Here is a 110,386-nt window from a genome sequence, read left to right as displayed (position 1 = left end):
ACAATTCCGGATGCTCCGCGACGATGGCGAGATTGCGCTGGAAACGACGCTCGTCCGATGTGACGATATTGCGCGGAAAATCGAGACCGGGATCGCCCTTGCGGAAGGTGCGCTTGCCAAGGCCGGACCAGGAGGCGAGCCGCGCGATGATCGAAATCTTGCGCTGGCTCATCGTCTGTCCGTCGAGCGCGATGAAGGGCGAGGCCAGCACCATGCGTTCGATGCGGTTTTCCAGGCTCGGCGCCTGCGAGAGCGCAACCAGCGCGCCCGTCGAGTGGGCAACGATGAAGAAGGGCAGGCGGGCGTCCGGCAGCACGATCTTTTCAAGAAAGAGCGAGAGGTCCGCCTCATAGTCGGAAAAGCGTGCGACATGCCCGGCCCGGTTGCCTGCGATCAGGCGGTCCGAGCCGCCCTGGCCGCGCCAGTCGAATGTCGCGACCCACAGGCCGCGGGCGGTGAGGTCGTTGATCGTCTCGAAATATTTCTCGATGCATTCGCTGCGGCCCTGCAAAAGCACGACCGTGCCTTTCGCCTCCCGCGTGCCGGAGCGAAACACGGCGTAACGGATCTTCACGCCGCCGCGGCCTTCGAGAAAACCGGCAAAATGGTTCTCGGGAACGGGATTGTCGGTGCTGGCGTGGAGGATCGAATCCATCGGGCAGGCAGTCTCGAGGTTGCTACGGGATGGATAGGCGCTTGGTCTTGAGCCGTCAAAGAAAAAAGCCGGATGCATGTGGCAACGGGGGTGGCACACATGCAGCCGGCACAATTTAACCAGGGCGGAAGGGACGTTGCACCCCGGTCTTCGAAAGCTTTCGCTTCCGATGTTGCCTTTCTAGCAGGGCCAAGCTGAACGGTATCCGAAGTGCGCGTTCATCCGCCGTTCATGCCGGAAAAAAATCGGATAGCGGCCTTCGAGGCCGCGGCAACCTCTTGAACGGGCCAAAAACCGTTCCCATCTCATCGTCACGGGCGCCGAAAGGGCCCGTCGAGGTCTTCGTCGCCAGAATGGGGCGCGGACCGGATGAACCGGGCTGACCCTTCGGAAATCAGGGGCAGCTTTCAGAAAGATCGCAACCGTTGCTCTGAAGGAGGACACCATGCGTCACGTCGATTTCTCCCCCCTCTACCGTTCCACCGTCGGTTTCGACCGTCTTTTCACCATGCTCGACAGTCTCGGCCAGCCTGACCAGGCCCAGACCTACCCGCCCTACAATATCGAGCGCACCGGCGAAGATACCTACCGCATCACCATGGCCGTTGCCGGCTTCGATGAAAGCGAGCTTTCGATCGAGGCACGCGAACATGCGCTGACGGTCAAGGGTGAAAAGAAAGACGAAACGGCTGATGACAGCCAGTATCTCTATCGCGGCATTGCCAAGCGCGCCTTCGAGCGCCGCTTCCAGCTCGCCGATCATGTGGAAGTGCGCGCCGCTTCGCTGAAGAACGGCCTTCTCCACATCGATCTCCTTCGCGAGATTCCGGAAGCCGCCAAGCCGCGCCGGATCGAGATTGCGGCCGTCAACCGCGAAACCAAGCAGATCGAAGCCCAGAGCAACTAAGCCGGGCTTTATCGGCCGGATTTATCGGAATGAAGAGGGCGGTGCCGCAAGGCGCCGCCTTTTTTTGTGTCAGAGAGCTGAAAGGAAGGCGTCCACATCGGCCTCGCGGGTCGCGAAGCTCGTGACGAGGCGGACCAGGGTTTCGTCTTCGCGCATGGTGGCTTTCACGGCTGGGCCGGCGGGCCAGTCGTAAAAGGCCGCGCCCTTCTCCCGCAGCGTCTTCAGGGCATCGTTGCTGACGATGGCGAAGAGCTCGTTCGATCCGCTCGGCCAGGCAAGGCGAGCCTTGTCGGAAGCGGCAAAGCCGCTGGCGAGGCGGTTCGCCATGCCATTGGAGTGGCGGGCGAGGGTCAGCCACAAATCATTCCGGAAATAGGCGTCGAACTGCGCGGCGATGAAGCGCGACTTGGAAAAGAGCTGGGCGGAGCGCTTGCGCAGGAAATGCATCTGCTGGGCTTTCGACGTGTCGAAGAGGACGAGAGCCTCCGCACACCAGCAGCCGTTCTTCGTGCCGCCGAAGGAGAGAATGTCGACGCCGCGTTTCCAGGTCATCTCCGCAGGGCTCGCCCCCAGATGCACGAGCGCATTGGCAAAGCGGGCGCCGTCCATATGGAGCGGTAGCCCGGCTTTCCTGGCGATATCGGACAGGGCCGCGATCTCGTCCAGCGTGTAGGCCGTGCCGGCTTCGGTCGCCTGTGTTATGCTGACCGCCATCGGCTGGCCGCCATGCACGAAATCCGGTGGGAAGCGGCTGATGGCGGCGGCGAGCGCCTCCGGCGCGATCTTGCCTGCCGGGCCATCGACGGGCACCAGCTTGGCACCGGTCGCGAAGAATTCGGGCGCGTTGCATTCATCGACATTTATATGGGCCTCGCGGTGGCAGAACACCTGGCCGCCCGGCCTGTTGAAGCTCGCCAGGGCGAGCGAGTTCGCCGCCGTTCCGGTGCCGACGAAGAACACGGCCACCTCGTGCTCGAAAATCTCGGAGAAGGTCTTTTCCACATGCTTGTCGAGGTCGCTGGTGCCGTAGGCCGGGGCAAAGCCTTGGGCCGCGTCCACCAGGCTCTGTGCGATGTCGGGATGGGCGCCGGCCCAGTTGTCGGAAGCGAAAAACATTGGAATCTCTGTGCGGTTGGAGGCTGCGGAGACCATAATGCAGAAACGAGGGTGATCAATCGCCGGCTTGATCCGGCGACACGCCATCCCTGGAAAATGAAACGAACGGAAACAATGTGACGTTAAGCCGTAATTTAATTTCGGCCTTTCGCGGAAGGCGGCAATTTTTCTTCATAAGGTCGTGTTTATTTGGCATGATGGCCTTGCAGCCCAAGGGCGTTTCTGGCATAGAGCACATGAAATAGGACAGGGTTGCTGTCCTATTTCGGTCAAGAGACCGAGCGACGCCCCTCCCACGAGGCCGGGGCAGAGGCAACGGGCAGGGAGAGCCACTCTCCGGAACGCCCCGCCGCCCAGGACGGTCCGATGATCACAAGCTGATCGGTCGTCTTGTTTGACCGCGTCACGCTCAGGAACAGACAGTCATGGCCGAGGCTTGCCGCAACGCAGGCCGCGGCCATGTGGGTGGAAGCAGAAGCCGGCGAAATGCAGGCGACAGGAGAGAGACATGGTGAAGACCCAAGCACATGCTTATCGGCAGACCCGGGCGCAGACGACGACTGCGACGGGCGCCAAAACGCGCGCTTCCGCCCTGGGTCTGCCAAAAAAACAAGGACTCTACGATCCGCGCAATGAACACGATGCCTGCGGCGTCGGTTTCGTCGCGCATCTGAAAGGCAAGAAGTCGCACCAGATCGTCCAGGACGGGCTTTTCATGCTCGAAAACCTGACGCATCGCGGTGCCGTCGGCGCCGACCCGTTGATGGGCGACGGTGCGGGCATTCTCGTACAGATTCCGGACCGTTTCTTCCGCGAGGAGATGGCTAAGCAGGGCGTCACGCTGCCCAAGGCAGGCGAATACGCCGTCGGCCACATCTTCATGCCGCAGGACGAGAAGCTGGTCGACTATTTCAAGGAGGTAATCGGGGACGTCGTTGCGGAGGAGGGGCAGGTTCTTCTCGGCTTCCGTGACGTGCCGGTCGACAACTCCTCGCTCTCCAAGGCGCCCGAGATCGCCGCCACCGAACCGCGCCACGTTCAGGTCTTCATCGGCGCCGGCCGTGAAGCCGCGACGAGCGATGAGTTCGAGCGCCGTCTCTTCACGCTGCGCAAGGTGATCTCCAACCGCATCTACGACGAATATGAAGGCGAGGAGAGCAACTTCTATCCGGTCTCGCTCTCCGCGACGACGATCGTCTACAAGGGCATGTTCCTGGCCTATCAGGTCGGCGCCTATTACAAGGATCTCGCCGATCCGCGCTTCGAATCGGCCGTCGCCCTCGTGCACCAGCGCTTCTCGACCAACACCTTCCCGTCGTGGAAGCTCGCGCATCCCTATCGCATGGTCGCGCATAACGGCGAGATCAACACGCTGCGCGGCAACGTCAACTGGATGGCGGCCCGCCAGGCCTCCGTTTCCTCGCCGCTCTTCGGTGAGGACATCACCAAGCTCTGGCCGATCTCCTATGAGGGGCAGTCGGATACCGCCTGCTTCGACAACGCGCTCGAATTCCTCGTGCGCGGCGGCTATTCCATGGCGCATGCCGTGATGATGCTCATCCCCGAGGCCTGGGCCGGCAACCAGCTGATGAGCCCCGAGCGCAAGGCGTTCTACGAGTACCACGCTGCCCTGATGGAGCCGTGGGACGGCCCGGCCGCCGTCGCCTTCACCGATGGCAAGCAGATCGGCGCGACGCTGGACCGCAACGGCCTGCGTCCGGCCCGCTATCTCGTGACGGATGACGACCGCGTCATCCTCGCCTCCGAAGCCGGCACGCTGCCGGTCAAGGAAGAGAGCATCATCAAGAAGTGGCGCCTCCAGCCGGGCAAGATGCTGCTCATCGACATGGAAGAAGGCCGCATCATCTCCGACGAGGAGGTGAAGTCCTCGCTCGCCGCCAAGCACCCCTATCGCGACTGGCTGGACAACACCCAGATCATCCTTGAGGATCTCGGCCCGGTCGAGCCGCGGGCGCTGCGCCGTGACGTGTCGCTGCGCGACCGCCAGCAGGCCTTCGGTTACACCCAGGAAGACACCAAGCTCCTGATGTCGCCCATGGCGACGACGGGGCAGGAGGCGATCGGCTCCATGGGCACGGATACGCCGATCTCGGCCATGTCCGACAAGACCAAGCTGCTCTACACCTACTTCAAGCAGAACTTCGCGCAGGTGACGAACCCGCCCATCGACCCGATCCGCGAGGAACTGGTCATGAGCCTCGTTTCCTTCATCGGTCCGCGTCCGAACATCCTCGATCATGGCGGTGCGGCCAAGGCCAAGCGCATGGAAGTGCGTCAACCGATCCTTACCAATGGCGATCTCGAAAAGATCCGCTCGATCGGCCATGTCGAGGATCTCTTCGACACCAAGACGCTGGACTTCACCTATGACGTGGCGCGTGGCGCCGACGGCATGCCGGAAATGCTGGAGCGGCTGTGCGAGCGCGCCGAGCAGGCGGTAACGTCGGGCTATAACATCATCGTTCTGTCCGACCGGCAGATCGGTCCGGACCGCGTGGCGATCCCCGCATTGCTCGCAACGGCGGCCGTGCACCATCACCTGATCCGCAAGGGCCTTCGCACCTCGGTCGGTCTCGTCGTCGAGACGGGCGAGCCGCGTGAAGTCCACCATTTCTGCCTGCTCGCCGGCTATGGCGCGGAAGCGATCAACCCTTACCTCGCCTTCGATACGCTCACCGACATGCACAAGCGCGGCGAGTTCCCGAAGGAAGTGGATGCCGAGGAAGTCGTCTACCGCTACATCAAGGCGATCGGCAAGGGCATCCTTAAGGTCATGTCCAAGATGGGCATTTCGACCTACCAGTCTTATTGCGGCGCGCAGATCTTCGACGCCATCGGGCTGTCGTCCGAACTGGTCGACAAGTTCTTCTTCGGTACGGCGACCACCATCGAAGGCGTCGGCCTGGAGCAGATTGCCCGGGAGACCTTCAACCGCCACAAGGCGGCCTTCGGGCGCGATCCGCTGCTCGCCAACACGCTCGATATCGGCGGTGAATACGCCTATCGCATGCGCGGCGAGGAACATGCCTGGACGCCCGACGTCATCGCCTCGCTGCAGCATGCGGTGCGCGGCAATGCCGCCGACCGCTACAAGGAATTCGCCGAACTGGTGAATGCCTCGTCGTTGCGCATGAACACGATCCGCGGCCTGTTCTCCATCAAGAGCGCGGAAGCGGCAGGTCGCAAGCCCATCTCCATCGATGAGGTCGAGCCCGCGGCCGATATCGTCAAGCGCTTCTCGACGGGCGCCATGTCCTTCGGTTCGATCTCGCGTGAGGCGCATACGACTCTGGCGGTTGCCATGAACCGGATCGGCGGCAAGTCGAACACCGGCGAGGGCGGCGAGGAGAGCGATCGCTACCTGCCGCTGCCGGATGGTTCGTCCAATCCCGAGCGTTCGGCGATCAAGCAGATCGCATCGGGCCGCTTCGGTGTGACGACGGAATATCTCGTCAATGCCGATATGCTCCAGATCAAGGTCGCGCAGGGCGCCAAGCCCGGTGAAGGCGGCCAGCTGCCCGGTCACAAGGTGGATGCGACGGTCGCCAAGACCCGTCACTCCACGCCCGGCGTCGGCCTCATCTCGCCGCCGCCGCACCATGACATCTACTCGATCGAAGACCTGGCGCAGCTCATCTACGACCTGAAGAACGTCAATCCAGAGGCCGATATCTCGGTGAAGCTCGTCTCCGAGGTCGGTGTCGGCACGGTCGCTGCCGGCGTTGCCAAGGCGCGCGCGGACCATATCACGGTCGCGGGCTTCGACGGCGGCACGGGCGCTTCGCCGCTCACCTCGTTGAAGCATGCCGGCTCCCCCTGGGAGATCGGCCTTGCCGAGACGCATCAGACGCTAGTGCTCAACAAGCTGCGTTCGCGCATCGCCTTGCAGGTCGATGGCGGCCTGAAGACCGGCCGCGACGTCGTCATCGGCGCGCTGCTGGGCGCCGACGAATTCGGTTTTGCCACCGCGCCGCTGATTGCGGCCGGCTGCATCATGATGCGCAAGTGCCACCTCAACACCTGTCCGGTAGGGGTCGCCACGCAGGACCCGGTTCTGCGCAAGCGCTTCAAGGGCACGCCCGAGCACGTCATCAACTACTTCTTCTTCGTGGCCGAAGAGGTGCGCGAAATCCTGGCCTCGCTCGGCGTTCGCTCGCTGAACGAGATCATCGGCGCCTCGGAACTGCTCGAGAAGGAGAAGATGATTTCGCACTGGAAGGCCAACGGTCTCGACTTCTCGCGTATCTTCCACAAGGTGGATGCGCCGAAGGAGGCGACCTACTGGACCGAGCGGCAGAACCATCCGATCCACGACATCCTCGACCGCAAGCTCATCGAGCAGGCGAAGCCGGCGCTTGAATCCAAGACGCCCGTTGCCTTCGAGGTTGACATCAAGAACGTCGATCGTTCGGCGGGCGCTATGCTCTCGGGTGAAGTCGCCAAGCGCTATGGCTTCAAGGGCCTGAAGGACGATACGATCTCCGTGAAGCTGCACGGCACGGCCGGCCAGTCCTTCGGCGCGTTCCTCGCCCGCGGCATCACCTTCGATCTGGTGGGCGCCGGCAACGACTATGTCGGCAAGGGCCTGTCGGGCGGCCGAATCGTCGTTCGTCCGCCGGAAGGCAACCGCGCGGTGCCGCATGAATCGATCATCGTCGGCAATACCGTGCTCTACGGCGCGATTGCGGGCGAGTGCTACTTCAACGGCGTGGCCGGCGAGCGTTTCGCCGTGCGCAACTCCGGTGCGGTCGCTGTCGTCGAGGGCGTGGGTGACCACGGTTGCGAGTACATGACGGGCGGTGTCGTTGTCGTCATCGGCCAGACGGGGCGCAACTTCGCGGCCGGCATGTCGGGCGGCGTTGCCTATGTGCTTGATGAAGCCGGCGATTTCGCCCGTCGCTGCAACATGGCGATGGTCGAGCTTGAGCCGGTGCCGGAAGAAGACGACATGCTGGAGAAGCTGCACCACCATGGCGGCGACCTCATGCACAAGGGCATGGTCGACGTGTCCGATGACATGACGCGCCATGACGAGGAGCGGCTTTATCAGCTCGTCTCGAACCACCTGCACTATACGGGTTCGCCGCGGGCCAAGGAGATCCTCGACCACTGGGCCGATTATCGTCCGAAATTCCGCAAGGTGATGCCGGTCGAGTACCGCCGCGCGCTCGAAGAGATGGAGCGCATGAGGATGGGGGTCGCTGCCGAGTGAGGCAGCGGTTCACCAACCTTCACCGGCTGGTTTCGCTGGGCTTGGTGGTCGCGGTCCCCGGGATCGCGGCCCTTGTGAACGGCGAGATCAGAATCGAATTCATCGTACTGGGATTGGTGGTTGGAGCCGCCTACTGGTACTGGGGCCCCGCGGGCGCCCCGCTCTGAGCAAGGATTACTGAAGTGGGCAAGGTAACTGGTTTCATGGAAATCGACCGGCAGGTGGCGAAGTATCAGCCGGCCTCCGACCGCATCCGCCATTTCCGCGAATTCACCATCCCGATGTCGGATGCCGAGGTGCAGAAGCAGGCTGCGCGCTGCATGGATTGCGGCATTCCCTATTGCCACGGTCCGACCGGGTGTCCGGTGCACAACCAGATCCCGGACTGGAACGACCTCGTCTATAACGGCAACTGGGAAGAGGCGATCCGCAACCTGCATTCGACCAACAACTTCCCGGAATTCACCGGCCGCGTCTGCCCCGCACCCTGCGAGGAGGCCTGCACGCTGAACCTCGAGGATGCGCCGGTTTCCATCAAGACCGTCGAGCAGGCGATTGCCGACAAGGCCTACGAGATGGGCTATATCGTGCCGCAGCCGGCGACGGTGAAGACGGGCAAGAAGGTCGCCGTCATCGGTTCCGGACCTGCCGGCATGGCCGCTGCCCAGCAGCTCGCCCGCGCCGGCCACGAAGTGCACCTCTACGAGCGCGAATCCAAGGCCGGCGGCCTGCTGCGCTACGGCATCCCGGACTTCAAGATGGAGAAGAACTTCATCGACCGCCGCGTCGATCAGATGCGGGGTGAGGGCGTGACGTTCCACTATGGCGTCAATGTCGGCGTCGACAAGCCGATGGACGAGATGTTCGCCGAGCATGATGCCGTGCTCTATTGCGGCGGCTCGGAGACCCCGCGCGATGCCGGCATTCCCGGCGTCGATTTCGCCGGCGTGCACGATGCCATGCCCTATCTCGTGCAGCAGAATCGCCGCGTCGGTCGGGAAAACGTCGACAGCGTCGGCTGGCCGTCCGATCCGATCCTGGCCGGCGGCAAGCATGTCGTCGTCGTCGGCGGCGGCGACACCGCATCGGACTGCGTCGGCACGGCGTTCCGCCAGGGGGCGGTGAAGGTCACGCAGCTCGACATCCGTCCGCAGCCGCCGGAAAAGGAAGACAAGCTGGCCGTCTGGCCGTTCTGGGCAACGAAGATGCGCACCTCCTCCTCGCAGGCCGAAGGGGCCGTGCGCGAGTTCCAGGTCGGCACGCTCGAATTCGTCGGCGATGAAGATGGCGTGCTGACGGGCGTGAAGTGCTGCCAGGTGGATGACCGCCGCAAGCCGATCGCCGGTACGGAGTTCATCATCAAGGCGGATCTCGCCTTCATCGCCATCGGTTTCCGCGGTCCCTTCACCGACAGCGTGCTGAAGGATCTCGGCGACAAGCTCGCGATCAACACCGACAAGCGCGGCTCGTCGAACGTCATCGCCAATGACCGCGACTACAAGACCTCGGTCGACAAGCTCTGGACGGCCGGCGACGTGCGCCGCGGCCAGTCGCTTGTCGTCTGGGCGATCCGCGAAGGCCGTCAAGCCGCGCGCGCGATCGACGAGGCGCTGATGGGCACGACCACGCTGCCGCGTTAAGGCAAACGGGAGCGCGCAAGAAAGCCGCGCTCCCGACTATTCGGGATAAGGGTATTCACCGATCCCGCTGTGGTCATGACAGATGACCGCGGCCATTTCCTGGTTCAGGGCGTCGCGGTCTTGTCGAGGCGGAAATCGTCCACACGGCCGAGCGGTGCGTCGGCGGTCTCGCCCTTGTCGACCAGCTTTTCCCTCAGGCTCTTGCCGTTCCCCTTGATGGCGGCCCCGCCCAGAAGCGCGGTACCACCGTCGAGCGACGGGTCGGACAGGCTGATCGGCTGGGTCTTGGTGATCTCGGCATCGACCGGCGGCGTGGCAACAACAAGGTCTTTTAGATCGTTCTGCAGGCTCGGGCCGTCGGCCGCCGCATCGCCCAGGATACGGCGGATTTCCTTTTCCACATAGAAGGCGAGCTTGCGCTTGCCGGCGGGTGTGAAATTGATGCCGTCCGAGCCGCGCAGGCGAACCTGCTGGCCGTTGATATCGGAGCCCGAGGTCACAAACTTGCCGGCCTCGTCGACGAAGCCGTCCCAGATATCGACGAAGGTTCCGCCGGTCTTTTCGGCACTGGCGCGATAGATGCCGTTCAGTGTGGTCATGTCGGCGGTGAGTGCGGAGGACTGGAAGGCCGGCATGCCCATCCAGAGCGTCGGCTTGTTGCCCTCATGCGCGATGGCGGCGATACGCTCGACCCGGCTTTCGTATTCCTTCGTCCAGGCGTCGGAGCGGAATTTCTCCTTCTCGCCTGCAATGGTCATCTGCTGCCGGTCGTTTGCGCCCAGGCTGATCACGACGAGCGCCGGTTTCGTTTCCGCAATCAGGCCGGGCAGCGAGGCCGGCCAGTCGTAATAATCGTCTCGCACCAAACCCGACGAGCCGTTCGTGCGCTTGTCCACGATGATGCCGGGAGTTGTCTTGAAGGCCTCGATCAGGCCGTCACCGAGGCTTCCTGCAATGAAGTCGCCGACCACGAGCACGACCTTCGCGTCCGCCAGCTTTTCCACCGGCGCGGGTTCGGGGCTCTTCGCCACCGTCGCTGCCGGGCGCTTTTTCCTGACAGCGGCGCGGGGTTTGCGAATGGTCGGTTCGGGCGCGACTTCCCTGGGCTTTTTCTTGCCGAAGAGGAATTCGAGGATTGACCTGCGCTCGACACGTTCCTGCGCGCCTGCCGGCGTCGCCATGGGGATCGCGAGGCTTGCGGAGACGGCGAGCGCAAGCCCGAGGCGGATGATCCGGATCGTCATGCTCATTGCAGGGCTCCGCGATTTCTACGCATTCTGCGGACGGTCGATGGCGGCATGATGGCAAATGCCGGTGGCGGGGGAAAGCAAAAAGGGGCGCCGAAGCGCCCCTCATGCCGGATCGTTGCCATTTTCAACGCTGGAGCGCGCGCAGGACCTTCTGGCTCGGCTCACCATCGGCGGGCAGGCCCATGCGGTTTTGGAAGGCCTGGATGGCGGCCTTCGAGCCGGAGCCGAAGTTGCCGTCAACCTCGCCGTCGTAATAGCCGAGTTCCTTCAGGCGCGTCTGGAGTTCGAACTTCTCGGTGATGTCGAGCGTGCCGTCGGGCCGCGGCCAACGCTGCTTGACGCCACCGTAGCCGGCGATCTGGTCGGCGAGCATGCCGACGCCCATCGCGTAAGAATCCGAGGCGTTGTAGCGCTTGATGACGAAGAAGTTCTTGGTCATCAAGAAACCCGGCCCGCCATTGGCCGGCATCTTCAGCTCTGCACGGTCCGAGCCGTTCTTGAAGCCGCTGCCGCCCGGACGCGTGAAGCCGAGCTTCGCCCACTGCGCGAGCGTCTTGGTCTGGCCGGAATATTTGCCGCCACCCGGCGGGACGACGATCTCGTAGCCCCAGGTCTTGCCCGATTGCCAGCCGTTCTTGGCCAGAAGGTTGGCGGCGGTCGCGAGCGCGTCGGGGATGGAGTTCCAGATGTCGCGATGGCCGTTTCCGTCGGCATCCACCGCGTAGAGCATGTAGCTCGTCGGGATGAACTGCGTGTGCCCCATCGCACCGGCCCAGGAGCCGGTCATGTCGCGCGCGGCAATGTCGCCGCGCTGGATGATCTTCAGCGCCGCGATCAGCTGCGTGCGCGCATACTTTGCCCGCTTCTTGTCTGCATAGGCGAGCGTGGCGAGCGCGCGCGGCACGTAGTGCAGCCGGTCGTCCTTGGCCAGCACCGCGCCGTAGTTCGATTCCATCGACCAGATGGCGAGCAGGATGTTGCGGTCCACACCGAAATGACGTTCGACCGCCGCGAGCGTGCGGGCATGCTTCTTGGCCATTTCGCGGCCGATGCGCACCGTGTAGGGATTGACGCGGGAATCGAGGTAGTCCCAGATCTGGTGCTTGAATTCCGGCTGGTAAGCGGCCTTCTCCAGCACATCCGGGTCGGGCGTCTTGATGCCGGCAAAGGCCTGCTGGTAGGTCGATTTGCTGATGCCCGCCTCTGCTGCCGTCTGATAGAAATCGGCGATCCACTTCTGGAAGCGCGCGTCCGCATGTGCGACCGCGGTCTGGGCAAAAAGGCCGGCCGAGAGGAGGAGGGTGAGCGCGGATCGGCGCAGAACGGTTTTGAGATTCTGTGTCATCAGCTGTTTCCGTTTTCAAATTTCGGTTCGGTGGCCGGGAACCACCGGCGAGGACGCAAACTTATAAAAACGAAGTCAACAAATTCTTTACCATCAAACTTTTGCCGCGTCTCTCTTTGCAAAAAAATAGCAATTGGACACTATTCCGGCACAGTGATGGCTAGCCATGAGGGCAATTGGCTTAACGAGGTGAAAAATGTCGCAGACACGCAAGGTTCGCAAAGCAGTCTTCCCGGTGGCCGGTCTCGGCACCCGCTTCCTTCCGGCCACCAAGGCCGTGCCGAAGGAAATGTTGACCGTGGTGGACAAGCCGGTGATCCAATACGTGGTGGATGAGGCGCTGGACGCCGGCATCGAGCACCTCATTTTCGTGACGGGCCGCTCCAAGGCCGTCATCGAGGATTATTTCGATATCCAGGTCGAGCTGGAGCAGACGCTGCGCCAGCGCAACAAGACCGCCGAGCTCACGCTTCTGGAAAGCATCCTGCCGGTTGCGGGCTCGACGAGCTTCACCCGCCAGCAGGAGCCGCTCGGCCTTGGCCATGCAGTGTGGTGCGCGCGCGAATTGGTCGGCAACGAGCCTTTCGCGCTGCTTCTGCCCGATATGATCATGAAGGCTGAGAAGGGCTGCATGAAGGGCATGGTCGAGCTGTTCGAACACAGCGGCGCCAATGTCATCGCCGTCGAGGAATGCGCGCCGGACCAGGCGCACAAATACGGCATCGTCGGCGTCGGCGAGAAGGTCGGCGAGGGCTTTGCCATCACCGAGATGGTCGAGAAGCCGCCGAAGGGCACCGCGCCCTCCAACTTCTTCATCAATGGCCGTTACATCCTGCAGCCGGAAATCTTCCCGATCCTGTCGACGCAGGAGCGCGGCGCCGGCAATGAGATCCAGCTGACCGACGCCATGGTGAAGCTTGCGACCGAACAGAAGTTCGCCGCCTACCATTTCCGCGGCGAGACCTATGACTGTGGCGCCAAGGATGGTTTCATCCTGGCCAATATCGCGTTTGCGCTGGCACGCGCCGATATTCGTCCTTCGGTCGAAGGTCCCCTGAAGGAACTCGTCGCGGGTCTGAAGTAAGGCTCAGCGACGCAAGACGAGACCGATGCCGGCACGCGTGATGCCGGTATCGTCCGCACCGCGCTGGCGGGTCAGTTCGTAGGAGACGTCACCCGTGAGCGCGAGCCAGCGGTTGAGGTTCCATGTCAGGCCCGCACCCGCGAGGTAGACGCTCTGGTTGGGGATGGCCGTAGAGGACTTGAAGTCGCGCCACGTATAGGCGCCGGTCAGCCGCGCCACGAGGTTGTCCCGAAGTTCGTGGGTCAGTGTCGCGTCGGTCGTGTATTCGACATAGCCGCTCTGGCCGGGCGCGGTCGACGGCTCCAGCTCCGTGCGCAGGCCAAGCCGCAGATCGGTACCGCGTTGCGGCGACCAGAACACGGCGCCGTCCAGCGCGATGCCCTGGAGTGCGGCGAGGCGACTGTCATCGAACGACGCGCGCTTGTAGCCGAGGCCGAGATCGCCGCGCAGCTTTTCGCCGAGATCGACTTCCACGCCTGCGCGGCCGCCGAGGGTGAGGGCAGAGCGTTCGTAGCCGAGCGAATCTCGCTTCTGGTCGTAGAACGACCGTCCGACGGAGGCTTCGAGATAGGGGATGAGCGCAGGCGACAGCGCATAGCCGACCCGGCCGGTCAGCGTTCCCGCCGAGAAGTTGCGGTCCGAGAGGTCCAGCTTGCTGCCGTCCTGAAGGGCTGCGTCGCCATAGACCTCGCGGTCGAAATCCGCGCTGATCGTGCCGCGGATAAGGCCGAAATCGCGCTTCAGGCTCGCGCCGGCGGCGAATTTGTGCACGCCGGACTGGGTCGTGGCGCCGTTGATCGCGTTGGGATCACTAGAGCTTTCGCGCTCGAACGCGTAGCCGGCGGTCAGGTTGGCGATCGTGTCGTTGCTGAGGTCGAGCCGCAGGTCGGCATTGACATTGACCTTGGGCTCGGTTTCGCCCGTGCCGCTGATATTGCGCTGGTGGATACCCTCGGCATCGATCGTCAGCTGATGGCGCGACCAGTCGGAGGTGAGCGACCCCTTCAGGCCCGTCTGCCAGAAGGAACGGCTTGTCGAGACGGAGCCGGTCTTGGTCTTTTCGTGGTTGATGCCCTGCGAAAGCGAGGGCTTCAGGATGAAGGTTCCGAGACGGATACCGATCGGCTCGTAGGGATTGCCGAAATTGCTGCGCACATTGTCGAGGTCGGCCTCGCGCTGGTTCAGCCGCTCGGTGCGACGTTCGGCGGGCAGGAAGGCGCCGTTTTCGCCAGGTGTCGTCTCCACCAGTCGGGCCGCCTCCTCGTCGGACATGGGCGCGCGCGCCGGTATCGCACCGGTGGTCGCAGGTGTACCGGATGTGCTGCCCGTCGCACTCGTGTCCGTATCGGTTTCCGTGTCGGTCGAGGCCAGGGGGTCCTGAAAGGCGCTCGAAGCGGGGACGACCTTTTGCTGGGCCATCGCCGGCATGGCCGCAAGCATGGTGCCGGCAAGCAGCAACGCGGCCAGACGCCGTGTCGGGCGTGACCACGGGGTCCCGCGTGCCTGTAGCTGTGCCTTCACCATGATCGGCCCTGCGATTCTCGAATTCCTAAGCGAACGTAAATCACCATGGTTAACGCTTGGTTTCCGCGGCGGCGCAGGCGCTGCACGGTTCTGCATGGACAGGTTCGGACAAAAACGCTAACGAGGCGCCATGATCAAGAGACAGGCAAACGTTGATGGCGAGGGCGCTATTGCCTCTGCGCTGAGGACCGTCGAGACGGAAAAGGCGGGGCTGCTTGCCCTTTCGACGGCATTGCAAGGCGATCTGCACGATGCGTTCTGCGAGGCCGTGCGGCTGATCGGCAGCATTGCAGGCCGGGTCATCGTCACCGGCATCGGCAAGTCCGGGCACATCGGCGTGAAGATCGCCGCGACCCTGGCCTCCACCGGCACGCCTTCCTTCTTCGTCCATCCCGTCGAAGCCAACCATGGCGACCTCGGCATGATCGGCCGCGACGATGTCATCCTGGCGCTCTCGTGGAGTGGCGAGACGGCAGAGCTTCAGGGCATCGTTTCCTATTCGCGCCGCTTCTCGATCCCGCTGATCGCCATGACGTCAGGCGAGCGCTCGGCGCTGGCGCGCGAGGCCGATACGGTGTTGCTGCTGCCCAAGGTTCAGGAAGCCTGCCCGCATGGGCTCGCACCGACGACATCGACGCTCATGCAGCTGTCGCTGGGCGATGCGATCGCCGTGGCACTTCTGGAGGCGCGCGGCTTCACGGCCGTCGATTTCAAGACGTTCCACCCCGGCGGCAAGCTGGGCGCGAGCCTCTCTTATGTCGGCGATATCATGCACAGCGGCGAGAACATCCCGCTGGTGGGGCTCGGCACGTCGATGCCGGATGCAGTGCTGATGCTGGCGCAGAAGCGCTACGGCTGTGTCGGCGTCGTCAATGACGAGGGCCTTCTCGTGGGGATCGTCACGGATGGCGATATCGCCCGCAACCTGTCGCGCAATCTCTCCGAACTCATCGTCGACGAGGTGATGACGCGCAGCCCGAAGACCGTGAAGCCGGGCACGCTTGCGACATCGGCGCTGGCGCTTCTCAACCAGCACAATATCTCGGCGCTGATCGTGACCGACGAGGCGTTTCGCCCCGTCGGCATCGTGCATTTCCACGATCTCCTGCGGATCGGCGTCGTTTGACGTTCAGGCCGGCTCGACGGTGAGGTCACGGCCATTGCTGGCCGTGACGCGCACGCGCGTGCCGATCGGCAGGTCCGGTCCCTGCACACTCCACATCGTATCGTCCAGCCGGATGCGTCCACGCCCTTCGGCGATGGGGTGCTCGAGCGTGGCGGTGCGGCCAACGAGGCTCTGGCCCCGCTGGTTCAGGTAGGGCTGGTCGCTCGCCGTGTCGCTACGGCTGACGATGCGCCGGCCAAGGACGGCCGCGACCAGCGACAGAACGGCGAAAACCAGCCATTGCACCTGCCAGACCCAGAAAGCCTCACCCCACAGGAGAAGCGACAGCGCGCCCGTTATGACGGCGGCAATGCCGATCCAGACGAGGAAGACGCCGGGCAGCAGCACTTCGAGGATCAGCAGGACGATGCCGAGCACCCACCACGCCCAGGGGCCAAGCTCGGTGACGATGCGCTGGATCATGCTCAGCTTCCCTGCGGCGTGTCGAAGGGGTTGCGGAAGGCGGGTGTAGCGGCGGTCGTGGTCGTCGCTGGCGTCGTCTGGCGCGTACGCTGCGGATTGCCGCCGGCCGGGGCGGGGCCGTTTCCGAACACTTCCTTGGCGATGGCGCCGATGCCGCCGAGCGAGCCGATGAGCGACGATGCTTCCATGGGCATCAGCACGATCTTCGAGTTCGGCGCCTTGCCGATCGCGGCCATGGCTTCGGTGTACTTCTGCGCGACGAAGTAGTTGATCGCCTGCACGTCGCCGGCGGCAATGGCTTCCGATACCATCTTCGTCGCCTTGGCTTCGGCTTCGGCAAGGCGTTCGCGCGCTTCTGCATCGCGGAAGGCGGCTTCGCGCTGGCCTTCGGCCTCGAGGATGGCGGACTGCTTGGCGCCTTCCGCGCGCAGGATCTGCGCATTGCGGGCGCCTTCGGCTTCCAGAACCTGCGCGCGCTTCTCGCGCTCGGCCTTCATCTGCCGGCCCATCGAATCGACCAGATCCTTCGGCGGTGCGATATCCTTGATCTCGACGCGGGTGATCTTGATGCCCCACGGATTGGCCGCTTCATCGACGACGCGCAGCAGCTTGTCGTTGATCACGTCGCGATTGGACAAAAGCTCGTCCAGATCCATCGAGCCCATGACCGAGCGGATGTTGGTCATGGTGAGGTTGAGGATGGCGTTTTCCAGGTTGGCGACCTGATAGGCCGCCTGGGCCGGGTTGAGAATCTGGTAGAACGCGACGCCGTCGGCCGAGACGCTAGCATTGTCACGGGTGATGACTTCCTGCGTGGGAATATCCAGCACCTGTTCCATCACATTCATCTTGGCGCCGATGCGATCGATGAAGGGGATGATGAGGTTGAGGCCGGGCTGCAGGGTGCGGGTGTAGCGGCCGAAGCGCTCCACCGTGTACTGGTAACCCTGCGGGATCGTCTTGATCCCGGCGAAGACGATGAGGACAACCAGCACCACGAGGGCGATGACGACAATATCCAATCCTGCAAAATTCATTCTTCTTCTCCTGACAGCCCTGTATCGCGGCGCACTGTAAGCAATACGTGCCGCGATACCAGTCTATTTGCTCAGGGCGAAGATTTATCCTGGCTCAGACCCAGCCGGAAAGCTCGCGGCGCACGACCGTTTCCAGCACGGCCATGCCTTCGCGACTGTCATTGAGACAGGGAATATGCGCGAACTTCTCGCCACCATTGTGCAGGAAGCTTTCAGCGGCCTGCTCGGCGATCTCCTCCAGCGTCTCCAGGCAATCGGAAACGAAACCCGGATTGAGCACGGCGATCCGCTTGATGCCCTCCTGCGCCAGTTTCTCGACCGTCTTGTCCGTATAGGGCTGCAGCCATTCTTCTGGCCCGAAGCGGGACTGGAACGTGACCACCAGCTTTTCCTTCGACCAGCCGAGCCGTTCGCGCAGCAGGCGCGCGGTCTTCTGGCACTGGCAGTAATAAGGGTCACCCTTGTCGAAATAGCTTTGCGGAATGCCGTGGAAGGAGGTCAGCACGCGCTCCGGCTCCCAGTCGAGCGTGGCGAGGTGCTTTTCGATCGAGACGGCGAGCGCGTCGATATAAACCGGGTCGTCGTGATAGGGCGGCACGGTGCGCAACGCCGGCTGCCAGCGCTGCTTGAGCAGGAACTCGAAGGCCTTGTCGTTGACCGTCGCGGTCGTCGCGGCCGCATATTGCGGATAGAGCGGGAAGAGCAGGATGCGTTCGCAGCCCTGCTTCTGGAGGGCCTCCATGCGCGACGCGATGGAAGGCTGGCCATAGCGCATCGCCCAGTCGACGATGACGTTGGAATGTTCGGCGAGCGAGGCGGCCATCAGCTCGGCCTGGCTGCGCGTGTAGGTGCGCAGGTAGCTCTCGTTCTTGTCTTTGTTCCAGATCATCTCATAGGCCTTGCCGACCTTGCCGGGGCGCGTGTTGAGCACGATGCCGAAGAGGATCGGATACCACGCGATCTTCGGCCACTCGATGACGCGCTTGTCCGTCAGGAACTCCTTCAGGTAGCGGCGCATGGACGTGTAGTCGGTGCCGTCGGGCGTGCCCAGGTTGACAAGCAGAACGCCCACCTTGCCGTGCTTGACGGGCGGATGACTGGTGGGCTTGGCGGTGGCGCTGTCCTGCATGGTTCGGTCCTGTGCGTGCGGGGTTTCGGTCGTTGTTCTTCTACGCGGCGGTGGGCCGTTCGGTTCGGAATGGTTCTAAAAAGAAATGCCGGCCCGGAAAAGACCGGACCGGCAGAAAATGTGGAGACAAATTGTCCTTATTTTCCGGGAATGGAAAGTTCGGTCCCGATATGCAGGGCGCGCGGTCGCGGATTGCCGTTGGCGTCCGCGATCCGGCGCCACAGCGTTCCATCGCCATAGGCCGCCTTGGCGATGTCCCACAGCGTATCGCCTCGCGCGATGACGTGTTTGCCGCCGGCGGCGACGGTTCCGGAAGCGCTCTCGGCCGGTGTCGATGCGGCTGCGGCAGTGGTGGTCTTCTCGCCTTCCGACGCGGGTTGCGCCGCTGTCGCCGCGGCGACCTCGGCGATGCGGCCATCGGTATAGGGCTTGTAGGGTCGGTGCGCGGCAAGATAATCGGCAACGACCAGTTCAAGGTTCGGGCCGAAGTCGTAGGCGTTCTGCCCTGCGGTCGCGAAGACCGAATAGCCATCGCCTCCGGCGCGCATATAGTTGTTGGAGACGACGCCATAGGTCTTCGCCGGATCGAGCGGGACGAAGGTCTCGCCTTCCTTCACCTCGGCGGAAACGACGCGGCTGCCGGCCGGCTTCGACCGGTCGAAGGTGTATTTCAGGCCGGAGACCTGCGGGAAGCGGCCCGCGCCCTCCTCGATCTCGCTGAGCCCGTTCTCCAGCGCCAGGATCACGTCGGATCCCTTGAGCTGGAACGTCGCAAGCGAGTTTTGGAAGGGCAGCACGGTCAGCACCTCGCCCATGGTGACGACGCCCTTGTCGATCGATGCACGCAGGCCGCCGCCGTTCTGGATGGCGATCGATATGCCCTGCGCCTTGACGCGATCGAGGATGGCATCGGCGACCAGGTTGCCCATGGTGCATTCCTGCGCGCGGCAGGTCTCGCGTGAACCGTCGATGGTGTCGGTCGTCTCGGCGACCTCCTTCTTCTTCAGTTCCTCGATCGGTGCGCCCAGCTCCTTCACGCGTGCGGCAAAGCCGGTATGCGGTTTTACTGCGGCGTCGAGCAGGAGGGGCGCCCCGCTTGCCGCCTTCACCTTGCCGGCATCGTCGAAGACGACCTTCAGTTCACCGAGATATTTCGAATAGGCATAGGCCTGCACGATGGGAACCTCGACGCCGGCCGGGTTCTTCACGAGCGTGGGATAGGGGCCGGCCGCCTTGTCGTCGGTGCTGGAAAGCAGCGTATGGCTATGGCCCCCGACGATCACGTCGATGCCGTCGACGGCGGCGGCGATTTCCTGGTCACGCTTGTAGCCGACATGGGAAAGCAGGATGATCTTGTTGACGCCCTCGGCTTCGATCGTCGGAATGACGCTCTTGAGGTAGGTGATCTCGTCCTCGAAGAACACGCCCTTGCCGGGCGACGAGGTCTCGCCGGTGTCCGTCGCCAGAACCGAGACGACGGCGACCTTCTCGCCGCCGATCTCCTTGACGACATAGCCCTTGATCCGGTTGGCGATGGGCGTGTCGGCGCCGGCGACCGTGTTGCCCGAGATGACCGGGAACTTCACCTGGTCGAGGAACTTCGCGAGTTCCTCCGGGCCGTCGTCGAATTCGTGGTTGCCGACTGCCATCGCATCGAAGCCGATACCGTTCATGAATTCGGCGACGGCCTGGCTCTTGTAGGTGGTGTAGAAGAGGGAGCCCTGGAACTGGTCGCCGGCATCCAGCACCAGCACGTTCGCCTTCGCGTCGGTCAGCGCCTTGCGCGCATTGTCGATGGCCGTCTTCACGCGGGCGATGCCGCCGAAGCATTCGTTCTTGCCATCCTCCTCCGCCGTGCAGGTGGAATCGTACTTGTTGATGGCCTCGATGCGCGAATGCAGATCGTTGATATGCAGGATGTTCAGCTCGTAGTCGGCGAGAGCCGAGCCGCTGGAAAGCGCGATGAGGGAGGCGGCCAGAAGGCCGGAGCGGAAAATCGTCATGGTCCTCTTCTCCTTGTTTGCCGCGCCTCTCGGCACGGAACGCTGGCCGATCCCAATAGACCGCGAACATGACAGCCAGCCGGTGAATGTTTTCACCGGTCAGCGGCAACTTCAAGAAAAAACCGGGCGCGTGCGGCTCTGCCGGATCGGTGCGCAAACGAAAAAGGGGCCTTTCGGCCCCTCGATCGTAACCAGGACAGCGCGTCTCAGGCGCGGCGTGCGAGCGAGAACTGTGCACCGGCGGAGGTGGTGCAATTCAGCTGCTGCTGGCTGACCAGCGCGCAATTGACCTTCGACTGCGTGTTGCGCACGAGCGAGGTCATGTTGATCTCGACGAGCGTCGGCGACGTATTGATGTAGGTGCCGGATGCCAGGAGCTGGTTGGTATCGGTCGTGCGGGTCGTGAACGTACCGGCCGCGAAGGTCGATACGATACCGTTCGGATCTACCCATGCGCCTTCGACGCCGGTCGGAGCCGGGCGGTGCGCCATCGGCATCTCGCGCGGTGCGCGTTCCGTCTGGCAGGAAGCGAGTGCTGCTGCGGCGGCAAGCAGGCCCAGGACAGCGATTGGTTTCATCTGAAGTCTCCCGAGGTCGTGGCCGGCGCGAAGCACCCGTCCATTTTGCCTGAACATGCCGCGAAGAGACGTTGAAAGCAAGACGCGCAGCCCGGCGGATCGGCATTATCCCATTGAAAGCGAAGACGCCCGCGGCAGGCCGCGGGCGTCTTTGAAGCGGGTGACGGGTTGCGGATCAGCGAACGAGAATGTTCTTGAACTGCCAGGGGTCCTTCGTGTCGAGGTCTTCCGGGAAGAGGCCCGGGCGGCCATCGAGCGGGGTCCAGTCGGTGTAATGGCCTTCGACCGGGCCGAGATAGGGCGTCTGCACTTCCAGGCAGCGCTTGTAATCGATCTCGTCGGCCTCGACGATGCCGGCCTTCGGGTTCTCGACCGCCCAAACCATGCCGGCGAGCACGGCCGATGTCACCTGCAGGCCGGTGGCGTTCTGGTAGGGCGCGATGCGGCGGGTCTCCTCCAGCGAGAGGCGCGAGCCGTACCAGTAGGCATTCTTGTCGTGGCCGTAGAGCAGGACGCCGAGTTCATCGACACCGTCCACCAGCTCGTTCTCGTCGAGAACGTGCAGGACGGGCTGCTGGTTGCCGCCGTTGCCGAACATCTCGTGCAGCGAAAGCACGGCGTCGTTGCAGGGATGATAGGCGTAGTGGCAGGTCGGCCGGTAGGTCACGTCACCGTCCTTGTCACGCACCGTGAAGTAATCGGCAATCGAAATGGACTCGTTGTGTGTCACCAGGAAGCCGTATTGCGGGCCGGGCGTCGGGCACCAGGTGCGCACGCGCGTGTTCGCGCCGGGCTGCTCCAGATAGATCGCCGCCTTGCAGCCCTTCTTGTGCTTCTTGGCGTTCTTCGGCATCCACTTTTCGTGGGTGCCCCAGCCGAGTTCGGACGGCTGCAGGCCTTCGGAAATGAAGCCTTCGACCGACCAGGTGTTCCAGAACGTATTGAGGGGCTTCGGGTTCTTCGTGCGCTGGGTGTCGCGCTCGGCGATGTGCACGCCCTTGACGCCGATCTTCTTCATCAGCTTCGCCCAGCCTTCGCGGTCATGCTGCGCGGGCTCTTCGAACTTGATCTCGAGGTCTTTGGCGAGGTTCAGGAGGGCCTGCTTGACGAACCAGGAGACCATGCCCGGATTGGCGCCGCAGGTGGAGATGGCCGTCGTGCCGCCGGGGTGCTTTTCCTTCTCCTTGCGCAGCGTCTCGCGCAGGGCGTAGTTCGTGCGGTCGGCATTCTTCATGCTCTTGTCGAAGTAGAAGCCGAGCCAGGGCTCGACCACCGTGTCGATGTAGAGCACGTCGAGCTTGCGGCAGAGCTTGATGAGGTCGACTGAGCCCGTATCGACCGAGAGGTTGACGCAGAAGCCCTGGCCTTCGCCTTCCGTCAGCAGCGGCTTCAGGAGGGTCTTGTAATTGTCCTTCGTGACATGCGCCTTGATGTGACGGACGCCGTGGCGCGCGTAGATTTCCGCATCGGCGGCATCTTCACGCGGCTCGATGACGATCAGCCGGTTCCGGTCATATTTGAAATGGCGCTCGATGAGCGGCAGCGTGCCGCGACCGATGGAGCCGAAACCGATCATCACGATCGGACCGGTAATTTCGCCATGTACCGGGTAGGTGCTGTCTGCCATTTGGTTCTCCTGCGGGGCGGCCGCTTTGCGCTCGAAAAAAGGGCCTCGAAGGCCCCCATACCATAATATGTCAGCGCTAGAGCACAGTTTTCTGTCACAATAAAGATTGCTACGGAATTCCTTGGCGATATTCTTAACCGGTTGGAAGCACCGGCAATTCCAGGCTCAGGCGAGGCGTGCCCGGATGAGGCCGCGCAGCGAATTGCCTACCAGGACGTCGCCCTTTTCGATGTCCTCGGGGCGCAGCACAGTTTCGACGGCCCGGCCGCTCTCCAGCAGCTCTTCCCGCAGCACGCCCGCAAGCAGGCCCGATGCCAGCGGAGGCGTTTTCAGGATGCCGGAGCCGTCATCGAGGAAGAGCGAGGTGATGGTGCCCTCGCAAAGCTCGCCGCGCTCGTTGAGCAGGATGACCTCGTCGGCCTCGCCTGCGGGGAATTCGGCGCGGGCCGCAGTGTAGAGGCCACGGCGGGAGGTCTTGTGGCGCAGCAGCGGGTCGTCGGAAGCCAGGCGAGTGGTCGCGAGCTTGACGCGCCAGACGGTATCCGCCGGAAGAGGTGCGAAGGCTGCGGTCTGCACGTCGATGCGGCCGTTGGCGAAGAGTTCGAGGCGCACCCGCAACGCTGTTTCGGCGATAGCGACGCCTGCAGATAGCGCGTCACCTGCGTTCTCTGAATCCGGTAGCCCCAAAGCGTCAGCAGAACGTGTGAGGCGAGAAAGATGCCTTTCCAGCCGTACGAAACCGGTGCCGGGTTCGAAGCGCAGGGTCTCGATCAGCGAGATATCCATTGGTCCCCCACGGCGAAGCGTGCCTTGAGCAGGCATTCCTCATATTCCGATTCCGCGGTGGAATCGAAGACGATGCCGCCGCCGACATTGAAGACCGCGTTGCCGTCCTCGAACAGCGAGATCGTCCGGATGGCGACGTTGAAGCGCATGGTTCCATCGGGAGCGATGAAGCCGATTGCGCCGCAATAGGCGTCGCGCGGGCCGTCCTCCAGGTCGTGCAGGATTTCCATTGCGCGCATCTTCGGCGCGCCCGTGATCGAGCCGCAGGGAAAGAGCGCAGCGAAAATCTCGCGAATGGTGGTCCCCGGCGTGAGCTTCGCCCGCACATGGCTCACCATCTGGTGCACCGTCGGATAGGTCTCGACGGCAAAGAGTTTCGGCACATGCAGGGTGCCGACCTCGGTGATGCGCGAGATATCGTTGCGCAGGAGATCGACGATCATGCGGTTTTCCGCCTGCGACTTCGGATCGGCCTGCATGGCGGCGATGATGCCGGCGTCTTCGGCCGCACTCGCCCCGCGCGCGGCCGTGCCCTTCATGGGATGGGTCTCGATCCAGCCGTCGCTGTCGATGTCGAAGAAGAGTTCCGGCGAACGGGACAGCAGTTGCGGGCCGTCGAGGGAGACGAAGGCGCCGTAGCGCACCGGCTGGCGTTCGATCAGCGACCAGAAGGCGGCAAGCGGATCGCCGTTCCAGCGCGCGCGGATCGGCATGGTGAGGTTGGCCTGATAGCAGTCGCCCTGCCGCAGATGCCGGTGCAGTCGGTCGAAGCGGCTGCGGTAGCTCTCGAAATCCCAGTCCGCCTTCGGCTCGGTCAGGAACGGCTCGTTTTCGGTGCGCTGGCGTGGTTTTACCAACGGGTGGCCATCCGCCGGTTTTTCGAAGATGCCGAAGCTCATCAGCGGCGTCGGGCGGTGTTCCTCTGCAAAGGGGGCGAGCTTTTCCTCGAAGAGATGGCCGGCCTCATAGCTCATGAAGCCGGCGATCCAGTGGCCTTTCGCCTGCGCGGCCTCAAGCGCCGCGAAGGCCGGCTCGAACCCGGCGCGGTCCCGCACGGTCACGACGGCGAGCGGATCGGCGAAAACCACCGTCCGGTCCTCGCGGTCGTCCCTGAGGAGCACAAAGCGTTCGCGGTCGGTCATGCGGGCGGCGTCCGGCTTCCGTTTCGATTACGCCTTATCAAGCGCTTCCAGTTTGTCGATCAGCCCCTCGATCATCGACAGTCCCTTGCTCCAGAACGACGGATCGCTCGCATCGAGGCCGAAGGGCTTGAGAAGCTCCGTGTGATGCTTGGTTCCACCGGCTTTCAACAAGTCGAAATATTTCGCCTGGAAGCCCGCCTCGGCCTGGCTGTAGACGGCGTAGAGCGAGTTCACGAGGCAATCGCCGAAGGCGTAGGCATAGACGTAGAACGGCGAGTGGATGAAGTGCGGGATGTAGGCCCAATAGGTCTCGTAACCCTCGGAAATGCGGATCGCCGGGCCGAGGCTCTCTTCCTGCACGGAGAGCCAGAGTTCGCCGATCTGGTCGGACGTGAGCTCGCCTTCCTTGCGGGCGGTGTGCACCTTGCGCTCGAATTCGTAGAAGGCGATCTGGCGCACGACCGTGTTGATCATGTCCTCGACCTTCTGGGCGAGCATGGCCTTGCGTTCGCGCTTGTCCTTGGTCTTGTCGAGCAGGCTGCGGAAGGTCAGCATCTCGCCGAAGACGGAAGCGGTTTCGGCCAGCGTCAGCGGCGTGGACGCCATCAGCGCGCCCTGGCCGCCGGCCAGAACCTGATGCACGCCGTGCCCGAGTTCATGGGCAAGCGTCATCACGTCGCGCGGCTTGCCCATATAGTTGACGAGCACATAGGGATGCGCCGACGGAACGGTGGGATGGGCAAAGGCGCCCGGCGCCTTGCCGGGGCGAACCGGTGCGTCGATCCAGCCCTTGTCGAAGAACTCCTTAGCGATATCGGCCATTTCAGGCGCGAAGGCGCCGTAGGCGGCAAGAACGGTGTCGCGAGCTTCGTTCCACGGAATGACCGCGTCGGGCGTTTCCGGCAGCGGCGCATTGCGGTCCCAGAACTCCATCTGCTCCATTCCGAGCCACTTCGCCTTCATCGCATAGTAGCGGTGGGACAGGCGCGGATACGCGTTGCGCACGGCTTCTGCCAGTGCCGCGACAACTTCAGGCTCGACGCGATTGGCGAGATGGCGGCTGTCGGCGATGTCGGCGAAACCGCGCCAGCGGTCGGAGATTTCCTTGTCCTTGGCGAGCGTGTTGGTGATCAGCGTGAAGGTGCGGATGTTGTCCTTGAACGTCTTGGCCAGCGCTTCGGCTGCCTTGCGGCGGGCGTCGCGGTCGGGTGACTGCAACTGGTTGAGGGCGATTTCGAGCGGCAGTTCCTCGCCGTCGATCGTGTAGCGCAGCGATGCCATCGTCTCGTCGAAGAGGCGATTCCAGGCGGCCGCGCCGGTCATGGACTTCTCGAGGAAGAGCTGTTCGGTCTTGTCGTCGAGCTGGTAGGGCTTGTCCTTGCGCAGGTCCTCTATCCACGGGCGATAGTGTGCGGCCAGCGCATCGTTTTTCAGCGCCGCCTCTAGGCGGTCGTCGGCTATCCTGTTGAGTTCAAGGGAGAAAAACAGGAGATGCGCGCCGAGATCGGTCAGCTTCGCCTGGATGTCGCCGTAGAACTTGCCGTTGGCCGGCTCGGTCGTATTGGTGAAATAGGTGAGGCCGGCAAAGGAGATGAGGCGGCCCATCACGTCTTCCAGCGCCTCGAATTCGCGCACTGCGGCGCCGATTCCCTCGTCATCGGTCTTTTCCGTGGCGGCGTCCAGCTTGCCCTTCCATCTGGCCTCGAATGCGAGCGTATCGGCTTCGGCCTTCTTCATGTCGGCCTGGAATTCGGGCGACGTCTGCGAAGGATAGAGATCGGTGAGGTTCCAGCCGGGAAGGTCGCCCAGCTCGGCGCTTGCGGCGGCTTCGGCCGGGGCGAAGGTGATCCGGGGCTCGGGGAAATTGCGGGTCATCTCTATCTCTCTTCCAGAATGGGCAGATCGGCGTCCTGCTTGCGTCGGCAATGGTTAAAATGCAAGCCTTTCTCAAAACGGCATGTTCAACCCTTTCTGCCAAGGTCCACCGGTATTCAGTTTCCCGTGGCACGCATGACGCATGCCTTAGGCAAGGAGGTTCCAGTGACGGCCCATATTCTTGTCATCGATGACGATCCTGTCCAGCGCCGGCTTCTCAAGAACATGATCGAGCGTTCCGGCCATGTCGCCCATATGGCGGAAAACGGCCGTGCGGGCCTCGATCTGCTCGATCGCAAAGGCGGCCTAATCAATGTGATCCTGCTCGACCTGATGATGCCGGAGATGAACGGTACCGCGTTTCTCGAAGTGCTCGCCGAGCGCGAGAACACCATTCCCGTCATCGTGCAGACGGGGCAGGGCGGCATCGAGACGGTCGTCATGGCCATGCGCGCCGGCGCCTTCGATTTCGTGGTGAAGCCGGTGTCGCCGGAGCGCCTGGGCGTCGCCGTCGGCAATGCGCTCAAGATGGACCAGCGCGAAGGCCGCAGCCGCGCCGGGCGCCGCAACCGGGCCGAGACGATCCATTTCGAGGACATCATCTCGGCGAGCCCGGAAATGCTGCGGGTCATCGAGCTTGGCCGCCGCGCCGCGCAGTCCAATATTCCGGTCGTGCTGGAAGGCGAGTCGGGCGTCGGCAAGGAAATGGTGGCGCGCGCCATCCAGGCCGCCAGCGACCGGGCCAACAAGCCTTTTGTCACCGTCAATTGCGGCGCCATTCCGCACAATCTGGTCGAGAGCATCCTGTTCGGCCATGAGAAGGGTGCCTTCACCGGCGCGACCGAGCGACATACCGGCAAGTTCATGGAGGCCGACGGCGGCACGCTGTTCCTCGACGAGATCGGCGACCTGCCGCTCGAAGTGCAGGTGAAGCTGCTGCGCGCCGTGCAGCAGGGCGAGATCGAGACGATCGGCGCCCGCTTCCCGCAAAAGGTCAATGTGCGCCTGATCTCGGCAACCAACCGTGACCTGATCAACGAGGTGCGCGAGGGGCGCTTCCGCGAGGACCTCTACTATCGCCTGAACGTCTTCCCGATCACGATTCCCGCGCTGCACCGCCGCAAGGAGGACATTCCGGTCCTGGTGCGTGCCTTCGTCCAGCGCTTCGCAGGCGAGCAGAAGCTTGCCCGGCCGCTTGGCGTATCGGCCGGCGCGATGGCGCTTTTGACGGCCTATGACTGGCCGGGCAATATCCGCCAGCTGGAAAATGCCATCTTCCGCGCCGTGGTTCTGGCGGAAGGCGATGAGCTGACGGCCGCGGACTTCCCGCAGATCGCGGCGCAGGTTCCCGGCTACGGCCTTGCGGAAAATGGCGGGGTGAATTTCGAAGCCGTAGCCGCCCGTGCGCCGGAGCATTCCATGGACAGCCGCCTGCCCGGCGTCTATCCGGATTTCCGCGCCGCCGAGCCCGTGGAGACGACGCCCGACAATGCCATTGCGAGCGTCGACAGGGGCGGCCATGTGCGCAAGCTGGCCGATGTGGAGGAGGAACTGATCCGCTTTGCGCTGAAGTTCTATCATGGCCAGATGAGCCAGGTTGCCCGCAAATTGGGCATCGGGCGTTCGACTCTCTACCGGAAACTGAAGGACTATGGCATCGATCCTGACGATCCGATGAAGGAAGCTGCGTAAAAACTGCTGGAATCCCCGTTACTTGAGATTTCCCAATTGCCGTTTATTCCCTGTTAGTGGATTGTTCACTATAACGGGTGCGCGAGGATGAGTGTGGCCGATTTGCCATGCTCTCACCGCATTTGACATTCATCTGAGGCAACGGACGCTCGTTGTCCTTCGGACGGGGAAAGAGTTGGCAAATTTGTTCGCATCGATGAAGCGCACGGGGACCTCCCTGAGCAGCCTGTGCAGGACCGTATTGCATAAGCTGCCCAAGGTCGTGACCACGGCTGTGCTCTCGGCTGCCCTCGTCCTGCCGGCGGCCATTCCTGCGACGGTCCAGGCCGAAAGCGGCAACCGCACGCTCAAGCTCTATTACATCCATACGAAGGAAAAGGCCGAGATCACCTTCAAGCGCAACGGGCGCTACGATCAGCGCGGCCTCAAGCAGCTCAACAACTTCCTGCGTGACTGGCGCCGCAACGAGCCGACGAAGATGGACCCGCGCCTCTTCGACCTCGTCTGGGAGGTCTACCGCAAGACCGGCGCGACGGGTTATATCAACGTCGTTTCAGCCTATCGTTCGCCGGCCACCAACTCGATGCTGCGCACGCGCTCGAAGGGCGTCGCCAAGAAGAGCCAGCACATGCTCGGCAAGGCGATGGACTTCTACATTCCCGGCGTGAAGCTCTCGACGCTGCGCGCCACTGCCATGAAATTCCAGGTGGGCGGGGTCGGCTACTACCCGACGTCTGGTTCGCCTTTCGTGCATCTCGATGTCGGAAGCGTGCGTGCGTGGCCGCGCATGAGCCGCCAGGAACTCGTCCAGCTCTTCCCCGATGGCAAGACCATGCACGTTCCGACGGACGGCAAGCCGCTGCCTGGCTACGAGCAGGCCGTCGCCGATTACAAGCGCCGCGTCGGTTCGAACGCCATCCAGGTGGCGGGCGGCGGTTCGTCGCCGACGGCATCCAAGCGCAAGGGCGGCTTCCTTGCCGCTCTCTTCGGTGGAGGTGGCGACGAGGACGAAGAACCCGAAATGATCGCAAGCACCACGGCGATCGCCGACGACTTCGACGAAGGCGCGGCATCCGGCCGGAAGTCGACGCAGCAGGCCGAGCAGCCTGTCGCCGTCGCAGCCGAAACGGAAGTCGCCTTCACCGCGCCGGTTCCGGGCAGCCGCCCCGCCTTCAAGTCGAACGAGACCGCAAGCGAGCTTGCCCTTGTCGCGCCGACGACGAGCGGCGCCGTGGCAGCCCTCGAAGCCGCGACGACGGAAGGCCAGAAGCCCGAATTCGAAGATCTCACCGCCTACAAGATTCCGCTTCCCGTATCGCTCGGTGCGCGCGGCCAGGCGGGCGACGCCCAGCCTGCCCAGACTGAAAGCGTCATGACCGCCGAGGCGACGACGGAGGATGCGGAGGAACTGGCAATGGTTCCCGTGCCGGGCCTGCGTCCGCAGGTCGAGCTCGACAAGTCGCAGACGGCGCTGATGGCTGCTGCGGAAGCGGATGTCGCGCTGCCCACGTCCGCCGACCGTTCCGGCCTCGCCGCGCTCGGTTCGCCAGCCACCGGCGTGGAGGGTGATCCGGTCGAGATGGCCGCGCTCGCATCCGATCGTAGCGCGACCCGTTCGCTTTCCGGCGTCGACGCCTTCGAAAACAATGCCGCGGCTGAGGAAATCCCCACGAAGGGCGGACGTCCGAAGAAGAAGGATGCCGAAGCCGCAAACCGTGGCGCCATTCGCACGGAGCCGAAGGCAACGCAGAAGATCCTGTCGCAATGGGCGCTGGCCCAGGACAGCGTCTCGACGAATGCCAAGCCGGTCAAGGCGCCCCGTTTCGTCAGCCGCACGCTGCGTGCCGCGCCGACGACGGTCTATCTCGCCGGCTTCCAGCCGGAAGGCAGGTCCGTGGACTCGGGCCGTTTCAGCGGAACGGCGGTGAACTTCATGGAAGTGCGCAAGTTCGAGCGGGCTGAAAACTAGGCCCCGTCCCACGCCGCAAAGAAAAACCCCGCTGGAGCGATCCGCGGGGTTTTTTCTTGCGCTGACGTCGCGGCTTATTCGGCGTTCGGCGGCAGCTCGATCATGCCGAGGGCCTGCAGGTAGGTGTCGAGGATGGCTTCCTGCTCCATGCGCTCGTCCTTGTCCTGCTTGCGGATCTGAATAACCTTGCGCAGGATCTTGGTGTCGAAGCCGGTACCCTTGGCTTCGCCATAGACGTCCTTGATGTCGTCGGCGATGGTTTTCTTTTCTTCTTCGAGACGCTCGATGCGTTCGATGAAAGCGCGAAGCTGGTCGCGTGCGACGCCGTGGGCATCCGACATGATGTTCTCCTTGGGTGGGCTAGAAATTCGTGAGCGCCGTGACTTGCCGCGAACTTCCGGCAAGATCAAGACCTATCGCGCAGTCCTTCAGGATTTTCGTAGCGGCGTCGCCTATTCCTTCGGGCGGTTGGCCTCGAAGGCGGTCTTCTGCGCGTCGGAGGCGTCGCGCTGATAGCGGTCGCGCCACTCCTCATAGGGCATGCCGTAGACGATCTCCCGGGAGCTTTCCTTGTCGAGCGGCACGCCGGCTTCGTTCGCCGCATCGCGATACCAGTTCGACAGGCAGTTGCGGCAGAAACCGGCGAGGTTCATCAGGTCGATGTTCTGCACGTCGGTGCGCTCGCGCAGGTGCTTCACCAGCCGGCGGAAGGCGGCCGCCTCGAATTCGGTCTGCTGCTCTTTGCTCAGTTCGGTCATGGTCTCGGCCTCAGTAAGGTCCCGTGCGGGACGGGAATATCTCGTATGTGTGCAGGCGTTCGTCTGCATTCAACCGCGCAAATATCGGTGCCAGGCGATCGATCCACCGCGCGATCCCCGCGGCATCGCCGATCTCGTCCTGGCGGATCTCGATGAGCGCGTGCGCGATCCCCGGCTTCATGCAGTGGCGGAACATGGTGTCGCCGCGCAGCGCGCCGTCATAGGGTTCGTTGTCGCCGATCACCACGTCGCCCGGTGCCTCCAGCGCCGCGAGCAGCGGGCGCACCGCACGATGGTCGTTGTCCCACAGCACCGTAACCTGCCAGGGTCGCGCGACGCCTTTCCAGGCGGGTGTGAAGGAGTGCATGGACAGGACGAGCGGCGCCTTGCCGGTCTTCTCGGTGACGGCCGCGATCGTGCTGGACACCGCATCGTGATAGGGGCGATGATAGGTATCGAGGCGATATTGCCATTCTTCCGGCGTGATCGGGTGATTGCCTGGAACGATCGCGCCGTCGGAAATGCGCATGACGAGCGTCGGGTCGTCCTCGCCGCGATTGGGATCGATCAGCAGGCGGGAAAAGCGGCTCATGACCACAGGCGCGTTCAGGCGCCAGTTGAGGCCCCGGACGACGCCCTCGACGCCGATGTCGTAGGCGATGTGGCGTTCGAAGGCGCTTTCCGGCAGGCCGAGGCGGCCGTAGCGCGCGGGCAGGAGATTGGTGGCATGGTCCGCCAGGATGACGAGCCCGAGGGAAAGGTCGCCATCGATGATTTCGAAAGGAGGATGGTCCTGCATGTCTCTTGCCGTCTGCGTATCACACAAGCCGATTGATCGCACGGGGTGGTGTTGCCCGCAAGAAGTGTGGCCTCGCCCGCCGGAAGGATTCACTGCGTTGTCGTTAAAATGTAATCGATTAGTGTTGCGTTGACATTCATGCCCCGCCGTCGCAAGAAAGCGCATATTCAAATCAACGGAGTTCCATTGGAAGCCGTGAGAACCAAGAGCAAACGCCCGTTTTTCCCGAAAGCCAGCGGCCTTCTGCAGGCCGGTCTTTTTCTCGCATCGGCTTTTTTCGCCCTTTCCGTTCCCGATGCCGCAAAGGCGGAGTTCCGTGTGTGCAACGGAACCCAGAACCTGGTGGGCGTCGCCATCGGCTATCGCGCCAAGGAGGGCTGGATCAGCGAAGGCTGGTGGCAGGTGCCCGCTACGACCTGCGCGACGCTGATCGAGGGCGAGCTGCAATCGCGCTACTATTATCTCTATGCCGAAGACGCCGCCCGCGGCGGCCGCTGGACCGGTGACGTCAACATGTGCGTTGCCGAAAACGAGTTCAAGGTCACCGGTGTCGAAGACTGCTTCGCACGCGGGTTCCAGCGCATGGGCTTCAAGGAATATGACACGGGGCGGCAGGGAAGCTGGATGGTACAGCTTTCCGATACGCCCGGCACGCAGGAAAGCCAGAACTGATGAGACGGAACAGAAAAGTCAAAATCCTCGCCACGCTCGGACCCGCATCGGCTGAAGAGCAGATGATCCAGAAGCTGCACGAGGCGGGAGCAGACCTGTTCCGCATCAACATGAGTCATGCCAGCCATGATCTCATGCGCACGCTGATCAGCCGCATCCGCGCTGTCGAGGCCCGCTGCGGCCGCCCGATCGGCATTCTCGCCGACCTTCAGGGCCCGAAGCTGCGCGTCGGCAAGTTCGCCAAGGGATCGGAAGAACTCACGCCCGGACAGACCTTCACGCTCGACAATCGCGACGAGCCTGGCGACAACACCCGCGTTTTCCTGCCGCATCCGGAAATCCTGGAATCCGTCAAGGCCGGCGACCGGCTCCTCATCGATGACGGCAAGCTGCATCTTCGCGCCGAAAGCGCCGACGGCAAGGCGATCGTCTGTACTGTGGTGTCCGGCACCAAGATTTCCGACCGCAAGGGCGTGAGCCTGCCCGATACGCTGCTCGGCGTCGGCGCGCTCACGGAGAAGGACCGCGTCGACCTCGATGCCGTGCTGGCGACAGGCAGCGTCGACTGGGTTGCGCTTTCGTTCATCCAGCGTCCGGAAGACCTTGTGGAAGTGCGCAAGATCGCGCGTGGCCGCGTCGGCCTGATGTCCAAGATCGAAAAGCCGCAGGCCGTCGAGCGCATCGATGAAATCATCGAGCTTTCCGATGCGCTGATGGTGGCGCGTGGCGACCTCGGCGTGGAAATGCCGCTTGAAGCCGTGCCGGGCATCCAGAAGCAGCTCATCCGTGCCTGCCGCCGCGCCGGCAAGCCGGTCGTCGTTGCGACCCAGATGCTGGAATCGATGATCTCCGCGCCGGTCCCGACCCGCGCCGAGGTTTCCGACGTCGCGACCGCGGTGTTCGAAGGCGCCGACGCCGTGATGCTTTCAGCCGAGTCCGCGTCCGGCGCCTATCCGATCGAGGCTGTCTCCACCATGGCGTCCATCGCCAGCACGGTCGAGCGCGATCCGCATTATCCCGGCATCATCTACGCGCAGCGTTCGACGCCGGAAGCCACGGGCGCCGACGCCATCTCGCTTGCCGCGCGCCAGATTGCCGAGACGCTGCAGCTGTCGGCCATCGTCTGCTACACCTCGTCGGGAACGACGGGACTGCGCGCCGCCCGCGAGCGGCCCGAGGTTCCGGTCCTGGCGCTGTCGCCGGTCATCGAGACGGCCCGCCGTCTTTCGGTCGTGTGGGGTCTGCACTGCGTCGTCACGGGCGATGCCGAAGACCTCGACGACATGGTGAACCGCGCCTGCCGCATCGTCGTGGCCGAGGAATTCGGCAAGCCGGGCGACCGTATCATCATCTCGGCCGGCGTTCCGCTGCGCACCCCGGGCGCCACGAACATGCTGCGCATCGCCTATATCGGAGCCGACGGCGTCAGCGGCGTCTGAGCCGCACGGGTTAATCTGCGATGTCCTTTGCAAGGCGGGCTTCGGCCCGCCTTGCTGATTCCTGGAGGTCGCGATCGCGACCGGCGATCTTTTCGATGGCCTCGATCGCGAGGTCGGTCACGATGTAATCCGGCTTGTGACCGAGATTGCGGATCCAGACGAGTTCCGATCCGGCAATGTCGCGGGCCAGACCGCGGGAATGGATTTCCTCGTAGACGATTCCGTCCGAATCGCCCGTGACGATAACCGTGGGCGTACGGATTTCCCGATAGCGGGGCTGCACGCGGCGGACATAGTCCAAGAGGCTGGCAACGTCGATCGCATTGTTGCGGAAGGTCGCCGGACGCAACACCAGGGCCGGGGCCGTCGCATCGACATAATCCGGCGGCCGCGGGTTCGGATCGAAGACGGAAAGCGTTCCGCTTTCGATGCGCGTAAGGCCGGCCGGCATCGCCACGATATTGCTGAACAGCCAGCCGGCCACCGGCAGCTTCGCGATGTCATAATACCAGTCGACGCCGCCCGGCCAGGGATGGGTCGCGGGTGCAAGGAAAAGCAGGCCGGCGGTCTTCTCAGGATGTTCCAGCGCGAAGCTCGCAGCGATGGCGCCGCCGAAAGAGTGGCCGACGATGATCGCCCGCTCCATGCCGCGCGCCTCCATCAGGCGGGCAACGGCGTGGGCCTGCCCGTCGGGCCGGGCATTTTCAGGGCCGCCACGGTCGGAATAGCCATGGCCGGGCCGGTCGAGAAAAAGCAGGTCGGCCCGGCCCTCCAGCGCCGGACGGAAGGCGTGCATGGGGTCGCGCAGATTGCCGCTTGCGCCATGGATGAAGACGATCGGCGGCAGGTCGGCCTCTCCACCGGCGGGCACGAACACGCTGTTCATGCGCATGCCGCCGATATCGATGCGTTCGCCGACATTGCCGTAACGCCGCTCGAGAGACTGCGTCTGCCATGCGCTGAAGAGAAAGCCGGCAAGCGCCAGGGCAAAGGGGACGGCGAGGAGAGCTGTCAGCATGGAGGCGCGGCGCTGCATGGAGAAGGGGATAACGCTGTCTGGTCTACAGCGATTCTACGAGGACGGAGCGATGACGGATCACCCGCGGGTCAGGTCCTCTGTCCCGTCAGCTTTTCGGCGAGTTCACCCAGCGCCTTCTGCGCCTGCCGCTCGGTCGGATATACAAGGAGAAAACGCTCCCAGGCCTTCAGCGCCAGTTCGTCCCGCCCGGTCTGGGTCATGATGCCTGCCATGCCGGCGAGCGCGCCGAAGTGGCGGGGCTCGAGCCGCAGGACCTGGTTGATATCGGACATCGACTTGCGATAGTTGCCCATCTTGAAATGCAGCGTGGCGCGCCGGTTCCAGCCCTCCGCATAGTCGGGCCTCAGGCGAATCGCCTCATCGAGGAAATCGAGCGCGGCGGCGTTCCGGTTCTCTTCGACGGCCTTGTCCGACTGCTGGATGAGGAAGTTGATGGTGGCACTGCCGGAATCCTGCCACTCGCGGCGGATCTGGTTGGCGATGCCTTTCGCCTTGTCGGGATCGCCCTCGCGCTTCAACTCGCCGAAAAGCTTGTCTAAACGCTGTGCCTGGGTCGTGAAGGCGCTGCCGGACGATGGATCGACGGAGACCTTGTCGGGCTGCTGTGCCCATGCCGCGGCCGGAGCCGTGCCGGCAACGGCGAACGAAAGGAGCAATATGGGAAACGAGAAAAAGCGCATGGCGGTCATGGTAAACCGCCAGCGCGCAACTTCAAACAGTTTTTCGATCATCACTGTCCGCACGAGGGGACAGGCAGACGCGATCAGCCCTGACGAGCCTTGAAGCGCGGGTTCTGCTTGTTGATGATGTAGATGCGGCCCTTGCGGCGAACAAGGCGGTTCTCGCGGTGGCGAGCCTTGAGCGACTTGAGCGAATTCTTGATCTTCATTTTTCTGATCCGCGTATTGCAGGGCGATGGACTCGCCGGATTTCCTCAATCAAAAACGCGCCGTTTCGGGCGCGCTTTCAGGTTGGGCAGGCATGTAACCCGTGACATTTCCGCTGTCAACCACAGGCACCGGGTTTTCCGCGACGATGGCCGGTTTTCCAGCCTCTCTCAATCGAAAATCTGGGTGACATGCCCCATCTTGCGGCCGGGACGGGCTTCCGTCTTGCCGTAGAGATGCACGAGCACGCCGGGGCGGGCGAGCCAGGCGGGAACGTCGTCGATATCGTCGCCGATGAGATTCTGCATCACGCAATCCGAATGGCGGCGCGGGTCGCCGAGCGGGTGGCCGGCGATCGCGCGGACATGCTGCTCGAACTGCGATACCACGCAGGCCGCTTCCGTCCAGTGGCCGGAATTGTGCACGCGCGGCGCGATTTCGTTGGCCACGAGCCCGCCGTCCGGCAGCACGAAAAACTCCACGCCGATAACGCCCACATAGCCGAGATTGTCGAGAATGGCGCGGGCGGCCTTGCGGGCGAGATCCGCCGTCGCCTCGCTCACCCGGGCGGGCAGGGTGGAGGTGTGGAGAATACCGTTGGTATGAACGTTCTCCGCCGGATCGTAGCAGGCAATGGTGCCGTCACGATCGCGCGCGGCGATGATCGAGATCTCGCGCTCGAAGGGCACGAGGCTTTCGAGAATCAGCGGTACGCCGCCCAGCGCCTCGAAAGCGCCATCGCGGTTTTCGGCCGGCGAGCGGAAAACGCGCTGCCCCTTGCCGTCATAGCCGAGCCGTCGCGTCTTGAGCACGCCGACGCCGCCGAAGCGGTCGAGGGCGGCCTCGAGGTCGCCCTGGCTGTCGACGGCAGCGAAATCGGCAGTGAGGATGCCGCAGTCACGGATGAAGCTCTTCTCGACCAGCCGGTCCTGCGAGACTTCCAGCGCGCGCGGCGGCGGGTAGACCGGAACGGCGGCGGCCAGCGCCTGGGCGGCGGCGACGGGCACGTTCTCGAATTCGTAGGTGACGACGTCGCAGATGCGGGCGAGCTCGGCGAGCGCGTCGGCGTCGTCATAGGCCGCGACGATCTGGGCGTTCGCCACCTGTGCCGCCGGACAATCGGCCTGCGGCTCAAGGATGACGGTGCGCAGGTTGAGACGTGCGGCCGCCATGGCGAGCATGCGGCCGAGCTGGCCACCGCCGATGATGCCGATCGTGCGTGCAGTCATAGCGGGCCGTCCACGGGATATTCCGCCACCGTGTTCGTCTGCGCCTCGCGCCATTCGTCGAGGCGATGGGCGAGTTCAGGGTCATTGAGCGCCAGGACCGCAGCCGACAAGAGTGCCGCATTGACCGCACCGGCGCGGCCGATGGCGAGCGTGCCGACGGGAATGCCGGCCGGCATCTGGACGATCGACAGCAGGCTGTCCTGGCCCGAAAGCGCCTTGGACTGGACCGGCACGCCGAACACCGGCAGCGGCGTCATGGCCGCGGCCATGCCGGGAAGGTGCGCTGCGCCGCCGGCACCGGCGATGATGATCTTGAAACCCTCGGCCTTGGCGCCGCGCGCGAAGCTGTAGAGCCGCTCGGGCGTGCGATGCGCCGAAATGATACGAGCCTCGTAATCCACGCCGAGCGCATCGAGCGTGTCGGCGGCATTCTTCATCGTCTCCCAGTCGGACTGGCTACCCATGATGATGGCGACGGGGGGCGTTTCTGTGGTGTCCAAGGCGTCTCGTCCGGTTCAGGCGATGATATCGGGAATGATCTGGTCTTCCAGCTTGGAAATCTTGTCCTTCAGGACCAGTTTCTTCTTCTTCATGCGCTGGATTCTCAGGGCTTCGCAGCCGGTCTGGATCATGGCGTTGATGGCTGCGTCATAATCTTCATGCTCCTGGCGAAGCCGTGCGACCGCAAGCCGCAATTCCGCCTGGTCCTGATCTGCCATGCTGCTTTTCCCCGTCGTCGGAAACAGCGGTTGGCCCGCTTGCCTCCATTCTCAATCAATCGTGCTCCTATCACGAAACCCGTGGTAACGGGAAGTTATCCCTTGCCACGTTTTCGCCTTCGACAAATGAAAAATGAAATGGCACACTGACTTTGTTGCAACCTGGACCATCCGGTCCGTGCTGGACCGGGTGAAAACAAAAGGAAGGAACTGTCACATGACGATTGAGGCTCACCTGGCTACGCTGGAAAAGAAGCATTTCGCTCTGGAGGAAGAGCTGCATGCTGCGGTCACGCGTCCCTCCTCGGAGGATCAGACGATCGCGGAGATCAAGCGTCGCAAGCTGCGCATCAAGGATGAGATCGAGCGGCTTCGCTCGGCACACTGAAGACAGGAATTCCACGGAGAATACTCGGGAGCACGTCGCGGAACAGACGGTCTGTATGGGAAGATCAGGGTAGGAGCCCGTTCCGCGAAACCGCTTCCCGCAAGGCAAGCACAGCAGTAGATACCATCGATGTCGTGACGCCCTGGCACCGGATTTCCGTGCCGGGGCGTTCTGTTTCAGGACCAGAACTGGTCGAGCCAGAGATTGAGCCTGTCGAAGCCCCTCGCATTAATCGCGTAGATGCGCTTCGTGCCCTCGGATGTCACGCTGACGAGATTGCAATCCAGCAGCGCCCTCAGATGTTGCGACACCGCCGGCCGGCTGATCGGCAACCCCTCGGACAATTCATTGACGGTGCGCGGCGCCCGGCGCAATTCCTCCAGCAGGAACCTGCGGTTGGGATCGGCAATCGCCGCAAAGGGGTCAGGGTTCGCCATGGCCGAACGCTATGGCAAAGCAGCATTTCCGGCAAGTATTTTGTGCGCTGCGGCAATTCTCAGGTGAAGGCGAGGATGCCGTCATAGACGAGCTTCGTGCCCGCGATCAGCGCCATGGAATACATGAAGGGATAGAAGACTTCGGGCTTCATGCGCTTGACCATGAAGCCCCCGAAGGCCGTGGCGGCAATTGCGAGCGGCACCAGGGTCGCGGAGATGGTCAGGTTCGTCGTGTCGAGCTGGCCGAGCGCGAAATAGGGGCCGAGCTTGATGAAGTTGAGAATGGCGAAGAAGCGCACGGCTGCACCGGTATAATCGCGCGGCGGCAGTTTGAGCGGCAGGCCGTAGAGCTGGAAGGGGGCCCCGCCGGCATGGGCGACGAAGCTGCCATAGCCGGAAAGTGTGCCGAAGAAGGCCGCGGGCAGCAGGCGATGCGGCTTCGGTTCGATGATGTGGCCGTGGCGGACGCGCCAGCTGTTGTAGAAGTAGCGCAGCACGAACAGCACGGTGATGAGGCCGATGATGAGGCGCAGCGCATCGCGCGGCACATAGGCGGAGGTGGCCCAGCCGATGGCGATGCCGAGCAGGGCGCCCGGTAGCATCATCTTCAGGAGCTGTCGGTTGTTGTGCTTACGCCATATCCAGAGCGACACCCAATCCATCACCACGAGAATGGGCAGGAGGATCGCCGCGGCCTGGACCGGCGGCACGGCCATCGCGAGCAGCGGCACGCCCATGAGGGCAAGCGCCTCGCCCATGCCGCCCTTGGTGAGGCCGACGAGAAGCACGGCGGGAATGGCGGCGTAATAGATGGTAGGGTCTATGGACATTGCGGACGGTTGATCCTGTTCGTCCTTCCGTCTATCCGCTTTGTTCTGTTATGACGAGCCTGGCTATCGCAAATCCTAGGAAAGTGCCTTTCATGTCCGATGTCGAAAACCGCTGCCGCCTGGTGCTGATCCTTCCGGAAGGCGATGACCTTTCCGCGCGGGCGGCGATGCTGGAGGGCGCGCTGAAGGGCGGTGACGTGGCGTCGGTCATCCTGCCGCAATACGGCCTCGACGACAGCGCGTTCCAGAAGCACGCGGAAGTGCTGGTGAAGATCGTGCAGGACGCGGGCGCAGCGGCCCTCGTTGCCGGCGACACGCGCGTCGCCGGCCGTGCGAAAGCCGACGGCATCCATGTGACCGGCGGACTGGAGGCATTGGCCGAAGCCGTCGAGAAATTCACGCCCAAGCTCATCGTCGGCGGCGGCAATGCCACTGATCGCCACAAGGCGCTGGAAATCGGCGAAATCCAGCCGGACTACATCTTCTTCGGCAAGATCGGCGGCGACATCAAGCCGGAAGCGCATCCCAAGAATGTTGCGCTCGCCGAATGGTGGGCGTCCATGGTGGAAATTCCCTGCATCGTTCTGGGCGGAACGGACCCGCAGTCCGCGCTGGCTGTCGCCGAAAGCGGCGCGGAGTTCGTGGCGCTCGACAAGGCCGTTTTTGCCGAGCCGGCACAGGCGCCCCACATCGTTGCCGCCGTAAATGCACTGCTTGACGAAAAAGCGCCACGGTTTGGGGAATAGTAGCCGCTCATGATCAGGGTCGTCCTTTCGCAAGCTTGCCGTATCGTGCCGGTGGCGCTTCTTGCCGCGGGCGTTTTCACGTGCGCGCCGGCCTTTGCGCAGGTCGCGAAAAAGGGGCCGGCTGTGACTGCCGGCGATACCGGAAAGGAAGATCGGCCGGCGGCGGGGACGGAGTCTGAGAAGGGCACCGAGGCCGATGGCCCTTCCGGCGGCCTGGGCGTTCTGGACCGCATGGGCGCGGAGCTTCCCGACCTTCCAGCGGAAAAGCCTTTCACCGGAAAAGTCGACGAGGCCTATGGCGCCTTCCAGCGTGGCCGATACCTGACGGCGATGGAGCTGGCTCTGCCGCGTGCGCAGCTGGGAGACCCGGCCGCACAAACGCTGGTCGCCGAAATCCTCGACCGCGGTCTTGGCGTGAAGCGCAACCGCGACCAGGCGATGTTCTGGTATGAGCAGGCCGCCAATGGCGGCGACCCGACCGGCATGTTCAAATATGCGGTGCTCCTAATGGAGCGCTCGCGCTCGAAGGAGGATCGCAAGAAGGCCGACGAGCTGATGAAGAAGGCGGCCGATCTCGGCAATGCGTCGGCGCAATTCAACTACGCGCAGGTCCTCGTGGCCGACAGCCCGGGCGAGAAGGGCTTGCGCGAGGCTATGCCCTATTATGAGAAATCGGCCGAGCAGGGCATTGCGGATGCGCAATATGCGCTGTCGCAGATTTATATCAGCCTGAAGGACCTGCCGGAAGAAAAGACCAGGCGTGCCCGCGAATGGCTGTTGCGCGCCGCGCGCGCCGGCTACGATACCGCGCAGCTGGACCTTGGCATGTGGCTGGTGAACGGAACGGCCGGCGAGCGCGATTACGAGGCCGGTTTCAACTGGCTGAAACGCGCCGCCGAGGGCGGCAACGCCGTCGCCCAGAGCAAACTTGCCCAGCTCTATATCCATGCCATCGGTACGAAATCCGATCCCGTCGAGGCGGCGAAGTGGTTCGTTTTGGCGCGCCGCGCGGGGCTGAGCGACCCCTCGCTGGAGGACTTCTATCTGGGTCTCGAAGAGTCGCAGCAGAAGGCGGCGATTACGGCCGCCAACAAGTTCCGCACCGGGTCCTGAGCGGTCCCATTTACCCTGTTGCACGATCGGTGCCCCTGCTTTGCGTGCCGTGCAGAGGCTTGAGGCTTGAAACTTCGGGGGATTTGTGGTCTTGAGGCCCCACATCCGGTCCCGGTACATTTTCGCGCTGCGGCTTTTGCCGCCCGATGCGCCGGACATTCCCGAAGGACATTCATTTCATGGCACGTTCCGCTCTTCTCAACGTCATGGTTCAGGCCGCTTTCAAGGCCGGCAAGTCGCTCGCGCGCGATTTCGGTGAGGTGCAGAACCTGCAGGTTTCGCTGAAGGGGCCGGGCGACTACGTCTCGCAGGCCGACCGCAAGGCCGAAAAACTCATCCGCGAGGAGCTGATGAAGGCCCGCCCGACCTACGGTTTCCTCGGTGAGGAATCCGAGGAGATCATCGGCACGGACGGCGCGCATCGCTGGATCGTCGATCCGCTCGACGGCACGACGAACTTCCTGCACGGCATTCCCTTCTTCGCGATTTCGATCGCGCTCGAGCGCAACGGTGAGATCGTCGCGGGCGTCGTGCTGAACCCCGGGACGGACGAGCTCTTCACCGCCGAGCGTGGCGGCGGCGCTTTCCTCAACGATCGCCGCCTGCGCGTTGCGGCCCGCAAGAACCTGTCGGATGCCGTCATCGGCTGCGGCGTGCCGCATCTGGGCGACGTCAACCACGGCAAGTTCCTCATCGAGCTGCGCCATGTCATGGGCGAAGTGGCCGGCGTGCGCCGCCTCGGCTCTGCCTCGCTCGACCTCGCCTATGTGGCAGCCGGGCGTTTCGACGGTTTCTGGGAGCGCGACCTCATGCCGTGGGACATCGCCGCCAGCGTTCTCCTGATTCGCGAAGCCGGCGGTTATGCAACCGATCTCGACGGCAGCAATGCCGTGCTGGCGAGCGGCACTGTCGTTGCGGGCAACGAATATATCCACAAGGCGCTGCGCGAGGTCGTGCAGCGGCCCGTACCGGCACGCTAAAGGGTAAAACGTGCGGTGCAGGAATGCACCGCTGTTGCCGCCAAGCCCTTCAATTCGGCTCAATCTTCCACTAGTCTCCGCCCCGACGAGGAAGCGGAGATGCGACTATATGGCTAAGCTGGCGCTGTCGGGCTGGGGCGGAAGCGACGAGACCGGGCACGACGACCCGCACAAACTCTCAAGCCCCATGGCCTTCTTCTGGACGATGGTGATCTTCCTCATCATCGTCGGCTTCGTGGCCGCCATCCTCTTCCGGCAGGCGCAGACGGCGTTCCTCAGCAATCCCGGCCTCAACGGCCTTATCCTCGGCGTCCTGCTGATCGGTATCCTGCTGGTGTTCAATCACGTGCTGGCGCTGCGGCCGGAGGTGCGCTGGTTCAACTCCTTCCGTGCGGCCGGCAGCGCTGAGAAGGTCGGGCGCGATCCGGTGCTGTTGGCGCCGATGCGCGCCCTGATCGGCCGCCGTCATTCGATGACGCTGTCGACCACGACCCTGCGCTCCATTCTCGATTCCATCGCCACGCGCCTCGATGAATCCCGCGATACCTCGCGCTACCTCATCGGCCTGCTCGTCTTCCTCGGCCTTCTCGGCACGTTCTGGGGCCTTCTCGGCACGATCGGCTCGATCAGCTCGGTGATCCAGTCGCTCGATGCAGGTGGTGGTACGGCGAACGACATTCTCAACGCCTTGAAGGAGGGGCTGTCCGCGCCGCTGCAGGGCATGGGCACCGCCTTCTCCACGTCGCTGTTCGGCCTGTCCTCCTCGCTGGTGCTCGGCTTCCTCGACCTTCAGGCCGGGCGCGCGCAGAACCGCTTCTATACGGAGCTGGAAAACTGGCTCTCGTCCGTAACCGATGTCGGCTCCGAACATCAGCCGATCGCCGGCGCGCTCGAAGCTTCGTCCTCGGCCGACGTGCAGGCGCTGGCCGAACAGATCCTCAAGCTCGCGCAGGATGGCGGCGGCAACCGTTCGACGGCGGCGATGGCAAATCTTGCCGAGGGCATCCAAGGCCTCGTGAAGAACATGCGCAGCGAGCAGCAGATGCTGCGGGACTGGATCGAGGCGCAGCAGGAGGAATCGAAGGCGCTGCGCCGCACACTCGACCGCCTCGTCGCACGCACGGCCGAGAAGGCTGAAAAAGCCAAGATTCCAGGGGGCGAATAGACATGGCGCTCGCCCGAAACAGGCGCAGCCAACGCACGGTGGATTACTGGCCGGGCTTCGTCGATGCCCTGTCGACGCTGTTGCTCGCCATCATGTTCCTGCTCACCGTCTTCGTGCTGGCGCAGTTCTTTCTCAGCCGCGAGATTTCCGGCAAGGACGATGTGCTGAACCGGCTGACGAGCCAGATCAACGAGCTGACGCAGCTTCTGGCGCTGGAGAAGAGCGGCAAGCAGGACCTTGAGGATGCGCTGGCCAATCTCCAGGTTTCCCTTGCTCAATCGGAAAGCGACCGCACACGCCTTCAGCAGTTGCTCGACAGCGGCGCCGGCGCCTCCGATGCGGCGAGCGCCCGTGCGACGACGCTCGAAGGCGAGCTGGATGCGGAAAAGCAGGTGTCCGCCCGTGCGATGAGCCAGATCGAACTGCTCAACCAGCAGATCGCCGCCCTGCGCAGCCAGATCGCCGCCGTCGAGGAGGCGTTGCAGGCGTCGGAAGCCAAGGATCAGTCATCGCAGGCAAAGATCGCCGATCTCGGCCGCCGCCTGAACGTGGCGCTGGCGCAGCGCGTGCAGGAACTCAACCGCTACCGTTCGGACTTCTTCGGCCGCTTGCGGGAAATCCTGTCGGATCGCGAGAACATCCGCATCGTCGGTGACCGTTTCGTGTTCCAGTCCGAGGTGCTGTTCCCTTCGGGCGGCAGTGATCTCAACGAGGAGGGACAGGTGGAAATGCGCAAGCTGGCCGCCGCCCTGCTCGATCTCGCGCGGGAGATCCCGCCGGAGATCAACTGGGTGCTGCGGGTCGACGGACACACGGACAATGTGCCGCTTTCCGGGACCGGGCGGTATCGCGACAACTGGGAACTGTCGTCTGCCCGCGCCACGTCGGTCGTGAAGTTCCTTATTGCCAATGGCGTGCCGGCCAACCGGCTGGTGGCGGCGGGCTTCGGCGAGTTCCAGCCGATCGCCGAGGGCGACGATACAACCGCGCGCGCCACCAACCGGCGCATCGAACTCAAGCTGACGGAGAAATAGCGGCCGGCACCTTTGGTGCCGATCCGATGTTTCAGGCCGTCGCGGTCAGCTCGCGGCGCGCGCTTCGCCCAGGAAGGCCTGGCCGCCGTGGTCGAATTGCAGCCTTGCGAGGCGGGCGTAAAGTCCGCCCTGCTGGATCAGCGACTGGTGCGTTCCCTCTTCCACCAGGCGGCCGCCATCCATGACCAGGATACGGTCGGCCTTCAGCACGGTGGCGAGACGATGCGCGATGACGATGGTGGTGCGCTTGCCCATCTGCCCGTCCAGGGCGCGCTGCACCAACGTCTCGCTTTCCGCGTCGAGGGCGGAGGTAGCTTCGTCGAGCAGCAGGAGCGGCGCGTCCTTGAGGATGGCGCGGGCGATGGCGATACGCTGGCGCTGGCCGCCCGAGAGCGTCACACCGCGTTCGCCCACCATGGTGTCGTAGCCCTTGTCGAGGCGCGCAATGAACTCTTCGGCCTGAGCGGCGCGGGCGGCGGCATGGATCGCGTCGTCGCTGACATCAGGCATGCCGAAGGCGATGTTGTCGCGGATCGATGCGGCAAAGATCGTGACATCCTGCGGCACGAGCGCCATGCGGCGGCGGATTTCTTCCGGATCGGCGGCGCGCAGGTCCACGCCATCGAGCAGGACGCTGCCGGAATCGGGATCGTAGAAGCGCTCGACCAGCGACAGGATCGTGCTCTTGCCGGCACCCGAAGGGCCGACGACCGCGACGGTCTCGCCCGGCTTCACCGCGAAGGAAAGGCCGTTCAGGCTGCGGTAGCCGGGGCGGGCCGGATAGGAGAAATGCACATCCCGGAAGGCCAGTTCGCCGCGTGCGGGCACCGGCAGTGCGACCGGATTGGCGGGCGCCGTGATGGCAGGCCGCTCCTCCAGCAATTCGGTCAGGCGTTCGGCGGCACCTGCGGCCTGCGAGAGTTCACCCCAGACTTCCGAGAGCGCACCCAGGCTGCCGGCGGCAAAAACGGCATAAAGCAGGAACTGCCCGAGCGTGCCGGCCGACAGCGCGCCCGCCAGCACATCGCGCGCGCCGAACCACAGCACGGCGACGACCGAACCGAAGATCATGGCGATGGCGAAGCCGGTCAGAAGCGAGCGGGCGCGGATGGCGCTGCGGGCCGCTTCATAGGCGCTTTCCACTTCGCCGAAAAAGCGGGCGCGGGCCGCATTCTCGGCATTGAAGGCCTGGAGCGTGCGCGTCGCACCGATCGCCTCGCCGGCATAGGCGGATGCGCTGGCAAGCGTATCCTGCGCCTCGCGCGAGCGGCGGCGCACCGAGCGACCGAAGGCCACCAGCGGAAAGACGATGACCGGGATGGCGGCGATGACCAGGCTCGACAGTTTCGGGCTGGTATAGACCATCATGGCGATGGCCCCGAGACAGAGGATGAGGTTGCGCAGCGCGACGGATGCAGTGGCGCCGACGGCGGATTTGATCTGCGTGGTGTCGGCCGTCAGCCGCGAAACGATCTCGCCGGACTGGTTGACGTCGAAGAAGGCCGGGGAAAGCTTCGTCACATGGGCAAAGACGTCGCGGCGCAGGTCGGCGACGATGCGTTCGCCAAGCGTGATGACGAAGTAGTAGCGCAGGCCGCTGGCCAAGGCCAGCAGGCCGGCCAGCACGAAGAGCATCGAGAAGTAGGTGTTGATGAACCCGGCATCGGCGCCCGAAAAGCCGTGGTCGATCATGCGGCGCACCGCGATCGGCAAGACCAGCGTCGTGACGGCCGCCAGCACGAGGGCGACCAGCGCGCCGCCGACGAGGCCACGATAACGGCCGATATAGGGAGCCAGCCTGCCCAGCGGACGAATATTGCGACGCGCGGTTTTCTGTGCCGCGTTTGTCTCTCTGTCTGTGGACACCATACCCCCGTTTCCAGTGCCTGGCGGCACGAATTCTCTTTCGGCTCTTGTTATCCAGACGGCCTTCATGTATAGGCTCGCCATCGAATTGGGAAGCCGTAGGTCTAGCCGACTGCGGCTTCATTTACGTCTTTGGCTCCGCTGTCGCAATGCGTTGCGACAAATGGCCCCCGGAACAAGCAGGAAGAGTGTCATGAAGGCTGATATCCATCCCGACTACCACGTCATCAAGGTCGTCATGACCGATGGCACCGAGTACGAAACCCGCTCGACCTGGGGTTCGGAAGGCGCCACGATGAACCTCGAAATCGATCCGAAGTCGCACCCGGCCTGGACCGGCGGCAACCAGCAGATGCTGGACCGCGGCGGCCGCGTTTCCAAGTTCAAGAAGCGCTTCGAAGGCCTCGGCCTCTAATCTGCCTTTCGCAGACGGTTTTGAAGAACCCGGCTTCGGCCGGGTTTTTTGTTGCCTGCTGTTCGGCGCTGCTCCTCACCTGCCTGCCGGCATCCTCTCCCCGCAAGCGGGGCGAGGAGGGCAGGGCGCACCGTTTCCTGCATTCTCAGGCTGGAGAAGAGCGGCGCAACATCCCCTTCTCCCCGCTTGCGGGGAGAAGGTCCCGGCAGGGGGAGGAGGGGCAGCAACACGCAATACAGCCAACAAAAAACCCGGCCGAAGCCGGGTTATCGTGCGTTCACCTGCGTCGCCTTCAGCTGTTGCCGAAGGCCGTCTGCAGCAGGTTGAGCTGGGCCTGGACGCTGTTCTGGTTGTCCGGCTGGAAGGTCTGGACATCCTCAGGGCGGTAGATTTCGCGGTCGAGCAGGGCGATGCGGTTCTGCAGGCGAAGCGAGCGCTCGATCAGGTCGCGGAAGGCTTCGGGCAGGTCGTTCCAGCCGGGAGCGGTCTTGTCGACGTTGAAGCTGTCGAGGCGGACCTTGCTCTTCTCCGACAGGACCTGGTCGCGGCTCATCTCGCCATTGTTGACCGCGCGCTGGAGCAACAGCCATGAGGCCATCTGCATCAGGCGTGTCGTTAGGCGCATCGACTCGGCCGCATACAGCACCGAGGCCATCCGCGGCAGGACCTTGGAAGCCTGGCGACCGACACCGTCAAGATAGCTCGCCGTTTCTTCGACGAGACCCATGCCCTCGGCATAGATGGACTTGAATTGTGCGGACGACGCCACATGGCCAGCGAAGCTGACGGTATTCAATCCTCTTTCGGACATGGTTCTTTCCCTGTTGAACGCATCACTTGCAGGTAACGGCAGGTCGGACGCTGGTGTTCCAGCTCTTCGTTCCATGGCGTAAGGATGATCTCTTAGCCTACTTCGCGCAAGGGTATTCTTAAGAAAGGGTTAATCTCCACAATTGTTTCCGGACACTTTGCGGCGGCTTTGCGGCAAACAAAAAAAGAGCCGCGAAAAGCGGCTCTCAAGGTAAAACAGGGAGAAAATCAGACCGATTCGCCAAGCGGTGAAAATGTCTGAACCCGGAAGGACCGGATGTGCAAGTAATAGGCTGTAAGGCTTAATGGCCGGTTAACTTTATTGCAGCTTTGCCGATAACTGTGCCTTTTCGGCCAGTGTGCGACGATTGGTGCCTAGCGGAACAGGTTTTCGGCCGCCGAACGGCTGGCACCCTTCTTCTGCCGCTCCGCTTCCATCCGGGTGATTTCCTGCTTCAGCAGGTCGATTCTCGCCGTCAGCTCATCCACCGAAAGCAGCGACAGGTCGCTGCCGATCTCATGCGCGATCTTTTTCTTGGGGCGGTCGTCGTCGAAGAGGCTCATGCGGTCTGCTCCTCCTGGGGCGCGTCGGCGCCGGCCTGCACCGGCGGCAGGGCGCGCGGCGACAGCTGCAGGCTCTCCGGCGTGGTCATCGTGCCGGGGTTGATGGTGGTGTAGGCGTCGCGCATGTCCGCCGGTAGGGCGGCGCGGCGGCGGCTGCGCAGGATCGCATAGGCGGTGATCAGGATATGGGCGCAGCAGGTGACGGCGAAGAGGGCATAGGGCCCGACGGCCGACATGATCGGGCCGCCGATGGTCGGGCCGATGATTGTGCCGACGCCATAAAGCAGGAGCAGGCCGCCGGAGACCTTCACGAAATCCTCGGCGCTGGCAAAGTCGTTGGCGTGCGAGACGGCGATGGGATAGAGCGCGTTTGCCATGGCGCCGTAAAGTGCCGTCAGCACAAGCAGGAGCGTGACGGAGGCCGGCTGGAAGACGAAGATGGCGAACCCTGCGCCGGCGGCGATCGCCGAGAGCACGGCGAGCACGATGCGACGGTCGACGCGATCGGAAATGCGGCCGGCCGGCAGCTGCATGATCGCACCGGCGAAGATGGCCACGCTCATCATGATGGCGATGGTGCCGGACGTCAGGCCCGCATTGGCGCCGAAGACCGCGCCGAGCGTGCCGAAGGCCCCGTTGGCGATGCCGATCAGCACGATGCCGACGCAGGCGATGGGCGAGGTGCGGTACAGGGCGGGGATATCGAGTCTGACCTGCTTCAGCGGCTGCGGCGATGCGGCGGTGGAGAGCGTCGTCGGCAGCATCGCCAGGCAGTAGAGGATGCCGGCGAACATGAAGAGCATCGGCGTGGTGACGTCGCCGAGCGCGACCGTCATCTGGCCGCCCACGGTGCCGACCAAAGTGATGGCGATGTAGAGGGAGAAGATGAGGCCGCGGCTCTCGTTCGTGGCGCGCTCGTTCAGCCAGCTCTCGATGATCATCGACGTGCCGGCAATCGAAAAGCCGGTAACGGCGCGTAGCGCGATCCACCAGACGGGATCGACGAGCATGCCGGTCAGCAGCGCGATGATGGCGATGAGCGAGGCGAAGCCAGAAAAGGCGCGCACATGGCCGATGCGTTTCACCACCGTCGGCGCCAGCAGGCAGCCCAGCACGAAGCCCGTTGCCCATGACGTACCCAGGAGGCCGAGCATGGTCGTCTCATATCCCTCGAAAGCACCACGCATCGGCAGGAGCAGGCCGTGCAGGCCGTTGCCGAGGAAGAGGAACAGGGTGCCCATCAGAAGCGAGAAGACGGATATGAGGTTTTTTCGCATGAGCTCTTCACAAATTCATCGATAGCAAAGCAATAGCGCACCTGTTGCTGATTGCCAGATGCAAAGACGGCGGCGGGGCGAATTTGACCCTACCGGCTGATCGCTTGGAAAAGTGTCTGAGGTGTGACAGGAAGGGACAAGAAAGGCCGCCATGTCGAAAATCCTGCCAGCACTTCTCCTCGCCGTCATGCTGCTTCATGTCATCCGGCCGCTCGGCCTGCCGGGGCTGCGTCGGCGTGCGGATTTCTGGAAGATCGCGGTGGGCGCCATCGCCCTGATGATGCTGACGGTTCTCATCCGCCCCTGAAACGCAAAAGGGCCACCCGAAGGTGGCCCCCATGAGGTTTGGTCCGGTGCGGACCCGAGCCTTGCGGCTCGAAGGAAGGCGGGATCAGAACGAGGGCTGCCTCGTTTCGTTCACCACAATTCCCATGCCCGAAGCCAAGACCGAAATCTCATTAGACATTGGATCACCTTCCTTTCTGTTCGTTGACGATAACAGCAATGTAGGTGATCCGGCGCGCGACACAAGCCCTTCTCGTTATTTCTGCTGATTGAGGACGTCGACGCCCGGAAGCGGCTTGCCTTCCATCCATTCCAGGAACGCCCCGCCGGCCGTCGAGACATAGGTGAAGTCGTCGGCGACGCCGGCATGGTTGAGGGCAGCCACGGTATCGCCGCCACCGGCGACGGAAACGAGCTTGCCTTCCCTGGTGCGGGCGGCGGCATGTTTGGCGGCTGCCACCGTGGCGGTGTCGAAGGGGGCGATCTCGAAGGCGCCGAGCGGCCCGTTCCAGACCAGCGTCGAGGCGCGCGAAATCCAGGCATTGACGGCTTCGATGGTCTTCGGGCCGACGTCGAGCATCATCGCGTCCGCCGGGATCGCGCTGACATCGACGACCTCGTTTTCGGCATTGGCCTTGAATTCGCGGGCGACGACGCCGTCTTCGGGCAGCACGATGGCGCAGCCGGCGCCCGCCGCCTCGATCATGATCTGCCTGGCGGTGTCGGCGAGGTCATGCTCGCAAAGCGACTTGCCGACATCCGTGCCGCGGGCGGCGAGGAAGGTGTTCGCCATGCCGCCGCCGATGACCAGCGCGTCGACCTTCTTCACGAGGTTCATGAGCAGGTCGATCTTGGTGGAGACCTTCGCGCCGCCGACGATGGCGACGACGGGCCGGTTCGGATTGCCGAGACCCTTTTCGAGCGCTTCCAGTTCGGCCTGCATGGTGCGGCCGGCATAGGCGGGCAGAAGATGGGCGAGGCCCTCGGTCGAGGAATGGGCGCGATGCGCGGCGGAGAAGGCGTCGTTGACATAGATGTCGCCATTGGCGGCGAGGGCGGCGGTGAAGTCCGGGTTGTTCTTCTCCTCGCCCTTGTGGAAGCGGGTGTTTTCCAGAAGCAGGATGCCGCCGTTGCCGAGCGCTGTGATGGCGGATGCAGCGGCGTCACCGATGCAGTCGGATGCGAAGGCGACGGTCGTGCCTAGAACCTCGTTCACCGCCGGCAGGATCTGCTTGAGCGACATGTCGGCGACCACCTCGCCCTTCGGGCGGCCGAAATGCGCCAGCAGGATGACCTTCGCGCCCTTCTTCGACAGTTCGAGGATGGTGGGCGCGACGCGCTCGATGCGAGTGGCATCGGTGACCTTGCCGTCCTTGACCGGCACGTTGAGATCGACGCGGACGAGCACGCGCTTGCCGGCGATGTCGGTGAGGTTGTCGAGGGTCTTGAAGGTCATGGGAGGGCTCCCGTCAGAGTCTTGCGAATAGGGTGGGATAGTCGGTCACGAGGCCGTCTTCATCGACAGGCAATTCCGCTTGGAAGGTCCGGTCATCGGCCTGGTAGAGGTAACGTCGTGCCGGGTCGAGGCACGTGTAGTTCTGCCCGTCCGGAAACGGAGAAAACGTGTCGAACGGCACATAGACCATTTTCAGCCGCACTGTTCCGGCTTCGGGTGCAAGCCCCAGCCGGCGGATCGGCAGGGTATTGGTGAAGGGCGTTCCCGCCAGATCGATATCGATGCAGCCGTCGAAGGCCGCAAGCGGTTCGCCGCTCTCGCTTCGCCACCGGCCTTCGCCGTCAGAGGTCATCGCGACGCCGCTACCGTCCGTCTCTTCCACGCGAAAGGAACGCACGCGCCAGCCGGCGTCGAGATCGATACGATAGTGCACGCCATAGAGACGCCCGTCGCCGCGGTCGCCGATAACGGCGCTTTCGGCGCGGATGCCGCCTTCGAAGGCACGCACGGTCAGATGTTCCAGCCCCTCGCCCTCCAACGGACGCCAGCGGGCCGTCTTGAAGGTGAGGGGCGGAAACATGATGAGCGTCCTTAGATCAGCTTCGCGAAGGCGACAGCCGTGTCTGACATGCGGTTCGAGAAGCCCCATTCGTTATCGTACCAGGTAAGGATACGAACGAAGTTGCCTTCGAGAACCTTCGTCTGGTCGGTCGCGAAGATCGACGAGTGGCTGTCGTGGTTGAAGTCCTTCGAGACGAGCGGCTCGTCGGTGTAGCCGAGGATGCCCTTCAGCTTGCCGTTGGAGGCAGCCTTGATGGCTTCGTTGATCTCGGCGGCCGTCGTGTCGCGCTTGGCGACGAACTTGAAGTCGACGACGGAGACGTTCGGCGTGGGAACGCGGATCGAGGTGCCGTCGAGCTTGCCCTTGAGGTGCGGCAGGACGAGGCCGACGGCCTTTGCAGCGCCCGTCGAGGTCGGGATCATCGAAAGGGCGGCAGCGCGGGCGCGGTACAGATCCTTGTGCATCTGGTCGAGCGACGGCTGGTCGTTGGTGTAGGAGTGGATGGTCGTCATGAAGCCATGGTCGATGCCGACGAGGTCGTCGATGACCTTCACGACGGGCACGAGGCAGTTCGTCGTGCACGAGGCGTTGGAGATGACGAGGTGATCCTTCGTCAGCTGGTCATCGTTGACGCCGTAGACGACGGTCAGGTCGGCGCCATCGGCCGGAGCCGAGACGATGACGCGCTTGGCGCCGGCCGTCAGGTGAGCGGCGGCCTTGTCGCGGGCGGTGAAGATGCCCGTGCATTCCATGGCGATGTCGACGCCCATGGCGCCGTGTGGCAACGTTGCCGGGTCCTTGATGGCGGTAACCTTGATCGGCTTGCCGCCGCCAACGGTGATCGTGTCGCCGTCGACCTTCACTTCAGCCGGGAAACGGCCATGGATGGAATCGTAGCGCAGAAGGTGTGCGTTGGTCTCGACCGGGCCCAGATCGTTGATCGCCACGACCTCGATGTCGGTGCGGCCGGATTCGACGATGGCGCGCAGGATGTTGCGGCCGATGCGGCCGAAGCCGTTGATGGCAACTTTCACAGTCATTTGGGGTCTCTCCCTATGGATAAACGTTTTGGCGGTGAGAGGCGCGGCGGGGCCGCGCCCTCGGGCACTCAGCCGAGCTTGGCTTCCGCGGCGGCGACGACAGCTTCCGGCGTGATGCCGAAATGCTTGTAGAGCTCCTTGTAGGGGCCCGATGCGCCGAAGGAGGACATGCCGATGAAGGTGCCGTCCGAACCGATGAAGTAATCCCAGCCCTGGCGGATGCCGGCTTCGACGGCGATCTTGACCGGCGAATTGCCGATGACGGCCTTCTGGTAGGCTTCCGGCTGCTCGGCGAAGAGCTCGAAGCAGGGAACGGAGACGACGCGGGTCGAGATGCCCTTGGCCGTGAGCGCCTGCTCGGCCTTCACCGCGATCTCGACTTCCGAGCCGGATGCGAAGATCGTCACCTGGGCGTCGCTGGCCGACACGAGGTCATAGGCGCCGCGCGCGCAGAGGTTTTCCTCTTCGTATTCCAGGCGGACCGGCATCAGGTTCTGGCGGGTCAGCGCCAGGCCCGACGGGCGGTTGTGGCTTTCAAGCGCCAGCTGCCAGCACTCCGCCGTTTCCGTGGCATCGGCCGGACGGAACATCAGCAGGTTCGGAATGGCGCGCAGTGCCGCCATCTGCTCGACCGGCTGGTGCGTCGGGCCGTCTTCACCCAGACCGATGGAATCGTGGGTCAGGACGTGGATGACGCGGATGCCCATCAGCGCGGCGAGGCGGATCGACGGACGGCAATAGTCCGAGAAGATCAGGAAGCCGCCGGAATAGGGGATCAGGCCGCCATGCAGCGCGATACCGTTCATGGCCGCGGCCATGCCGTGCTCGCGGATGCCGTAGTGGATGTAACGGCCCGAGAAATCGGTCGGGGTGATCGACTTGGTCTGGCTCGTCTTGGTGTTGTTCGAGCCGGTCAGGTCGGCCGAGCCGCCGATCGTTTCCGGGAGAACGCCGTTGATGACTTCGAGCGCATCTTCGGAAGCCTTGCGGGTCGCCGGGTTCGGCTTCGTTTCGGCGAGCTTCTTCTTGTAGGCGGCGATTGCGGAATCGAGGCTGCCTTCGAGCTCGCCGGCAAAGCGGCGGACGAACTGGGCCTTCTTTTCGGCATCCGTCTTTTCGAGACGGGCTTCCCACTCCTTGTGCGCCTTGGCGGAGCGGAGGCCGGCGAGACGCCAAGCGTCGAGCACGTCGGAGGGAACCACGAAGGCTTCCGCTTCCCAGTTCAGCGCCTTGCGGGCGGCGGCGATTTCTTCCGCGCCGAGCGGCGAACCGTGCACCTTGTGCGTGCCGGCCTTGTTGGGGGCGCCGAAACCGATGGTCGTCTTGCAGGCGATCATCGTGGGCTTGTCGGACTTGTGGGCTTCCTCGATGGCGGCGGCAATCGCGTCCGGATCATGGCCGTCGACCGCGATCGTGTGCCACTGGCTTGCACGGAAGCGGGCGTGCTGGTCGGTCGAGTCGGCCATGGAGATCGGGCCGTCGATCGAGATGTTGTTGTCGTCCCAGAACACGATCAGCTTGTTGAGCTTCAGGTGGCCTGCGAGGGAGATTGCTTCCTGGCTGATACCTTCCATGAGGCAGCCGTCACCGACGAGCGCGTAGGTGTAGTGCTCCATCAGGTCCGAGCCGAACTCGTCGCGCAGCTTGCGCTCGGCGATCGCCATGCCGACGGCATTGGCAATGCCCTGGCCGAGCGGGCCGGTCGTCGTTTCGATGCCGGCGGCGTGGCCGTATTCCGGGTGGCCGGCGGTTTTGGCGCCGAGCTGGCGGAAGTTCTTGATCTCGTCGATCGTGATGTCCTCGTAGCCCGTCAGATAGAGCAGCGAATAGAGGAGCATCGAGCCGTGGCCGGCCGACAGGACGAAACGGTCGCGGTTCGGCCAGTGCGGGGTCTTCGGATCGAAGGAGAGAAAGCGGGTGAAAAGAACCGTTGCGATGTCTGCTGCGCCCATGGGAAGGCCGGGGTGGCCGGAGTTCGCCTTTTCCACGGCATCCATGGAAAGGAAGCGAATTGCGTTCGCCATCCGGTCGTGTTTTTCGCGAGAGATCATGACTGTTCCGTATTCTTCGGGGTGTCAGGGCCGGTGTCCCTGAGGGGCGCCGGTTGGAAGCGGCTGACACATAGCAGGTGCACCGTCTAAGTCAACGAATTCGGCGGTTCCTGCGGCCTTTGAGCGCCGAATCCGCCGGGTTTTTTGGCGTTTTCGGGCGAGGTGGAATGCCACCATGCACCATAGGTCGCGAAGCTGATCCACAGCGGCTTTCCGGCGGGTGCGCCCGCGCTGTTGACGCTCTGCCCCGCAGTTGAATACTGTCAATGCGTGGGAACCGGCGCCGGCGGCGGCGATTCGTGTTTTTTGAGAGTGCCGGTGAAGGCTTTATGACACACGGGGAAACAGTCAGGGCTGCAATCGAGGAGCTTCGCAAGGCGCTTGGCAGTCTCGAGAATGCGCTCGACATGCGCTTTGACCGTGAACGGGAACACGGTGAGGTGGAAGGCGAAGTGCGGCGTGTCAATGCCGACCGTTCGCGGCTTGCCCAGGAGCTGGACCAGTCCGAATTCCGCGCCAACCGGCTGGAAGAGGTCAACCGCGAGGTATCTCGCCGTCTCGTCACGGCGATGGAAACCATCCGCGCCGTTCTCGACCGATAGGCGCAACAGAAAGAATCCGCATGGCTCAGGTAACCGTTCAGATCGATGGCAAGGCCTATCGCATGGCATGCGAGGAGGGGCAGGAGTCCCACCTGGAAGACCTCGCCGCCGGGTTCGATCGCTATGTCGGGCACCTCAAGGCGCAGTTCGGCGAGATCGGCGATCTCCGCATCACCGTCATGGCCGGCATCATGGTCATGGATGAACTGAACGACGTGACCCGCCGGCTTGAAAAGCTCGAGAAAGAAACCGAGCAACTGCGCAGCGGCCGCGAAGGCGTGCTGGTCGAGGTCTCGCGCAGCGAAGAGGCGATCGCCCAGGCGCTCGGCGAACTCACCAACCAGATCCAGGGCATGGCGGCAAAGCTCAACGGCAAGCCGCAGGTCAACTGATCCCGACGCAGTTTTTCGTTTCAGCCAGCCAACGCCTGGTCGATTGCCACTGGCGAAGACGCTGCTTTCGGCCTATATGTCATGAGCGATCTGCGCTTCCCGACAGGAACCACAATCCCTGGGGCCATACTCGATCCAACGGGAGCTGTCCCTGACCAGGCTCGTGGGCCTGGACATATGGCGCCCACCTACGTTTGTAGGCACCCAGGATCGTAAATCTCCATCGGTCGCCGCGGATCGCACCTCTCTGTTTTGTCGGCATGCACTGTGCGACCGGCGCGCGTTCAGCCGCAGGAAGCGACCGGCGTGAAGATCTTGCGCAGCTGGGAAAGCGGCGCGGCACCGGGATTGACTTCCTGGTAAACCTCGTTGTCGAACCAGGTGTCGGATGTGCCGATCTCGATGGCGCTGTCCGCCCACCACGGCTTGAAGACGCCGCTGATCAGCTTCATTTTCACTTCACTTGCGCTGACGCTTTCCACCAGCCAGCATCCGTCTCCTTCTCCCTCTTCCGCGCCGGGCAGGAAGCTGTTCGTCTTGGAATCCCAATGCTGGGTTTGCCGCACGAAAAGCCCGGGCTTGAATACCGTGTCGGCATGGGCTGCCGATGATCCGCAAAGGATGAGAGCAAGCGCGAGTGCGCAAGGAGACGGTGTCATCGGTTTCATGAAAACCCCTTCATGCCATGGCTAGTCTGTCTCCACCTATGGCACGAGCCGCCAAAGTCAAAGCCGAAAGCAGCCTGGTCCCGCACATGAAAAAGGCCGCCCGTTGGGCGGCCTTTTGATAACATCGGCTTGAAGGTTCTCGCTTACGCGGCTGCCTTCAGTTCCTTGTCGATCATGGCACGCAGCCCGCCGAGGTCCTTTGCAAAGGCGCGGATGCCTTCGGACAGCTTGTCGGTGGCCATGGCGTCTTCGTTCAGCATCCAGCGGAAGGTCTTCTCGTCGATCTTGATCGGCGAGACCTTGGCTGCCTTTTCCGGCGAAAGCTTGCGCTCCAGCGTGCCTTCGGCGGCGTCCAGCTCCTCGAGCAGGGCCGGGCTGATCGTCAGGCGATCGCAGCCGGCCAGCGCCTCGATTTCACCGGTGTTGCGGAAGGAGGCGCCCATGACGATCGTGTTGATGCCGTTGGACTTGTAATAGTCGTAGATCGAGCGGACCGACAGCACGCCCGGATCTTCTTCGGCCGTGAAGGTCTTGCCCGATGCCTTGACGTGCCAGTCGAGGATACGGCCGACGAAGGGCGAGATGAGGAACGCGCCGGCATCGGCGCAGGCGATCGCTTGGGCCTTGTTGAAGAGCAGCGTCAGGTTGCAGTCGATGCCGTCCTTCTGGAGAACTTCCGCCGCGCGGATGCCTTCCCAGGTGGAGGCAAGCTTGATGAGGATGCGGTCACGGGTGATGCCGCGTGCTTCATAGGCCTTGATGATCTCGCGACCCTTGGCGATCGAGGCTTCGGTGTCGAAGGAAAGGTCTGCATCGACTTCGGTCGAAACACGGCCGGGGACGAGCTCGGCCAGTGCTGCGCCGACGGAAATGGCGAGGCGGTCGGCAACGGCCGCCACGACGCCTTCACGGTTTCCGCCCTGGGACTGGCCCCAGCGGATCGCTTCTGCGACCGTGTCGGCAAACATCGGCGTGCCGAGCGCCTTGAGGACGATCGTGGGATTGGTGGTGCAATCGACCGGCTTCAGGCGGCGCACGGCTTCGATGTCGCCGGTGTCTGCCACGACGGTCGTCATCGCGCGGAGTTGTTCAAGCTTGGACGTCATATCCGAAATCCCGAAATGGTTGTTGCTGGGCGGCGTTCCAGCGGAACGCCAAACCCTCCTCCATGTTCCTCGTCGGCAAACGCGTGCGGCGACAGTGCTTCCTTTTCCGTCGCCGCGCGTGCCCGCACAACCAATCCGCCGACGGAGTGCCGCCAGCCGATATGAGCGGACTATCGTCCTTTGCGCGCAGAAAAGCAAGTACTTTTGCTGATTGTTTTGAACATATGTCGCATTTTTTGCGGGACGTGTTATGGTGCCCGCAGGCTGCCAGGCAGCACATGTAATGGCGGAAACGGGAGGCGACGTGGCACGGCTTCGGCGCGACACACATACGGCCTATTCGGAATCGGCGGCACTTCGGCTGCGCGCCGCATGGCTCTATTACAATCAAGGCCTTACCCAGAAGGATGTTGCCGAAAAGATCGGCGTCAGCCGCTCGACGGTCATCCGCATGCTCGACGAAGCGCTGAAGCGCTCGGAAGTTCAGATCTGGATCAACGAGGGCATCGCCGACTGCGTGGAACTGGCCGTGCGGCTCGAAAAGGCCTACGGGCTCGACGAGGCCGTGGTGGTGCCGGCGGCCGACAGCGCGGAGGCGACGGCCAAGAGCGTGGGGCTGGCGCTCGGGCAGTTCCTGACCGAGGCGATTCCCGACGACTGCACGGTCGGCGTCGGCTGGGGCCGGACGCTGACGGCGTCGCTCGCCAGTTTCCGCCCGGCGCGCCGCGAGCGCGTCAAGGTCGTCTCGCTGCTCGGCGGCGTGGTGGAGGCGCACCACATCAACCCGATCGAATACACCTGGCAGCTCGCGAGCCAGCTCGGAGCGGAATGCTATCTGTTCCTCGCGCCGCTGCTCGTGGATTCACGCGAGACCAAACGGAGCCTCATCGAGAAATGCGGCCTGAAGACCCTCTTCGACCTTGCGGAGAACATGGACATCGCCGTCGTCAGCTGCGGCGATATCGGCCCGCGCTCCAGCTCGCTGTCGCGCGACTTCATCGCCCGGCATGAGCTGGAGGAACTGGTCGCGGCAGGTTGCGTCTGCGATACGATGTGCAATTTCCTCGATGCAGAGGGGCGCACGATCGATCATCCGATCCGCGACCGGGTCATGTCGATCGATCTCGATACGGTGAAGAAGGCGCGCCACATCGTGCTCGTCTCGGGCGGCGCGCACCGGGCTCCGGCTATCCGGGCGACGATCCGGCGCGTCGGCTGCAATACGCTTATTACCGACGAAGGCGCGGCGCTCGCCATGCTGCAACTGGCCGAAGACGCGGCGGCCGCCGATATCAAATCAGGTTGAGACGCAGCGCGCGGGTGATCGCGCCCGTTATGTTGCGGGCGCCGAGCTTGTCGGTGGCGCTGCGCATCGCTTCCGCCACGCGCTGCGACGACAGGTCGGTTTCCAGCACGATATCGCTCGGGCTCCTGCCGAGGGCGGCGAGCTCGAGACATCTCTTCTCGATTTCCGTCAGTTCGGGGAAAGGGGGGCGGTCGTTCTGCGCAGGCATGCGGCCCGGTTAGCGGCTTGGCCTGCCTGCGGAAAGTTCAAACTGTCGCAATGCTTAACGCCTCTCCTCGACCCTGGTCGCGTTTGCGCCATTCCGGGACTGGGCTTCGCCGCCACGTTTGGCTCGATGAGGGATTTGCCTTTGCGCACTTCCACCTGATAAGGCACGGCAAAATGCTGGAGATACCCGTGACATCTTCCATGACGGCGAAGGAACTGAAGGCGGCGATCCGCAACGAACGGCTCGCCTTGCGCGACGCGATGACGCCGCAGGCGCGTCTCGAAGCGGGACAGGCAATGACCGACCATGCCGGCGAAAGTATCCTCTTTGCGCCGGGGGCCGTCATTTCGGGTTTCTGGCCGATTCGCTCGGAAGCGGATATCCGGCCGCTCATGGCGCAGCTGCGCGCGCGGGGCGCCAGGCTCTGTCTGCCGGTCGTGCTCGACCGGGAGACCATCGTGTTTCGGGAATGGGAACCGGATGCACCCGTGGTCAAGACGGGCTTCGGGACGACCGGGCCGGGGCCGGAGGCCGCCGTGCTCGAACCCGATATTCTCCTCGTGCCGCTTTCGGCGTTCGACAGGGCGGGCAACCGCATCGGCTATGGCGCCGGTCACTATGACCGCGCCATCGACCGGCTGAAGGCGAAAGGGCGGACACCGAAACTGATCGGCATTGCGTTCGACTGCCAGGAAGTGGCATCAGTACCGGCGGAACCGCACGACGTCCCTCTCGACGCCATTCTCACGGAGAGCGGTCTCCGCACGGTCCAACAGGTTTCTTAAGGCAGTTCGATGCGTTTTCTCTTTCTGGGCGACATGGTGGGCAAGACCGGGCGGACGGCCGTCTGGGAGCGCCTGCCGGGATTGATCAGCGATTTCAAGCTGGATTTCGTCGTCGTCAACGGGGAGAACGCGGCCGGCGGCTTCGGTATCACCGAGGATATCTTCCTCAGCACCATCGATGCCGGCGCCGACGTGGTGACGACCGGCAACCATGTCTGGGACCAGAAGGAGGCGGTGGGCTTTGCGGGCCGGCACGACCAGTTCCTGCGACCCGCCAATTATCCCGCCGGCACGCCCGGACGCGGCGCGAACCTGTTCATCGCCCGCAACGGTGCGCGCGTGCTCGTCGCCAACATCATGGGGCGCGTCTTCATGCATCCCGAGCTGGACGATCCCTTCACGGCAGGTGAGGCGATCCTCGCATCCTGCCCGCTCGGCGAGCAGGCGGACGCCATCATTTTCGATTTCCATGCGGAAGCGACGAGCGAGAAGCAGTGCTTCGGCCATTTTGTTGATGGCCGCGCCAGCGTCGTCGTCGGCACACATACCCATGTGCCGACCGCAGATTGCCAGATCCTGAACGGCGGTACGGGTTATCTCTCGGATGCCGGCATGTGCGGCGACTACGATTCATCGCTCGGCATGGAAAAGGAAGAACCGTTGAACCGGTTCATTTCGAAGATGCCGAAGGGACGGTTCGAGGCCGCGTCCGGCCCGGCCACGATCTGTGGCCTCGCCGTCGAAATCTCTGATCGCACCGGCCTTGCCGAGAAGATCGCACCGCTTCGCCTGGGGCCGCGCCTCAGCGAAACGGTGCCGAGCTTCTGGTGACGTCAGATCATGCGGCGCAGCTGATCGGCTGAACCTTCGTTGAAGCGCAGATGCGCCTTCACGCCGACATCCGGCTCTTCCTCCGGATTGAAGTTCGCCTTGGCGATCTCCCAGCCGAATTTCAGCTTGCTGCCGGTCGAAGCCCAGATCTCGGCATCGTCCATTTCCAGCGCGAGCATGGTTAGCTTCGGGTCGCTCTTGCCGTGGTCGAACCACGCCTCGACGATGGAGCTCCAGTATTCGTCGATCTTCACCGGATCCTTTCGCACGCTCAGGCGGCCAGCGACGCAGGCATGATAATCGTGATCCTTGCCCACGACGCAGAAATGCGCATGTGCGCCCGGTGTCAGCGCCTTGACGATCTCCGCATCCGTCCGGGTGAAGAACCAGATCGTCGCGGTCTGGCGGTCGAGCTGCGGCGACATCGGCTGCATGTGCATGTGCGCGCCTTCTATGCCGAGCATGCCCGCATGGATCTTGTCGATCTCGTCGAAGAGCTGTTCTTTCGGATTTTCGCGCGCACGGGTGATGTTGGACATGGTGTTCCTCGCAATCGTTGGTTTGTTCCCGCAGAAAACGTGAGGTCCCCGGCGAAGGTTCCGCTCAACGGATTGTGATCGCGCTCCCGGCATCGCGGCCTCGACCTGCGGAAGCGTCGGGCGCATAGTCGCGCCGACCAATGAACGGAGCAGCTCATGCCGCATCTCCTGCTCATTCCGTTGATCGTGGCCGCCGTGTACCTCCTGGCGCCGCGCCCATCCCTTGCCCAGACGGAGACGCCACCGGTCAGCCAGTGCCAGATGATCGCGCGCGCCTTGCCGTCCGTCACCTTCGCGAGCTTCTCAGCCGATCCGGTGCTGAAGGTGCAGGCCAAGGCGGATGAGGAGGTGCGCATCACCTATGTCGGCCATTCGACCTTCTTCATCGAGACGCCCGCAGGCGTGCGGATCGCCACCGATTATAACGGCTGGTATGCGCCGCCGGCCTTGCCGGATGTGGTGACGATGAACAAGGCGCATTCCAGTCACTACACGCTGAACCCGGATCCCGGGATCGACCACGTCCTGCACGGCTGGGACGAGACGTCGGAGAATGGTGCCGACCACGATGTCGTCGTCGGCGATGCCTATATCCGCAATGTGCCGACCGATATCCGGGGCTGGGGCGGCGCGATGGAACCGAACGGCAATTCCATCTTCATCTTCGAGGTCGCGGGCCTGTGCATCGGCCATCTCGGCCACCTGCATCATGAACTGACGGAAAAGCAGTATGCCGAGATCGGCCGGCTCGACGTTCTCATGGTGCCGGTCGATGGCGGCTTGACCATGGGCGCGGAAAGCATGAGCCGCGTCGTGCAGCGGCTTCGTTCGGCGCTCATTCTGCCCATGCACCGCCGCGGGCCGCCGATCAGCCAGTTCCTCTCGATGTTCGGCAGCGGCTTCGATGCCGTGACCGACGATGACGCCACCGTCACGGTCTCCATCCGCAGCTTGCCGAAACGGCCGACGATTCATATTCTCTCCGGCGTCTGATGCCGGAGTAGACCCGCATGCGTCTTGTTCTTGCCCTGCCTGCACTGCTGCTTTCGTCGGCTCTTGCCTTCGCAAGCGGTGCGCCGACACCCGTCGGTCCTGCGGGTGATGCCGGCAAGCCCCGCCAGACGGAAACGAAGCCGGCGGAAAAGCTGCCGACGCGCGCCTTGGGCGTGGCGGAACATTTCGTCATGCCCTCCGGCAATATCGGCTGCACCTACATTCCCGAGGGCGGGACCGATGTCTATCAGCCGCCCGACGGCGGGCCGGAACTTTCCTGCGATCGTATCGAGCCGAAATATCTGCGTGCGACCCTCGGGCGCGGCGGCAAGGCGACCGTCTTGTCGGATCCCGGCCATCAGGGCTGCTGCAGCGCGGACCGCACCATCGCCTATGGCGACGTGTGGCGCGGCGGCCCGTTCACCTGCTACTCGCAGCGCACGGGGCTGACCTGCGAGCGCGCCGACGGGCATTCCTTCCTGCTCAGCCGGGCCCATGTGCGCGCCGACTGAACCGCCCTCGCTTTGTTCCGTGGCCCTGCTGGACGTGCGGCGGCAATGAAATTATAAGGCGGCATTCCGAAAATCGGGGCGGCAGGCCGGCGCGATACAGCGCCCTTGTGCTCCAGCGTACAGACCGGCGACCGAAACGACGGGCGCCAAACGAGACAGGGGTGCCATGGCTGGCCATTCACAGTTCAAGAATATCATGCACCGCAAGGGTCGGCAGGACGCCGTGCGGTCGAAAATGTTTTCCAAGCTCGCCCGTGAAATCACGGTTGCGGCCAAGACGGGCCTGCCCGACCCGGCGATGAACGCCCGCCTGCGTCTGGCGATCCAGAACGCTAAGGCGCAGTCCATGCCGAAGGACAATATCGAGCGCGCCATCAAGAAGGCGTCGGGCGCCGACAGCGAGAACTACGAAGAAGTCCGCTACGAAGGTTATGGCCCGGGCGGCGTCGCCGTCATCGTCGAGGCGCTGACGGACAACCGCAACCGCACGGCTTCCTCCGTCCGCTCGACCTTCTCCAAGGCCGGCGGCGCGCTGGGTGAAACCGGTTCGGTTTCCTTCTCCTTCGACCGCGTCGGCGAAATCACCTACAAGCTTTCCGTCGGTGATGCCGACGCCGTCATGGAAGCCGCCATCGAGGCCGGCGCCGAGGATGTGACGACGGACGAGGACGGCCACACGATCATCTGCGGTTTCGAGGATATCGGCGACGTCTCCAAGGCGCTGGAAGACAAGCTCGGCGAAGCCGAGACCGTCAAGGCGATCTGGAAGCCGCAGAACACGGTGCCGGTCGATGAGGAAAAGGCGCAGTCGCTGATGAAGCTCATCGACACGCTGGAAGACGATGACGACGTGCAGAACGTCTATTCGAACTTCGAAGTCTCCGACGAGGTCATGGCCAAGCTTTCGGCCTGATTGGATCCTCGATCTCTTCCGTCGCATCGGGCCGGGCCCGAGAATGGCGTAGGGAGTGATTGCGAACAGCAAAAAGGCCGGGGATTTTGTCCCCGGCCTTTTGTTATGCTGCTTCGGCCAATTCCCGCTGTGCCTGCGCAAACAGCCGTACCGATTTCAGCCGCGCGTCCATGTCGTAGATCGGCATGGATATGATGAGTTCGTCGGCCTTGGTGAGATCGAGGAAACCGGCGATGCGCCGGCGGATTTTTTCCGGGCTGCCGACGACGGCATATTGCAGCGTATGCTCGACATTGATGTGCTCCTGCTCGCTCCAGAAGCCGTCCATGCTGTCCACCGGTGCCGGGAAGGCGCCAGGCGTGCCGCGGCGCAGGCGCACGAAGGATTGCTGCATGGACGTGAAGAGGTAGTTGGCTTCCGCATCCGTATCGGCAGCGGCTCCCATTACACCCACCATGGCATGAGGCTTGTCGAGATACTGCGACGGCTCGAAGCGCTCACGGTAGATTTCAAGCGCCGAGAGCAGCATGTCGGGTGCGAAATGCGAGGCGAAGGCGAAGGGCAGGCCGAGCATGCCGGCGAGATGCGCCGAATAATGGCTGGAGCCCAGCAGCCAGACAGGCACGTTGCTGCCCACACCGGGAATGGCGATGACCTTCTGCTCCGGGCTGATCGGCCCCATGAGCTGCATCAGCTCGACAACATCCTGCGGAAAATTGTTGGAACTCGTTTCGAGATTGCGCCGCAGCGCCTGTGCGGTGCGCATGTCAGTTCCCGGCGCACGGCCGAGGCCAAGGTCGATACGGTCGGGGAAGAGGGCCGCAAGCGTGCCGAACTGTTCGGCGATGACCAGCGGCGAATGGTTCGGCAGCATGATGCCGCCGGAGCCCACGCGGATCTTCTCGGTACCTGCGGCAACGTGTTGGATGACGAGCGCGGTGGCGGCGCTGGCGATGCCGCGCATGCCGTGATGCTCCGCAAGCCAGAAGCGCTTGTAACCCTGCGCTTCGGCTTCCTGCGCGAGGCGTCGGGAACTGGCCAGCGATTGGGCGACGGTGCCGCCTTCGATGACCGGTGAAAGGTCGAGGATGGAGAAGGGCACCATGATGCAGCCTCATGTAAGGGAATTTGATCGTCCTCCCATGTAGGTTCAGTTTCCTGAAATCCAAGCGACGCTTTCCGAGTTTATGACGACGGCTTGAATGTTTTTGTTTTGTTCACATTTGACTGGCAGGGTCCGTCCGAGAGGATTAGGATTCACCCATGCAGGAAACGATTCGCATCATCGGCATCGATCCGGGGCTTCGCCGCACCGGATGGGGCATCATTGAGTCACTCGGCAATTCGCTGCGCTTTGTTGCGTCCGGAACCGTGACCTCCGATGGCGACATGGACCTCGCCTCACGCCTCTGTCAGTTGCATGATGGACTTGCTGACATCATACACAGTCACCAGCCGCACGAAGCCGCCGTCGAGCAGACCTTCGTCAACAAGGATGCGGTGGCAACGCTGAAACTTGGCCAGGCCCGCGGCATCGCCATGCTGGTGCCGGCGCGTGCCGGCCTGCGCGTCGCCGAATACGCCCCCAATGCAGTCAAGAAGGCGGTGATCGGAGTCGGTCATGGCGAGAAACAGCAGATCCACATGATGCTGAAGGTCCTGATACCCAAGGCAACCTTCGTGGGCAACGATGCCGCCGACGCACTGGCCATCGCCATCTGCCACGCGCACAATCGCCAAGGCCTTTCCGGCCGCCTCGCCAAGCTCGTCGGCTGATTTGTTCTTGACTTGTTCCCATGCGGGAGCTAAGTAATACCGAAGAGGTATTACCATGCGTGTGACGGAAAAAGGTCAGGTGACCATCCCCAAGGAGATCCGCGATCGATTGAATATCGGTCCGGGATCGGAGGTGGATTTCGTGGCGGACGACAAGGGCGCGCGGCTGATCGTCGTCGCTGGTGGCAAGAGTGCGGAGCCGGACGATTTCGAGGCCTGGCTGAAGAGTCGAAGCGGTATCTTCGATACCGGCGGCATGACGACCGACGAATATATGGAATGGCTCCGTGGACCCCGCGATGACCTCGGTTCTGATTGATACGAACATCATCATCGATGTCTTTGGGCTCGAAACGCCGTTCAAGGACTGGTCGTCGCGCACCATTCTCGCGCTCAAGCCGGATGTTCAGTTCGTCCTCTCTCCCATCGTCTGGGCGGAGCTTGCCGGGATGATGGCGAGCGAGGACGCCCTTGCGCAGACGCTTTCACGGCTCAACCCGGTGCGCGAGGCGTTGCCGTTTTCCGCCGCCTACCAGGCGGGGCTGGCGCATCAACGCTATCGGCGAGCCGGCGGGCTGCGCGAGCGCACGCTTCCCGATTTCCTGATCGGTGCGCACGCCGCGGTGCGGGCCCATCGGCTTCTCACGCGCGATGCCGCCCGTTACCGCAGCTATTTCCCGGCGCTCGACATCATCTCTCCCGAAACCCATCCCTGACGGATCCTTCCATGATCGGCAAACTCAAAGGCACCATCGACGAGATCGGAGAGGATCATGTGGTTCTCGACGTGCACGGGGTGGGCTATGTCGCCCATTGCTCGGCGCGCACGCTCGGCAAGCTCGGTTCGGCCGGCGAGGCGGCTGTCCTGTTCATCGAGACCTATGTGCGCGAGGACCAGTTCCGGCTGTTCGGCTTCCTGACGGCGCTGGAGCGGGAATGGTTCCGGCTGTTGCAGAGCGTGCAGGGCGTCGGCTCCAAAGTCGCGCTCGCCGTTCTCTCCACGCTTACGCCGGGCGAACTGGCCAATGCCATCGCGCTGCAGGACAAGACGGCGGTGTCGCGTGCGCCGGGTGTCGGGCCGAAGGTGGCCGTACGCATCATGACGGAACTGCGCAACAAGGCGCCGGCCTTTTCCGGCGAGGCCGGCGCTGCGATCGGGCTCAAACAGGAGCTCGGCGAAGGCGTCGCCTCCGCGCCCGTCTCCGATGCCGTCTCGGCGCTCACCAATCTCGGCTACTCGCGCGACCAGGCCGCCAATGCCATCGCGGCCGCGCTGAAGAACGGCGGGGAGGGCGCCGACAGCGCCAAGCTCATCCGTCTCGGCCTGAAGGAATTGTCGCGGTGATGCGGTTGCCTTCCGCCGTGGACAATGGGATTAGGGCGCGATGAGCGACGAAAACAGACTGCTTTCGCCGGACAAGCGCGGCGAGGACATCGACACGGCCCTGAGGCCGCAAACGCTGGACGACTTCACCGGCCAGGCGGAGGCGCGCGCCAACCTCAAGATTTTCATCGAGGCGGCGAAGAACCGCGGCGAAGCGCTCGACCATGTGCTGTTCGTCGGCCCGCCCGGCCTCGGCAAGACCACGCTTGCCCAGATCATGGCGAAGGAACTCGGCGTCAATTTCCGCTCGACCTCCGGCCCTGTCATCGCCAAGGCTGGCGACCTTGCGGCGCTACTCACCAATCTCGAGGAGCGCGACGTGCTCTTCATCGATGAAATCCACCGCCTCAACCCGGCCGTCGAGGAAATCCTCTATCCGGCCATGGAGGATTTCCAGCTCGACCTCATCATAGGCGAAGGCCCGGCGGCGCGTTCGGTGAAGATCGACCTGTCGAAGTTCACCCTCGTGGCTGCGACCACGCGCCTCGGCCTCCTGACGACGCCGCTGCGTGACCGTTTCGGCATTCCAGTGCGGCTCAATTTCTACACGGTCGAGGAACTGGAATCGATCGTGCGCCGCGGCGCCCGGCTGATGGGGCTCGGCATGACGGATGATGGCGCGCGCGAAATCGCGCGTCGTGCCCGCGGGACCCCGCGTATCGCGGGCCGGCTTTTGCGGCGCGTGCGCGATTTCGCCGAGGTCGCACGCGCGGAGGCCGTCACGCAGACTATCGCCGACGAGGCGCTGACGCGGCTTCTGGTCGACAATATGGGCCTCGACCAGCTCGACCGGCGCTATCTGTCGATGATCGCGCATAATTTCGGCGGCGGGCCTGTCGGCATCGAGACGATCGCGGCGGGGCTCTCCGAGCCACGCGACGCCATCGAGGATATCATCGAGCCCTACATGATCCAGCAGGGCTTCATTCAGCGCACGCCGCGCGGGCGGGTTCTGACGGCGAATGCCTGGAAGCATATGGGCCTCACACCGCCGAAGGATCTGGAAGCCACGCAGTTCCGGCTGGGGCTGGAGGATGAGTGAGCCGGGTCGCCACATGATCCGCATCGAACGCAAGCCGCAGCTTTTCAATTTTCGCGTGGCGGGCCTGATTTTTCGCGACGGTTACGTTCTTGCGCAGCGCGCGGTGAAGGACGATTACTGGGCGCTGCCCGGCGGGCGCGCCGAGATCGGCGAAAGCTCGGAGGAGACGATCCTGCGGGAAATGCGCGAAGAACTTCATAGGGACGTGCGTATCGAGCGCCTTCTATGGACGGTCGAGAGCTTCTTCACCTATGAAGGTTACGCCGCGCACGAACTCGGTTTCTATTATCTGCTGTCGCTGGACGAGGCGTTTCCCTTCCACGAGACCGACACCGTCCACCGTATCGTCGATGGTGTCGAGGTCGAGTTCCGCTGGTTGCGCGCCAACCGCGCAGCACGCGGCGATCACGTGCTGAAACCGCAATTCATTGCCGATCACCTGGATCGGCTGCCGGCCGTAGTCGAACATGTCATTCTTCGGGAAGGATTGCCGCGACAGGCCGCAAAGGAGACCGCAGCTTGACGGATACCCCTCACCACCTCTCGGGTGAATTGACCGAAACGGGTCATCGTCTCATTCAACGTGTCTATTACGAGGACACGGATTTTTCCGGCGTGGTCTATCATGCCCGCTATCTGCATTTCCTGGAGCGCGGACGCACCGACTATCTTCGCCTGCTCGGCGTCGAGCAGGGCAGTCTCGTGCTGGAGGAAGACCGCGAGGGCCTCGTCTTCGTCGTGCATCGCATGGAGATCGACTTCAAGGCGCCGGCGCGCATGGATGATATCCTGACAATCCTCACCTCCACCGAGAAGGCGGGCGGCGCCAAGATGATCCTGAAGCAGGAGATCCGTCGCGGCGAACAGCTTCTGATTGCCGCGCGCGTCATCATCGCCGTCATCAATGCGCAGGGCCGGCCGCGTCGTCTGCCGGAAGCGCTCGCTACCCGTTTCCTTGCCAGAGCGCAAGAATTGACCGGCGTGGTTTAACGGTAACGCTCCCTTAACCATAATGATGTCTTACTCGGTTGGTGAGGATTTTGTGCACTGCACGTCATCCTTTAACCAAATTTGCCGTGAAGAAGGCAGGTTGTAAGCGTTTGACCGGCATGGCGGCCGGCAGCATCAACCGGACATTCTTGACGGGCTGCGAAGCGGGTGCGGATCGAGATCCTGGCTGCGACGTGCGTTTGTGAATGCCCTAGCGGTCCCACCTCCCAGGCGGTCGCGACGGCGGAATGTTACCCGGTCGGGCTGCGATGTGCCCGTGCCGGGTATTTGGATTCGGGGACATAGGTCTATGGAACAAGTGGGTTTGGATGCCGCGCACAGTGTGACCCTCTGGGGTCTCTTCATGCAGGCCGGTTTCGTCGTAAAGCTCGTCATGCTCGGCCTGATCGCCGCGTCCGTCTGGACATGGGCGATCGTCGTCGACAAGACGGTGACATATGGGCGCGCCCGCCGGCAGCTCGACAATTTCGAGCAGGTCTTCTGGTCCGGGCAATCGCTCGAGGAGCTCTATCGCACGCTGTCCGACCGTCAGACGTCGGGCATGAGCGCCATCTTCGTGGCGGCGATGCGCGAGTGGAAGAAGAGTTTCGAGCGTGGTGCACGTTCGCCCATCGGCCTTCAGATGCGTATCGACCGGGCAATGGACGTGACGCTGTCGCGTGAATCCGAAACGCTGGAAGCGCGCCTGGGCTCGCTGGCCACCATCGGTTCGGCGGCTCCGTTCGTCGGCCTTTTCGGTACGGTTGTCGGTATCATGACGTCGTTCCAGGCCATTGCCGGTTCCAAGCAGACGAGCCTCGCAGTCGTGGCGCCCGGTATTGCTGAGGCGCTTCTGGCGACGGCAATCGGCCTTCTTGCCGCAATTCCGGCGGTTATCGCCTACAACAAGTTCTCCGCAGATGCAGGCAAACTGACCTCGCGCATGGAAGGTTTCGCCGACGAGTTTTCGGCCATCCTCTCGCGCCAGATCGACGAAAAGCTCCAGCCGCGCGCCGCAGCGCAGTGACGGCAGACTGAAACGGAGACGACGCCATGGGCATGTCAGTCGGTGCAAAGAATTCGGGTGGCGGCCGCCGCCGTCGCGGTGGTGGCAAGAAGGCCCCGATGAGCGAGATCAACGTGACGCCGTTCGTGGACGTCATGCTCGTTCTGCTCATCATCTTCATGGTCGCCGCGCCGCTCATGACGGTCGGCGTGCCGATCGACCTGCCGAAGACGCAGGCCGCGGCCCTCAATGCCGATACGCAGCCGATCACCGTTTCGGTGAAGTCGGACGGGCAGGTCTACCTGCAGGAAACGGCAATCCCGATCGACGAGATCGCCGCCAAGCTGCAGGCCGTGGCGACGACGGGTTACACCGAGCGCGTCTTCGTGCGCGGCGATGGCAATGCGCCCTATGGCGTTGTCGCCGATGTCATGTCGCGCATCCAGGCCGGTGGTTTCACCAATATCGGCCTCGTCACCGAGCAGAAACCGGATAGGTAACAGCACGCCATGAAGGGCAGCCTTGCCACATCCGCCGTGCTCCACTCCCTGGTTCTGACCTGGGCGTTGGTCTCGCTCGGCTCTCCCGAAAGTTTCGACGTGGCCAATGTCGAAGCGATGCCGGTCGACATCGTGTCGATTGAGGAACTGACGCAGATTCAGCAGGGCGACAAGAAAGCCGAAATGAAGGAAAAGGCCGCGCCGGTTCCGACGAAGAAGGAAACGCCGGTCGAAAACGCGGAAAATGTCGGCGACAACGAGGTCGACCTGAAGAACCTGCCGACGCCCGGTGAAAAGCCGCGTGATATCGAGACCGCGGCAGCGCCGGAAAAGGCCGAGAAGGTCGTTCAGACGCCCGATTCCAAGCCCGTCGAACAGGTGCAGGACGAGCAGAAGGCCAGCGAGCCCTCGACCGAGGTCGCGGCCATTGCCGAGCCCAAGCAGGAGGTCAAGCCCGACCCGAAGCCGGAGGCCACGCCTTCCGAGGACAAGCCCGCCGCAGACCCGGAAGCCGAAGCGCTGCCGGACAAGATTCCGCTGCCGGAAATGAAGCCGAAGGTCGAGACGAAGAAGGCCGAGCCGGCCGAAAAGCCCGCCGAGAAGAAGACGGAGACGGCCAAGGCCGAGACCGCCAAGACGCCGGACCGCAAGAAGGACGAGAAGAAGAAGCAGGAGAAGGCGACGTCGCAGAACGACAGCGACTTCAACTCCGACGAAATCGCGGCGCTTCTCAACAAAGAAAAGGCAGCCGGTGGCGGCGCCAAGCGTTCCCAGGAGCAGGCGGCGCTGGGTGGCAAGAAGACGACCAGCGGCACCAAGCTGTCCATGAGCGAGATGGACGCCCTGCGCGGCCAGATCCAGAACAACTGGTCGATCACGCCCGGCATGTCGGGCGCCGAGGATGTGCGCATCAAGGTGACGATGCAGCTCGACCAGAACGGCGACATTATCGGCGAACCCGAAGTCGTCGCGACCGGCGGCACGGACTCCGCGCGCCGGGCCCTTGCCGGCGGCGCGCGCCGCGCCATCATGAAATCGCGGCCGTTCAAGGGACTGCCGCCGGAAAAATATGATGCCTGGAGCGAAGTCGTCGTGAACTTCGACCCCAGCCAGATGATGTAAGAACTAGGGAAGGCCTAGATACATGCTGAGACGTAACCTCATTCGATTTCTGATCGTGCTGACCGGTCTTGCGGCGTCCATGCCGATCGCGTCGGCAAGAGTCGAAATCAACATCAACAAGGGCAATGTCGAGCCTCTGCCGATCGCCGTGACCGACTTCATCGCCAGTGGTGATCTCGGCCAGCGCATTACCGATGTGATCGCGGCGGACCTGAAGCGCTCCGGCCTTTTCGCGCCTGTCAACAAGCAGGCTTTCATCGAGAAGATTTCCAATCCCGACCAGCCGCCGCGCTTCGAAGACTGGAAGGTCATCAATGCGCAGGCGCTTGTGACGGGCCGCGTGACGCAGGAAGGTGACGGCCGTCTGCGCGCCGAGTTCCGCCTGTGGGATACGTTCGGCGGACAGCAGCTTACCGGCCAGCAGTTTTTCACGCAGCCGGAAAACTGGCGCCGTGTCGCCCATATCATCGCCGACGCGATCTATGAGAACCTGACCGGCGAGAAGGGCTACTTCGATACCCGTATCGTCTATGTCGCCGAAAGCGGCCCGAAGACCGCCCGCAAGCGCCAGCTCGCCATCATGGACCAGGACGGTTTCAACCGCCGCGCGCTGACCAACGGCAACGATATCGTGCTGACGCCGCGCTTCTCGCCGAACCGCCAGGAAATTACGTACATGTCCTTCGAGGGCAACCAGCCGCGCGTCTACCTGCTCCAGCTGGAGACCGGGCAGCGCGAAGTGGTGGGCAACTTCCCGGGCATGACCTTCTCGCCGCGGTTTTCGCCGGATGGACAGAAGGTCATCATGAGCCTGCAACAGGAAGGCAACTCGAACATCTACACGATGGATCTGCGGTCGCGGACGACGACGCGCCTGACCTCGACGGCAGCGATCGATACCTCGCCGTCCTATGCGCCTGACGGCGCGCAGGTTGTGTTCGAAAGCGACCGCGGCGGCCGCCCGCAGCTCTACGTCATGGGTGCCGACGGTTCCAACCAGCGCCGCATCTCCTTCGGTGACGGTTCCTACTCCACGCCGGTCTGGTCACCGCGCGGCGACCTCATCGCCTTCACCAAGCAGTCGGGCGGCAAGTTCTCGATTGGCGTGATGAAGCCGGATGGCTCGGGCGAGCGCATCCTGACGACGGGCTTCCACAACGAAGGCCCGACCTGGGCGCCGAACGGCCGCGTGCTGATGTTCTTCCGCCAGGCAGCCGGCGCCGGCGGCCCGCAGATCTATTCCATCGACCTGTCGGGCTATAACGAACAGTTGGTCCAGACGAAGGGCTTTGCGTCCGACCCGGCCTGGTCGCCGCTTCTGGAATAGTGACGTTTATGCGACGGGCCTGCCGCGTTCTTGCCGCAAAGTCCTGCAAGGCAGTGACGAGGCGAGATGCGGCAGGCCCGTATCCACTGGAATGCGAGGGGCCGGGGACGGTCTTGCAAGCAATCATTAACCATAATCGTTGAATGCGGATTAACCGCTCGCGGTTACAGTCTGGCAACCCTGATTGAAACCGACGCTTCAACGAACTTGACGCTAGACCTGATGCAAGGAGACCGGCTCATGAGCCGCATTGATACCCCGGCCGCTGGCCGCATGCAGACCATCGCCCGTAACCCGGCCGTTATCGCCCTGTTCATGACGCTGGCTCTCGCCGGCTGCGCTTCCAAGAAGAACCTGCCCAACAGCGCCGGCGATCTCGGCCTGAACGGCGGCGCCGGCTCGGCCACGCCCGGCTCGCAGCAGGACTTCACGGTGAATGTCGGCGACCGCATCTTCTTCGACACCGACTCCTCGTCGGTTCGCGCCGATGCCGCCGCGACGCTCGACCGTCAGGCCCAGTGGCTGCAGCGCTACCCGAACTACGCCATCACGATCGAAGGCCATGCTGACGAACGCGGTACGCGTGAATACAACCTCGCGCTCGGCGCACGCCGCGCGGCCGCGACCCGCCAGTACCTCGCTTCGCGCGGCATTCCGGCGAACCGCATCAAGACGATTTCCTACGGCAAGGAAAAGCCGGTCGCGGTTTGCGACGACATTTCCTGCTGGTCGCAGAACCGCCGCGCCGTCACAGTTCTGGGTGGCGCAGGCATGTAATCTCCCGCCAAGGGGACGAAACGGAGAGGCGGCCGCGAGGCCGCCTTTCTTTTTTCAACACACTTTGGCCGAACTCCGTTGCTTTTTAAGAGCATTTGGAAAACTCTTGCGCCTGTGCTTCGGCGCATTTTTCGATCAACAGGACGACGATAGATGAAGAAACTTGTCGCGGCAGGCGTTCTCAGTCTGGCAGCGGTTGTGGGCATTGTCGGGCCGACCGGCGCATCGCCGCTCTCCACGCTGGCAAGCGGCCTCTTTCCGGCCAAGGGCGAGCGGGCAGGGACCGGCAATGTCATTCTCGCACAGGCCATGGACCCCCGGGTCGGCCAGCTTGAAGAGCAGATCCGCACCCTCAACGGCCGCATCGAGGAGATGAGCTACCAGCTTCTCCAGATGCAGGAACAGATCCGCAAGGCGCAGGAAGACAACGAATACCGCTTCCAGGAACTGGAAGGCGGAAAATCCGGCGCCAGCGGAAAGAGCGGCTCGCTCGACAGGCCGGTCAACGGCGGAACGGCCGACAACCAGATCGCAACGAACAACGTGCCGGCGGATGATACCGCCGGTGCGAACACCCGTACCAACACTGGCGGCGGCGCGCTGCCGCAGGAGCTCGGCTCCATCAAGTTCGACGAGAACGGCAATCCGATTGGTGCGGACACCAATCCCGATCTCAATAACCAGAGTGCTTCGATCGGCAACGACAATGCACTGCCGGGCGTCGATAGCGGCCAGTCTCAGGCGACGCAATCCTCGACGGCTTCGCTCGACAACCCCGACGATCTCTACAAGGTCGCCTACGGGCATGTGCTTTCCGGCGATTACCAGCTCGCCGAGCGGGAATTCCGCGATTATCTCGACATCTACCCCAATACGGAAAAGGCCGCCGACGCCAATTTCTGGCTTGGCGAAGCCCAGTATTCGCAGGGCAATTTCAACGACGCGGCCAAGACCTTCCTCAACGCGCACCAGACGTTCGGCAAGTCGAAGAAGGCGCCGGAAATGCTGTTGAAGCTCGGCATGTCGCTCGCTGCTCTCGACAATCGTGAAACCGCTTGCGCCACGCTGCGCGAGGTGAACAAACGCTATCCGGACGCGTCCAAGGCCGTGAAAAGCAAGGTCTCTTCCGAACAGAGCCGGCTGTCCTGCTGATTGCGGGGCGTGTAAAGGTCGTGGCCCGCGCGGACGATAGCGTCATCGAGGCAGCCGACCGCCTTCTCAAAAGTTTCAAGCGCCCCGCGACCCTGCTGGTCGCCGTTTCCGGCGGCAGCGATTCGCTGGGGCTTCTCCTCTCGCTCGCGGAGCTTCGCGCAACACGGGATTATCCGGGCATCCGGCTTTGCGCCTGCACCGTCGACCATGATCTGCGCGCCGGCTCTGCCGAAGAGGCGCAATGGGTCGCCGGCATTTGTGCGCGTCTTGGCGTGCCGCATGTCACGCGCCGCTGGAGCGGTCAGAAACCTCAGGCGGGTTTGCAGGCCGCCGCCCGCGCTGAGCGCTATGCGCTGCTCGTCGATGCTGCAGGCGAGACGCGCGCCGATGCGATCCTGTCGGCCCATACCCTGGATGACCAGCGCGAGACCGTCGCCATGCGCGCCGCCCGGTCAAAGGAGGGGATCGGGCTTTCCGGCATGGCGGACGCGGTGCTGCTGGAGGGCGCCATCTGGCTGCTTCGGCCGTTCCTCGGCATCGGCCGCGCCGAAATCCGCTCGTTTCTTGGAGAGCGCCAACAGGGCTGGATCGATGATCCCAGCAACAGCAATCCGAAATTCGAGCGGGTACGTGTACGGTCTGGCGACGACCCGTGGTTTTCCGCCACCGAGCCGGGCCAGCGGTTTTCCCTCGCACTGCGCGGCGCGGATTTCCTGCGCGACCATGTGCAGGCCACGGATGAGACCTTCACGCTCTCGCCGAACGGTGTTCGCGCGGCGTTGGACGATCCGGCTGCGCGGCGGGCGCTGCTGCTGCTGGCCGCGACGGCGGGCGGGCGCCCTCATATCATCGAGGCGCGTGCGGCGGGCCGGTTGCGTACTTTCCTTGCCAGCGACACGCTGTCGCGGCTGACGGCGGGCCGCGTGGTCTTCGATCGTCGCCGTGACGGTCTTCATCTCTATCGCGAATGCCGTGACGTTCCCGTGTCGACCGTTCCGGCGGCGAGCGTCGCGCTCTGGGACGGCCGGTACCTGCTTGCCAACCGCACGGACCGCGCCATTGTCGTCACAGCCTCCGGTGAGGGGGCCGGGCAGGGGCTGCACGGCCCGGCCTTGCGGGCGGCAAGTGCTGCGCCACGCCTCATTTTCGAGGATGGCGATCGCGTGCCTGGCGGCGCCGTATGTCTGGAGCGGGTGATCGCGCCTTACACGCATTTCCTGCCGCGGTTCGACTTGCCGCTGGCGCAGACGCTGGCGGCGCTGTGCGGCCGGCTGCCGTTTCCCACGCCGCCCAACGAATGAAGGCCGTGCGTCAAGCGTCGTACCGGAATGCAGCGATGCGGACGCAAGGCAAGACAGCCGCTATCGCGCGCTTATTGACGATAGTTCGAGAAATGCCCGCTTGCCGTGCTCTTTGCCTTGGCAAGGCGGCGTCGCGACCCTATGTTAGAGACCAGAGAAGCGGCCGGGACAGCCCGGCCGGGAAAGTACCCGGACCATTCGATGAATCCCAATTTCCGAAACTTCGCCCTCTGGGCGATCATCGCCCTCCTGCTGATCGCGCTGTTCAGCATGTTCCAGACGAGTCCGACGCAGACGGGTTCGCGGGACATCCCCTATTCGCAGTTCCTCAAGGAAGTCGATGCGAGCCGGGTGAAGGAAGTCGTTATCACCGGCGAGAAGATCGTCGGCAGCTATGTCGAGACAGGCGCCACCTTCCAGACCTATGCGCCGAACGGCGACAACTCGCTTGTCCAGCGACTGGAATCGAAGAACGTCGTGGTGAGCGCGCGGCCTGAAACGGATGGCTCGTCGGGCTTCCTCAGCTATATCGGCACCTTGTTGCCCATGCTGCTCATCCTCGGCGTCTGGCTCTTCTTCATGCGCCAGATGCAGGGTGGTTCGCGTGGCGCGATGGGTTTCGGCAAGTCCAAGGCCAAGCTTCTGACCGAAGCGCATGGCCGCGTGACCTTCGCGGACGTCGCTGGTGTCGACGAAGCCAAGCAGGACTTGGAGGAAATCGTCGAATTCCTGCGCGATCCGCAGAAGTTCCAGCGGCTTGGCGGCCGTATCCCGCGTGGCGTGCTGCTCGTCGGCCCGCCCGGTACGGGTAAGACGCTTCTTGCGCGCTCCGTCGCCGGTGAGGCCAATGTGCCCTTCTTCACCATCTCCGGTTCGGACTTTGTCGAAATGTTCGTCGGCGTCGGTGCCAGCCGCGTGCGCGACATGTTCGAGCAGGCCAAGAAGAACGCGCCTTGCATCATCTTCATCGACGAAATCGATGCCGTCGGTCGCCACCGCGGCGCCGGCCTCGGCGGCGGCAATGACGAGCGCGAGCAGACGCTGAACCAGCTTCTCGTCGAGATGGACGGCTTCGAAGCCAACGAAGGCATCATCCTGATCGCCGCGACCAACCGTCCTGACGTTCTCGACCCCGCACTTCTGCGTCCGGGCCGCTTCGACCGCCAGGTCGTGGTGCCAAATCCTGACATCGTCGGCCGCGAGCGCATCCTCAAGGTCCATGTCCGCAATGTGCCCCTGGCGCCGAATGTCGACCTCAAGGTTCTCGCCCGCGGTACGCCCGGCTTCTCCGGTGCGGACCTGATGAACCTCGTCAACGAAGCCGCCCTCATGGCTGCGCGCCGCAACAAGCGCCTCGTCACCATGCAAGAGTTCGAGGATGCGAAGGACAAGATCATGATGGGCGCGGAGCGTCGCTCCACGGCCATGACCGAGGCGGAAAAGAAGCTCACCGCCTATCACGAAGCCGGCCACGCCATCGTCGCGCTCAACGTTCCGCTCGCCGATCCGCTGCACAAGGCGACGATCATTCCGCGCGGCCGTGCGCTCGGCATGGTCATGCAGCTCCCCGAGGGCGACCGCTATTCGATGAGCTACAAGTGGATGGTCTCGCGCCTCGCCATCATGATGGGCGGCCGCGTTGCCGAGGAAGTGACCTTCGGCAAGGACAACATCACCTCCGGCGCCTCCTCCGATATCGAGCAGGCGACCAAGCTTGCGCGTGCGATGGTGACCCAGTGGGGCTTCTCCGACCAGCTTGGTCTCGTCGCTTACGGCGAAAACCAGCAGGAGGTCTTCCTCGGGCATTCGGTGTCGCAGCAGAAGAACGTATCCGAAGCCACCGCGCAGAAGATCGACAATGAAGTGCGCCGCCTGATCGACGAGGCCTATACCGAGGCCAAGCGCATCATCACCGAGCAGCACCATGAGTTCGTGGCGCTTGCCGAAGGCCTTCTCGAATACGAGACGCTGACGGGTGACGAGATCAAGGCGCTGATCCGCGGCGAAAAGCCCGCCCGCGACCTTGGCGACGATACGCCGCCCAGCCGCGGCTCCGCCGTTCCGAAGGCCGGCCACAAGAAGGGCGGCGAGCCGGAAGGCGGCCTGGAGCCCCAGCCGCAATAAGACGGTTCGTCTCGATAACGTATGCCACACGGCCGGGAAGCAGTTCCCGGCCGTTTTCTTTTGGTAACGGGCTGTAATGAATTCTGATGCACAGGTGGATGTGCTTTGCGCGCATTTGTGGCAAAGAAGCGCGATGGCCGCGCGCATTTAAGGATAATATGATGTTGCGCGCCTGAACGGTTTCCGTCGCGCCTGCCTTGATATATGGCATAGCGACAACTGCAGGTGGAGCCTTTTGCGGGTGGAGAGCGCCGCACCGGCCTGCGCTATTTTCAGGAGCGAACATGAAACGTCGTTATTTCGGCACGGATGGTATCCGGGGACAGTCCAACATCTTCCCGATGACGCCGGATCTCGCCATGCGGGTCGGCATTGCCGTCGGCACGATTTTCCGCAACGGCGACCACCGCCACCGTGTGGTGATCGGCAAGGACACACGCCTTTCCGGCTACATGCTGGAAAACGCCATGGTGGCGGGTTTTACTGCCGCCGGCCTCGATGTCTTCCTGCTCGGCCCAATCCCCACGCCTGCGGTCGCCATGCTGACCCGTTCGCTGCGCGCGGATATCGGCGTGATGATCTCTGCGTCGCACAATCCCTACCAGGACAACGGCATCAAGCTGTTCGGCCCTGATGGCTACAAGCTCTCCGACGCCATCGAAATGCAGATCGAGGAGCTGCTCGACAGCGACCTTTCCACGCAGTTGGCAAAGCCTGCCGATATCGGCCGGGCCAAGCGCGTCGAGGGCGACATCTATCGCTACATCGAGCAGGCCAAGCGGACGCTGCCGCGCGATGTCACGCTTCAGGGCCTGCGGATCGCCGTCGACTGTGCCAATGGTGCGGCCTACAAGGTCGCACCGCTCGCGCTGTGGGAACTCGGCGCCGACGTGGTGACGATCGGCGCGGAGCCGGATGGACGCAACATCAATCTCGAATGTGGCTCGACCCATCCCGAAACGCTCCAGCGCAAGGTGCACGAAGTGCGCGCCGACATCGGTATCGCGCTCGATGGCGACGCCGACCGCGTGCAGATCATCGACGAGAACGGCAAGATCATCGATGGCGATCAGCTGATGGCCGTGATTGCCGAAAGCTGGGCGGCGGACGGCATGCTGCGCGGCAACGGCATCGTCGCGACCGTCATGTCCAATCTCGGCCTCGAACGCTTCCTCAAGGGCAGGGGTCTCGGCCTCGAGCGCACCAAGGTCGGTGACCGCTACGTCGTGGAGCATATGCGCCAGAACGATTACAATGTCGGCGGCGAGCAATCGGGCCATATCGTGCTTTCCGATTTTGGCACGACGGGCGACGGCCTTGTCGCCGCCCTGCAAATCCTCGCCTGCGTCAAGCGCAGCGGCAAGACGGTCAGCGACGTGTGCAACCGTTTCGAGCCGGTGCCGCAGGTCCTGAAGAACGTCCGGGTGAAGGCGGGTGCACCGCTCGAAGATGCGTCCGTCCTGCAGGCCATTGCCGATGCTGAAAGCGAACTCGCAAAGAACGGCCGCCTGCTGATCCGCCCGTCCGGCACCGAGCCGCTCATCCGCGTGATGGCCGAAGGCGATGACCGCGCCCAGGTCGAGCGCATCGTGGATGAGCTAATCAGCGTGATCGGCGCCGTGCGCAACGCCGCCTGAGACGTCTCCTATCGAATGTTCTCGAAGGCCGGAGCCGATGCTTCGGCCTTTTCTTTTTCGAGGAAGTGGATCCGGACGTTTTATTTAAAAGTTTACCGAATTGATGAACGACTGTTAATGAACAGGGTAAATCTTTGTAGTTAATCGCCGCTTAACCTTTCTTCTTCATTATCCATGCCTGATCGAAGGGCTTGGGGACCGGGGTGCCGGGCGTGCCAAGCGCAAGCCTATTGGAGTCAGGCGATGAGGAAAGTTTTGAGTGGCGTCGCGGCCGTCCTGCTGACAGGCACGTCGGCCTATGCGGCCGATGTCTATCAGCCGCAGGTTATCGAGGCGCCGGTCCAGGAGGCCGCCATTGTCGAGACGGGCGGCTGGTATCTGCGCGGTGACGCAGGCTGGTCCTACAACAGGCTGCGCGGGGCGCACTACTTCCAGGGCTCCAACAGCCTGGATCGTGATTTCGACACGACCAAGCTGAAGAGCGGCTTCATCATCGGCGGTGGTGTCGGTTACCAGATCACCGATCATTTCCGTACGGACGTGACGCTCGACTATATGTTCAAGTCCAAGTTCCGCGGCAGCACCAGCGGCGTGTGCGGCGGTTTCCCCTGCACGTCGAGCGACGAGTCCTCGCTGACGGCCCTGACCCTCCTCGCCAACGCATATGTCGATATCGGCAAGTACGGCGTCTTCACGCCGTATGTCGGTGGCGGTATCGGTGGCTCCTACGTCAAGTGGAACAAGCTGCGGAACACCATCTGCGACGATCCGGGCAATCCGGGTTGCAGCACCACCGAACATGGCGGCAAGAAGAGCTGGCGCTTTACCTATGCCCTGATGGCCGGTACGGCGATCGACCTGACCTGCAACCTGAAGGCTGATGTGGGCTATCGGTTCCGCCATGTCACCAAGGGCGACATGTTCGGTTACGCCGCGAATGGCGGCCCGGGTTACGACAAGGGCTTCTACAGCCACGAAGCGCGTGCGGGTCTTCGCTACTCCTTCAACGGCTGCGAAACGGCGACCTACATTCCGCCGGCCGAGATCCCGATCGAGCAGCCCGTCTACAAGTAAGCGACGTCAGCCATCCGAAATTCGAAGGCCGCCCGAAAGGGCGGCCTTTTTGCGTTTAACCGTTTTTTCACCGGTTAACGAATATGGTTAACCAACGGTGTAGCGTGTCGGATTCGGCCTGCGCCGATGGCTCAACCGCCGGCTTTCGGCTGCAAGGATAGAGATCATGGTCCGTCGCATCGCATCGCCCGTCATCGCGGCTTTCGCCGGCCTTTTTGCCACGGGCGCCCTTGCCAGCGACCTCGATATCATCAATGCGCCGGAGATCGACGTCTCCCAGGCGACGCTGGCGCGGGGCTGGTACATTCGCGGCGACCTCGGCTATTCCGGCTGGGGCAGCACCGACAGCCCGGATTATACGGCAGAGCGGGCAGGCGGCGGCACCTTCTCGCAGCCGTTCGACAGCGCGCGCTTCTCCAAGCCGGTCTCCTATGGCGTCGGCGTGGGCTACCAGTTCAGCGATTTCAGCCGTGCGGACCTGACGACGGACTTCTTCAGCGGCGACATGTCCGGCAACTCGGCTACCGGCGGCGGCTGCGTGGCGGGCGCGCCAGGCGGCACGAACTGCCGCTTCGATTACAAGGGCGACTATTCGGCCGTGAACGTCATGGCCAACGGTTATGTCGATCTCGGCACGGTCGCGGGCATCACGCCCTATGTCGGCATCGGTGCCGGCGCGACCTATGTGAAATGGAGCGACACCAGCGTTCTGCCGGTCTGCCTCGATGGCGCCGGGAGCTGCGCGGGCGCGAGCAATGGTGTCATCGGCCTCCAGGGCGAGGACAGCTGGCGCTTCACCTACGCTCTGATGGCCGGCGCATCCGTCGATCTGACCGAGCGCGTGAAGCTCGACTTCGGCTATCGATTCTCCGACACGGCCGGCGGAAAGGCCTTCAGCGGGCGTGGCCTGGGAACCTCCATCGACGCCGTCAACGGTCGTGACGACGGTTTCCAGAAGCACGAGATCCGCGCTGGTATCCGCGTGACCACCTGGTAAATTCGGACAATTCACTCTGTTTTGCGGCGCGTCGGTCAACCGGCGCGCCGTCTTCGTTGCGCCGGATTATTTTTCGATAGCGACAGAATCCACTTGACGAGAAAAGAGGCTTTCCATATTCACAGCGGCGGGACACTCCTCCCCAACGAGGAGCTATCTATCTGGAAGGATAGCGATCATGACGAAGACCGTCACCGCGCCGGACGTACGTCCGAACAATACTCATTTCTCTTCTGGCCCTTGCTCGAAGCGCCCCAACTGGTCGCTCGACGCGCTTTCCGATGCTCCGCTCGGTCGTTCGCACCGCGCCAAGATCGGCAAGACCAAGCTCAAGCAGGCCATCGATCTCACCCGCGACGTCCTGGAAGTGCCTGCGGATTACCGCATCGGCATCGTGCCCGCTTCCGATACCGGCGCCGTCGAAATGGCGCTTTGGTCGCTGCTCGGCCCGCGCGGCGTCGACATGGTCGCCTGGGAAAGCTTCGGTTCGGGCTGGGTGTCGGATGTCGTCAAGGAGCTGAAGCTTCCGGACACGCGCAAGATCACGGCCGACTACGGCCTTCTCCCCGACCTTTCCACGATCGATTTCGACCGTGACGTGGTCTTCACCTGGAACGGCACGACCTCCGGCGTGCGCGTCCCGAACGCCGACTTCATCCCTGCCGATCGCAAGGGCCTGACGATCTGCGATGCGACCTCGGCCGCTTTCGCGCAGAACCTCGATTTCGCCAAGCTCGATGTCGTCACCTTCTCCTGGCAGAAGGTTCTCGGCGGCGAGGGCGCCCATGGCGTCATCATCCTGTCGCCGCGCGCCGTCGAGCGTCTGGAGAGCTATACGCCGGCCTGGCCGATGCCGAAGATCTTCCGCATGACCAAGGGCGGCAAGCTCATCGAGGGCATCTTCCAGGGCGAGACGATCAACACGCCCTCCATGCTGTGCGTCGAGGATTACATCGATGCGCTGCTGTGGGCCAAGGAAGTCGGCGGTCTCAAGGGCCTGATGGCCCGGGCCGATGCCAATGCCAAGGTCATCTTCGATTTCGTCGAACAGAACGACTGGATCGCCAACCTTGCCAAGGACCCGGCGACCCGCTCGAACACCTCGGTGTGCCTGACCATCGCCGACGAGGACGTGCTGGCGCTGGACGCCGATGCGCAGGCAGCCTTCGCCAAGGGCCTCGTGTCCCTCCTCGACAAGCAGGGTGTCGCCTATGACATCGGCGCCTATCGCGATGCCCCTTCGGGCCTGCGTATCTGGGCCGGTGCCACCATCGACACCGCCGACCTCGAGGCGTTGATGCCCTGGCTGACCTGGGCTTTCGAGACCCAGAAGGCGACGCTTTCCAAGGCTGCGGCCTGATCTCGCGACCGGCTTCGTCCCCTGGGCGAAGCCACCTTTGATCTCATCTTTTCTGTTTCATTGAAGGAGGCCTCTCATGGCACCTCGCGTACTCGTATCCGACGAACTGTCGGAAACCGCCGTCCAGATCTTCCGCGATCGCGGCGTCGACGTCGATTTCCAGCCGAAGCTCGGCAAGGACAAGGAAAAGCTTGCCGAGATCATCGGCAATTATGACGGCCTCGCCATCCGTTCGGCCACCAAGGCGACGGAAAAGCTGATCGCCGCTGCGACCAATCTCAAGGTCATCGGCCGCGCCGGCATCGGCGTCGACAATGTCGATATCCCGGCCGCCTCGCGCCGCGGTATCATCGTGATGAACACGCCCTTCGGCAACTCGATCACGACCGCAGAGCACGCCATCGCGCTGATGTTCGCCGTCGCCCGCCAGCTGCCCGCCGCCGATACCTCCACGCAGGCCGGCAAGTGGGAGAAGTCCAAGTTCATGGGCGTCGAGATCACCGGCAAGGTGCTGGGTGTCATCGGTGCCGGCAATATCGGCGGCATCGTCTGCAAAAAGGCCATCGGCCTCGGCATGCATGTCATCGCCTACGATCCCTTCCTCTCGGCCGAACGCGCCCAGGAAATGGGCGTCGAGAAGGTCGAGCTGGACGACCTGCTCGCCCGCGCCGACTTCATCACGCTGCACGTTCCGATGACCGACAAGACGCGCGGCATCCTGGGCAAGGAAGCGCTCGCCAAGACCAAGAAGGGCGTGCGCATCATCAACTGCGCCCGCGGCGGTCTCGTCGATGAAGCAGCGCTCGCCGAAGCCATCAAGTCCGGCCATGTCGCAGGCGCCGGCTTCGACGTGTTCGAGGTCGAGCCCGCAACCGAAAGCCCGCTCTTCGGCCTGCCGAATGTCGTCTGCACCCCGCATCTCGGTGCGTCGACCACGGAAGCGCAGGAGAACGTTGCCCTGCAGGTTGCCGAGCAGATGTCGGATTACCTCGTCAAGGGTGCGGTTTCCAACGCCATCAACATGCCGTCGATCACGGCCGAGGAAGCGCCGATCCTGAAGCCCTTTATTCGCCTTGCGGACGTGCTCGGCGCCTTCGTCGGCCAGGTCACGGAAAGCGCGATCAAGGAAATCGAGATCCTCTATGACGGCGCGACTGCGTCGATGAACACCAAGGCGCTGACCAGCGCGGTGCTTGCCGGCCTCATCCGCCCGCAGGTGGCCGACGTCAACATGGTCTCGGCCCCTGTCATGATCAAGGAAAAGGGTGTCATCCTGTCCGAGGTCAAGCGCGACAAGTCGGGCGTGTTCGACGGCTATATCCGCCTGACCGTCAAGACGGAGAACCAGACGCGTTCGATCGCCGGCACGGTCTTCTCCGATGGCAAGCCGCGCTTCATCCAGATCAAGGGCATCAACCTCGATGCCGACGTGGGCAACCACATGGTCTACATCACCAACACCGACGTTCCCGGCATGATCGGCTTCATCGGCACGACGCTCGGCGAAGCCGGCGTGAACATCGCGAACTTCCAGCTCGGCCGTGACAAGCAGGGCGGCGACGCGATCGCTCTGCTCTATGTCGATGCTGCCGTATCCGAGGATGTGCTGAACAAGCTGCGCGCCAATTCGGCGATCCGCCAGATCAAGCCGCTGGTCTTCAACGTCGACTGATCTTCGTCCTCCCAAGACGAAAACCAGGGCCCGCAGATCCGCTCTGCGGGCCTTTTGCGTGACTTAGGCTGCCTTTTCCTTGGGGCGGCCCCATTCGGCTATCGCGATGCCGCCCAGCACGAAGAGCAGGGCGATCACATGGAACAGGTGGAGCGTTTCGCCGATGAGCAGCACCGAGAGGATCGTGCCGAAGATGGGAATTGCGTTTATGAACAGGCCCGCGCGGTTGGCGCCGATCATCTCGACCCCGCGGACATAAAGCACCTGCGAAAGCAGGGATGGGAAGATGCCGGCATAGAGCACCACCGCCCAGCCGATGGTGTCCGGAAAGATCGCGGCGCCCCGAGAGAGTTCCCAGAAGAAGAGGGGGATGGCGCTGAGCAGGGCGCCGAATGCCGAGGCTGCGATGAGCCCCTGCCACTGCACGTCCGGTTTCCAGCGCAGAGAAACGGTATAGGCGGCATAGACGATGCCCGCCACCAGCATGAGCGCATCGCCGAAGTTGAACTCCAGTTCCGCAAGCGCTGAAAAATCGCCGTGCGAGGCGGTGATGAGAACCCCGATCAGCGTCACGCTAAAGCCCAAAACCTGTGCGAGAGACGCCTGTATGCGAAACAGCACGAAGTTGAAGACGAAGATCAACATGGGAATGCCGGCCTGTTCGATGACGGCATTGATGGCGCTGGTATAGCCGAGTGCCGTGTAGAGCAGGGCGTTGAAAGCGGTAAAGCCGAACGCGCCGTAAAGCAGGAGCTGGAGCCAGTGCTTGCGGATGACCGGCCAGTCGCGCTTCACCTGCGGCAGCAGGAACGCCAGGATGATGAGGAGCGCGATGATCCAGCGGTATGTCGTCAGAACCATCGGGCTCACATGTCCCACGGCTATTTTGCCCGCCACGGAGTTCGCGCCCCAGAAAAGCGCGGTGACAGACAGGTAGAAATAGGCTCTGCTGTTCACGGCTGTATTGTCTCGATGGAGGAAGGGCGCGCGAACGGGCGCCGGCGGGTGCCACAGATAAGGCGAAAAAGCGCGGGAAGTCACTCAAAAAGCGGATGCCGGCCGTCATAACAGGGTCGCATTCCCAAAGACAACACAGTATAGATGCGCGGGTTTGAAGTCTGGCGCCCACGCATGTATCCATGCGTTTTCGCGCGAAAACGGGAAAGATGAAATGGCAAGTGTGGTGGTTGTCGGTTCGCAATGGGGTGACGAAGGCAAAGGCAAGATTGTCGACTGGCTTTCGGAACGGGCCGAGGTAATCGTTCGCTACCAGGGCGGTCACAATGCCGGCCATACCCTTGTCATCAACGGCATCAGCTACAAGCTGGCCCTGCTGCCCTCCGGTCTGGTGCGCGGCAAGCTCAGCGTCATCGGCAATGGCGTCGTTGTCGATCCGCACCATTTCGTCGCCGAAGTCGAGAAGCTGCGCGCGCAGGGCGTCGCCGTGACGCCGGACGTGCTGCGCATTGCCGACAACGCGCCGCTCATCCTGTCGCTCCACCGCGACCTCGACGCGCTGCGCGAGGATGCGGCGTCGGCCAGCGGCACCAAGATCGGCACCACCCGCCGCGGCATCGGCCCGGCTTATGAAGACAAGGTCGGCCGTCGCGCCATCCGTGTCATCGATCTCGTGGAGCCCGAGACGCTGCGCCCGAAGATCGAGCGCCTGCTGACGCACCACAACGCGCTGCGCCGCGGCATGGACCTTCCGGAAATCTCCGTCGAGTCGATCGAAGAGGAGCTGTCCGCCGTCGCCGCGCACATCCTGCCCTATGTCGACCGGGTCTGGGACCTTCTCGACAAGCAGCGCAAGGCCGGTGCCCGCATCCTGTTCGAAGGCGCCCAGGGCGCGCTGCTCGACAACGACCACGGCACCTATCCGTTCGTGACCTCGTCCAACACGGTCGCTGGGCAGGCCTCGGCCGGTTCGGGCCTTGGTCCCACGGCGATCAACTATGTATTGGGCATCACCAAGGCCTACACCACCCGCGTCGGTGAAGGCCCGTTCCCGTGCGAGCTGGAAGACGAGATCGGCAAGCACTTGGCGACGGTCGGCCGCGAGGTCGGCGTCAACACGGGTCGCCCGCGCCGTTGCGGCTGGTTCGATGCGGTTCTCGTGCGCCAGACGGTCAAGACGAACGGCATCACCGGCATCGCGCTCACCAAGCTCGACGTTCTCGATGGTCTGGACGAGCTGAAGATCTGCGTCGGCTACAAGCTCGACGGCAAGGAGATCGACTACCTGCCGGCCAGCCAGGGTCAACAGGCCCGCGTCGAGCCCATCTACATCACGCTGGAAGGCTGGAAGGAATCGACCGTCGGCGCGCGCCGCTGGGCGGACCTGCCGGCGCAGGCGATCAAGTATGTCCGTCAGGTCGAGGAGCTGATCGGCGCGCCGGTCGCGCTGCTTTCGACCAGCCCGGAACGTGACGACACCATACTTGTGACGGACCCGTTTGAGGATTAATCTCAAAATCAAAACAAGTTCCGCAACCTATTCCAATGGGATAGAGCGCGGGCACGATGGAAAGTTCTGATGGCGGATTTTGTAGCAGTCATTCGAAGGGCCGTTGACGGCCTCTCGGACAACAATGCCGAGATGCGGCAGAAGGTTTATGACAAGGCGCGCGGCGCGGTTCGCCGTCAGCTTGAATCCATGAACCCGCGCCCTTCCGATGACCTCATGAAGCGCCAGCTGGACAAGCTGGAAGCGGCGATCGAAAGCGTGGAAATCGACCATGCCGAGGCGCTGCCGGTCGAGGAGACCGTGCCGGAGCCCGTCGAGGAGATTGTCCCGGTTGCGGCAGTCGAGCCGGAACCCGTCGTCGAGGATCCGGCTCCCGCCGTCGAAACCGTCGAAGAGCCGGCAACGATCGAGGCCGAGCGTTATGACGCCCCGCCTGCGATCATCGACGTCTCGGAGCCGGAAGAGCCCGTCGAGGCCGAGACGCATGTCTATGAGCCCGAGGCTTATCACCATGAGCCGGTGGCCGAAGAGCCGGTTCACGCGCCGGTAGAGGAGCATCGTGAAGATGCTTTCGTCGAGGCCGCGCCGGTGGACGAGCCGGTCGCGTATGTCGAGCCCGAACCGGAAACGGAACCGCAGGTCGTCGAGGCCCGGTCCGAGCCGTCCTGGCAGGTGGAAGCCACGCCCGCAGACGATTACGTGCCCTCCTGGCAGGAGCCCGAGAGCGAGCAGCATTCGGTGGTGACACCTGATGCGGTCGAGGCCACCGAGGCTTTCGATCCGGTCCCGCATCAGGACTACGAGGTGCACGACGCGCATGTGCCCGAGGCCGATCCGGTGGCCGATGCGCACCTGCCCGATGTCGATGCCCAGTGGGAATGGCACGAACAGCCTTCCATCGAAACGCCGGCGGAAAAGTCGGTACCGGCCGCTCAGGAACCCGACCTGCTTGCCTGGGAATGGCCGCAGGACAAAGGCGCCGATGCCGAGAGCCAGCCCGAAAAGCCTGCCCGTGCCGACAGCTGGGGCGATCTCGACACGCTGCTCGGCAGCACGCCGGCCGCCGCCGCGACGGCCGCTGCCGCATCGCAGGCCAATATCGCCGGGGATGCATCTTCGCCGGCTGCGAGGTCGTCCATTTCGACGGCGGATACCGCCCGCGCACCGCAACGTTCGTTCCGCGCCGAGCCGCGCAAGTCCCGCCTCAATCTCGGCGCGCTTGCGGCAACCGTCGCGCTGCTGGCGATCGTCGGCGGTGCCGGCGCTGCATACTGGTTCAACCGCGATGCGGTGAATGTCTGGGTCAACGATCTCGTGGCGTCGGTTTCCGGCTCTGCGAGTGATGACCAGCCTGTAGACACGGCCGAGGGCACGCGCGACTTGTCGGCCGAGACGCCGCCGGCCGAGACGGCGCAGACGCCGCAGGAGAATACGGCGGGCGGCACGGAAGTCGCTGCCGTCACGCCGTCGAGCGGCGGCAAGTTCACCCAGCGCCTCCTGGCGGACGGTACGGAAGTGGACAACGGCCCCGCGCAGGCACTCGATGGCACGGCGGAAGAAGGCAAATCCGTTGCCGCGCAGACGACGGAATCGGCGTCCGCAGCTGCTGGAACCGGCACGCCCGCCGCTGGCAGCGAGACGGCAACGGCCGCGACCGAGGGTGCCGCGCAGACGCCGGCAGGCGGTACGACAGCTGCTGCCGGGACCGACACGCAGACGCCGGCAGCCGGGGGCGAGCAGGCCGCTGCCATCGGCGTGACGCAGAAGATGTTCCTCTACGAGGAGCGGCTCGGCCAGACATCGCCGACGGCGATCGAAGGCACGGTTGCATGGTCGTCCGGTGAGGAATCGCCGGGCGGAGACGCCAAGCCGGAACCGGTCGTGCGCGCGCAGATCAATGTTCCCTCGAAGGGCCTGACGGCGCTCGTCACCTTCCGCCGCAATGCCGACAATTCTCTGCCGGCAAGCCACATCATCGAACTCGTCTTCTCCTTGCCGGAGAACTTCGAGGGCGGCGGCATCGAAAGCGTGCAGCGCGTGGCGATGAAGCGCACCGAGCAGGATCGCGGCGATGCCCTCATCGCTGTGCCGGCGAAGATCACCGACGATTTCCACATGATCGCGCTGAACGACTTCCCCGAGGCGATCGCCAAGAATACGGAACTGCTGCGCACGCGGCCGTGGATCGATATCCCGATCACCTACCGCAACGGTCGTCGCGCCCTGCTGACCCTCGACAAGGGAACGGCCGGCTCCGAGGCCTTCGATAAGGTCATGCGCGCCTGGGCAGCGGCGGGCACCAGCCAGTAACGGCCCGCAGTCCGATTGGAACGAAAAAAGGCCCGGCATTTCTGCCGGGCCTTTTCGTTTCTGATATCGCTTGTGGGTCAGGCGTCTTCGATCACGCGGACGGCGTTGGCCTGCTCAGCCGCGTATTTCTGGACGGCCTCCTGCACCTTCTCGAAGGCGCGGACCTCGATCTGGCGGACGCGCTCGCGGCTGATATCGAACTCGGAGGAGAGTTCTTCCAGCGTGACCGGATCTTCCGCAAGGCGGCGGGCCTCGAAAATGCGGCGCTCACGGTCGTTCAGCACGCGCATGGCGCGGTCAAGCATCGCACGGCGCGTTTCTAGTTCGTCCTGCTCGATGAGCGTCTGCTCCTGGCTGTCGTGATCGTCGACGAGCCAATCCTGCCACTGGCCGGAATCGCCTTCGGATGCCTTGATCGGCGCGTTCAGCGATGCGTCGCCGGACAGGCGGCGGTTCATCGAGACAACTTCTTCCTCGGAGACCTTCAGCTTGGTCGCGATTTCCTTGACCTGATCGGGCCGCAGATCGCCGTCGTCGATTGCCTGGATCTTGCTCTTCATCCGGCGCAGGTTAAAGAACAGGCGCTTCTGGTTGGCGGTCGTGCCCATCTTCACGAGCGACCACGAACGCAGGATATATTCCTGGATCGACGCCTTGATCCACCACATGGCGTAGGTCGCCAGGCGGAAACCACGCTCGGGATCGAACTTCTTGACGGCCTGCATCAGGCCGACATTGCCCTCGGAGACGACTTCGCCGATCGGCAGGCCGTAGCCGCGATAGCCCATGGCGATCTTCGCCACGAGACGAAGGTGGCTCGTCACGAGCTGATGGGCGGCGTTGCGGTCGTCGTGTTCCTGGTAGCGCTTGGCGAGCATGTATTCCTGCTGCGGCTCAAGCATCGGAAATTTACGGATTTCGTCGAGATAGCGGTTGAGACCACCTTCTCCAGACGTAATAGACGGCAGTGTATTGCGGGCCATTCAGCACCCCTTTCTGAGACGGCTTCCATCGAGGCAAGCCTTGGTATGGAGCTTGATCCTGAAACAGGCTCCCCGTCAGCAACCACGCTCCCTGTGGGACATGGCGTCCCCACGATCCTAAAGATAGGTATGGCGAAACAATGGTTCAAGACGCCGCGCGCTTCACGGCTGCGTGAAGGCGGCGATGACGGACGGCTTTGCGCACTGTGCTGAGATGGTGCGCAAAGCCGGAAAATCAAGGGGTATCGGCGTCGTCCATGCCGCGCAGCGCGTTGATCAACTGCTCCATGTCGGCCGGCGGCGGCGCTTCGAAATGCATGGTTTCACCTGTTGTCGGGTGCTCGAACTGCAGCATGAAGGCGTGCAGCGCCTGCCGATGGAAACCGTTGACGACGGCGCGGGCCTTTTCGGGCAGGAGGTTGGCCTTGGTGCGGAAGGCCGCGCCATATTCGGGATCGCCAATCAGCGGATGGCCGATATGGGCCATATGCACGCGGATCTGGTGTGTGCGGCCCGTCTCCAGGCGGCATTCGACAAGCGAGGCGAGGCTGGTCGCCGCCTCCGTCTCCATATAGCGCTCGACCACCGTATAGTGCGTGATGGCCTCCCGGGCATCGTCGGCGTCTTCGCGCTTGACGGCCCGCTTGGTGCGGTCATTGCCTCGGCCCAGCGGCGCATCGATGGTGCCCTTCAGCTGGCGGGGGCGGCCCCAGACGACGGCCTGGTAGGCCCGTTCCAGCGGGCCGGAGCGGCCGTGGTCGGCGAACTGGTCGGAGAGGTGGCGGTGGGCGGCGTCGTTCTTCGCGGCGACCATGACGCCGCTCGTTTCTTTGTCGAGGCGGTGCACGATGCCCGGGCGGCGCACGCCGCCGATGCCGGAAAGGCTCGTTCCACAATGGGCGATCAGGGCATTGACGAGCGTGCCCGTCCAGTTGCCGGCGCCGGGATGCACGACGAGCCCCGCAGGCTTGACGAGCACGATCAGGTCGTCGTCCTCGTAGAGCACGTCAAGCGGGATATCCTCGCCCTGGGGTTCGGGGTCTCGGGGAGCGGGGAGCGCCAGTTCCACCACGTCGCCCGGCTGGATCTTGCGCTTCGGCTCCGTCGTGACCTTGCCGTTGACGACGGCCGCGCCTTCCTCGATCAGCGCCTTGATGCGGCTGCGCGAAAAGTCGCCTGCAAGGGTCGCGGCCAGCCACGCATCCATGCGTCCCTCGGCGTCTTCGGGCACGGTCAGGACTTTTCTTGTGGCGTCGGCTTCTTTAAAGGGGTCGGTCATCGTTCAATCATACTCATTGCCGGAAGGGCGCCGCCATGTCCAACATCGAAAACGACGATCAGGAAGACAAGCCGCTCGACCCGGTCATGGAAAACGTCCGTCGCAAGATGATGCGCCTGCAACTGATCTCCGGCGGCATCATGTTCCTGATGTTCCTGGCGGTGCTTGCCGCCATTGTCTATAAGATCAACACGCGGGATGGCAAGCCGGAAGCGGTGGCAACCTCCAGCGGCCTGTCCGTGCCCAGCGATGCGCCGGTCAAGGCGACGGCGGTGCTGCCTGACGGCTTTGCCGTGTCGGCCGTATCGCAGTCGGGCGGCCAGATACTCTTCTACGGTGTGATGCCCGGCGGCGCGCGCAAGGCTCTGGTGTTCGATATCGCCGCTGGCCGCATCGTCGCCGAGATCGATGTCGCGGGCAACTGAACCGGATGGCCGCGACACCGGTCCGCATCGATGATCCGGCCGATCCGCGCATCGCCGGCTTCGTTTCCATCCGCGAGCGTGACCTGACCGGCCGGGACGGCCTTTTCATCGCCGAGGGCACCGTGGTGCTGCGCATGCTCGGCCAGCCCGCAGCAATGGCCAACGGTTTTGCCGCCGAGTCGATCCTGCTTCTGGAAAATCGCCTTTCAGGCGTTGCGAATATCCTGGTCTCGTTTCCCGACACCGTCCCGGTCTATGTCGCGTCGCAGGCCGTGTTCGATGCCGTCGCCGGTTTCAACATGCATCGCGGCGTGCTTGCCCTCGGCCGTAAACCGTCCCTGGACCGGACGGCCTCCCTGATGGATCGCCTGCCGGAAACGAGCCTGGTTCTCGCCGGCTGCGGCCTTTCCAACCATGACAATGTCGGGTCGATCTTCCGCAATGCCGCTGCCTTCGGGGCCGATGCGGTGTTTCTCGACGAGACGTCCTGCGACCCGCTCTATCGCAAGGCCATCCGCGTCTCCGTCGGCTCGGTTCTGAGCGTGCCGTTCTCGCGCGGCCTTGCGGCTCAGGTCATGCTGGAGCGGCTTGCGGCGGAAGGCTTCGAGATCTGGGGACTTTCGCCGCGCGGCGGGGTTTCCGTGTCGGCCATTCCGGCGACGAGGCGCATCGCGCTGGTGCTGGGCACCGAAGGGGAGGGGCTGCCGGAAAACATCCTGTCCTCCTTCCGCACGGCCCGCATTCCGCAACGGCCGGGGCTCGACAGCCTGAATGTCGCGACGGCCAGCGGAATCGCGCTTTACCAGATCGCGCTTGCGATGGGCCGGGTCGGCTGAGGAGCCGATCAGCTCTCGTCGCTGCCGAGCCGTTCGCGGACCCGGCCTGCGAGGCTTTGGTCGTCGCCTTCGAGTGACGGGTCGATCGTTGCGATCAGATCGTGGACGGGTGAACTGGCCCCTTCGCGCGCCGCGGTCAGCACGATCATCTTGCTGGCGAGATCCGCCATTTCCTCGCGAAGCGCCGCGTCGTTGCCGCCGTTGCCCGCTGCCATAAGCCGTTCCGTCAGCGCGGTGCCCTGGTTCCGGACGTCCTCTTCCAGCGTGGCGATATCGATTGGCGGCACCGACTTGGCCTTGACCGGGCGGTGGGGCGTGATCCGGTTGGCGGCGATCGTATGGGCAAGCCCGGTGGTGCGCGCGGCCTTGGCCGCTTCTTTGTTTTCCGCAGTCAATGTCTTCACCTTGTCCCGAAGACGATCGATTTCGGCGATACGCCGCTCGATGGCGTTGTCCTTGTCGGCGCTGCCGGCAAGCTCGCGTGTCAGCCGGGTTTCCAGCTGGCGCGCGCGGCCTTCCTCGCGCGACACACGAAGCTCCAGCGATTTTGCCTTCTCGCCAGCCGTCTTCAGGTCTTCGCGCGCCTTGTCGCGCTCGTCCTTCAGGTTGGTGATGCGGCTCTTCAGGGCTTCGATCGTGGTGTCGCGCGTGGCGACATCGATCTTCATGTTGTCGATATCGGCCTCGAAATGCGCGATCGTGGCGTTGAGGCGTTCGATCTCGTCAAGTCGTGCACGGATCTCGCGGTCGGCATTGGCGACGGCGGCGCGCAACTGCTCGCTCTTCATCTCCTCGCGGCGCAGCGCCGAGCGCATGTCGCCGGCCTCGATGTTCATATCGGCGATCTGGGCGTGCAGTTCGGCATTTTCCGTGCCGACGGCGGCGGCATCCGCAAGAAGCTTTTCGCTGCGCACCATCTCCTGCGTGCGCTTCTCGCGTTCGCGGCGCACGGTCTGCGCCAGCCGCGCATTTTCGGCGGCAAAGGCGGCGCGGGCCATGTCCTTCTGCGCACGCACTTCCTGCGGGCTGAGCGGCATGGTGGCGCGCATGCGGTCTTCGGTGAACTTGACGACGCGCTTCTGGACGGCCGGCGCGACAAGGAGACCGGTCAGCGTGGCGGCGAGGAAGCCGAGCGCAAAGAGAAGGGCATACTCGATCACGGATCTACCTAACAGCGCCAAGACGGAAGCCCGGCGCGGGACCGGGCGGCTCACTATAGCGGCTCGCCCGGATTTGCGGGAGGGGGTGTCCCGGCGAAATCAACTTTCGATTAACCAGGCGGGCCGGGACAGGTTTTCCTTCGATCAGAAGGGGTTCCAGGTCGGCTGGCGTGTCAGTTTGAGATAGCCGGCATTGATGCCGAGGCGCGCGCCGACGCCGGTGCGGATCGGCACCAGAACGATATCGCGGTTGACGTTCACCTGCATGCCGACGCCGGCAATGACATAGGCCGAGCCGGAAACGCCGCCGAAACGATCGTAAAGCGCATTCACGTCAGGCAGATTGTAGACGAGCATCATCGTGCGGCTGCCCTGGCCGCCCCAGTCGAGGCCCAGGGACGGGCCCTGCCAGAAAACCGGATGCTGGCCGGCATTCTTGGTGTTCAACGTGCCTTCGCCATAGGTCAGGCCCGCGACGAAGGCGCCGGATCCTTCCTGGCCGAGGATGTAGCCATTGGGCAGGCCGTAGGATTCGAAGGCGCGTTCCACCACCTTGGCCAGCCCGCCGGAAGCCTCACCGAAGAAGCCGTGCCCGGCATCGATGATTTCCTGCATGCTGTACTGATTCGATTGCTGCGCGGCGGCAGGTCCTGCGAGGACGATTGCCATGGCCGCCGCCGTCACGATCCTGAACGCCGCGGTGAGGAGATTTGAACCAATCATATCCCGTTCGCCTTCCTTTTGTTCTAGGCTCCGTTCCTTGCAGCAATTTGATCCGAGGGTATTAACAATCGGTTTACCAAATGTGGTGTCATTATGGCTGTCTTTAAATGGAACACGCCTCGCGCAATTCAGGCGTGCTATGCGTCGCGCGGAATGTATCCGCGTGCGCCTTTGACGAGGCGTCCCGCGATGAATGAATGCGTGGATCTGGGAGAATTTTATGGCGAAAAATCCGAACCTTACGCTGACAGGTCCCGATCTGGCAGCGCTTCTTTGCAGCCGTGTCTGCCATGACGTCATCTCGCCCGTCGGTGCGATCAACAACGGGCTCGAACTGCTCGACGAGGGCGGCGCCGATGCCGAGGCGATGGATCTCATCCGCGCCAGTGCGCTCAACGCGTCCGTCCGGCTGAAGTTCGCCCGCCTGGCCTTCGGCGCCTCCGGCTCCGTCGGCGCTTCGATCGATACGGGCGAGGCGGAGAAGGCCGCGCGCGATTTCGCGGCCGCCGAAAAGAAGACGGAAGTCACCTGGACGGGCCCGCGCGCCATCATCCCGAAGAACAAGGTCAAGCTCTTGCTCAACCTGTTCCTCGTGGCCTACAGCGCGATACCGCGCGGTGGTTCGATCGATATCAGCCTTGAGAATCCCGAGACCGACACGGTCTTCAAGCTCGCCGCCAAGGGCCGCATGCTGCGCGTTCCGCCGAAGTTCACGGAATTGCTTTCCGGCACGCCGGAAGAGGCGGTCGATGCCCATTCGATCCAGCCCTATTATACGGTTCTGCTGGCCGATGAAGCCGGCATGGAGCTCGCCGTTGAGCCGGGTGACGACGAGATCGTGTTCTCGGCCCGCTCGATTGTTGCTTCTGAATGATCCGCGTCGGCGGCCGTGGCGTTAACCATGGCCGCTAACGCTTTGTTTGCCAGCCGACGGTAAGCTGCACCTGTATCGTTCCTGCCGGATGGCGGGAGACCTAGGAGCAGATAATGCAGCGGTTGATGATCGCCGACGGTTCCGATGTCGTCCGGAAGGTCGGCAAGCGTATTCTTTCCGGTTTGGATTTCCTCGTTCTCGAAGCGTCCAGTGCACTTGAAGCACTCGTGCGCTGTGAGGCGGAATTGCCCAATATCCTCATCGTCGATGCCACCATGGACGGCGCGCTCGAGTTGATCGGCAATGTCCGCAACCTGCCGCAGGGCAAGTCCGTCCGCATCTTCTATTGCGTGGTCGAGGCCGACCTGAAGAAGATGATGATGGGCAAGCGCGCCGGCGCCGACGATTTCCTGCTCAAGCCCTTCGATCGCAAGATCCTGACGCAGGTCTTCGGCAGCCTCTCGATCGCTGCCTGATCAGACGTCCCGTTCAGACATGTCGCGACGCGGCCGCTCCCCGGAGCCGGCCGCGTTCTGCTTTTCGCGACACAGAAGGCGGGAACCGCGGCCAAAAGAAAACCCGCCGGCAAGCGGCGGGTTTCGAAATACGTGAGCGGGGAGGGGGATCAGGCGCTTTCGGCGTAGTCGCCGTCCGGTTCGCGCAGCACATAGCCGCGGCCCCAGACCGTCTCGATGTAATTGGCGCCGCCGGCGGCGTTTGCGAGCTTCTTGCGCAGCTTGCAGATGAAGACGTCGATGATCTTCAGTTCCGGCTCGTCCATGCCGCCATAGAGGTGGTTCAGGAACATTTCCTTGGTCAGCGTCGTGCCCTTGCGCAGCGAGAGCAGCTCGAGCATCTGGTATTCCTTGCCCGTCAGGTGCACGCGCTGGCCGCCGACTTCGACGGTTTTGGCGTCGAGGTTGACGATGAGCTCGCCCGTCGAGATGACCGACTGGGCATGGCCCTTGGAGCGGCGCACGATGGCGTGAATGCGGGCGACTAGTTCGTCCTTGTGGAACGGCTTGGTCATGTAGTCGTCGGCGCCGAAGCCCAGGCCGCGCACCTTATCCTCGATACCGGCCATGCCGGAGAGGATGAGGATCGGCGTCTTGACCTTGGACAGGCGCAACGTGCGAAGAACTTCGTAACCCGACATGTCGGGCAGGTTCAGGTCGAGCAGGATGATGTCGTAATCATACAGCTTGCCCAGATCCACGCCTTCCTCGCCGAGGTCGGTGGTGTAGACATTAAAGCTTTCGGACTTCAGCATCAGTTCGATGCTCTGCGCTGTCGCGCTATCGTCCTCGATGAGTAGAACCCGCATATCTGTCCCCTTTTCCGCCGCTCAAGGTATCCTGGCCCCCTACGCGATACGGATCCAGTCGTTGCCTGATTTGGAGGCTGCCACGAAATGGTTAACAAATCCTGATTCACTTTGGCAAGGTGTATCGATCTGTTAATTATTTCGGGCAGTCCCCTGATTTTTCATATGAATCAGAATTGTGACTCTTAACATACAAAGTGAAGAAACACAGCTAACCGACTCTTTAGACTCGTCAATGCGGAACATGTCGTTTTTTGCGAACCGCATTTACCGAGCCTTAAACCATGGTCCCTATGATTAACGATGCCCGTAAACGAAAGGTTACCAGCGGTAGGATTTCATTAATCTCGCTGAATTTTTTTTAAGGTCCGGCACTCTGGCCGGTCTGCGGGCGAAAATGGCGGTGCGCGGCGCGTGGTGATTCACCATGGTTCGTGTGCCGATTTGGAGTGCCGGTGAGCGGTCGGATGTGTTTTTCGGCGATCGTTCACTTCAATGCCGGGGTCTCGCTATCCACGGGAGTATTGCGTATGAAGTCGCGTGAGAGCCTAGTTCGCCTGAAGGAATTTCAGGTCAAAGACAAGAGACGGCAGCTGGCCCAGCTTCAGTTGATGATGTCCGAATTCGAACGGATGTCGAAGGAACTGGAAACCCAGATCGCCATCGAAGAGAAGAAATCCGGGATCACCGATCCCACCCACTTCGCCTATCCCACGTTTGCCAAGGCAGCACGGCAGCGCTCCGACAACCTCCAGGTCTCCATTCGGGAACTGAAGGTGCAGCAGGACGCGGCCGAACTTTCGCTGGAAGAGGCGGAAGCGGAGTTCGCCAAGGCGGCGGCGCTGGAAGAGCGCGACAACGCGGTGCGCCTGCGCGCCTGAGGACAAGACCTCTGAAGACCCCTCGCGAGTGGCCGCAAGACCGCTCACGAGGGTTCTTGGTGTTTTCAGGCGTTGACGACGTCCGCCCACTCCTTGTGGCGAAGCGCCTGAGCCCGGAAGAACGGGCAGAGCGGCATGATCTTCCAGCCGCCTTTGCGCGCTTCTTCGACGGCATGGGCCGCGAGCGCCTGCCCGACGCCCTTGCCGCGCAGCGCATCGGGAACACCCGTGTGATCGATGATGACGAGCTGCGCGGATGCGCGGGAATAGGTCATTTCCGCTTCGTGCCCCTCGACGACGGTGTAGTAGCGGCCCTTCGAGCCGGTGTCTTCGTGCCGGATGTCCATGATGATGTCCTCGCTCCTTTGCGTTGACGCCATATTTTCCTCTTCGGGGGCAGACGGCAAGCTCCGCTGCGGTGAACAGTTCGTGCTGCATCCGGATGCGCCGGGTGGTATCGAAGGCAATTCGAAACGCGAAACCGCCCATGATTCTCGTCGTGCCCGTTCTCCTGGTTCTCTCAGCGATGTCGCTGGCGCTCGGCCTCGTCCTGCCGCTCGTGCATTTCAAGAAGCTCTACTTTTTCAGCGAAACACCCTCGCTGATCGACATCGTCGTTTCGCTCTGGGGGCAGGGGAGTGGCGGCCTGGCGGTGCTGATCGCGCTGTTTTCCATCGTCTTTCCGGTGGTGAAACTGTTCGCCATCACGCTGGAGGCGACGGCACCCGCCTCGAGCGGTGGCCGGAAGACCTGGCTTGCGCGATTGCTGCCGGTGCTCGGAAAATGGTCGATGATGGATGTCATGCTGGTGGCGCTGGTCATCGTCGCGGCGAAGACGAGCGGCATGGCCTCGGCGTTCACGCAGCCGGGCCTCTGGTTCTACGCAGCCTCGGCCATCATGACAGGCCTTCTGCAAACGACATTGCGGCCGCATTGAGCGGCCGCTGTCGGTCTTGACGGATGATGGAATTGCCTAGTGGCGGTACTGCTGGATGCGCGTGGTGCGCAGGCCCGCGAGGCCATGATCGTTGATGGAGGACTGCCAGGACAGGAATTCTTCGACCGTCAGCGTGTAGCGTTCACAGGCTTCCTCGAGGCTGAGCAGCCCGCCACGCACGGCGGCGACGACTTCGGCCTTCCGGCGAATCACCCAGCGCCGTGTATTGGCCGGCGGCAGATCGGCGATCGTCAGTGGGCTGCCATCGGGGCCGATGACGTATTTAACGCGGGGTCGTATCAGATCGGTCATTGTACTCTCTACATAAACGCAAGACCATATGAGCGAACTGTAGCCCGCCACATTTAAGATTTGCCTAAGCGCATGCTAACAATTTTCTAATCTTTTGAGCGGCTTCGCAGGCAAAGCTGCCGTTGGAAACGCTTTACTTTCCGCAACGTCGGGCGGATTGCCCGCCGCATGGCCCGCATGGGAGCCATGCAAATATTTCATTTCTATTTTATTCAAATACTGCTAATACGCGCAAAAATTCGGAGGCGGCTATCGGATCGATGGCACCGGAAGCCTCCAGGAAGCACCCAATCGCATACCATCCGCAAGCTGTTTCCCTTCGGGAGATGGCTTTAAGCGGCGTTTTTCGCCGCCATTTGAACGCCGGGTGCCCCTGAAATTTTCCGGACCGAGAATACACCCGAGCCCGGTGCGCAAGCGCCGGCGTTGGAAACGGAAAATGAGAGACCAAGACAACATGCTCGTGCGGCAGGGCTGGTTGCCCGAATTTCTGGCCGCGGCACACATCGAGACCGTGCAGACCGAATACGAGGTGCTTCACCTCATGCGTCAGTGCGCCGACCATTTCGCCTTCACGCACTTTCTCGTGACGCGCTTTCCCGCGAATGCACAGCAGCGTTTTGCCGAGCGCCTGATGGTCAGCAACTGGCCGGCCGATCTCGTGCGCAAGTACGATGCGATGAACCTCTTCCATATCAGCCGGCTTGCGCTCGACACGGGTGCGACCAAGCTGCCGGTGCAGGGCGACAGCTCGCTGCTCGCACCCGTCGACTGGGAGAACACCCAGGCCGGCGAGGCGGTCGCGCTTGCCGAAAGCCACGGGCTTTCCACGTCGACGGCGTTCCTTTTGCACTCCACGACGTCGGATCCCTATCTCATGATGTTTTCCGGCATACGCAAACCGTTGTCGCGCCCGGAGCTCGCGGAGCTGCATTTCGCGGCGTTGCAGCTTTTCGAATGTCTCGAGAAGACCTTCACGGCGGCCACCGCCGGACGCGAAAAGCTCTCCAGCCGTGAGGTCGAGTGCCTGCGCTGGGCTGCCGCCGGCAAGAGCAGCGACGAGATCGCCGTCATCCTCGGCATCTCCGTCTATACGGTCAGCAGCTACTTCAAGAGCGTGACCCGCAAGCTGAAAGCGGTCAATCGCATGCAGGCCATCGCCATCGCCATGCGCCTGCGCCTCATCTGAGGGCGTCGGACGCGCTGGTGGTCCGAACGAGGCGGTTTCAGGCCTTCTCTTGCCCTTGGAGCGGCAAGTTTCTATATGTCGCCCGAAAGGCACTCCGGCTTGACGGGGCGCCGTAACGGCCGGTTTCGGCCCCAGGACAAGGTGTCCGGTGACAAGGGTCCCGCGGCACCGGAATGGACCTCGCGTGAACAGTCTCGATTTCGATCGCAAGCCGGAAGATACCCGCGTCGTCGTCGCCATGTCCGGCGGCGTCGACAGTTCCGTCGTGGCCGGCATCCTGAAACGCGAGGGCTACGACGTTCTCGGCATCACGCTGCAGCTCTATGACCATGGTGCGGCCGTGCACCGTGCCGGCTCCTGCTGTGCCGGCCAGGACATCGACGATGCACGCCGTGTGTGCGAAACGCTGGGCATTCCCCATTACGTGCTCGACTACGAGAAGCGTTTCCGCGAAACGGTGATCAATCCCTTCGCCGAGAGCTATGTCGCCGGCGAAACGCCGATCCCCTGCGTCGCCTGCAACCAGACCGTCAAGTTCGCCGATCTTCTGGCGACCGCCAAGGATCTCGGCGCCGACGCACTGGCGACGGGGCATTATATCCGCTCGCGACCCAACCCGGTGCCGGGCGCCCCGGAGCGCCGCGCGCTCTACCGCCCCGTCGATGCGGAACGCGACCAGAGCTATTTCCTTTTCGCCACCACCCAGGAACAGATCGACTACCTGCGCTTTCCGCTCGGCCATCTTTCCAAGGCTGAAACCCGCGCGCTGGCTGAAGAAATGGGCCTTGTCGTCGCCAAGAAGGCGGATAGCCAGGACATCTGTTTCGTTCCGCAGGGCAAGTATTCCGATATCGTCAACAAGCTGAAGCCGAATGCCGCACTGGCCGGTGACATCGTGCATATCGATGGCCGCCATCTGGGGCAGCATGACGGTATCCTGCACTACACGATCGGCCAGCGCCGCGGCATCGGCGTGGCGACGGGCGAGCCGCTTTATGTGGTCTACCTCGATGCGCGCTCGCGGCGCGTGATCGTCGGCCCGAAGGAAGCGCTCGAAACGCGCCGGCTTTATCTGCGTGACATCAACTGGCTCGGAGACGGCGATCTCGATGCGGTCGCCGCGGCCGGCTTCGATTGCTACGCCAAGGTCCGTTCCACCCGACCGCCGCGCCCGGCGCGCCTTCAGGCGAACGAAGGCGGCATCTATGTCGAGCTCGAAGAAGGCGAGGCCGGTGTCGCTCCGGGGCAGGCCTGCGCGCTTTACTCTGGCGAAGGCGAGGACGCCCGCATCTATGGCGGGGGTTTCATCCAGCGTTCCGAGCGGGAGCCCGCGGCCGAAGAGGCGCTGAAGCGCATCCTGTCGACCCCGGTGGCCGCCTAGCGCCAAGCACGTGCCAAGGCCCTTGCGGACAAAGCGATTTTTCCTGCGAAGGTCGCTTGACACCCGCAGGAACAGCGCCTTATAAGCCGCGCACCGGACGCGAACGCACATCGTTGTCGATCGTCCCGTCGGGCGGCGGAGTAGCTCAGTAGGTTAGAGCAGAGGAATCATAATCCTTGTGTCGGGGGTTCGAATCCCTCCTCCGCTACCATCGAATTTTCCCAAGAAATCAGATCGAGAATGCGCCGTTATAAGGACGGCATGCGTCGACACCGTCCGTTGTTTAACGAACGGGGAAGCTCTCCCGTATAGGATGCGGCCAGTTTATTCCGGCCCGTTGCGCGTTACCGCGCAGGCGGCGTGTAACCTGCGAAATGCATCATGACCGAAACGCCGTCCTCATCTCTCCTGTCGATCGTCCGGCTTTCGGATTTTTCGCCGTTCCAGCGGGAGCCGCAGCGGCCGGCGGAATTCAGGACGGATGATTTCGATCGCAAGTTCGATAGCGATATCCTGATCTACGACGCGTTTCGTCGGCTGGATGGCAAGGTCGTGCTGCTCGGGCCGCCGCTTTTCAATCTCGAGCCGCTGCTTCGGCCCGACAGCATCCGTGCGCTTCCCGGCAACGGCGTCTGTGCTTTTCGTTACCGCAAGCTCGACCGCCACATGCAGATCATCGTGGACGCGCCGGCCGATTGCACGGCCCTCTCGCTGACCCTCGGGGGGCACCGCGCCGAGGTGGTCGTCGGGGCCAATCTGTCCGAACGCTTTGCCGGGCGTCGCGTGCTTTTCACGCTGTCAAAGAACAACGACCCGGTCTGGATACGCGATTGGGCGCGCTTCGCGCATCGGTTCCACGGAGCCGATGCCGTGCTGTTTTACGACAACCTGTCCGACCGATACGGGCTGGATACGGTGCGGGATGCGCTCTCCGGCGTTGCGGGCACCGAAATCGCCGAAGTCGTGTCCTGGCCTTTCAAATACGGGCCGCAGGGGCTGGATGCGTGGCGCTTCTGGGACTCCGATTTCTGCCAGCTGGGTGCCTGGGAGCAGGCGCGATGGCGTTTCCTGGCAATGGCGCGCTCAGTACAGGTCGGGGACATCGATGAATTGGTCTTGTCGAAGACCGGCAAGAGCGTTTTTGCGGCTGCCGAGGACGATTTCTTCGGCACCGTGCGCTACCGCGGTCGGTGGGTCTTGGGAACGGACAGAATGCCGCCGCTCGACACTGATACTCCGCGGCGGCATACGGATTACGACACCGTGTTGAAGCCGCTGGAGCGTCGGCGCTTCGGCATCTTGCGGCAGGATGCGAATGCTTCCCCGCCGAAATGGACGGTTGTACCGCGCCGCTGCCCTGAAACGGCGCAGTGGGGGGTGCATCGCATAGCCAACTGGCTGCCTGCCGCGAGGGTCAGTTCGGCCTTCTGTTATCGCCATTTCCGCGAGATCAACAGCAACTGGAAGTACGATCGCCTGGGTCGCGACGCCTTCGATCCCGCCGTGCATGAGATCGATCAGGACCTGATCGATTATTTCGCGCGGTGGAAAGCGAACTGACGTCGTTCGGAATCAGGCCAGCCTGGCGCGCAGGCGCGCGAGCATCGTCCATGCCGTCGCGCGCAGCGAGAGCACGTCGAGCAGGATGGCCGAAAGGCCATAGGCGGCGATGCCGACGCTGACGGCGAGCAGCAGCGACAGGGCGGGTCCGAAGGGGCTCATCGCCAGCACGGAGAATGTCGATCCGGCCATGATCGCCGTGGCGAGCGTCACCTTGCCGATATCCGTCAGCTTGAAAGATAGCGGCTGGGCCCGGAACGACAGAATATAGCCGAGAACCATGCCGCAGAATTCGGTGAAGACGAGTGCCCAGGCTGCGCCGACGAGGCCATAGGACGGTACGAGCAGGAACATCGCGCCCAGATTGACCGCGAGCATCGCCAGCCCCTGATAGAGCATCAGCGACGGCTTTCGGCCGAGATGGAAGCTTGCATGGACATATTGCTGGGTGATCGCCTGGAACAGCCAGGAGAAGGCGAGGATCGGCATGACCGTTTCGCCGGCCTCACGAAATTCTGCGCCCAGCATCAGCTGCGAGAGCGGGCGCGCGACAAGCGCCAATCCCACGACCGCCGGCAGCACAACGGCCAGCAGCAACTCGGCGCTGCGCTCCAGATGGTGGCGGGCAGCCACGGGCTCGTCGTTCGCCAACAGCCTTGCCGCGACGGGAATGATGGCCGAGCCGATGGCGATGGACGGGAAGAGAATGATTTGCCGCACGAGATCGGCGACGGCGCCGTAGGTTCCAGCACCGGCCTCGCCGAGATAGGCGAGGATGATGAGGCGGTCGAGCAGCGCATGGAGCGCAAAGGCGCCGCCCGAAATGGTCATCGGCACGCCGAACTGCACGAGATTGCGCAGGATCGCCTGGTCGAAGCCGCGGCGGGGCGCTCGCCAGACGCTGCGCGCGGAAACCAGTGCCGCCAGCGCATAACCGAGACAGATGCCGATCAGGAAACCTTCCCCGCCGTAACCGGCAAGCACGAAGACCATGGAAAGCGCGAAGGAGGCGATGGACCGCAGGATGACGGCGCGGGCATAGGAGCCCGCTTCCTGCCTGACCCGGAATATATCCTGGCCGAATTCGAAGAAGGCGAGGAGGAAAGCGACGAGAACGGCGAACGCACCCTGCCAGAACGGCACATTGGCGAGGACGGAGGCGATGCCGGCCGTAACGGGAGCGAGCAGCAGCAGGCCGAGATAGCAGACGAGGGCGGTGCCGCGCATATCCGTTTCCGGTCCGCCGTGATTGAAGCGGACGACGGAAAGCCGGATCCAGGAGAAGGCGATTGCCGAGATCACGCCGGCAAGGCCCATGACGACGACGTAGAGGCCGTATTGATCGGGCGTCAGCAGATGCGTGAAGACGACGATGGACAAGAAGCCGAGGATCGCCGACACCATATGCGCCGCAAGATATGTGGAAGCCTGCCGCAACATGCCTCAGGCCCCCGCGACGGCCTGTTTGATCGTCCGCATCATCGGCTTTTCCCTGTAGTCCTCGTCCAGCGGCAGCGGTCGGTTGGCCTGTCCGTCCGCGCGCTTGTACCAGATGGGAACCCAGGTATAGCGATCCGTTATGCCCCAGGTGACGACCGCGGTCGGCCGAGTGACGTCGAGGATTGCGCCCAGGAGAGCGCCGACGCGCTTGGCGGCGATCGCGTCTCTCTCCTTGATGTCGGCGGGAAGCTGGTCGTCGATCACGTCGAGTTCCGTCACCAGGACGTCGAGACCCATATCCTTGACGTCGGACACGAAACGCGAAACCTCGTCCTTGTCGATCTCTTCGTTGCCGGGAAGGTGGGCCTGCAAGCCGAGCGCCTGAACGGGCACGTCGCGGTCGCGCAAGCGGCGCAACAGATCGAGCATCGCCCGGCGGCGCGCGCTGGATTTCGCCGTCGCTGCCTCCAGCCCGTAGTCGTTGATAACGAGCTGGGCGGCCGGATCGGCGGCGCGGGCGGTGTGGAACGCGAGGTCGATGTAATATTCGCCAAGATTGGCCGACCAGACGGAGTCGCGCAGGCCGACACGCGGTCCATCATCGGAAAGCGCCTCGTTGACGACATCCCAGCTCGGGATGCGTCCCTTGTAGCGCCCGACGACGGTTTCGATATGCGTCATCAGCTCCCGGCTCGTCTCGGCCTCGCCCTTCAGTTGCAGCGCCCAGTCGGGCATGGCGGCATACCAGGCCAGCGTATGGCCGCGCATCTTCATGCCGTTGGCTTCTGCAAAGGCGATGAGGCGGTCGGGCTGGTCATAGACATATTGCGAGGGGGAGGGGCGCAGGTCCGCCCATTTCATCCCGCCTTCACCCACGAGGAGCTGGCAGTGCTCGATGAGGGCCTTCTGGTAGGCGGCGTCCGTCTGGAGCGGCCCGTCGCTGACGGCGGCCCCGAAGGGAATGGCCGAATGCGATGCGGCGGCGGCGCCCTCGAAGAGCCCGCGGGTCCACAGTGCAAGACCGGCGGCACCAGCTGCCGTGACGAAATCTCGTCTGCGCATTCAAGCCACACTTTCCGTTCGACCCGCGGCGCTTCATGCGCGCAAGGCTGCGCCAGCGGGGCTGGCTTGTTCCCGCGATCATAGGGCCGACGGGTAATTGCAACGTTAAGAGTAGTCCTTAACGCGTTCTTCAGACGGCAAGTCTACAGTCGGGACCATCGTCGCGATCCTTGCACCGGTCGCGCGCGGCTCGATTTCGCGGAAAATGCAATGAACAGCACCCCTCTCGACAGCAACGTGGAAGCCGTGGTCTGCATCCCGACCTTCCGCCGCCCGGACTGGCTGCGCCAGACGCTCGAATCCGTGCTTTCGCAGGAAACCGACTTTCCCTTCGCCATCGTGGTCGTCGACAACGACGCGGCCAATCCCGCTGGCCACGCCGTGGCGAAGGCGATGCTCGAGACGAACGGTATACCGTCGACGCTGGAGATCGAGCCCTCGCAGGGCAATTGTCATGCGATCAATCGCGCCTTTTCTTCCGCGCTCGACACCTATCCGTCGGCGCGCTGGTTTCTGATGATCGATGACGACGAGATCGCCGAAGCCGGCTGGCTGCAACATATGGTGGAGACGGCGCGGCGCACCGCGGCCGATATCGTCGGCGGCCCCGTCACGCGGACATTCGATGCGGACGTGCCCGCGTCCATCCGCAACCATGCGATCTTCGGTTCCATCGAGGGCGCGACCCGTCAGGTCGATATGATCCACGGATCGGGAAACTGCCTGATCGCGCGGCACGTCTTCGAACGCTTCGGAGCGCCGTTCTTCGACCTGCGGTTCAATTTCCTGGGCGGCGGCGACATGGAGTTCTTCACCCGCTGCCGGCTCGCCGGTTACAAGGCCTGGTGGTGCGCCGAGGCGATCATCCACGAGACGGTTCCGTCCGACCGGTCCAATCCGAAGTGGCTCATGAAGCGGTCGATCCGCATCGGCAGCATCAATTTCGTGATCGACCGGCTGCATATGGGCGCTTTTGCCGGCGTGAAGGTTTTCGTGAAGAACCTCGTCAGCCTCAGTCTCGGCGTCGTGCGCTCGCTGGTGATCCTGCTGCGGACGGGCCAGATCATTCCGGCGACACATCCGCTGCTGATGTCGGTCGGCCGCATGGCGCCGCTTCTTGGGCTAACGCCCCGGCCGTATGAGGCGAAGGCCTGAGGGTCAGCCGCGTCGCGTACGTTTGCCGGCAACGGCCGGGCTATCGCCCTTCACTAGCTTCGAGCGGGCCTGCAGGCCCAGGCCGAAGACGCTGAGCAGGATGGTGAACCACACCGGGCCGGTGTTCACGTAGAAAGCGCTTTCCAGGCACGACAGGAAAAGGCCGAAAAGCCAGATCCGCAGGAAGAGCCGCGTGAGGCGGATGTCGTTTTCGCTTTTCAGCGCTGCGGTGGCGTTGCGTAGCGGCGAATACACCATCCAGACCAATGTCAGGATCAGGCCGGGCAAGCCGGCGTTCACCATTGCTTCCACATAGGCATTGTGGGCGTTTGCCGCCGTCACGGCCCAGGTTTCGAGGGCGGCGTCGCTATCGAACAGCGCCTGGGTCTGCCAGAAGGACTGGAAGCCGTAGCCGAGCAGCGGCCGCTGTTGGATTGCGTCGATGGAGAGCCGCCAGATGGAGCTTCGGTCCGTGAAGGTCGCATCGACGCCGAGGCTCGTCAGCGTGTCCGCGACCGAGGGCGACAATGCCGAGCCGAGGAGGATGGTGTTGGCGACGATGAGGATGCCCCACACCATCAGCCCCCGGATTTTTCTGAACCGCTCGAAGGCCCAGGCGACGAGCAGGGTGAAGGGCACCATGATCGTCGACGTCTTGCCGCCGGAGAAGAGGACGAAGAGCAGCGCGCTGATGGCCAGTGCCCAGCCTAGGCGTTTCGATCCGGTGGACGCGATGTAGAGTCCGATGAAGACGGCCATCGCCATGGCTGCGGCGGTGATGTTCTTGTGGCTGTAGATGCCGCGCCAGCTGCCGGCGAGCGAAGCTTCGAGCCCGTCCGTCGCCTGGTGGATGGCGCGCACCGGCAGCGCGATCACGCCGATATAGGAGAGGCCGACGACGATGCTGACGATGCAGGCAAGGGTGAAGGTGAAGTCAGCCTGGCTGCGCGGCACGAGCAGGAAGGCGTTCGCGCAGAAGCAGACGATGACCACGAACATCATGCGCCGGAAGCCGGCCGAAGGATCGTTGCCAAGCAGGGCCGTTGCCGTGAACCACACAAGAATGAGCGTCAGGAGAAGGCGCTGCTGGAAGACGAGCTTCCACGCCTTGGTGGCCGCAAGGCTGGCGAGGATACCGCCAGCCATGAGCAGCACGATGATCTGGTTGAGCGCACTGGAGCTTGTGCCCCATCCGGCGTCCGATGTCAGCTCGGACATGTCGGGCAGCGGCGACAGCGTGATCCAGAAATACGCCATAACGATGAAGAGGATGGGCCTGACCGAGCGGCGGCTTGCGGAGGTGTCGTGCTCGAAGGGCTTGATGACGACGGTCGTTGCCATGCCGGTCTTCCCCGACATTACCCTGCCCGGCGTGGCGAAAGGCTTCGCCACAGGCCGAAGAGGATGGCAAGGCCTGCGCCGGCAATGAACCCGGCCATCAAGCCGGCAGCGAGGATAATGACACCCCGCGGCGGATAGCTGCGATGGATCGGTGGCATCGGCTGGGTCACGACGCGCACGTTGGTGGCATCGATGCGCTGGCGTTGTGCGGCTTCACTCGCGCGGTTCATGTAGCTTTCGTAGACGGAAGACTTGGCCTGCGCCTCGCGCTCAAGCTGGCGCAACTGGAGCTGCGCTTCGGATTCCTTGAAGACGACGGACTGAGCGGTGCCAAGCTCCGCATTCAGCCGGTCATACGCGCCCTGGGCCTGTTCAAGCTCCGCTTTGCTGGACTGGACGACACGCTGGATTTCCGCCTGGATCTGCGCCTGGATCGCGTCGGCGCGCGGTTTCAGCGCCAGAAGGCTCGGATGACGGGGACCGAGAACCGCCGACTGCGAACGGATCTGCTGCTGGATCAGCGATTGCTGCGTGAGCAGGGCGGTCATCGTTTCCGATTGGGCGCTTGCGGCGTTAAGGCGGCTTTCCGGATCGTTCGAGGTCAGGTCCTTGTGGCGCGCCTGTGCGAGGATGAGCCGTGCGCGTGCATCGATGACCTGGCTGTTCACGCGGGTCGCGCTTGTCGAGCTTGCCAGTTCGCCGGCGCTCGACCGCAGGCCGTTTTCGCGCTTGAACGTCTCCACCTTGGCTTCGGCCTTTTCCACCTCGACCTTCAGGTCGTCGATGCGGGCTACCAGTGCCTTGGCGGCACGGCCGGCGCCTTCGACCTGGGCATTGCCGAGTTCATCCTGGAAGGATTCAATCAGCTTGTTTGCGATCTCGACGGACTTGTCAGGATTTCCGCTCCAGATACTGAGGCTGACGAGGAAGGAGCGCGTGTCGCGCCGGGCATCGATGCGCTTTTCAAGCGCCGCAAGGGCGTTCCGGTCTGCGTCAGATGCACGGTTTCCGCCGAATTCAGGATCTTTCGCAAGGTTGAGGCTCGTGACGACACGCTCGAGGACATTGCCTGATGTGATGAGGCGCAGCTTGCTTTCGACCGCCAGCAATTGGGAGTCGCGCTGTGCGTTCTGCGAGAAGATGTCGTCGGCCACGACGTTCAGATCCGTTGGCTCGACCAGCAGTTCGGCATAGGTCGTGTAGCGTGGCGGTGTGATCTTGAGGAAGGCCACGGCCGCGAGGCCGCCGAGAATGACGGTCGCGAGGATGATCAGCTTATAGGCAAGCAGCCACCCGAAAAGATTGGAGACGGTGAAGAGGTCCAGCCAGCCGGATGTGCCGGCTACTTCTTCTTCCCGCGTATCGCGTTCAGCGGAATAGCCGGGCTGGGCAAGGCTGTAATCGTTCGTGTCGCGGCGTTTGAGATAGTCGCGTGCGCTCACCCGCGGCTTTGACGCGTGAACGGCGACGGCCGGCGGCGATGCACGCAGCCGCTTCCTGTGTCCCCGGTCCGGGTGATCGTCAGTGTACATCGTCGAGCTCGCAGCGAATCCACGCTCGTTTAGAACAAATCAACCTTAACAGTCGATTAAAATGCCACCTCGACGGGAGCCCGGAGCGCGCAGATCCTGATGACGTTGCGCGCTGGAGTGTCGCGTTCCGATGCACTGAAACTGAAGGTTTCTTAACTTTAATCCCAGTTTGCCGGCCTCAAACGTCGCGGCGGCCTATCCCATTAACGGGAGTTTCCGATCTTTCCATCTAGGGTTTCGGCGAATTCCACGGAGGCAAACCGTCCTGCGGCCCGCATCATGGGCACGGGCGAGGGGCCGGGGGCTGATTGAGACGATGAACGCGCCTGTACACCATAGAATGGATTTACCGCTGGCGGTCGACCTGGACGGGACGCT

Annotated in this window: 108 protein-coding genes, 1 tRNA gene and 1 other RNA gene (2 of these 110 running past the window's edge); 60 read left to right on the top strand and 50 right to left on the bottom strand. The window is 63.3% G+C overall.

The genetic code is table 11. The annotated features are described in order from the left end of the window. Positions 1 to 655, bottom strand: partial view of an alpha/beta fold hydrolase gene (locus K6301_RS11880; protein WP_247217149.1) — the 5' portion only. It extends 308 nt beyond the left edge of the window; 655 of the gene's 963 nt are visible here — the first part of the coding sequence; it begins with the start codon at positions 653 to 655; the stop codon falls past the left edge of the window. Positions 656 to 1,100: 445 nt separating this feature from the next. On the opposite strand from K6301_RS11880, the gene K6301_RS11875 reads away from it, so the two are divergent. Further along, complete coding sequence (locus K6301_RS11875; RefSeq protein ID WP_134645899.1) at positions 1,101 to 1,562, top strand: Hsp20 family protein; 462 nt, start codon at positions 1,101 to 1,103, stop codon at positions 1,560 to 1,562. Positions 1,563 to 1,631: 69 nt separating this feature from the next. Here the strand turns inward: K6301_RS11875 and K6301_RS11870 are convergent, their stop codons facing one another. Next, positions 1,632 to 2,678: a threonine aldolase family protein gene (locus K6301_RS11870; RefSeq protein ID WP_247217147.1), complete on the bottom strand. Its 1,047-nt coding sequence runs from the start codon at positions 2,676 to 2,678 to the stop codon at positions 1,632 to 1,634. 508 nt (positions 2,679 to 3,186) lie between these two features. Here K6301_RS11870 and gltB point away from each other — a divergent pair. Beyond that, positions 3,187 to 7,911, top strand: coding sequence for a glutamate synthase large subunit (gene gltB / locus K6301_RS11865; RefSeq protein ID WP_247217137.1), 4,725 nt, complete (start codon positions 3,187 to 3,189; stop codon positions 7,909 to 7,911). 182 nt (positions 7,912 to 8,093) lie between these two features. After that, positions 8,094 to 9,551: a glutamate synthase subunit beta gene (locus K6301_RS11860; protein ID WP_247217136.1), complete on the top strand. Its 1,458-nt coding sequence runs from the start codon at positions 8,094 to 8,096 to the stop codon at positions 9,549 to 9,551. Positions 9,552 to 9,655: 104 nt separating this feature from the next. On the opposite strand, the gene K6301_RS11855 is transcribed toward K6301_RS11860, so the two are convergent. Together K6301_RS11855 and K6301_RS11850 are read right to left on the bottom strand one after the other, a co-directional pair. Continuing rightward, entirely contained in the window at positions 9,656 to 10,801 is a 1,146-nt protein-coding gene (locus K6301_RS11855) for an SGNH/GDSL hydrolase family protein (RefSeq protein WP_247217134.1), read from the bottom strand. A 124-nt stretch (positions 10,802 to 10,925) separates the two neighbouring features. Then, a complete protein-coding gene (locus K6301_RS11850; RefSeq protein ID WP_134645890.1) occupies positions 10,926 to 12,146 on the bottom strand; it encodes a lytic murein transglycosylase in 1,221 nt (406 codons plus the stop codon). A gap of 196 nt (positions 12,147 to 12,342) precedes the next feature. Between K6301_RS11850 and galU the strand changes: the two genes are divergently transcribed. Beyond that, positions 12,343 to 13,230, top strand: coding sequence for a UTP--glucose-1-phosphate uridylyltransferase GalU (galU, locus tag K6301_RS11845; RefSeq protein WP_134645888.1), 888 nt, complete (start codon positions 12,343 to 12,345; stop codon positions 13,228 to 13,230). A 3-nt stretch (positions 13,231 to 13,233) separates the two neighbouring features. Here the strand turns inward: galU and K6301_RS11840 are convergent, their stop codons facing one another. Further along, a complete protein-coding gene (locus K6301_RS11840; protein WP_247217132.1) occupies positions 13,234 to 14,754 on the bottom strand; it encodes an outer membrane beta-barrel protein in 1,521 nt (506 codons plus the stop codon). Between the two features lie 130 nt (positions 14,755 to 14,884). Between K6301_RS11840 and K6301_RS11835 the strand changes: the two genes are divergently transcribed. After that, a complete protein-coding gene (locus K6301_RS11835) occupies positions 14,885 to 15,880 on the top strand; it encodes a KpsF/GutQ family sugar-phosphate isomerase (protein WP_160871565.1) in 996 nt (331 codons plus the stop codon). A 3-nt stretch (positions 15,881 to 15,883) separates the two neighbouring features. Here K6301_RS11835 and K6301_RS11830 read toward each other — a convergent pair whose 3' ends face one another. The 9 genes from K6301_RS11830 to K6301_RS11790 all read right to left on the bottom strand — a co-directional run bounded on the left by K6301_RS11830 (position 15,884) and on the right by K6301_RS11790 (position 26,519). Further along, entirely contained in the window at positions 15,884 to 16,342 is a 459-nt protein-coding gene (locus K6301_RS11830; protein ID WP_247217131.1) for an NfeD family protein, read from the bottom strand. Between the two features lie 2 nt (positions 16,343 to 16,344). After that, entirely contained in the window at positions 16,345 to 17,379 is a 1,035-nt protein-coding gene (locus K6301_RS11825) for an SPFH domain-containing protein (protein ID WP_247217129.1), read from the bottom strand. A 94-nt stretch (positions 17,380 to 17,473) separates the two neighbouring features. Then, positions 17,474 to 18,508 (bottom strand): ferrochelatase, encoded by a 1,035-nt coding sequence (gene hemH, locus K6301_RS11820; protein WP_247217127.1) that lies wholly within the window; start codon positions 18,506 to 18,508, stop codon positions 17,474 to 17,476. Positions 18,509 to 18,645: 137 nt separating this feature from the next. After that, the gene (locus K6301_RS11815) at positions 18,646 to 20,511 is read right to left on the bottom strand and encodes a bifunctional metallophosphatase/5'-nucleotidase (RefSeq protein WP_247217125.1); all 1,866 of its coding nucleotides are present in this window, start codon (positions 20,509 to 20,511) and stop codon (positions 18,646 to 18,648) included. A 206-nt stretch (positions 20,512 to 20,717) separates the two neighbouring features. Next, entirely contained in the window at positions 20,718 to 21,089 is a 372-nt protein-coding gene (gene omp10, locus K6301_RS11810) for an outer membrane lipoprotein Omp10 (RefSeq protein WP_247217123.1), read from the bottom strand. Positions 21,090 to 21,264: 175 nt separating this feature from the next. Continuing rightward, positions 21,265 to 22,716: a homospermidine synthase gene (locus K6301_RS11805; RefSeq protein WP_247217114.1), complete on the bottom strand. Its 1,452-nt coding sequence runs from the start codon at positions 22,714 to 22,716 to the stop codon at positions 21,265 to 21,267. 165 nt (positions 22,717 to 22,881) lie between these two features. Then, the gene (locus K6301_RS11800) at positions 22,882 to 23,502 is read right to left on the bottom strand and encodes an aminotransferase class IV family protein (RefSeq protein WP_247217112.1); all 621 of its coding nucleotides are present in this window, start codon (positions 23,500 to 23,502) and stop codon (positions 22,882 to 22,884) included. Next, positions 23,487 to 24,644, bottom strand: coding sequence for an aminodeoxychorismate synthase component I (locus tag K6301_RS11795; protein WP_247217109.1), 1,158 nt, complete (start codon positions 24,642 to 24,644; stop codon positions 23,487 to 23,489). The genes K6301_RS11800 and K6301_RS11795 overlap by 16 nt, the downstream gene beginning before the upstream one ends. 27 nt (positions 24,645 to 24,671) lie before the next feature. After that, the gene (locus K6301_RS11790) at positions 24,672 to 26,519 is read right to left on the bottom strand and encodes a M3 family oligoendopeptidase (protein WP_247217108.1); all 1,848 of its coding nucleotides are present in this window, start codon (positions 26,517 to 26,519) and stop codon (positions 24,672 to 24,674) included. A 165-nt stretch (positions 26,520 to 26,684) separates the two neighbouring features. Between K6301_RS11790 and K6301_RS11785 the strand changes: the two genes are divergently transcribed. After that, on the top strand, positions 26,685 to 28,211 hold the full coding sequence (locus tag K6301_RS11785) for a sigma-54-dependent transcriptional regulator (protein WP_247217107.1): 1,527 nt from the start codon (positions 26,685 to 26,687) through the stop codon (positions 28,209 to 28,211). Positions 28,212 to 28,407: 196 nt separating this feature from the next. After that, positions 28,408 to 30,180 (top strand): peptidoglycan L,D-endopeptidase MepK, encoded by a 1,773-nt coding sequence (mepK, locus tag K6301_RS11780; protein WP_425475396.1) that lies wholly within the window; start codon positions 28,408 to 28,410, stop codon positions 30,178 to 30,180. A 74-nt stretch (positions 30,181 to 30,254) separates the two neighbouring features. Here the strand turns inward: mepK and K6301_RS11775 are convergent, their stop codons facing one another. The 3 genes from K6301_RS11775 to K6301_RS11765 all read right to left on the bottom strand — a co-directional run bounded on the left by K6301_RS11775 (position 30,255) and on the right by K6301_RS11765 (position 31,737). Next, positions 30,255 to 30,521 carry a DUF2312 domain-containing protein gene (locus K6301_RS11775; protein ID WP_134645861.1) on the bottom strand — a complete coding sequence of 89 codons (267 nt, stop codon included), beginning with the start codon at positions 30,519 to 30,521 and terminating at the stop codon, positions 30,255 to 30,257. A 111-nt stretch (positions 30,522 to 30,632) separates the two neighbouring features. Beyond that, positions 30,633 to 30,938 (bottom strand): DUF1244 domain-containing protein, encoded by a 306-nt coding sequence (locus tag K6301_RS11770; RefSeq protein WP_134645859.1) that lies wholly within the window; start codon positions 30,936 to 30,938, stop codon positions 30,633 to 30,635. A gap of 10 nt (positions 30,939 to 30,948) precedes the next feature. After that, a complete protein-coding gene (locus K6301_RS11765) occupies positions 30,949 to 31,737 on the bottom strand; it encodes an N-formylglutamate amidohydrolase (protein ID WP_247217105.1) in 789 nt (262 codons plus the stop codon). Positions 31,738 to 31,980: 243 nt separating this feature from the next. Between K6301_RS11765 and K6301_RS11760 the strand changes: the two genes are divergently transcribed. Both K6301_RS11760 and pyk read left to right on the top strand, forming a co-directional pair. Then, entirely contained in the window at positions 31,981 to 32,409 is a 429-nt protein-coding gene (locus K6301_RS11760) for a DUF1036 domain-containing protein (RefSeq protein WP_134646229.1), read from the top strand. Further along, on the top strand, positions 32,409 to 33,848 hold the full coding sequence (pyk, locus tag K6301_RS11755; RefSeq protein ID WP_134645855.1) for a pyruvate kinase: 1,440 nt from the start codon (positions 32,409 to 32,411) through the stop codon (positions 33,846 to 33,848). Before K6301_RS11760 ends, pyk begins: the two co-directional genes overlap by 1 nt. A 10-nt stretch (positions 33,849 to 33,858) precedes the next feature. Here pyk and K6301_RS11750 read toward each other — a convergent pair whose 3' ends face one another. From K6301_RS11750 to K6301_RS11725, 6 genes are all read right to left on the bottom strand, one after another. Then, the gene (locus K6301_RS11750; RefSeq protein ID WP_247217104.1) at positions 33,859 to 34,866 is read right to left on the bottom strand and encodes an alpha/beta fold hydrolase; all 1,008 of its coding nucleotides are present in this window, start codon (positions 34,864 to 34,866) and stop codon (positions 33,859 to 33,861) included. 89 nt (positions 34,867 to 34,955) lie between these two features. Then, positions 34,956 to 35,576 (bottom strand): tetratricopeptide repeat protein, encoded by a 621-nt coding sequence (locus tag K6301_RS11745; RefSeq protein ID WP_247217103.1) that lies wholly within the window; start codon positions 35,574 to 35,576, stop codon positions 34,956 to 34,958. 74 nt (positions 35,577 to 35,650) lie between these two features. Then, positions 35,651 to 35,776, bottom strand: coding sequence for a type B 50S ribosomal protein L36 (ykgO, locus tag K6301_RS11740; protein ID WP_024271182.1), 126 nt, complete (start codon positions 35,774 to 35,776; stop codon positions 35,651 to 35,653). A 168-nt stretch (positions 35,777 to 35,944) separates the two neighbouring features. Next, positions 35,945 to 37,003 carry a 5-(carboxyamino)imidazole ribonucleotide synthase gene (locus K6301_RS11735; protein WP_247217102.1) on the bottom strand — a complete coding sequence of 353 codons (1,059 nt, stop codon included), beginning with the start codon at positions 37,001 to 37,003 and terminating at the stop codon, positions 35,945 to 35,947. Beyond that, positions 37,000 to 37,467 carry a 5-(carboxyamino)imidazole ribonucleotide mutase gene (purE, locus tag K6301_RS11730; protein ID WP_134646227.1) on the bottom strand — a complete coding sequence of 156 codons (468 nt, stop codon included), beginning with the start codon at positions 37,465 to 37,467 and terminating at the stop codon, positions 37,000 to 37,002. The genes K6301_RS11735 and purE overlap by 4 nt, the downstream gene beginning before the upstream one ends. 51 nt (positions 37,468 to 37,518) lie before the next feature. Further along, a complete protein-coding gene (locus tag K6301_RS11725) occupies positions 37,519 to 37,722 on the bottom strand; it encodes a YdcH family protein (protein WP_134645846.1) in 204 nt (67 codons plus the stop codon). Positions 37,723 to 37,939: 217 nt separating this feature from the next. On the opposite strand from K6301_RS11725, the gene K6301_RS11720 reads away from it, so the two are divergent. Beyond that, the gene (locus K6301_RS11720; protein WP_134645844.1) at positions 37,940 to 38,110 is read left to right on the top strand and encodes a YdcH family protein; all 171 of its coding nucleotides are present in this window, start codon (positions 37,940 to 37,942) and stop codon (positions 38,108 to 38,110) included. A 176-nt stretch (positions 38,111 to 38,286) separates the two neighbouring features. Here the strand turns inward: K6301_RS11720 and K6301_RS11715 are convergent, their stop codons facing one another. Both K6301_RS11715 and K6301_RS11710 read right to left on the bottom strand, forming a co-directional pair. Beyond that, positions 38,287 to 38,547, bottom strand: a complete 261-nt coding sequence (locus tag K6301_RS11715) for an ArsR/SmtB family transcription factor (protein WP_247217101.1) — start codon at positions 38,545 to 38,547, stop codon at positions 38,287 to 38,289. A gap of 59 nt (positions 38,548 to 38,606) precedes the next feature. Then, positions 38,607 to 39,377: a sulfite exporter TauE/SafE family protein gene (locus K6301_RS11710; protein ID WP_247217098.1), complete on the bottom strand. Its 771-nt coding sequence runs from the start codon at positions 39,375 to 39,377 to the stop codon at positions 38,607 to 38,609. A gap of 92 nt (positions 39,378 to 39,469) precedes the next feature. Here K6301_RS11710 and K6301_RS11705 point away from each other — a divergent pair, with 92 nt between their 5' ends. From K6301_RS11705 to K6301_RS11685, 5 genes are all read left to right on the top strand, one after another. Then, positions 39,470 to 40,123 carry a thiamine phosphate synthase gene (locus K6301_RS11705; protein WP_134645838.1) on the top strand — a complete coding sequence of 218 codons (654 nt, stop codon included), beginning with the start codon at positions 39,470 to 39,472 and terminating at the stop codon, positions 40,121 to 40,123. Positions 40,124 to 40,132: 9 nt separating this feature from the next. Then, positions 40,133 to 41,236: a tetratricopeptide repeat protein gene (locus tag K6301_RS11700; protein ID WP_247217096.1), complete on the top strand. Its 1,104-nt coding sequence runs from the start codon at positions 40,133 to 40,135 to the stop codon at positions 41,234 to 41,236. Between the two features lie 179 nt (positions 41,237 to 41,415). After that, positions 41,416 to 42,216: an inositol monophosphatase family protein gene (locus K6301_RS11695; protein ID WP_247217094.1), complete on the top strand. Its 801-nt coding sequence runs from the start codon at positions 41,416 to 41,418 to the stop codon at positions 42,214 to 42,216. A 109-nt stretch (positions 42,217 to 42,325) separates the two neighbouring features. After that, a complete protein-coding gene (locus K6301_RS11690) occupies positions 42,326 to 43,381 on the top strand; it encodes a MotA/TolQ/ExbB proton channel family protein (RefSeq protein WP_247217092.1) in 1,056 nt (351 codons plus the stop codon). Positions 43,382 to 43,383: 2 nt separating this feature from the next. Next, complete coding sequence (locus K6301_RS11685) at positions 43,384 to 44,415, top strand: peptidoglycan -binding protein (protein WP_134645830.1); 1,032 nt, start codon at positions 43,384 to 43,386, stop codon at positions 44,413 to 44,415. 45 nt (positions 44,416 to 44,460) lie between these two features. Here K6301_RS11685 and K6301_RS11680 read toward each other — a convergent pair whose 3' ends face one another. Further along, complete coding sequence (locus K6301_RS11680; RefSeq protein ID WP_247217090.1) at positions 44,461 to 46,284, bottom strand: ABC transporter transmembrane domain-containing protein; 1,824 nt, start codon at positions 46,282 to 46,284, stop codon at positions 44,461 to 44,463. A gap of 190 nt (positions 46,285 to 46,474) precedes the next feature. Between K6301_RS11680 and rpmE the strand changes: the two genes are divergently transcribed. Then, the gene (rpmE, locus tag K6301_RS11675) at positions 46,475 to 46,696 is read left to right on the top strand and encodes a 50S ribosomal protein L31 (RefSeq protein ID WP_117370525.1); all 222 of its coding nucleotides are present in this window, start codon (positions 46,475 to 46,477) and stop codon (positions 46,694 to 46,696) included. Between the two features lie 292 nt (positions 46,697 to 46,988). On the opposite strand, the gene rcdA is transcribed toward rpmE, so the two are convergent. The 3 genes from rcdA to K6301_RS11660 form a co-directional block, all read right to left on the bottom strand. Beyond that, complete coding sequence (rcdA, locus tag K6301_RS11670; protein ID WP_247217088.1) at positions 46,989 to 47,507, bottom strand: protease adaptor protein RcdA; 519 nt, start codon at positions 47,505 to 47,507, stop codon at positions 46,989 to 46,991. A 374-nt stretch (positions 47,508 to 47,881) separates the two neighbouring features. Beyond that, positions 47,882 to 48,070: a DUF1192 domain-containing protein gene (locus K6301_RS11665; RefSeq protein WP_247217086.1), complete on the bottom strand. Its 189-nt coding sequence runs from the start codon at positions 48,068 to 48,070 to the stop codon at positions 47,882 to 47,884. Then, a complete protein-coding gene (locus K6301_RS11660) occupies positions 48,067 to 49,347 on the bottom strand; it encodes an MFS transporter (RefSeq protein WP_134645822.1) in 1,281 nt (426 codons plus the stop codon). The genes K6301_RS11665 and K6301_RS11660 overlap by 4 nt, the downstream gene beginning before the upstream one ends. Positions 49,348 to 49,498: 151 nt before the next feature. Here K6301_RS11660 and K6301_RS11655 point away from each other — a divergent pair, with 151 nt between their 5' ends. Further along, positions 49,499 to 49,654, top strand: a complete 156-nt coding sequence (locus K6301_RS11655; RefSeq protein ID WP_167718723.1) for a hypothetical protein — start codon at positions 49,499 to 49,501, stop codon at positions 49,652 to 49,654. A gap of 234 nt (positions 49,655 to 49,888) precedes the next feature. On the opposite strand, the gene K6301_RS11650 is transcribed toward K6301_RS11655, so the two are convergent. From K6301_RS11650 to tkt, 4 genes are all read right to left on the bottom strand, one after another. After that, entirely contained in the window at positions 49,889 to 51,088 is a 1,200-nt protein-coding gene (locus tag K6301_RS11650; RefSeq protein WP_247217084.1) for a phosphoglycerate kinase, read from the bottom strand. Positions 51,089 to 51,101: 13 nt separating this feature from the next. Beyond that, positions 51,102 to 51,668 carry a putative glycolipid-binding domain-containing protein gene (locus K6301_RS11645; RefSeq protein WP_247217082.1) on the bottom strand — a complete coding sequence of 189 codons (567 nt, stop codon included), beginning with the start codon at positions 51,666 to 51,668 and terminating at the stop codon, positions 51,102 to 51,104. Positions 51,669 to 51,679: 11 nt separating this feature from the next. Continuing rightward, a complete protein-coding gene (gene gap / locus K6301_RS11640) occupies positions 51,680 to 52,690 on the bottom strand; it encodes a type I glyceraldehyde-3-phosphate dehydrogenase (RefSeq protein WP_247217080.1) in 1,011 nt (336 codons plus the stop codon). Between the two features lie 68 nt (positions 52,691 to 52,758). Next, complete coding sequence (tkt, locus tag K6301_RS11635; protein WP_247217078.1) at positions 52,759 to 54,741, bottom strand: transketolase; 1,983 nt, start codon at positions 54,739 to 54,741, stop codon at positions 52,759 to 52,761. A 329-nt stretch (positions 54,742 to 55,070) separates the two neighbouring features. On the opposite strand from tkt, the gene K6301_RS11630 reads away from it, so the two are divergent. The 3 genes from K6301_RS11630 to ssrS all read left to right on the top strand — a co-directional run bounded on the left by K6301_RS11630 (position 55,071) and on the right by ssrS (position 55,978). Next, on the top strand, positions 55,071 to 55,343 hold the full coding sequence (locus K6301_RS11630; protein ID WP_134645812.1) for a DUF4164 domain-containing protein: 273 nt from the start codon (positions 55,071 to 55,073) through the stop codon (positions 55,341 to 55,343). Positions 55,344 to 55,363: 20 nt separating this feature from the next. Then, positions 55,364 to 55,735 (top strand): cell division protein ZapA, encoded by a 372-nt coding sequence (locus K6301_RS11625; protein WP_247217068.1) that lies wholly within the window; start codon positions 55,364 to 55,366, stop codon positions 55,733 to 55,735. A gap of 84 nt (positions 55,736 to 55,819) precedes the next feature. After that, positions 55,820 to 55,978: non-coding RNA, 6S RNA (gene ssrS, locus K6301_RS11620), on the top strand. A 41-nt stretch (positions 55,979 to 56,019) separates the two neighbouring features. Here the strand turns inward: ssrS and K6301_RS11615 are convergent. Together K6301_RS11615 and tal are read right to left on the bottom strand one after the other, a co-directional pair. After that, positions 56,020 to 56,403, bottom strand: a complete 384-nt coding sequence (locus tag K6301_RS11615) for a hypothetical protein (RefSeq protein ID WP_247217066.1) — start codon at positions 56,401 to 56,403, stop codon at positions 56,020 to 56,022. A 143-nt stretch (positions 56,404 to 56,546) separates the two neighbouring features. Then, positions 56,547 to 57,509: a transaldolase gene (gene tal / locus K6301_RS11610; RefSeq protein WP_247217064.1), complete on the bottom strand. Its 963-nt coding sequence runs from the start codon at positions 57,507 to 57,509 to the stop codon at positions 56,547 to 56,549. A 304-nt stretch (positions 57,510 to 57,813) separates the two neighbouring features. On the opposite strand from tal, the gene K6301_RS11605 reads away from it, so the two are divergent. Continuing rightward, on the top strand, positions 57,814 to 58,815 hold the full coding sequence (locus K6301_RS11605) for a sugar-binding transcriptional regulator (protein WP_160871585.1): 1,002 nt from the start codon (positions 57,814 to 57,816) through the stop codon (positions 58,813 to 58,815). Here K6301_RS11605 and K6301_RS11600 read toward each other — a convergent pair. Further along, positions 58,802 to 59,023: a helix-turn-helix domain-containing protein gene (locus K6301_RS11600; RefSeq protein WP_160871586.1), complete on the bottom strand. Its 222-nt coding sequence runs from the start codon at positions 59,021 to 59,023 to the stop codon at positions 58,802 to 58,804. The two genes, K6301_RS11605 and K6301_RS11600, sit on opposite strands and share 14 nt — an antisense overlap. Positions 59,024 to 59,223: 200 nt before the next feature. Here K6301_RS11600 and K6301_RS11595 point away from each other — a divergent pair, with 200 nt between their 5' ends. Together K6301_RS11595 and K6301_RS11590 are read left to right on the top strand one after the other, a co-directional pair. After that, positions 59,224 to 59,808, top strand: a complete 585-nt coding sequence (locus tag K6301_RS11595) for a 5-formyltetrahydrofolate cyclo-ligase (RefSeq protein WP_247220585.1) — start codon at positions 59,224 to 59,226, stop codon at positions 59,806 to 59,808. A gap of 9 nt (positions 59,809 to 59,817) precedes the next feature. After that, on the top strand, positions 59,818 to 60,639 hold the full coding sequence (locus tag K6301_RS11590; RefSeq protein ID WP_160871587.1) for a TIGR00282 family metallophosphoesterase: 822 nt from the start codon (positions 59,818 to 59,820) through the stop codon (positions 60,637 to 60,639). Positions 60,640 to 60,641: 2 nt separating this feature from the next. On the opposite strand, the gene K6301_RS11585 is transcribed toward K6301_RS11590, so the two are convergent. After that, positions 60,642 to 61,178, bottom strand: coding sequence for a pyridoxamine 5'-phosphate oxidase family protein (locus K6301_RS11585; protein ID WP_247217062.1), 537 nt, complete (start codon positions 61,176 to 61,178; stop codon positions 60,642 to 60,644). Between the two features lie 156 nt (positions 61,179 to 61,334). Here K6301_RS11585 and K6301_RS11580 point away from each other — a divergent pair, with 156 nt between their 5' ends. The 3 genes from K6301_RS11580 to K6301_RS11570 all read left to right on the top strand — a co-directional run bounded on the left by K6301_RS11580 (position 61,335) and on the right by K6301_RS11570 (position 63,596). Next, a complete protein-coding gene (locus K6301_RS11580; protein ID WP_160871588.1) occupies positions 61,335 to 62,171 on the top strand; it encodes an MBL fold metallo-hydrolase in 837 nt (278 codons plus the stop codon). A 17-nt stretch (positions 62,172 to 62,188) separates the two neighbouring features. Then, complete coding sequence (locus K6301_RS11575; RefSeq protein ID WP_247217060.1) at positions 62,189 to 62,683, top strand: hypothetical protein; 495 nt, start codon at positions 62,189 to 62,191, stop codon at positions 62,681 to 62,683. A 166-nt stretch (positions 62,684 to 62,849) separates the two neighbouring features. Continuing rightward, the gene (locus K6301_RS11570) at positions 62,850 to 63,596 is read left to right on the top strand and encodes a YebC/PmpR family DNA-binding transcriptional regulator (RefSeq protein ID WP_134645793.1); all 747 of its coding nucleotides are present in this window, start codon (positions 62,850 to 62,852) and stop codon (positions 63,594 to 63,596) included. Positions 63,597 to 63,699: 103 nt separating this feature from the next. On the opposite strand, the gene K6301_RS11565 is transcribed toward K6301_RS11570, so the two are convergent. Next, a complete protein-coding gene (locus tag K6301_RS11565) occupies positions 63,700 to 64,701 on the bottom strand; it encodes an LLM class flavin-dependent oxidoreductase (RefSeq protein WP_247217058.1) in 1,002 nt (333 codons plus the stop codon). 158 nt (positions 64,702 to 64,859) lie between these two features. Between K6301_RS11565 and ruvC the strand changes: the two genes are divergently transcribed. From ruvC to serA, 20 genes are all read left to right on the top strand, one after another. Next, positions 64,860 to 65,372, top strand: coding sequence for a crossover junction endodeoxyribonuclease RuvC (ruvC, locus tag K6301_RS11560; protein ID WP_247217056.1), 513 nt, complete (start codon positions 64,860 to 64,862; stop codon positions 65,370 to 65,372). Positions 65,373 to 65,427: 55 nt separating this feature from the next. Beyond that, on the top strand, positions 65,428 to 65,691 hold the full coding sequence (locus tag K6301_RS11555; RefSeq protein ID WP_134645786.1) for an AbrB/MazE/SpoVT family DNA-binding domain-containing protein: 264 nt from the start codon (positions 65,428 to 65,430) through the stop codon (positions 65,689 to 65,691). Further along, positions 65,672 to 66,088, top strand: a complete 417-nt coding sequence (locus K6301_RS11550; RefSeq protein WP_247217054.1) for a type II toxin-antitoxin system VapC family toxin — start codon at positions 65,672 to 65,674, stop codon at positions 66,086 to 66,088. The genes K6301_RS11555 and K6301_RS11550 overlap by 20 nt, the downstream gene beginning before the upstream one ends. Before the next feature lie 11 nt (positions 66,089 to 66,099). After that, complete coding sequence (ruvA, locus tag K6301_RS11545) at positions 66,100 to 66,717, top strand: Holliday junction branch migration protein RuvA (RefSeq protein WP_160871593.1); 618 nt, start codon at positions 66,100 to 66,102, stop codon at positions 66,715 to 66,717. Between the two features lie 40 nt (positions 66,718 to 66,757). Further along, entirely contained in the window at positions 66,758 to 67,798 is a 1,041-nt protein-coding gene (ruvB, locus tag K6301_RS11540) for a Holliday junction branch migration DNA helicase RuvB (protein WP_247217052.1), read from the top strand. Then, on the top strand, positions 67,791 to 68,321 hold the full coding sequence (locus K6301_RS11535; protein WP_247217050.1) for an NUDIX hydrolase: 531 nt from the start codon (positions 67,791 to 67,793) through the stop codon (positions 68,319 to 68,321). The genes ruvB and K6301_RS11535 overlap by 8 nt, the downstream gene beginning before the upstream one ends. Beyond that, positions 68,318 to 68,788 (top strand): tol-pal system-associated acyl-CoA thioesterase, encoded by a 471-nt coding sequence (ybgC, locus tag K6301_RS11530; protein ID WP_247217048.1) that lies wholly within the window; start codon positions 68,318 to 68,320, stop codon positions 68,786 to 68,788. The genes K6301_RS11535 and ybgC overlap by 4 nt, the downstream gene beginning before the upstream one ends. Positions 68,789 to 69,098: 310 nt before the next feature. Beyond that, entirely contained in the window at positions 69,099 to 69,815 is a 717-nt protein-coding gene (gene tolQ / locus K6301_RS11525) for a protein TolQ (protein ID WP_134645776.1), read from the top strand. 26 nt (positions 69,816 to 69,841) lie between these two features. Further along, positions 69,842 to 70,294, top strand: a complete 453-nt coding sequence (tolR, locus tag K6301_RS11520; protein WP_247217046.1) for a protein TolR — start codon at positions 69,842 to 69,844, stop codon at positions 70,292 to 70,294. A gap of 9 nt (positions 70,295 to 70,303) precedes the next feature. After that, a complete protein-coding gene (locus tag K6301_RS11515; RefSeq protein WP_247217044.1) occupies positions 70,304 to 71,416 on the top strand; it encodes a hypothetical protein in 1,113 nt (370 codons plus the stop codon). 22 nt (positions 71,417 to 71,438) lie between these two features. After that, positions 71,439 to 72,743 (top strand): Tol-Pal system beta propeller repeat protein TolB, encoded by a 1,305-nt coding sequence (gene tolB / locus K6301_RS11510; protein WP_247217041.1) that lies wholly within the window; start codon positions 71,439 to 71,441, stop codon positions 72,741 to 72,743. A 240-nt stretch (positions 72,744 to 72,983) separates the two neighbouring features. Next, positions 72,984 to 73,520 carry a peptidoglycan-associated lipoprotein Pal gene (gene pal, locus K6301_RS11505; protein WP_247217039.1) on the top strand — a complete coding sequence of 179 codons (537 nt, stop codon included), beginning with the start codon at positions 72,984 to 72,986 and terminating at the stop codon, positions 73,518 to 73,520. Between the two features lie 153 nt (positions 73,521 to 73,673). After that, entirely contained in the window at positions 73,674 to 74,672 is a 999-nt protein-coding gene (ybgF, locus tag K6301_RS11500; protein WP_247217037.1) for a tol-pal system protein YbgF, read from the top strand. Positions 74,673 to 74,692: 20 nt separating this feature from the next. Further along, positions 74,693 to 75,973: a tRNA lysidine(34) synthetase TilS gene (gene tilS / locus K6301_RS11495; protein ID WP_247217035.1), complete on the top strand. Its 1,281-nt coding sequence runs from the start codon at positions 74,693 to 74,695 to the stop codon at positions 75,971 to 75,973. Between the two features lie 201 nt (positions 75,974 to 76,174). Beyond that, positions 76,175 to 78,097 carry an ATP-dependent zinc metalloprotease FtsH gene (gene ftsH, locus K6301_RS11490; protein WP_247217033.1) on the top strand — a complete coding sequence of 641 codons (1,923 nt, stop codon included), beginning with the start codon at positions 76,175 to 76,177 and terminating at the stop codon, positions 78,095 to 78,097. Positions 78,098 to 78,381: 284 nt separating this feature from the next. Continuing rightward, the gene (gene glmM / locus K6301_RS11485; RefSeq protein WP_134645760.1) at positions 78,382 to 79,734 is read left to right on the top strand and encodes a phosphoglucosamine mutase; all 1,353 of its coding nucleotides are present in this window, start codon (positions 78,382 to 78,384) and stop codon (positions 79,732 to 79,734) included. 243 nt (positions 79,735 to 79,977) lie between these two features. Next, complete coding sequence (locus K6301_RS11480; protein ID WP_247217030.1) at positions 79,978 to 80,808, top strand: outer membrane protein; 831 nt, start codon at positions 79,978 to 79,980, stop codon at positions 80,806 to 80,808. Between the two features lie 166 nt (positions 80,809 to 80,974). After that, positions 80,975 to 81,805 carry an outer membrane protein gene (locus K6301_RS11475; RefSeq protein ID WP_247217028.1) on the top strand — a complete coding sequence of 277 codons (831 nt, stop codon included), beginning with the start codon at positions 80,975 to 80,977 and terminating at the stop codon, positions 81,803 to 81,805. Between the two features lie 178 nt (positions 81,806 to 81,983). Further along, the gene (locus tag K6301_RS11470; RefSeq protein WP_247217026.1) at positions 81,984 to 83,165 is read left to right on the top strand and encodes a phosphoserine transaminase; all 1,182 of its coding nucleotides are present in this window, start codon (positions 81,984 to 81,986) and stop codon (positions 83,163 to 83,165) included. A 76-nt stretch (positions 83,166 to 83,241) separates the two neighbouring features. Beyond that, the gene (gene serA, locus K6301_RS11465; protein WP_247217024.1) at positions 83,242 to 84,837 is read left to right on the top strand and encodes a phosphoglycerate dehydrogenase; all 1,596 of its coding nucleotides are present in this window, start codon (positions 83,242 to 83,244) and stop codon (positions 84,835 to 84,837) included. Between the two features lie 63 nt (positions 84,838 to 84,900). Here the strand turns inward: serA and K6301_RS11460 are convergent, their stop codons facing one another. Next, positions 84,901 to 85,794 (bottom strand): DMT family transporter, encoded by an 894-nt coding sequence (locus K6301_RS11460; RefSeq protein ID WP_247217023.1) that lies wholly within the window; start codon positions 85,792 to 85,794, stop codon positions 84,901 to 84,903. 214 nt (positions 85,795 to 86,008) lie between these two features. On the opposite strand from K6301_RS11460, the gene K6301_RS11455 reads away from it, so the two are divergent. Both K6301_RS11455 and K6301_RS11450 read left to right on the top strand, forming a co-directional pair. Beyond that, positions 86,009 to 87,304, top strand: a complete 1,296-nt coding sequence (locus K6301_RS11455) for an adenylosuccinate synthase (protein WP_134645747.1) — start codon at positions 86,009 to 86,011, stop codon at positions 87,302 to 87,304. A gap of 69 nt (positions 87,305 to 87,373) precedes the next feature. Continuing rightward, positions 87,374 to 89,614, top strand: coding sequence for a hypothetical protein (locus tag K6301_RS11450; RefSeq protein WP_247217021.1), 2,241 nt, complete (start codon positions 87,374 to 87,376; stop codon positions 89,612 to 89,614). Positions 89,615 to 89,691: 77 nt separating this feature from the next. Here the strand turns inward: K6301_RS11450 and rpoH are convergent, their stop codons facing one another. Together rpoH and K6301_RS11440 are read right to left on the bottom strand one after the other, a co-directional pair. Continuing rightward, positions 89,692 to 90,597, bottom strand: a complete 906-nt coding sequence (gene rpoH, locus K6301_RS11445) for an RNA polymerase sigma factor RpoH (protein WP_134645743.1) — start codon at positions 90,595 to 90,597, stop codon at positions 89,692 to 89,694. Positions 90,598 to 90,832: 235 nt separating this feature from the next. Then, positions 90,833 to 91,876, bottom strand: a complete 1,044-nt coding sequence (locus K6301_RS11440) for an RluA family pseudouridine synthase (protein WP_247217019.1) — start codon at positions 91,874 to 91,876, stop codon at positions 90,833 to 90,835. A gap of 35 nt (positions 91,877 to 91,911) precedes the next feature. Between K6301_RS11440 and K6301_RS11435 the strand changes: the two genes are divergently transcribed. Continuing rightward, complete coding sequence (locus K6301_RS11435) at positions 91,912 to 92,301, top strand: hypothetical protein (RefSeq protein WP_160871601.1); 390 nt, start codon at positions 91,912 to 91,914, stop codon at positions 92,299 to 92,301. A 5-nt stretch (positions 92,302 to 92,306) separates the two neighbouring features. Continuing rightward, a complete protein-coding gene (locus K6301_RS11430; protein WP_247217018.1) occupies positions 92,307 to 93,137 on the top strand; it encodes a TrmH family RNA methyltransferase in 831 nt (276 codons plus the stop codon). An 8-nt stretch (positions 93,138 to 93,145) separates the two neighbouring features. Here the strand turns inward: K6301_RS11430 and K6301_RS11425 are convergent, their stop codons facing one another. Both K6301_RS11425 and K6301_RS11420 read right to left on the bottom strand, forming a co-directional pair. Beyond that, a complete protein-coding gene (locus K6301_RS11425) occupies positions 93,146 to 94,297 on the bottom strand; it encodes a coiled-coil domain-containing protein (protein WP_247217017.1) in 1,152 nt (383 codons plus the stop codon). Between the two features lie 144 nt (positions 94,298 to 94,441). Next, positions 94,442 to 94,966, bottom strand: a complete 525-nt coding sequence (locus tag K6301_RS11420) for a DUF1134 domain-containing protein (protein ID WP_370340519.1) — start codon at positions 94,964 to 94,966, stop codon at positions 94,442 to 94,444. 274 nt (positions 94,967 to 95,240) lie between these two features. Between K6301_RS11420 and chpT the strand changes: the two genes are divergently transcribed. After that, positions 95,241 to 95,894 (top strand): histidine phosphotransferase ChpT, encoded by a 654-nt coding sequence (gene chpT, locus K6301_RS11415; protein WP_160871603.1) that lies wholly within the window; start codon positions 95,241 to 95,243, stop codon positions 95,892 to 95,894. 113 nt (positions 95,895 to 96,007) lie between these two features. Further along, on the top strand, positions 96,008 to 96,370 hold the full coding sequence (locus K6301_RS11410) for a response regulator (RefSeq protein WP_134645729.1): 363 nt from the start codon (positions 96,008 to 96,010) through the stop codon (positions 96,368 to 96,370). Between the two features lie 149 nt (positions 96,371 to 96,519). Here the strand turns inward: K6301_RS11410 and ctrA are convergent, their stop codons facing one another. Further along, positions 96,520 to 97,218 carry a response regulator transcription factor CtrA gene (ctrA, locus tag K6301_RS11405; protein WP_018327818.1) on the bottom strand — a complete coding sequence of 233 codons (699 nt, stop codon included), beginning with the start codon at positions 97,216 to 97,218 and terminating at the stop codon, positions 96,520 to 96,522. A 530-nt stretch (positions 97,219 to 97,748) separates the two neighbouring features. On the opposite strand from ctrA, the gene K6301_RS11400 reads away from it, so the two are divergent. Beyond that, positions 97,749 to 98,099 (top strand): flagellar export protein FliJ, encoded by a 351-nt coding sequence (locus K6301_RS11400; protein WP_134650592.1) that lies wholly within the window; start codon positions 97,749 to 97,751, stop codon positions 98,097 to 98,099. Positions 98,100 to 98,164: 65 nt separating this feature from the next. Here the strand turns inward: K6301_RS11400 and K6301_RS11395 are convergent, their stop codons facing one another. Next, complete coding sequence (locus K6301_RS11395; protein ID WP_134650662.1) at positions 98,165 to 98,446, bottom strand: GNAT family N-acetyltransferase; 282 nt, start codon at positions 98,444 to 98,446, stop codon at positions 98,165 to 98,167. A 95-nt stretch (positions 98,447 to 98,541) separates the two neighbouring features. Here K6301_RS11395 and K6301_RS11390 point away from each other — a divergent pair, with 95 nt between their 5' ends. Then, positions 98,542 to 99,036 (top strand): paraquat-inducible protein A, encoded by a 495-nt coding sequence (locus K6301_RS11390; protein ID WP_425475337.1) that lies wholly within the window; start codon positions 98,542 to 98,544, stop codon positions 99,034 to 99,036. A 36-nt stretch (positions 99,037 to 99,072) separates the two neighbouring features. On the opposite strand, the gene sciP is transcribed toward K6301_RS11390, so the two are convergent. Further along, positions 99,073 to 99,348 (bottom strand): CtrA inhibitor SciP, encoded by a 276-nt coding sequence (sciP, locus tag K6301_RS11385; RefSeq protein ID WP_023515011.1) that lies wholly within the window; start codon positions 99,346 to 99,348, stop codon positions 99,073 to 99,075. 439 nt (positions 99,349 to 99,787) lie between these two features. On the opposite strand from sciP, the gene K6301_RS11380 reads away from it, so the two are divergent. The 4 genes from K6301_RS11380 to K6301_RS11365 all read left to right on the top strand — a co-directional run bounded on the left by K6301_RS11380 (position 99,788) and on the right by K6301_RS11365 (position 103,478). Continuing rightward, complete coding sequence (locus tag K6301_RS11380; protein ID WP_247217015.1) at positions 99,788 to 100,537, top strand: helix-turn-helix transcriptional regulator; 750 nt, start codon at positions 99,788 to 99,790, stop codon at positions 100,535 to 100,537. Positions 100,538 to 100,721: 184 nt separating this feature from the next. Continuing rightward, complete coding sequence (gene mnmA / locus K6301_RS11375) at positions 100,722 to 101,918, top strand: tRNA 2-thiouridine(34) synthase MnmA (RefSeq protein ID WP_247217014.1); 1,197 nt, start codon at positions 100,722 to 100,724, stop codon at positions 101,916 to 101,918. A 134-nt stretch (positions 101,919 to 102,052) separates the two neighbouring features. Continuing rightward, a tRNA-Met gene (locus K6301_RS11370) sits at positions 102,053 to 102,129 on the top strand. A gap of 341 nt (positions 102,130 to 102,470) precedes the next feature. After that, positions 102,471 to 103,478 carry a hypothetical protein gene (locus K6301_RS11365; RefSeq protein WP_247217013.1) on the top strand — a complete coding sequence of 336 codons (1,008 nt, stop codon included), beginning with the start codon at positions 102,471 to 102,473 and terminating at the stop codon, positions 103,476 to 103,478. Positions 103,479 to 103,490: 12 nt separating this feature from the next. Here the strand turns inward: K6301_RS11365 and K6301_RS11360 are convergent, their stop codons facing one another. Further along, positions 103,491 to 104,918, bottom strand: a complete 1,428-nt coding sequence (locus K6301_RS11360) for an oligosaccharide flippase family protein (protein WP_247217012.1) — start codon at positions 104,916 to 104,918, stop codon at positions 103,491 to 103,493. 3 nt (positions 104,919 to 104,921) lie between these two features. Next, positions 104,922 to 105,980: an endo-1,4-beta-xylanase gene (locus K6301_RS11355; RefSeq protein WP_247217010.1), complete on the bottom strand. Its 1,059-nt coding sequence runs from the start codon at positions 105,978 to 105,980 to the stop codon at positions 104,922 to 104,924. A 210-nt stretch (positions 105,981 to 106,190) separates the two neighbouring features. Between K6301_RS11355 and K6301_RS11350 the strand changes: the two genes are divergently transcribed. Next, a complete protein-coding gene (locus K6301_RS11350) occupies positions 106,191 to 107,135 on the top strand; it encodes a glycosyltransferase family 2 protein (protein ID WP_247217003.1) in 945 nt (314 codons plus the stop codon). Between the two features lie 3 nt (positions 107,136 to 107,138). On the opposite strand, the gene K6301_RS11345 is transcribed toward K6301_RS11350, so the two are convergent. Together K6301_RS11345 and K6301_RS11340 are read right to left on the bottom strand one after the other, a co-directional pair. After that, the gene (locus K6301_RS11345) at positions 107,139 to 108,476 is read right to left on the bottom strand and encodes an O-antigen ligase family protein (protein ID WP_247217001.1); all 1,338 of its coding nucleotides are present in this window, start codon (positions 108,474 to 108,476) and stop codon (positions 107,139 to 107,141) included. Between the two features lie 17 nt (positions 108,477 to 108,493). Next, entirely contained in the window at positions 108,494 to 110,008 is a 1,515-nt protein-coding gene (locus tag K6301_RS11340) for a GumC family protein (protein WP_247216998.1), read from the bottom strand. Between the two features lie 316 nt (positions 110,009 to 110,324). Here K6301_RS11340 and K6301_RS11335 point away from each other — a divergent pair, with 316 nt between their 5' ends. Further along, positions 110,325 to 110,386, top strand: the beginning of a protein-coding gene (locus K6301_RS11335) for a UbiA family prenyltransferase (protein WP_425475336.1). Its footprint extends 1,378 nt past the window's final position; 62 of the gene's 1,440 nt are visible here — the first part of the coding sequence; it begins with the start codon at positions 110,325 to 110,327; its stop codon lies beyond the right edge, outside the window.

This window comes from Shinella oryzae (genome assembly GCF_023038235.1).
GTDB lineage: Bacteria > Pseudomonadota > Alphaproteobacteria > Rhizobiales > Rhizobiaceae > Shinella > Shinella sumterensis.
Note: the sequence above shows the minus strand (reverse complement) of the source record. Positions and strands in the feature narration are given on the sequence as shown.

What these genes read in the sequence shown, in the direction of transcription:
- K6301_RS11435 (WP_160871601.1), top strand. Translation starts at nt 91,912, where the DNA reads ATGTCCAACATCGAAAACGACGATCAGGAAGACAAGCCGCTCGACCCG.
- K6301_RS11480 (WP_247217030.1), top strand. Translation starts at nt 79,978, where the DNA reads ATGAGGAAAGTTTTGAGTGGCGTCGCGGCCGTCCTGCTGACAGGCACG.
- K6301_RS11790 (WP_247217108.1), bottom strand. Translation starts at nt 26,519, where the DNA reads ATGACCCGCAATTTCCCCGAGCCCCGGATCACCTTCGCCCCGGCCGAA.
- K6301_RS11735 (WP_247217102.1), bottom strand. Translation starts at nt 37,003, where the DNA reads ATGACTGCACGCACGATCGGCATCATCGGCGGTGGCCAGCTCGGCCGC.
- K6301_RS11535 (WP_247217050.1), top strand. Translation starts at nt 67,791, where the DNA reads ATGAGTGAGCCGGGTCGCCACATGATCCGCATCGAACGCAAGCCGCAG.
- K6301_RS11585 (WP_247217062.1), bottom strand. Translation starts at nt 61,178, where the DNA reads ATGTCCAACATCACCCGTGCGCGCGAAAATCCGAAAGAACAGCTCTTC.
- K6301_RS11870 (WP_247217147.1), bottom strand. Translation starts at nt 2,678, where the DNA reads ATGTTTTTCGCTTCCGACAACTGGGCCGGCGCCCATCCCGACATCGCA.
- K6301_RS11615 (WP_247217066.1), bottom strand. Translation starts at nt 56,403, where the DNA reads ATGAAACCGATGACACCGTCTCCTTGCGCACTCGCGCTTGCTCTCATC.
- K6301_RS11360 (WP_247217012.1), bottom strand. Translation starts at nt 104,918, where the DNA reads ATGTTGCGGCAGGCTTCCACATATCTTGCGGCGCATATGGTGTCGGCG.
- K6301_RS11680 (WP_247217090.1), bottom strand. Translation starts at nt 46,284, where the DNA reads ATGGTGTCCACAGACAGAGAGACAAACGCGGCACAGAAAACCGCGCGT.
- K6301_RS11840 (WP_247217132.1), bottom strand. Translation starts at nt 14,754, where the DNA reads ATGGTGAAGGCACAGCTACAGGCACGCGGGACCCCGTGGTCACGCCCG.
- tolQ (WP_134645776.1), top strand. Translation starts at nt 69,099, where the DNA reads ATGGAACAAGTGGGTTTGGATGCCGCGCACAGTGTGACCCTCTGGGGT.
- K6301_RS11695 (WP_247217094.1), top strand. Translation starts at nt 41,416, where the DNA reads ATGGCACGTTCCGCTCTTCTCAACGTCATGGTTCAGGCCGCTTTCAAG.
- K6301_RS11345 (WP_247217001.1), bottom strand. Translation starts at nt 108,476, where the DNA reads ATGGCAACGACCGTCGTCATCAAGCCCTTCGAGCACGACACCTCCGCA.
- pyk (WP_134645855.1), top strand. Translation starts at nt 32,409, where the DNA reads ATGAGACGGAACAGAAAAGTCAAAATCCTCGCCACGCTCGGACCCGCA.
- K6301_RS11555 (WP_134645786.1), top strand. Translation starts at nt 65,428, where the DNA reads ATGCGTGTGACGGAAAAAGGTCAGGTGACCATCCCCAAGGAGATCCGC.
- K6301_RS11625 (WP_247217068.1), top strand. Translation starts at nt 55,364, where the DNA reads ATGGCTCAGGTAACCGTTCAGATCGATGGCAAGGCCTATCGCATGGCA.
- gap (WP_247217080.1), bottom strand. Translation starts at nt 52,690, where the DNA reads ATGACTGTGAAAGTTGCCATCAACGGCTTCGGCCGCATCGGCCGCAAC.
- K6301_RS11570 (WP_134645793.1), top strand. Translation starts at nt 62,850, where the DNA reads ATGGCTGGCCATTCACAGTTCAAGAATATCATGCACCGCAAGGGTCGG.
- tkt (WP_247217078.1), bottom strand. Translation starts at nt 54,741, where the DNA reads ATGATCTCTCGCGAAAAACACGACCGGATGGCGAACGCAATTCGCTTC.
- K6301_RS11855 (WP_247217134.1), bottom strand. Translation starts at nt 10,801, where the DNA reads ATGAGCATGACGATCCGGATCATCCGCCTCGGGCTTGCGCTCGCCGTC.
- omp10 (WP_247217123.1), bottom strand. Translation starts at nt 21,089, where the DNA reads ATGAAACCAATCGCTGTCCTGGGCCTGCTTGCCGCCGCAGCAGCACTC.
- ruvA (WP_160871593.1), top strand. Translation starts at nt 66,100, where the DNA reads ATGATCGGCAAACTCAAAGGCACCATCGACGAGATCGGAGAGGATCAT.
- glmM (WP_134645760.1), top strand. Translation starts at nt 78,382, where the DNA reads ATGAAACGTCGTTATTTCGGCACGGATGGTATCCGGGGACAGTCCAAC.
- ruvB (WP_247217052.1), top strand. Translation starts at nt 66,758, where the DNA reads ATGAGCGACGAAAACAGACTGCTTTCGCCGGACAAGCGCGGCGAGGAC.
- K6301_RS11450 (WP_247217021.1), top strand. Translation starts at nt 87,374, where the DNA reads ATGGCGGATTTTGTAGCAGTCATTCGAAGGGCCGTTGACGGCCTCTCG.
- K6301_RS11805 (WP_247217114.1), bottom strand. Translation starts at nt 22,716, where the DNA reads ATGGCAGACAGCACCTACCCGGTACATGGCGAAATTACCGGTCCGATC.
- pal (WP_247217039.1), top strand. Translation starts at nt 72,984, where the DNA reads ATGAGCCGCATTGATACCCCGGCCGCTGGCCGCATGCAGACCATCGCC.
- K6301_RS11815 (WP_247217125.1), bottom strand. Translation starts at nt 20,511, where the DNA reads ATGACGATTTTCCGCTCCGGCCTTCTGGCCGCCTCCCTCATCGCGCTT.
- K6301_RS11750 (WP_247217104.1), bottom strand. Translation starts at nt 34,866, where the DNA reads ATGCTGACAGCTCTCCTCGCCGTCCCCTTTGCCCTGGCGCTTGCCGGC.
- ybgF (WP_247217037.1), top strand. Translation starts at nt 73,674, where the DNA reads ATGAAGAAACTTGTCGCGGCAGGCGTTCTCAGTCTGGCAGCGGTTGTG.
- gltB (WP_247217137.1), top strand. Translation starts at nt 3,187, where the DNA reads ATGGTGAAGACCCAAGCACATGCTTATCGGCAGACCCGGGCGCAGACG.
- ctrA (WP_018327818.1), bottom strand. Translation starts at nt 97,218, where the DNA reads ATGCGGGTTCTACTCATCGAGGACGATAGCGCGACAGCGCAGAGCATC.
- K6301_RS11800 (WP_247217112.1), bottom strand. Translation starts at nt 23,502, where the DNA reads ATGGATATCTCGCTGATCGAGACCCTGCGCTTCGAACCCGGCACCGGT.
- K6301_RS11440 (WP_247217019.1), bottom strand. Translation starts at nt 91,876, where the DNA reads ATGACCGACCCCTTTAAAGAAGCCGACGCCACAAGAAAAGTCCTGACC.
- chpT (WP_160871603.1), top strand. Translation starts at nt 95,241, where the DNA reads ATGGCGAAAAATCCGAACCTTACGCTGACAGGTCCCGATCTGGCAGCG.
- K6301_RS11720 (WP_134645844.1), top strand. Translation starts at nt 37,940, where the DNA reads ATGACGATTGAGGCTCACCTGGCTACGCTGGAAAAGAAGCATTTCGCT.
- K6301_RS11590 (WP_160871587.1), top strand. Translation starts at nt 59,818, where the DNA reads ATGCGTTTTCTCTTTCTGGGCGACATGGTGGGCAAGACCGGGCGGACG.
- K6301_RS11875 (WP_134645899.1), top strand. Translation starts at nt 1,101, where the DNA reads ATGCGTCACGTCGATTTCTCCCCCCTCTACCGTTCCACCGTCGGTTTC.
- tal (WP_247217064.1), bottom strand. Translation starts at nt 57,509, where the DNA reads ATGACGTCCAAGCTTGAACAACTCCGCGCGATGACGACCGTCGTGGCA.
- K6301_RS11355 (WP_247217010.1), bottom strand. Translation starts at nt 105,980, where the DNA reads ATGCGCAGACGAGATTTCGTCACGGCAGCTGGTGCCGCCGGTCTTGCA.
- K6301_RS11655 (WP_167718723.1), top strand. Translation starts at nt 49,499, where the DNA reads ATGTCGAAAATCCTGCCAGCACTTCTCCTCGCCGTCATGCTGCTTCAT.
- K6301_RS11830 (WP_247217131.1), bottom strand. Translation starts at nt 16,342, where the DNA reads ATGATCCAGCGCATCGTCACCGAGCTTGGCCCCTGGGCGTGGTGGGTG.
- K6301_RS11410 (WP_134645729.1), top strand. Translation starts at nt 96,008, where the DNA reads ATGCAGCGGTTGATGATCGCCGACGGTTCCGATGTCGTCCGGAAGGTC.
- tolB (WP_247217041.1), top strand. Translation starts at nt 71,439, where the DNA reads ATGCTGAGACGTAACCTCATTCGATTTCTGATCGTGCTGACCGGTCTT.
- K6301_RS11470 (WP_247217026.1), top strand. Translation starts at nt 81,984, where the DNA reads ATGACGAAGACCGTCACCGCGCCGGACGTACGTCCGAACAATACTCAT.
- K6301_RS11575 (WP_247217060.1), top strand. Translation starts at nt 62,189, where the DNA reads ATGCGTCTTGTTCTTGCCCTGCCTGCACTGCTGCTTTCGTCGGCTCTT.
- mepK (WP_425475396.1), top strand. Translation starts at nt 28,408, where the DNA reads ATGAAGCGCACGGGGACCTCCCTGAGCAGCCTGTGCAGGACCGTATTG.
- galU (WP_134645888.1), top strand. Translation starts at nt 12,343, where the DNA reads ATGTCGCAGACACGCAAGGTTCGCAAAGCAGTCTTCCCGGTGGCCGGT.
- purE (WP_134646227.1), bottom strand. Translation starts at nt 37,467, where the DNA reads ATGGGTAGCCAGTCCGACTGGGAGACGATGAAGAATGCCGCCGACACG.
- K6301_RS11690 (WP_247217092.1), top strand. Translation starts at nt 42,326, where the DNA reads ATGGCTAAGCTGGCGCTGTCGGGCTGGGGCGGAAGCGACGAGACCGGG.
- K6301_RS11850 (WP_134645890.1), bottom strand. Translation starts at nt 12,146, where the DNA reads ATGACACAGAATCTCAAAACCGTTCTGCGCCGATCCGCGCTCACCCTC.
- hemH (WP_247217127.1), bottom strand. Translation starts at nt 18,508, where the DNA reads ATGCAGGACAGCGCCACCGCCAAGCCCACCAGTCATCCGCCCGTCAAG.
- K6301_RS11580 (WP_160871588.1), top strand. Translation starts at nt 61,335, where the DNA reads ATGCCGCATCTCCTGCTCATTCCGTTGATCGTGGCCGCCGTGTACCTC.
- K6301_RS11340 (WP_247216998.1), bottom strand. Translation starts at nt 110,008, where the DNA reads ATGTACACTGACGATCACCCGGACCGGGGACACAGGAAGCGGCTGCGT.
- tolR (WP_247217046.1), top strand. Translation starts at nt 69,842, where the DNA reads ATGGGCATGTCAGTCGGTGCAAAGAATTCGGGTGGCGGCCGCCGCCGT.
- rcdA (WP_247217088.1), bottom strand. Translation starts at nt 47,507, where the DNA reads ATGTCCGAAAGAGGATTGAATACCGTCAGCTTCGCTGGCCATGTGGCG.
- K6301_RS11685 (WP_134645830.1), top strand. Translation starts at nt 43,384, where the DNA reads ATGGCGCTCGCCCGAAACAGGCGCAGCCAACGCACGGTGGATTACTGG.
- K6301_RS11710 (WP_247217098.1), bottom strand. Translation starts at nt 39,377, where the DNA reads ATGTCCATAGACCCTACCATCTATTACGCCGCCATTCCCGCCGTGCTT.
- K6301_RS11700 (WP_247217096.1), top strand. Translation starts at nt 40,133, where the DNA reads ATGATCAGGGTCGTCCTTTCGCAAGCTTGCCGTATCGTGCCGGTGGCG.
- K6301_RS11665 (WP_247217086.1), bottom strand. Translation starts at nt 48,070, where the DNA reads ATGAGCCTCTTCGACGACGACCGCCCCAAGAAAAAGATCGCGCATGAG.
- K6301_RS11600 (WP_160871586.1), bottom strand. Translation starts at nt 59,023, where the DNA reads ATGCCTGCGCAGAACGACCGCCCCCCTTTCCCCGAACTGACGGAAATC.
- K6301_RS11350 (WP_247217003.1), top strand. Translation starts at nt 106,191, where the DNA reads ATGAACAGCACCCCTCTCGACAGCAACGTGGAAGCCGTGGTCTGCATC.
- K6301_RS11645 (WP_247217082.1), bottom strand. Translation starts at nt 51,668, where the DNA reads ATGTTTCCGCCCCTCACCTTCAAGACGGCCCGCTGGCGTCCGTTGGAG.
- K6301_RS11775 (WP_134645861.1), bottom strand. Translation starts at nt 30,521, where the DNA reads ATGTCGGATGCCCACGGCGTCGCACGCGACCAGCTTCGCGCTTTCATC.
- K6301_RS11835 (WP_160871565.1), top strand. Translation starts at nt 14,885, where the DNA reads ATGATCAAGAGACAGGCAAACGTTGATGGCGAGGGCGCTATTGCCTCT.
- K6301_RS11795 (WP_247217109.1), bottom strand. Translation starts at nt 24,644, where the DNA reads ATGACCGACCGCGAACGCTTTGTGCTCCTCAGGGACGACCGCGAGGAC.
- rpmE (WP_117370525.1), top strand. Translation starts at nt 46,475, where the DNA reads ATGAAGGCTGATATCCATCCCGACTACCACGTCATCAAGGTCGTCATG.
- K6301_RS11400 (WP_134650592.1), top strand. Translation starts at nt 97,749, where the DNA reads ATGAAGTCGCGTGAGAGCCTAGTTCGCCTGAAGGAATTTCAGGTCAAA.
- K6301_RS11455 (WP_134645747.1), top strand. Translation starts at nt 86,009, where the DNA reads ATGGCAAGTGTGGTGGTTGTCGGTTCGCAATGGGGTGACGAAGGCAAA.
- K6301_RS11825 (WP_247217129.1), bottom strand. Translation starts at nt 17,379, where the DNA reads ATGAATTTTGCAGGATTGGATATTGTCGTCATCGCCCTCGTGGTGCTG.
- K6301_RS11475 (WP_247217028.1), top strand. Translation starts at nt 80,975, where the DNA reads ATGGTCCGTCGCATCGCATCGCCCGTCATCGCGGCTTTCGCCGGCCTT.
- K6301_RS11430 (WP_247217018.1), top strand. Translation starts at nt 92,307, where the DNA reads ATGGCCGCGACACCGGTCCGCATCGATGATCCGGCCGATCCGCGCATC.
- K6301_RS11770 (WP_134645859.1), bottom strand. Translation starts at nt 30,938, where the DNA reads ATGACCGAACTGAGCAAAGAGCAGCAGACCGAATTCGAGGCGGCCGCC.
- K6301_RS11565 (WP_247217058.1), bottom strand. Translation starts at nt 64,701, where the DNA reads ATGGTGCCCTTCTCCATCCTCGACCTTTCACCGGTCATCGAAGGCGGC.
- K6301_RS11515 (WP_247217044.1), top strand. Translation starts at nt 70,304, where the DNA reads ATGAAGGGCAGCCTTGCCACATCCGCCGTGCTCCACTCCCTGGTTCTG.
- K6301_RS11395 (WP_134650662.1), bottom strand. Translation starts at nt 98,446, where the DNA reads ATGGACATCCGGCACGAAGACACCGGCTCGAAGGGCCGCTACTACACC.
- sciP (WP_023515011.1), bottom strand. Translation starts at nt 99,348, where the DNA reads ATGACCGATCTGATACGACCCCGCGTTAAATACGTCATCGGCCCCGAT.
- K6301_RS11390 (WP_425475337.1), top strand. Translation starts at nt 98,542, where the DNA reads ATGCGCCGGGTGGTATCGAAGGCAATTCGAAACGCGAAACCGCCCATG.
- K6301_RS11420 (WP_370340519.1), bottom strand. Translation starts at nt 94,966, where the DNA reads ATGGCAATCGTCCTCGCAGGACCTGCCGCCGCGCAGCAATCGAATCAG.
- K6301_RS11550 (WP_247217054.1), top strand. Translation starts at nt 65,672, where the DNA reads ATGACCTCGGTTCTGATTGATACGAACATCATCATCGATGTCTTTGGG.
- K6301_RS11660 (WP_134645822.1), bottom strand. Translation starts at nt 49,347, where the DNA reads ATGCGAAAAAACCTCATATCCGTCTTCTCGCTTCTGATGGGCACCCTG.
- K6301_RS11630 (WP_134645812.1), top strand. Translation starts at nt 55,071, where the DNA reads ATGACACACGGGGAAACAGTCAGGGCTGCAATCGAGGAGCTTCGCAAG.
- ruvC (WP_247217056.1), top strand. Translation starts at nt 64,860, where the DNA reads ATGCAGGAAACGATTCGCATCATCGGCATCGATCCGGGGCTTCGCCGC.
- K6301_RS11745 (WP_247217103.1), bottom strand. Translation starts at nt 35,576, where the DNA reads ATGACCGCCATGCGCTTTTTCTCGTTTCCCATATTGCTCCTTTCGTTC.
- ykgO (WP_024271182.1), bottom strand. Translation starts at nt 35,776, where the DNA reads ATGAAGATCAAGAATTCGCTCAAGTCGCTCAAGGCTCGCCACCGCGAG.
- K6301_RS11380 (WP_247217015.1), top strand. Translation starts at nt 99,788, where the DNA reads ATGAGAGACCAAGACAACATGCTCGTGCGGCAGGGCTGGTTGCCCGAA.
- K6301_RS11765 (WP_247217105.1), bottom strand. Translation starts at nt 31,737, where the DNA reads ATGCAGGACCATCCTCCTTTCGAAATCATCGATGGCGACCTTTCCCTC.
- serA (WP_247217024.1), top strand. Translation starts at nt 83,242, where the DNA reads ATGGCACCTCGCGTACTCGTATCCGACGAACTGTCGGAAACCGCCGTC.
- K6301_RS11705 (WP_134645838.1), top strand. Translation starts at nt 39,470, where the DNA reads ATGTCCGATGTCGAAAACCGCTGCCGCCTGGTGCTGATCCTTCCGGAA.
- rpoH (WP_134645743.1), bottom strand. Translation starts at nt 90,597, where the DNA reads ATGGCCCGCAATACACTGCCGTCTATTACGTCTGGAGAAGGTGGTCTC.
- K6301_RS11715 (WP_247217101.1), bottom strand. Translation starts at nt 38,547, where the DNA reads ATGGCGAACCCTGACCCCTTTGCGGCGATTGCCGATCCCAACCGCAGG.
- K6301_RS11725 (WP_134645846.1), bottom strand. Translation starts at nt 37,722, where the DNA reads ATGGCAGATCAGGACCAGGCGGAATTGCGGCTTGCGGTCGCACGGCTT.
- K6301_RS11650 (WP_247217084.1), bottom strand. Translation starts at nt 51,088, where the DNA reads ATGACCTTCAAGACCCTCGACAACCTCACCGACATCGCCGGCAAGCGC.
- K6301_RS11595 (WP_247220585.1), top strand. Translation starts at nt 59,224, where the DNA reads ATGACGGCGAAGGAACTGAAGGCGGCGATCCGCAACGAACGGCTCGCC.
- ftsH (WP_247217033.1), top strand. Translation starts at nt 76,175, where the DNA reads ATGAATCCCAATTTCCGAAACTTCGCCCTCTGGGCGATCATCGCCCTC.